The organism is Pseudomonas sp. MT3 (genome assembly GCF_054720805.1).
On sequence record NZ_JBTVPY010000007.1, the window covers coordinates 1 to 111,983 of the forward strand.

Annotated in this window: 105 protein-coding genes (1 of these 105 running past the window's edge); 59 read left to right on the forward strand and 46 right to left on the reverse strand. The window is 65.4% G+C overall.

What is annotated here, in order from left to right; genetic code table 11:
* From ACYCAX_RS08915 to ACYCAX_RS08930, 4 genes are all read left to right on the forward strand, one after another.
* Positions 1-888: ABC transporter ATP-binding protein (locus ACYCAX_RS08915; protein WP_460247820.1), on the forward strand; the 888-nt coding region annotated here is incomplete at its 5' end.
* Positions 889-957: 69 nt separating this feature from the next.
* Positions 958-1,743, forward strand: coding sequence for a transporter substrate-binding domain-containing protein (locus ACYCAX_RS08920; protein ID WP_460247821.1), 786 nt, complete (start codon positions 958-960; stop codon positions 1,741-1,743).
* 73 nt (positions 1,744-1,816) lie between these two features.
* Positions 1,817-2,527, forward strand: a complete 711-nt coding sequence (locus ACYCAX_RS08925; protein WP_015475765.1) for an ABC transporter permease — start codon at positions 1,817-1,819, stop codon at positions 2,525-2,527.
* Between the two features lie 13 nt (positions 2,528-2,540).
* The gene (locus ACYCAX_RS08930; protein WP_460247822.1) at positions 2,541-3,290 is read left to right on the forward strand and encodes an ABC transporter permease; all 750 of its coding nucleotides are present in this window, start codon (positions 2,541-2,543) and stop codon (positions 3,288-3,290) included.
* A 1-nt stretch (position 3,291) separates the two neighbouring features.
* Here the strand turns inward: ACYCAX_RS08930 and ACYCAX_RS08935 are convergent, their stop codons facing one another.
* Entirely contained in the window at positions 3,292-3,915 is a 624-nt protein-coding gene (locus ACYCAX_RS08935; RefSeq protein WP_460247823.1) for a TetR/AcrR family transcriptional regulator, read from the reverse strand.
* A 141-nt stretch (positions 3,916-4,056) separates the two neighbouring features.
* Between ACYCAX_RS08935 and ACYCAX_RS08940 the strand changes: the two genes are divergently transcribed.
* Positions 4,057-5,070, forward strand: a complete 1,014-nt coding sequence (locus tag ACYCAX_RS08940) for a M14 family metallopeptidase (RefSeq protein WP_460247825.1) — start codon at positions 4,057-4,059, stop codon at positions 5,068-5,070.
* A 108-nt stretch (positions 5,071-5,178) separates the two neighbouring features.
* Here ACYCAX_RS08940 and ACYCAX_RS08945 read toward each other — a convergent pair whose 3' ends face one another.
* Both ACYCAX_RS08945 and ACYCAX_RS08950 read right to left on the reverse strand, forming a co-directional pair.
* Positions 5,179-5,622, reverse strand: coding sequence for an REP-associated tyrosine transposase (locus ACYCAX_RS08945; RefSeq protein WP_460247826.1), 444 nt, complete (start codon positions 5,620-5,622; stop codon positions 5,179-5,181).
* A gap of 178 nt (positions 5,623-5,800) precedes the next feature.
* Complete coding sequence (locus ACYCAX_RS08950; protein ID WP_460247827.1) at positions 5,801-7,384, reverse strand: peptide chain release factor 3; 1,584 nt, start codon at positions 7,382-7,384, stop codon at positions 5,801-5,803.
* Positions 7,385-8,009: 625 nt separating this feature from the next.
* Here ACYCAX_RS08950 and ACYCAX_RS08955 point away from each other — a divergent pair.
* A complete protein-coding gene (locus ACYCAX_RS08955) occupies positions 8,010-9,173 on the forward strand; it encodes a type III PLP-dependent enzyme (RefSeq protein WP_015475771.1) in 1,164 nt (387 codons plus the stop codon).
* 236 nt (positions 9,174-9,409) lie between these two features.
* On the opposite strand, the gene ACYCAX_RS08960 is transcribed toward ACYCAX_RS08955, so the two are convergent.
* The 3 genes from ACYCAX_RS08960 to ACYCAX_RS08970 form a co-directional block, all read right to left on the reverse strand.
* Positions 9,410-11,212 (reverse strand): phosphoethanolamine transferase CptA, encoded by a 1,803-nt coding sequence (locus ACYCAX_RS08960; protein ID WP_294978469.1) that lies wholly within the window; start codon positions 11,210-11,212, stop codon positions 9,410-9,412.
* Between the two features lie 102 nt (positions 11,213-11,314).
* A complete protein-coding gene (locus ACYCAX_RS08965; RefSeq protein ID WP_294978465.1) occupies positions 11,315-12,106 on the reverse strand; it encodes a tetratricopeptide repeat protein in 792 nt (263 codons plus the stop codon).
* A gap of 6 nt (positions 12,107-12,112) precedes the next feature.
* Complete coding sequence (locus tag ACYCAX_RS08970) at positions 12,113-12,793, reverse strand: Fe2+-dependent dioxygenase (RefSeq protein ID WP_460247828.1); 681 nt, start codon at positions 12,791-12,793, stop codon at positions 12,113-12,115.
* A 201-nt stretch (positions 12,794-12,994) separates the two neighbouring features.
* On the opposite strand from ACYCAX_RS08970, the gene ACYCAX_RS08975 reads away from it, so the two are divergent.
* Positions 12,995-15,292 carry a TonB-dependent receptor gene (locus ACYCAX_RS08975; RefSeq protein WP_015475775.1) on the forward strand — a complete coding sequence of 766 codons (2,298 nt, stop codon included), beginning with the start codon at positions 12,995-12,997 and terminating at the stop codon, positions 15,290-15,292.
* A gap of 164 nt (positions 15,293-15,456) precedes the next feature.
* Positions 15,457-18,000 (forward strand): PepSY domain-containing protein, encoded by a 2,544-nt coding sequence (locus tag ACYCAX_RS08980; protein ID WP_460247894.1) that lies wholly within the window; start codon positions 15,457-15,459, stop codon positions 17,998-18,000.
* Positions 18,001-18,225: 225 nt separating this feature from the next.
* Here ACYCAX_RS08980 and lpxO read toward each other — a convergent pair whose 3' ends face one another.
* Positions 18,226-19,125 carry a lipid A hydroxylase LpxO gene (gene lpxO / locus ACYCAX_RS08985; RefSeq protein ID WP_086009594.1) on the reverse strand — a complete coding sequence of 300 codons (900 nt, stop codon included), beginning with the start codon at positions 19,123-19,125 and terminating at the stop codon, positions 18,226-18,228.
* Between the two features lie 130 nt (positions 19,126-19,255).
* Here lpxO and ACYCAX_RS08990 point away from each other — a divergent pair, with 130 nt between their 5' ends.
* Genes ACYCAX_RS08990 through ACYCAX_RS09000 form a run of 3 tightly spaced genes read left to right on the forward strand, consistent with a single transcriptional unit; the run spans position 19,256 to position 21,599 of the window.
* Positions 19,256-20,011: a 5-oxoprolinase subunit PxpA gene (locus tag ACYCAX_RS08990; protein WP_460247829.1), complete on the forward strand. Its 756-nt coding sequence runs from the start codon at positions 19,256-19,258 to the stop codon at positions 20,009-20,011.
* A complete protein-coding gene (gene pxpB / locus ACYCAX_RS08995) occupies positions 20,008-20,685 on the forward strand; it encodes a 5-oxoprolinase subunit PxpB (RefSeq protein WP_460247830.1) in 678 nt (225 codons plus the stop codon). Before ACYCAX_RS08990 ends, pxpB begins: the two co-directional genes overlap by 4 nt.
* Positions 20,682-21,599 (forward strand): 5-oxoprolinase subunit C family protein, encoded by a 918-nt coding sequence (locus ACYCAX_RS09000; RefSeq protein WP_460247831.1) that lies wholly within the window; start codon positions 20,682-20,684, stop codon positions 21,597-21,599. Before pxpB ends, ACYCAX_RS09000 begins: the two co-directional genes overlap by 4 nt.
* Positions 21,600-21,740: 141 nt before the next feature.
* Here the strand turns inward: ACYCAX_RS09000 and ACYCAX_RS09005 are convergent, their stop codons facing one another.
* Positions 21,741-22,235 (reverse strand): Lrp/AsnC family transcriptional regulator, encoded by a 495-nt coding sequence (locus tag ACYCAX_RS09005; protein ID WP_294978449.1) that lies wholly within the window; start codon positions 22,233-22,235, stop codon positions 21,741-21,743.
* 134 nt (positions 22,236-22,369) lie between these two features.
* Between ACYCAX_RS09005 and ACYCAX_RS09010 the strand changes: the two genes are divergently transcribed.
* Positions 22,370-22,996, forward strand: a complete 627-nt coding sequence (locus ACYCAX_RS09010) for a LysE family translocator (RefSeq protein WP_294978447.1) — start codon at positions 22,370-22,372, stop codon at positions 22,994-22,996.
* 92 nt (positions 22,997-23,088) lie between these two features.
* Here ACYCAX_RS09010 and ACYCAX_RS09015 read toward each other — a convergent pair whose 3' ends face one another.
* The 9 genes from ACYCAX_RS09015 to ACYCAX_RS09055 form a co-directional block, all read right to left on the reverse strand.
* Positions 23,089-23,739: a hypothetical protein gene (locus tag ACYCAX_RS09015; protein WP_460247832.1), complete on the reverse strand. Its 651-nt coding sequence runs from the start codon at positions 23,737-23,739 to the stop codon at positions 23,089-23,091.
* Between the two features lie 148 nt (positions 23,740-23,887).
* On the reverse strand, positions 23,888-24,859 hold the full coding sequence (locus ACYCAX_RS09020; protein ID WP_460247833.1) for a peptide ABC transporter ATP-binding protein: 972 nt from the start codon (positions 24,857-24,859) through the stop codon (positions 23,888-23,890).
* On the reverse strand, positions 24,856-25,833 hold the full coding sequence (locus ACYCAX_RS09025; RefSeq protein ID WP_460247834.1) for an ABC transporter ATP-binding protein: 978 nt from the start codon (positions 25,831-25,833) through the stop codon (positions 24,856-24,858). Before ACYCAX_RS09025 ends, ACYCAX_RS09020 begins: the two co-directional genes overlap by 4 nt.
* Positions 25,834-25,966: 133 nt before the next feature.
* On the reverse strand, positions 25,967-26,878 hold the full coding sequence (locus tag ACYCAX_RS09030) for an ABC transporter permease subunit (RefSeq protein ID WP_015475786.1): 912 nt from the start codon (positions 26,876-26,878) through the stop codon (positions 25,967-25,969).
* Positions 26,879-26,890: 12 nt separating this feature from the next.
* On the reverse strand, positions 26,891-27,901 hold the full coding sequence (locus ACYCAX_RS09035) for an ABC transporter permease subunit (RefSeq protein ID WP_460247835.1): 1,011 nt from the start codon (positions 27,899-27,901) through the stop codon (positions 26,891-26,893).
* A gap of 64 nt (positions 27,902-27,965) precedes the next feature.
* Entirely contained in the window at positions 27,966-29,561 is a 1,596-nt protein-coding gene (locus tag ACYCAX_RS09040; RefSeq protein WP_460247836.1) for an ABC transporter substrate-binding protein, read from the reverse strand.
* Positions 29,562-29,571: 10 nt separating this feature from the next.
* Positions 29,572-30,951: an OprD family porin gene (locus tag ACYCAX_RS09045; RefSeq protein ID WP_294976166.1), complete on the reverse strand. Its 1,380-nt coding sequence runs from the start codon at positions 30,949-30,951 to the stop codon at positions 29,572-29,574.
* Positions 30,952-31,108: 157 nt separating this feature from the next.
* Entirely contained in the window at positions 31,109-32,692 is a 1,584-nt protein-coding gene (locus ACYCAX_RS09050) for an ABC transporter substrate-binding protein (protein ID WP_460247895.1), read from the reverse strand.
* A 243-nt stretch (positions 32,693-32,935) separates the two neighbouring features.
* Complete coding sequence (locus tag ACYCAX_RS09055; protein WP_460247837.1) at positions 32,936-33,499, reverse strand: helix-turn-helix domain-containing protein; 564 nt, start codon at positions 33,497-33,499, stop codon at positions 32,936-32,938.
* A 172-nt stretch (positions 33,500-33,671) separates the two neighbouring features.
* Here ACYCAX_RS09055 and ACYCAX_RS09060 point away from each other — a divergent pair, with 172 nt between their 5' ends.
* Entirely contained in the window at positions 33,672-34,889 is a 1,218-nt protein-coding gene (locus ACYCAX_RS09060) for a M24 family metallopeptidase (protein ID WP_294976160.1), read from the forward strand.
* 91 nt (positions 34,890-34,980) lie between these two features.
* On the opposite strand, the gene ACYCAX_RS09065 is transcribed toward ACYCAX_RS09060, so the two are convergent.
* The 3 genes from ACYCAX_RS09065 to ACYCAX_RS09075 form a co-directional block, all read right to left on the reverse strand.
* A complete protein-coding gene (locus ACYCAX_RS09065) occupies positions 34,981-36,573 on the reverse strand; it encodes an ABC transporter substrate-binding protein (RefSeq protein ID WP_460247838.1) in 1,593 nt (530 codons plus the stop codon).
* A gap of 49 nt (positions 36,574-36,622) precedes the next feature.
* A complete protein-coding gene (locus tag ACYCAX_RS09070; protein ID WP_460247839.1) occupies positions 36,623-38,224 on the reverse strand; it encodes an ABC transporter substrate-binding protein in 1,602 nt (533 codons plus the stop codon).
* Positions 38,225-38,445: 221 nt separating this feature from the next.
* Positions 38,446-39,162, reverse strand: coding sequence for an SIMPL domain-containing protein (locus tag ACYCAX_RS09075; protein WP_015475795.1), 717 nt, complete (start codon positions 39,160-39,162; stop codon positions 38,446-38,448).
* 221 nt (positions 39,163-39,383) lie between these two features.
* On the opposite strand from ACYCAX_RS09075, the gene ACYCAX_RS09080 reads away from it, so the two are divergent.
* From ACYCAX_RS09080 to ACYCAX_RS09140, 13 genes are all read left to right on the forward strand, one after another.
* Positions 39,384-40,640 (forward strand): ATP-binding protein, encoded by a 1,257-nt coding sequence (locus ACYCAX_RS09080; protein ID WP_015475796.1) that lies wholly within the window; start codon positions 39,384-39,386, stop codon positions 40,638-40,640.
* A gap of 24 nt (positions 40,641-40,664) precedes the next feature.
* Positions 40,665-41,225 (forward strand): response regulator transcription factor, encoded by a 561-nt coding sequence (locus ACYCAX_RS09085; RefSeq protein ID WP_015475797.1) that lies wholly within the window; start codon positions 40,665-40,667, stop codon positions 41,223-41,225.
* Between the two features lie 67 nt (positions 41,226-41,292).
* Positions 41,293-43,026 carry an ABC transporter ATP-binding protein/permease gene (locus ACYCAX_RS09090; protein WP_460247840.1) on the forward strand — a complete coding sequence of 578 codons (1,734 nt, stop codon included), beginning with the start codon at positions 41,293-41,295 and terminating at the stop codon, positions 43,024-43,026.
* A gap of 191 nt (positions 43,027-43,217) precedes the next feature.
* Positions 43,218-44,195: a M23 family metallopeptidase gene (locus ACYCAX_RS09095; protein WP_460247841.1), complete on the forward strand. Its 978-nt coding sequence runs from the start codon at positions 43,218-43,220 to the stop codon at positions 44,193-44,195.
* Between the two features lie 130 nt (positions 44,196-44,325).
* A complete protein-coding gene (locus tag ACYCAX_RS09100) occupies positions 44,326-44,544 on the forward strand; it encodes a hypothetical protein (protein ID WP_236620508.1) in 219 nt (72 codons plus the stop codon).
* 18 nt (positions 44,545-44,562) lie between these two features.
* Complete coding sequence (locus ACYCAX_RS09105) at positions 44,563-44,982, forward strand: bactofilin family protein (RefSeq protein WP_015475801.1); 420 nt, start codon at positions 44,563-44,565, stop codon at positions 44,980-44,982.
* Positions 44,983-45,050: 68 nt separating this feature from the next.
* A complete protein-coding gene (locus ACYCAX_RS09110; RefSeq protein WP_294976139.1) occupies positions 45,051-45,992 on the forward strand; it encodes an AEC family transporter in 942 nt (313 codons plus the stop codon).
* Between the two features lie 166 nt (positions 45,993-46,158).
* Entirely contained in the window at positions 46,159-46,968 is an 810-nt protein-coding gene (locus tag ACYCAX_RS09115; RefSeq protein WP_015475803.1) for a YfaP family protein, read from the forward strand.
* 38 nt (positions 46,969-47,006) lie between these two features.
* Positions 47,007-48,758, forward strand: coding sequence for a DUF2138 domain-containing protein (locus ACYCAX_RS09120; protein ID WP_460247842.1), 1,752 nt, complete (start codon positions 47,007-47,009; stop codon positions 48,756-48,758).
* Positions 48,743-49,387 carry a DUF1175 domain-containing protein gene (locus ACYCAX_RS09125; protein ID WP_041711747.1) on the forward strand — a complete coding sequence of 215 codons (645 nt, stop codon included), beginning with the start codon at positions 48,743-48,745 and terminating at the stop codon, positions 49,385-49,387. The genes ACYCAX_RS09120 and ACYCAX_RS09125 overlap by 16 nt, the downstream gene beginning before the upstream one ends.
* Complete coding sequence (locus ACYCAX_RS09130; protein ID WP_460247843.1) at positions 49,384-53,931, forward strand: alpha-2-macroglobulin family protein; 4,548 nt, start codon at positions 49,384-49,386, stop codon at positions 53,929-53,931. Before ACYCAX_RS09125 ends, ACYCAX_RS09130 begins: the two co-directional genes overlap by 4 nt.
* Positions 53,932-53,934: 3 nt before the next feature.
* Positions 53,935-55,578 (forward strand): DUF2300 domain-containing protein, encoded by a 1,644-nt coding sequence (locus ACYCAX_RS09135; protein ID WP_294976127.1) that lies wholly within the window; start codon positions 53,935-53,937, stop codon positions 55,576-55,578.
* A 5-nt stretch (positions 55,579-55,583) separates the two neighbouring features.
* Complete coding sequence (locus ACYCAX_RS09140) at positions 55,584-56,399, forward strand: YfaP family protein (RefSeq protein ID WP_015475808.1); 816 nt, start codon at positions 55,584-55,586, stop codon at positions 56,397-56,399.
* A gap of 355 nt (positions 56,400-56,754) precedes the next feature.
* Here the strand turns inward: ACYCAX_RS09140 and ACYCAX_RS09145 are convergent, their stop codons facing one another.
* From ACYCAX_RS09145 to gatC, 5 genes are read right to left on the reverse strand one after another with little or no spacing between them, the layout of a single operon-like run.
* Positions 56,755-57,144, reverse strand: coding sequence for a carboxymuconolactone decarboxylase family protein (locus ACYCAX_RS09145; protein ID WP_015475809.1), 390 nt, complete (start codon positions 57,142-57,144; stop codon positions 56,755-56,757).
* 8 nt (positions 57,145-57,152) lie between these two features.
* Entirely contained in the window at positions 57,153-57,539 is a 387-nt protein-coding gene (locus ACYCAX_RS09150; RefSeq protein ID WP_015475810.1) for a septal ring lytic transglycosylase RlpA family protein, read from the reverse strand.
* Between the two features lie 54 nt (positions 57,540-57,593).
* Positions 57,594-59,039 carry an Asp-tRNA(Asn)/Glu-tRNA(Gln) amidotransferase subunit GatB gene (gene gatB / locus ACYCAX_RS09155; RefSeq protein ID WP_460247844.1) on the reverse strand — a complete coding sequence of 482 codons (1,446 nt, stop codon included), beginning with the start codon at positions 59,037-59,039 and terminating at the stop codon, positions 57,594-57,596.
* A gap of 11 nt (positions 59,040-59,050) precedes the next feature.
* The gene (gatA, locus tag ACYCAX_RS09160) at positions 59,051-60,505 is read right to left on the reverse strand and encodes an Asp-tRNA(Asn)/Glu-tRNA(Gln) amidotransferase subunit GatA (RefSeq protein ID WP_086009547.1); all 1,455 of its coding nucleotides are present in this window, start codon (positions 60,503-60,505) and stop codon (positions 59,051-59,053) included.
* A 19-nt stretch (positions 60,506-60,524) separates the two neighbouring features.
* Positions 60,525-60,812: an Asp-tRNA(Asn)/Glu-tRNA(Gln) amidotransferase subunit GatC gene (gene gatC, locus ACYCAX_RS09165; protein ID WP_015475813.1), complete on the reverse strand. Its 288-nt coding sequence runs from the start codon at positions 60,810-60,812 to the stop codon at positions 60,525-60,527.
* A 241-nt stretch (positions 60,813-61,053) separates the two neighbouring features.
* Here gatC and mreB point away from each other — a divergent pair, with 241 nt between their 5' ends.
* From mreB to tldD, 8 genes are all read left to right on the forward strand, one after another.
* Positions 61,054-62,091, forward strand: coding sequence for a rod shape-determining protein MreB (gene mreB, locus ACYCAX_RS09170; protein WP_015475814.1), 1,038 nt, complete (start codon positions 61,054-61,056; stop codon positions 62,089-62,091).
* A gap of 92 nt (positions 62,092-62,183) precedes the next feature.
* On the forward strand, positions 62,184-63,236 hold the full coding sequence (mreC, locus tag ACYCAX_RS09175) for a rod shape-determining protein MreC (protein WP_294974819.1): 1,053 nt from the start codon (positions 62,184-62,186) through the stop codon (positions 63,234-63,236).
* Positions 63,236-63,724, forward strand: a complete 489-nt coding sequence (gene mreD, locus ACYCAX_RS09180; protein ID WP_015475816.1) for a rod shape-determining protein MreD — start codon at positions 63,236-63,238, stop codon at positions 63,722-63,724. The genes mreC and mreD overlap by 1 nt, the downstream gene beginning before the upstream one ends.
* 67 nt (positions 63,725-63,791) lie before the next feature.
* Positions 63,792-64,376, forward strand: coding sequence for a Maf family protein (locus tag ACYCAX_RS09185; RefSeq protein WP_460247846.1), 585 nt, complete (start codon positions 63,792-63,794; stop codon positions 64,374-64,376).
* 46 nt (positions 64,377-64,422) lie between these two features.
* Entirely contained in the window at positions 64,423-65,880 is a 1,458-nt protein-coding gene (gene rng, locus ACYCAX_RS09190; protein WP_015475818.1) for a ribonuclease G, read from the forward strand.
* 158 nt (positions 65,881-66,038) lie between these two features.
* Complete coding sequence (locus ACYCAX_RS09195) at positions 66,039-69,848, forward strand: YhdP family protein (protein WP_460247847.1); 3,810 nt, start codon at positions 66,039-66,041, stop codon at positions 69,846-69,848.
* Positions 69,849-69,903: 55 nt separating this feature from the next.
* The gene (locus tag ACYCAX_RS09200) at positions 69,904-70,752 is read left to right on the forward strand and encodes a carbon-nitrogen hydrolase family protein (protein ID WP_460247848.1); all 849 of its coding nucleotides are present in this window, start codon (positions 69,904-69,906) and stop codon (positions 70,750-70,752) included.
* Positions 70,753-70,754: 2 nt separating this feature from the next.
* On the forward strand, positions 70,755-72,197 hold the full coding sequence (gene tldD, locus ACYCAX_RS09205; protein WP_460247849.1) for a metalloprotease TldD: 1,443 nt from the start codon (positions 70,755-70,757) through the stop codon (positions 72,195-72,197).
* A 40-nt stretch (positions 72,198-72,237) separates the two neighbouring features.
* On the opposite strand, the gene yjgA is transcribed toward tldD, so the two are convergent.
* Positions 72,238-72,762, reverse strand: a complete 525-nt coding sequence (gene yjgA / locus ACYCAX_RS09210; protein ID WP_015475822.1) for a ribosome biogenesis factor YjgA — start codon at positions 72,760-72,762, stop codon at positions 72,238-72,240.
* A 118-nt stretch (positions 72,763-72,880) separates the two neighbouring features.
* Between yjgA and pmbA the strand changes: the two genes are divergently transcribed.
* Positions 72,881-74,230, forward strand: coding sequence for a metalloprotease PmbA (pmbA, locus tag ACYCAX_RS09215; RefSeq protein ID WP_015475823.1), 1,350 nt, complete (start codon positions 72,881-72,883; stop codon positions 74,228-74,230).
* A gap of 67 nt (positions 74,231-74,297) precedes the next feature.
* On the opposite strand, the gene ACYCAX_RS09220 is transcribed toward pmbA, so the two are convergent.
* The 10 genes from ACYCAX_RS09220 to ACYCAX_RS09265 all read right to left on the reverse strand — a co-directional run bounded on the left by ACYCAX_RS09220 (position 74,298) and on the right by ACYCAX_RS09265 (position 81,396).
* A complete protein-coding gene (locus ACYCAX_RS09220; RefSeq protein ID WP_015475824.1) occupies positions 74,298-74,570 on the reverse strand; it encodes an HPr family phosphocarrier protein in 273 nt (90 codons plus the stop codon).
* A 32-nt stretch (positions 74,571-74,602) separates the two neighbouring features.
* Positions 74,603-75,460, reverse strand: a complete 858-nt coding sequence (gene rapZ / locus ACYCAX_RS09225; RefSeq protein WP_015475825.1) for an RNase adapter RapZ — start codon at positions 75,458-75,460, stop codon at positions 74,603-74,605.
* Positions 75,461-75,462: 2 nt separating this feature from the next.
* Positions 75,463-75,927 (reverse strand): PTS IIA-like nitrogen regulatory protein PtsN, encoded by a 465-nt coding sequence (ptsN, locus tag ACYCAX_RS09230; RefSeq protein ID WP_015475826.1) that lies wholly within the window; start codon positions 75,925-75,927, stop codon positions 75,463-75,465.
* Between the two features lie 9 nt (positions 75,928-75,936).
* Complete coding sequence (gene hpf / locus ACYCAX_RS09235) at positions 75,937-76,245, reverse strand: ribosome hibernation-promoting factor, HPF/YfiA family (protein ID WP_015475827.1); 309 nt, start codon at positions 76,243-76,245, stop codon at positions 75,937-75,939.
* 78 nt (positions 76,246-76,323) lie between these two features.
* Complete coding sequence (locus ACYCAX_RS09240) at positions 76,324-77,826, reverse strand: RNA polymerase factor sigma-54 (protein ID WP_460247850.1); 1,503 nt, start codon at positions 77,824-77,826, stop codon at positions 76,324-76,326.
* A 241-nt stretch (positions 77,827-78,067) separates the two neighbouring features.
* The gene (gene lptB / locus ACYCAX_RS09245; RefSeq protein ID WP_294974764.1) at positions 78,068-78,793 is read right to left on the reverse strand and encodes an LPS export ABC transporter ATP-binding protein; all 726 of its coding nucleotides are present in this window, start codon (positions 78,791-78,793) and stop codon (positions 78,068-78,070) included.
* Positions 78,793-79,329 carry a lipopolysaccharide transport periplasmic protein LptA gene (gene lptA, locus ACYCAX_RS09250; RefSeq protein WP_015475830.1) on the reverse strand — a complete coding sequence of 179 codons (537 nt, stop codon included), beginning with the start codon at positions 79,327-79,329 and terminating at the stop codon, positions 78,793-78,795. Before lptA ends, lptB begins: the two co-directional genes overlap by 1 nt.
* The gene (gene lptC / locus ACYCAX_RS09255) at positions 79,316-79,888 is read right to left on the reverse strand and encodes an LPS export ABC transporter periplasmic protein LptC (RefSeq protein WP_015475831.1); all 573 of its coding nucleotides are present in this window, start codon (positions 79,886-79,888) and stop codon (positions 79,316-79,318) included. The genes lptA and lptC overlap by 14 nt, the downstream gene beginning before the upstream one ends.
* A gap of 8 nt (positions 79,889-79,896) precedes the next feature.
* A complete protein-coding gene (locus ACYCAX_RS09260; protein ID WP_015475832.1) occupies positions 79,897-80,421 on the reverse strand; it encodes a KdsC family phosphatase in 525 nt (174 codons plus the stop codon).
* Entirely contained in the window at positions 80,422-81,396 is a 975-nt protein-coding gene (locus ACYCAX_RS09265; RefSeq protein ID WP_294974773.1) for a KpsF/GutQ family sugar-phosphate isomerase, read from the reverse strand. It abuts the gene before it with no gap.
* Positions 81,397-81,636: 240 nt separating this feature from the next.
* Between ACYCAX_RS09265 and ACYCAX_RS09270 the strand changes: the two genes are divergently transcribed.
* From ACYCAX_RS09270 to hisC, 10 genes are all read left to right on the forward strand, one after another.
* Complete coding sequence (locus ACYCAX_RS09270; RefSeq protein ID WP_015475834.1) at positions 81,637-82,446, forward strand: ATP-binding cassette domain-containing protein; 810 nt, start codon at positions 81,637-81,639, stop codon at positions 82,444-82,446.
* Positions 82,446-83,243 carry a lipid asymmetry maintenance ABC transporter permease subunit MlaE gene (gene mlaE, locus ACYCAX_RS09275; RefSeq protein WP_015475835.1) on the forward strand — a complete coding sequence of 266 codons (798 nt, stop codon included), beginning with the start codon at positions 82,446-82,448 and terminating at the stop codon, positions 83,241-83,243. The genes ACYCAX_RS09270 and mlaE overlap by 1 nt, the downstream gene beginning before the upstream one ends.
* Positions 83,243-83,716 carry an outer membrane lipid asymmetry maintenance protein MlaD gene (gene mlaD, locus ACYCAX_RS09280; protein WP_015475836.1) on the forward strand — a complete coding sequence of 158 codons (474 nt, stop codon included), beginning with the start codon at positions 83,243-83,245 and terminating at the stop codon, positions 83,714-83,716. The genes mlaE and mlaD overlap by 1 nt, the downstream gene beginning before the upstream one ends.
* 11 nt (positions 83,717-83,727) lie before the next feature.
* Entirely contained in the window at positions 83,728-84,381 is a 654-nt protein-coding gene (locus ACYCAX_RS09285; protein WP_015475837.1) for a Tgt2/MlaC family protein, read from the forward strand.
* Positions 84,378-84,686 (forward strand): STAS domain-containing protein, encoded by a 309-nt coding sequence (locus ACYCAX_RS09290; protein WP_015475838.1) that lies wholly within the window; start codon positions 84,378-84,380, stop codon positions 84,684-84,686. The genes ACYCAX_RS09285 and ACYCAX_RS09290 overlap by 4 nt, the downstream gene beginning before the upstream one ends.
* 110 nt (positions 84,687-84,796) lie before the next feature.
* Positions 84,797-85,036, forward strand: a complete 240-nt coding sequence (locus tag ACYCAX_RS09295) for a BolA family protein (RefSeq protein ID WP_015475839.1) — start codon at positions 84,797-84,799, stop codon at positions 85,034-85,036.
* A 20-nt stretch (positions 85,037-85,056) separates the two neighbouring features.
* A complete protein-coding gene (gene murA, locus ACYCAX_RS09300) occupies positions 85,057-86,322 on the forward strand; it encodes a UDP-N-acetylglucosamine 1-carboxyvinyltransferase (RefSeq protein WP_015475840.1) in 1,266 nt (421 codons plus the stop codon).
* A 14-nt stretch (positions 86,323-86,336) separates the two neighbouring features.
* Positions 86,337-86,972, forward strand: a complete 636-nt coding sequence (gene hisG / locus ACYCAX_RS09305) for an ATP phosphoribosyltransferase (RefSeq protein ID WP_017518137.1) — start codon at positions 86,337-86,339, stop codon at positions 86,970-86,972.
* 122 nt (positions 86,973-87,094) lie between these two features.
* Positions 87,095-88,414 carry a histidinol dehydrogenase gene (hisD, locus tag ACYCAX_RS09310; protein WP_460247851.1) on the forward strand — a complete coding sequence of 440 codons (1,320 nt, stop codon included), beginning with the start codon at positions 87,095-87,097 and terminating at the stop codon, positions 88,412-88,414.
* Between the two features lie 3 nt (positions 88,415-88,417).
* Complete coding sequence (hisC, locus tag ACYCAX_RS09315) at positions 88,418-89,473, forward strand: histidinol-phosphate transaminase (protein WP_015475843.1); 1,056 nt, start codon at positions 88,418-88,420, stop codon at positions 89,471-89,473.
* A 66-nt stretch (positions 89,474-89,539) separates the two neighbouring features.
* Here the strand turns inward: hisC and algW are convergent, their stop codons facing one another.
* A complete protein-coding gene (algW, locus tag ACYCAX_RS09320) occupies positions 89,540-90,688 on the reverse strand; it encodes a Do family serine endopeptidase AlgW (protein ID WP_015475844.1) in 1,149 nt (382 codons plus the stop codon).
* Between the two features lie 113 nt (positions 90,689-90,801).
* On the opposite strand from algW, the gene ACYCAX_RS09325 reads away from it, so the two are divergent.
* Positions 90,802-91,560, forward strand: a complete 759-nt coding sequence (locus tag ACYCAX_RS09325) for a Nif3-like dinuclear metal center hexameric protein (protein WP_294974792.1) — start codon at positions 90,802-90,804, stop codon at positions 91,558-91,560.
* 31 nt (positions 91,561-91,591) lie between these two features.
* On the opposite strand, the gene mltB is transcribed toward ACYCAX_RS09325, so the two are convergent.
* Positions 91,592-92,698, reverse strand: coding sequence for a lytic murein transglycosylase B (mltB, locus tag ACYCAX_RS09330; protein WP_015475846.1), 1,107 nt, complete (start codon positions 92,696-92,698; stop codon positions 91,592-91,594).
* 391 nt (positions 92,699-93,089) lie between these two features.
* Between mltB and cysD the strand changes: the two genes are divergently transcribed.
* Entirely contained in the window at positions 93,090-94,007 is a 918-nt protein-coding gene (gene cysD / locus ACYCAX_RS09335) for a sulfate adenylyltransferase subunit CysD (protein ID WP_015475847.1), read from the forward strand.
* A gap of 12 nt (positions 94,008-94,019) precedes the next feature.
* Positions 94,020-95,921 (forward strand): sulfate adenylyltransferase subunit CysN, encoded by a 1,902-nt coding sequence (cysN, locus tag ACYCAX_RS09340; protein ID WP_460247853.1) that lies wholly within the window; start codon positions 94,020-94,022, stop codon positions 95,919-95,921.
* A gap of 59 nt (positions 95,922-95,980) precedes the next feature.
* On the opposite strand, the gene ACYCAX_RS09345 is transcribed toward cysN, so the two are convergent.
* A complete protein-coding gene (locus ACYCAX_RS09345; protein WP_015475849.1) occupies positions 95,981-96,421 on the reverse strand; it encodes a Z-ring associated ZapG family protein in 441 nt (146 codons plus the stop codon).
* Between the two features lie 139 nt (positions 96,422-96,560).
* Here ACYCAX_RS09345 and ACYCAX_RS09350 point away from each other — a divergent pair, with 139 nt between their 5' ends.
* The 3 genes from ACYCAX_RS09350 to zapE all read left to right on the forward strand — a co-directional run bounded on the left by ACYCAX_RS09350 (position 96,561) and on the right by zapE (position 99,777).
* Complete coding sequence (locus tag ACYCAX_RS09350) at positions 96,561-97,187, forward strand: alpha/beta hydrolase (RefSeq protein WP_294974804.1); 627 nt, start codon at positions 96,561-96,563, stop codon at positions 97,185-97,187.
* A 60-nt stretch (positions 97,188-97,247) separates the two neighbouring features.
* On the forward strand, positions 97,248-98,588 hold the full coding sequence (locus tag ACYCAX_RS09355; protein WP_460247854.1) for a tryptophan--tRNA ligase: 1,341 nt from the start codon (positions 97,248-97,250) through the stop codon (positions 98,586-98,588).
* A gap of 94 nt (positions 98,589-98,682) precedes the next feature.
* Positions 98,683-99,777, forward strand: coding sequence for a cell division protein ZapE (zapE, locus tag ACYCAX_RS09360; RefSeq protein ID WP_015475852.1), 1,095 nt, complete (start codon positions 98,683-98,685; stop codon positions 99,775-99,777).
* Between the two features lie 149 nt (positions 99,778-99,926).
* On the opposite strand, the gene ACYCAX_RS09365 is transcribed toward zapE, so the two are convergent.
* Together ACYCAX_RS09365 and ACYCAX_RS09370 are read right to left on the reverse strand one after the other, a co-directional pair.
* Complete coding sequence (locus ACYCAX_RS09365) at positions 99,927-100,889, reverse strand: hypothetical protein (RefSeq protein ID WP_294974810.1); 963 nt, start codon at positions 100,887-100,889, stop codon at positions 99,927-99,929.
* A gap of 102 nt (positions 100,890-100,991) precedes the next feature.
* A complete protein-coding gene (locus ACYCAX_RS09370) occupies positions 100,992-101,891 on the reverse strand; it encodes a GlxA family transcriptional regulator (protein WP_294974822.1) in 900 nt (299 codons plus the stop codon).
* A gap of 280 nt (positions 101,892-102,171) precedes the next feature.
* Between ACYCAX_RS09370 and ACYCAX_RS09375 the strand changes: the two genes are divergently transcribed.
* Positions 102,172-103,317, forward strand: coding sequence for an acyl-CoA dehydrogenase family protein (locus ACYCAX_RS09375; protein ID WP_177324579.1), 1,146 nt, complete (start codon positions 102,172-102,174; stop codon positions 103,315-103,317).
* 98 nt (positions 103,318-103,415) lie between these two features.
* Here ACYCAX_RS09375 and ACYCAX_RS09380 read toward each other — a convergent pair whose 3' ends face one another.
* Positions 103,416-104,453 carry an NADP(H)-dependent aldo-keto reductase gene (locus ACYCAX_RS09380; RefSeq protein WP_460247855.1) on the reverse strand — a complete coding sequence of 346 codons (1,038 nt, stop codon included), beginning with the start codon at positions 104,451-104,453 and terminating at the stop codon, positions 103,416-103,418.
* Positions 104,454-104,699: 246 nt separating this feature from the next.
* Between ACYCAX_RS09380 and rplM the strand changes: the two genes are divergently transcribed.
* From rplM to ACYCAX_RS09415, 7 genes are all read left to right on the forward strand, one after another.
* Positions 104,700-105,128 carry a 50S ribosomal protein L13 gene (rplM, locus tag ACYCAX_RS09385; RefSeq protein WP_015475857.1) on the forward strand — a complete coding sequence of 143 codons (429 nt, stop codon included), beginning with the start codon at positions 104,700-104,702 and terminating at the stop codon, positions 105,126-105,128.
* Positions 105,129-105,142: 14 nt separating this feature from the next.
* The gene (rpsI, locus tag ACYCAX_RS09390; protein ID WP_015475858.1) at positions 105,143-105,535 is read left to right on the forward strand and encodes a 30S ribosomal protein S9; all 393 of its coding nucleotides are present in this window, start codon (positions 105,143-105,145) and stop codon (positions 105,533-105,535) included.
* Between the two features lie 248 nt (positions 105,536-105,783).
* Positions 105,784-106,374, forward strand: a complete 591-nt coding sequence (gene petA / locus ACYCAX_RS09395; RefSeq protein WP_015475859.1) for a ubiquinol-cytochrome c reductase iron-sulfur subunit — start codon at positions 105,784-105,786, stop codon at positions 106,372-106,374.
* Positions 106,374-107,585: a cytochrome b gene (locus tag ACYCAX_RS09400; protein ID WP_015475860.1), complete on the forward strand. Its 1,212-nt coding sequence runs from the start codon at positions 106,374-106,376 to the stop codon at positions 107,583-107,585. Before petA ends, ACYCAX_RS09400 begins: the two co-directional genes overlap by 1 nt.
* The gene (locus tag ACYCAX_RS09405; RefSeq protein WP_015475861.1) at positions 107,585-108,367 is read left to right on the forward strand and encodes a cytochrome c1; all 783 of its coding nucleotides are present in this window, start codon (positions 107,585-107,587) and stop codon (positions 108,365-108,367) included. The genes ACYCAX_RS09400 and ACYCAX_RS09405 overlap by 1 nt, the downstream gene beginning before the upstream one ends.
* A 93-nt stretch (positions 108,368-108,460) precedes the next feature.
* On the forward strand, positions 108,461-109,078 hold the full coding sequence (locus ACYCAX_RS09410) for a glutathione S-transferase N-terminal domain-containing protein (protein ID WP_294971282.1): 618 nt from the start codon (positions 108,461-108,463) through the stop codon (positions 109,076-109,078).
* An 11-nt stretch (positions 109,079-109,089) separates the two neighbouring features.
* Positions 109,090-109,494, forward strand: coding sequence for a ClpXP protease specificity-enhancing factor (locus ACYCAX_RS09415; RefSeq protein WP_294971285.1), 405 nt, complete (start codon positions 109,090-109,092; stop codon positions 109,492-109,494).
* 52 nt (positions 109,495-109,546) lie between these two features.
* Here the strand turns inward: ACYCAX_RS09415 and ACYCAX_RS09420 are convergent, their stop codons facing one another.
* The 4 genes in view from ACYCAX_RS09420 to ACYCAX_RS09435 are tightly spaced (at most 28 nt apart) and all read right to left on the reverse strand, a layout consistent with a single transcriptional unit that may run on beyond the window.
* Positions 109,547-110,125 carry a BON domain-containing protein gene (locus ACYCAX_RS09420; protein ID WP_015475864.1) on the reverse strand — a complete coding sequence of 193 codons (579 nt, stop codon included), beginning with the start codon at positions 110,123-110,125 and terminating at the stop codon, positions 109,547-109,549.
* Positions 110,122-110,715: a phosphoheptose isomerase gene (locus tag ACYCAX_RS09425; RefSeq protein WP_017518113.1), complete on the reverse strand. Its 594-nt coding sequence runs from the start codon at positions 110,713-110,715 to the stop codon at positions 110,122-110,124. The genes ACYCAX_RS09420 and ACYCAX_RS09425 overlap by 4 nt, the downstream gene beginning before the upstream one ends.
* 28 nt (positions 110,716-110,743) lie before the next feature.
* Positions 110,744-111,121 (reverse strand): YraN family protein, encoded by a 378-nt coding sequence (locus ACYCAX_RS09430; protein ID WP_015475866.1) that lies wholly within the window; start codon positions 111,119-111,121, stop codon positions 110,744-110,746.
* On the reverse strand, positions 111,118-111,983 hold the 3' portion of the coding sequence (locus ACYCAX_RS09435; protein WP_460247856.1) for a penicillin-binding protein activator. It continues 949 nt past the right edge of the window; only the last 866 of its 1,815 coding nucleotides appear in the window; its start codon lies beyond the right edge, outside the window — the gene reads right to left on this strand; its stop codon occupies positions 111,118-111,120. Before ACYCAX_RS09435 ends, ACYCAX_RS09430 begins: the two co-directional genes overlap by 4 nt.

Consider the following 111,983-nt stretch of genomic DNA (forward strand, 5'->3'; position numbering starts at 1 on the left):
GACAGGCTCCTACCCTACGCCATACAAGCGAGCTTGCTCGCGAACGCTCTTGATGTTTCCGGTGCAGAGGCAGGTTCGCGAGCAAGCTCGCTCCTACAAGAGCCGGCGCAGCCCGCGAGCAGGCCCGTCATCGAAGTGCGCGATATCCACAAGCGCTTCGGCGACTTCGAGGTGCTCAAGGGCGTGTCGTTGTCGGCCCGGGAGGGCGAGGTGATCTCGCTGATCGGCGCCAGCGGCTCGGGCAAGAGCACGCTGTTGCGCTGCATCAACATGCTGGAGATTCCCAACCAGGGCTCGGTCACCGTCAATGGCGAGACCATCGGCCTGGCGCAGAACCGCCACGGCGAGCCGATGGTGGCCGACCAGAAGCAGCTCACCCGCATCCGCTCGCAACTGGGCATGGTGTTCCAGAGCTTCAACCTGTGGCCGCACCGCAGCGTGCTGGAGAACCTGATCGAGGCGCCGACCTTCGTCCTCCACGAGAGCAAGGCCGAGGCCCGCGAGCGCGCCGAGGCGCTGCTGGAACGCGTCGGCCTGGCCGAGAAGCGCCACGAGTACCCGGCCTTCCTCTCCGGCGGCCAGCAGCAGCGCGTGGCTATTGCCCGCGCGCTGGCCGTGCGGCCGAAAGTGATGCTGTTCGACGAGCCGACCTCGGCATTGGACCCGGAGCTGGTGGGCGAGGTGCTGAAGGTGATCCGCTCGCTGGCGGAGGAGGGGCGGACCATGATTCTGGTCACCCACGAGATGGCTTTCGCCCGCGACGTGTCCAGCCATGTGGCGTTCCTCCACAAGGGCCTGATCGAGGAGGAGGGCACCGCCGAGGAGGTGTTCTCGCGGCCGCGCAGCGAGCGCTGCCGGCAGTTCGTCAACGCGCACCAGAATCGCTGACCGATGCCGCGCTGTCGGCGCATCGATGAGCGTGACCCAACACTCAATACAACAATGCAGGGGATCACGATGAACAAGAAAGGTCTGTGCAATCTGATGGTGGGTGCGGCGATGCTGGTGGCCGGCGTGGCGAGTGCCCAGGCCGAGACGATCCGTTTCGCCCTGGCCGCCGAACCCTATCCGCCGTTCTCGCAGAAGCAGCCCGATGGCAGCTGGGTCGGCTTCGAGCCGGACCTGATCCACAAGGTCTGCGCCGAGATGAAGGCGACCTGCGAGATCGACGAGGTGGCCTGGGACGGCATCATCCCGGCGCTGCTGGCGAAGAAGATCGACGTGATCTTCAACTCGCTGTCGATCACCGATGAGCGCGAGAAGCAGATCGCCTTCAGCCGCCCCTACTACGACACCCCGGTGGCCGTCGCCGCGCCCCAGGCGGTGGACGTGCAGATCAGCCCCGAAGGCCTGAAGGGCAAGACCATCGGTGTGCAGATCTCCACCGTCAGTTCCAACTACCTGAAGAAGTACTACGAGAAGATCGCCGACGTGCGCTATTACGACACCCAGGACTCGGTGAACGCCGACCTGGTGGCCGGACGCATCGACCTGATGATGGCCGACGGCATCGCCGTGGCGTCCTTCGTCAAGTCGCCGGACGCCCAGGCGGCCGGCATCGTCAACAAGGGCGAGGTGAAGTACGACCCGGTGTTCGGCCGTGGCGTCGGCGCCGGCCTGCGCAAGGGCGATACCGAGCTGAAGGCGAAGATGGACGAGGCCATCGGCAAGCTGCTCGTCAGCGACGACTACAAGGCGCTGTCGGACAAGTACTTCGGCATGAGCGTCGCGCCCAAGCAGTGATCCCGGCGTGAGCTGGACCCGTGCCCGCTGCGGGCGCGGGGACGACCCTGAGCCTCCCAGACTGGAGACGGCCATGCAAAGTATCTTCGACCTGATCGGCTTCGGCCCCACCGGATGGGGCCCGGCCCTGCTCAAGGGGCTGCTGGTCACCCTGCAGATTTCCGTCGGCGCCTTTCTCGTCGGCCTGCTGATCGGCCTGGCCGCGGCCAGCGCCAAGATCGGCGGCCCGCGCCCGCTGGCGATGCTCGCGCGCGGCTACACCACGCTGTGCCGGGCGGTGCCGGAGCTGCTGCTGATCCTGCTGCTGTTCTACGTCGGCTCCATGGGCCTGAACCAGTTCTTCGAGTGGCTCGGTTACGGCCAGGTGAAGCTCAACGGCATGATGGTGGCCATCGTCGTGCTCGGCCTGGTGCAGGGCGCCTACGCCTCGGAAATCTTCCGTGGCGCCATCCAGTCGATCCCCTATGGCCAGATCGAAGCGGCGCGCGCCTACGGCATGCACGGCTTCGGCCTGTTCCGCCGGGTGACCCTGCCGATGATGGCGCCCAACGCGCTGGCCGGCATGGCCAACCTGTGGGTCAACCTGATCAAGGACAGTGCGCTGATCAGCGTGGTGGGCACCAACGAGCTGCTCTACACCGCCAAGCAGGCCGCCGGTTCGACCCGTCACTACCTGACCTTCTACCTCACCGCGGCGGCGCTGTATTACGTGCTCACCGTGCTTTCCAACCTGTTCGCGGGCTACCTGGAGCGGCGCTTCCGCCGCTGGATTCCGGCGGTCTGAACGAGGCACGGCGATGAACGAACACTGGCTATTCGTCTATGGGGCCCTGCTGCTCAAGGGCCTGGGCACCACCCTGGTGATCCTGCTGATTTCCGCCACGCTGGGCTTCGTGCTGGCGCTGGGTGTGGCGCTGGCGCGGATGTCGCGCAACTTCCTGGTCTCGCGCCTGGCGCTGGCGTACACCAGCGTGATTCGCGGCACCCCGCTGCTGGTGCAGATCTACATCTTCTACTACGGCCTGGGCAGCCTCTTCGCACAGTTCCCGCTGATCCGCGGCAGCTTGCTCTGGCCGTACCTGCGCGATGGCTTCTGGTACATCGTCATCGCGCTGATCCTTTCGGTCGGCGCCTACGTTGGCGAGGTGGTTCGCAGTGGTCTCAAGGCCGTACCGCGCGGTGAGCTGGAGGCCGCTTCGGCATTCGGCATGAACCGCACGCTGGTGCTCTACCGCGTGTGGCTGCCGCGGGCGATTCGCCTGCTGCTGCCGACCCTGGCGGGGGAAAGCGTGATGCTGCTCAAGTCCACCGCACTGGCCTCCACCATCGCTGTGGTCGACCTGCTCGGCGCCGCCAACGTGGTGCGTGCGCAGACCTTCCAGATCTATGAGCCGCTGCTGCTGGTGGCGGCGATCTACATCTGCCTGACCTTCATCATCGAGGCGCTGTTCGCCGTGCTGGAACGCGCCACGCCGGTTCGCCGCGAGGCACAGAAGTCGACGCAGCGGAGCTGGCTGGGCAAGCGCAGGCCGCGCACGGCCGTTTGAGTTATGCGTAGGCGCCGCGCCTGAGCCCTTCCACCCAGCAGCGGCTGAGTTCGAGTCCGTCAGTGGCGCTGAAAGTGGTTGGATTCAGGCACCACTCCAGCCACAGTCCGTCGAGCATGGCGGAGAGACCGATGGCGGCGAGGCGCGGGCGCGCCACGCTGAAACCCTCGGTGCTGGCGAGTTCGCTGATGAGCTTTTCCAGGATCGCGAGGTAGCTGTGGTAGCCGCGCTCGTGCGCCTCGTTCACCGGCGGCGAGTGGCGGATCAGGCTCCAGAACACCACCCAGGGGCTGAGCAGGTCGGGGTCCAGTACCTGGGGCGAGAAGGAGCCGGTGAGAAAGGCTTCCATGCGCGCGGCGGGGTCGTTGCCGACCGCGTCGACCTGCTGGTAGAGCGCCTGGGTGACCTCGCTGGCGAGGGTTTCGTAGGCCTGGGCGACCAGCGCGTCGATGCTGCCGAAGTGGTGGTTCACCAGGCCCACCGCGACGCCGGCTTCCTTGGCGATGCGACGCACCGAGATGCCCGCATGGCCATCGGCGACCAGGCACTTGAGGCAGGCGCGCACGAGGTGGTCGCGGCGTTCCTCGGGTGTGGCGCGCTGGGCTTTCTGGCGGGGGATATCCAAGGGCGGGCGTCCTGTGTTGCGGGGTGCCGGCAAGCGGCGAACGGTTTCGATACTAGGAGGCGACGAGGAAGATTTCCACGGGCCTTTTGGATAGAGAGCAGACAGAGACCAGACAGAGGCCAAACAGGGGAGAGAAGACAGATGATCGAGGACGTATCCTTTGCCGTACCCGGTGATTCTGGCGCCGAGCTGCGCGTGCGTGCGTGGCGCATCGACGGCGGCAGACCGGGGCCGAAGGTGCACCTGCAGGCGGGCGTGCACGCCGATGAAATCGCCGGGATGCTGGTGCTTCACGAACTGCTGCCACGCCTGCGCGATGCCGCCGAACGCGGTGCGCTCAAGGGCAGCGTGACGGTGGTGCCGCAGGCCAATCCCTTCGGCATCGGGCAGTTCCGCCAGGGACGGATTCTCGGTCGGAACCACGACGCGACCTCGCGCAATTTCAATCGTGGCTTCATCGCCTCGGCGGCCGCCAGCGGCATCCTGGATAACCTCTCGCTGTGGCAGAAGCGCCTGGCGGAACTGGCCGCGCCGGCGGACATCGTGCTCGACCTGCATACCGATGACGAGGCGCTGCAGTACATCTACCTGCACGAATGCTTCTGGCCTGCCGCGCAGGACCTCGCTGCCGCCTTGCGCGCGGAACTGGCGATCATCTGGGAGGGCGACAGCGATGGCGCCTTCGAGGAAGTGGTGATCGCCCCGTGGCTAGCGGAGCAGCGCTTCGCCGGACGCCTGGTGGCAACCGTCGAACTGCGCGGCCAGGGCGACGTCAGCGACGCGCTGGCGCGGCAGGATGCGGACGGGCTCTACCGCTTCCTCGGCGCCCGTGGCGTGGTCACCGATGCCGGGCCGTTGCCGGAGTGGAAGGGCGTTGCCACGCCCATCGGCTTCATGGAAACCGTGTTCGCCCCGGCTGCGGGCGTGCTGGTTTTCGAACGCGAGCTGGGCGAACGCATCGAGGCCGGTGAACGCTTCGCCCGCATCATCGCCCGTCCCGGTGATGCGAGCAGCGAACACATACTGCGCGCGCCGCAGAGTGGCATCCTCGCCACTCGCTACCGCGATCGATTGATTCCCCAGGGGGCGATTGCGGCCAAGCTGACCGGCAGCGCGTCTTCGAGCACCTGGATCTCCGGCGCGCTTGATCCGTGAGTGAGTGCTTTTCGTAGGAGCGAGCTTGCTCGCGAACCCTGGCCCCGCAGCGGGGGTTGTTCGCGAGCAATAACGATGGCGTCCCCCTCGCTCCTACAGGGCTATACGTCAAAGCCAGACTGCGTTCCAGAAGGAATAGTCTCGAAGCGATTTGACCAGCCCTGCACGCAAGGGATTGGCTACCAGATATCGAGCGGTTGCTTGCAGGTCTTCGTCGCGGCGCAGGGCGTGATCGTGGAAGCCTGATTGCCAGACTTTACCTGTGCGTTTCAGCGCTCTGTTCAGTGAGATTGCAGTGAGGGATTTCAGTTGTTGCATAAAGTCACTCAATGAACCGCTCTCGAGTTGGACCAGGCAATGCAAATGGTCCGGCATCAATACCCAGGCGAAGAGACTGGCCTGCGCCAATTGGTGAAGCTCGCGAGCGACCGAACAGGATGCGTTCCATTGCGTGAATAGCGGTTCACGTTGATAGGTGACGGTTGTCACCAAGTATCTCTGCCCTTCGAGCGAATGACGTCCGTTGCGCAGATTTTTGCCATGAAACCCCATCTCAACTCCCCTATGTGTACCGATGCTTACGGTTGCAGAGGAATTGAGGCCTGACTGTAGGAGCGAGCTTGCTCGCGAACCTGCCGGGTCCGGTTCGCGAGCAAGCTCGCTCCTACGAAGAGCACATCGGCGCAAATGAAAACGCCCGCACAGGGCGGGCGTTTTCGGAAGGGCGAACTCAGTGGTGTTCGCGGGTGGCGCGGAAGGTGATGTCCGGCCAGCGCTCTTCCATCAGGCTCAGGTTGACGCGGGTCGGGGCCAGGTAGGTGAGGTGGCCGCCGCCGTCGACGGACAGGTTCTCGAAGGCCTTGTCCTTGAACTCCTTGAGCTTCTTCTCGTCCTTGCACTCGATCCAGCGCGCCGACCAGACGTTGATCTGCTCGTAGGCGCACTCGACCTTGTATTCCTCCTTCAGGCGGCTGGCGACGACGTCGAACTGCAGCACGCCGACGGCGCCGAGGATGATGTCGTTGTTGCGCTCGGGGAAGAACACCTGGGTCGCACCTTCCTCGGCCAGTTCCTGCAGGCCCTGGCGCAACTGCTTGGATTTGAGCGGGTCCTTCAGGCGCACGCGGCGGAACAGTTCCGGGGCGAAGTGCGGGATGCCGGTGAAGCCCAGCGCCTCGCCTTCGGTGAAGGTGTCGCCGATCTGGATGGTGCCGTGGTTGTGCAGGCCGATGATGTCGCCGGCGAAGGCCTCCTCCAACTGCTCACGCTCGCTGGAGAAGAAGGTCAGTGCGTCGGCGATCTTCACGTCCTTGCCCAGGCGCACGTGGCGCATCTTCATGCCCTTCTCGTACTTGCCCGAGCAGATGCGCATGAAGGCGATACGGTCGCGGTGCTTGGGGTCCATGTTCGCCTGGATCTTGAACACGAAGCCTGTGAACTTCTCCTCGGTCGGCGCCACGCTGCGCTCGTGGGCGCCACGCTCCAGCGGTTGCGGAGCCCAGTCGACGATGCAGTCGAGCACCTGGTCGACACCGAAGTTGCCCAGCGCGGTACCGAAGAACACCGGGGTCATCTCGCCCTTGAGGAAGGCGTCCTTGTCGAACTCGTGGCAGGCGCCTTGCACCAGTTCCAGCTCTTCGAGGAAGTTGTCGTAGAGGTCGCCCAGGTGGGCGCGCGCCTCGTCGGAGTCGAGCTTGTCGATGACCTTGGTCTCGATGCGCTCGTGGCCGTGACCCGGCACGTAGACGATGATCTTGTCTTCGGCGAGGTGGTAGACACCCTTGAAGTCCTTGTAGCAGCCGATTGGCCAGGTGATCGGCGCGGCCTTGATCTTCAGTACCGCTTCGATCTCGTCGAGCAACTCGACGGGGTCGCGGATGTCGCGGTCGAGTTTGTTGATGAAGCTGACGATGGGCGTATCGCGCAGGCGGCAGACTTCCATCAGGGCGATGGTGCGCGGCTCGACGCCCTTGCCGCCGTCGAGGACCATCAGCGCCGAGTCCACCGCGGTCAGGGTGCGGTAGGTGTCTTCGGAGAAGTCTTCGTGGCCGGGGGTGTCGAGCAGGTTGATCATGTGCTCGCGGTAGGGGAACTGCATCACCGAGGTGGTGATGGAGATGCCGCGCTGCTTCTCCATCTCCATCCAGTCGGAGGTGGCGTGGCGGTCGGACTTGCGCGACTTCACGGTACCGGCGACGGCGATCGCCTTGCCCATCAGCAGCAGCTTTTCGGTAATGGTGGTCTTACCGGCGTCGGGGTGGGAGATGATCGCGAACGTGCGGCGTTTGGCGACTTCGGCGGCCTGGAGGGTCATGGATGCGTGCCTGGCTGGAATCGAGGATGGGCCCGGATCGGCCCAAAAGCGCGGGATTATAACGGGAAATGACCGGTCGATCAGCGCCACCGGGCACCCGGCGGCCTATGGGCGTCGGTGGGGCGCCGATGGGCTCGCTCCGGGACGCGGTTTCGGCAGGCGATCGGGTGTCATCGGCCAAGCCGGCAATGACCCCTGTATCGGGGGCCGCGAAAAGGCCGTCCGGCCGCCCTTGTCATCCCCCTGAAACCCGCGCCTGTGCAGCATTTCATGGCGCTTTGTTAAGGATTCGAAACGAAATGCCGGATGGCGACAAAGGGTTATGAAAAAGCGGCAATTTTTGATTGATCTGTGCTGCCTCTGGTCCTAAAGTTCGCGCCCGAACGCTCATGCTGGAAACGATCCATCCGGCTCAAGTACTGACGACGAGAGGTTGCCGACCCGGCGACTCCGCGCCCCGAGAGGGGCAGGGAGCCCCAGGAGAAGTCGGAGCCGGTAATGCTCGGCGACATGCCTTGGGAAGTAGGCGAACCAAAGTGGGGAAACTGATCAGGCGTTCGTGGCTCGAAAGTAAAAGAGCCGTCCCTCTTTTCAATTGCGTGTTTTGCCATTTGGAGTCCCAACCATGTCCATCAAGGTCGAGGATTACTTCGCCCCGGAAACCTTCCAGCGCATGAAGGCGTTTGCCGACAAGCAGGAAACCCCCTTCGTCGTCATCGACAAGCAGACCATCGCCAACGCGTACGACCAGCTGACCGACTGCTTCCCGTTCGCCAGGATCTACTACGCGGTGAAGGCCAATCCGGCCACCGAGATCACCGAGCTGCTGCGCGACAAGGGTTCGAACTTCGACATCGCCTCGATCTACGAGCTGGACAAGGTGATGAAGACCGGCGTGGGTCCGGAGCGCATCAGCTACGGCAACACCATCAAGAAAGCCCGTGACATCCGCTACTTCTACGAGAAGGGCGTGCGCCTGTTCGCCACCGACTCCGAGGCCGACCTGCGCAACATCGCCAAGGCGGCGCCGGGCTCCAAGGTCTACGTGCGCATCCTCACCGAGGGTTCCACTTCCGCCGACTGGCCGCTGTCGCGCAAGTTCGGCTGCCAGACCGACATGGCCATGGACCTGCTGGTGCTGGCCCGCGACCTGGGCCTGGTGCCCTACGGCGTGTCCTTCCACGTCGGCTCGCAGCAGCGCGACATCGGCGTGTGGGACGCGGCCATCGCCAAGGTGAAGGTGATCTTCGAGCGCCTGAAGGAAGAAGACGGCATCGAACTGAAGATGATCAACATGGGCGGCGGCTTCCCGGCCAACTACATCGCCAAGACCAACAGCCTGGAAACCTACGCCGAAGAGATCATCCGCTTCCTCAAGGAAGACTTCGGCGACGAACTGCCGGAAATCATCCTCGAGCCGGGCCGTTCGCTGATCGCCAACGCCGGTATCCTGGTGAGCGAAGTCGTGCTGGTGGCGCGCAAGTCGCGCACTGCCGTGGAGCGCTGGGTGTTCACCGACGTGGGCAAGTTCTCCGGCCTGATCGAAACCATGGACGAGTCCATCAAGTTCCCGATCCACGTGGAGAAGCAGGGCGAGCTGGAAGAAGTGGTGATCGCCGGCCCGACCTGCGACAGCGCCGATATCATGTACGAGCACTACAAGTACGGCCTGCCGCTGAACCTGGCCGCCGGCGACCGCCTGTACTGGCTGTCCACCGGTGCCTACACCACCAGCTACAGCGCGGTGGAGTTCAACGGCTTCCCGCCGCTGAAGGCGTTCTACCTGTAGGTTCAGGCTCGAATGAAGAGGCCCCGCGATGCGGGGCCTCTTCGTTTCTGGCAGCGCGCTTTTGGTCCACGAATGAACCCGGCATCCCTGTAGGAGCGAGGGGGACGCCATCGTTATTGCTCGCGAACCGGACTCGCAGCGGGGGCTGTTCGCGAGCAAGCTCCTACGAAGAGCCTTCGTGCGCCGTGAAATGAAAACGCCCCGCAGTGCGGGGCGTTTTCATGGTCAGGTTCGACTCAACCCTCGTTGGGCTTCGTCGCAGCCGGCACCTGCGCGGTGGCCGGTGACCTGGCGTCCTTGACGATCTCCTGCTGCGGCGCGGCCTGGGTCGGCGGCAGCTTGTCGAAATCGTGCAGGCCGCCCTTCTTGTACGGGTCGCCGATCCAGCGCGGCGCCACGGCGAATTGCGGGCTGACCAGGCTCTTCACCGGCTCGAAGCGGTCGTAGCTCAGGCCCGCGAGGTCCGACAGGGTGTGGATCAGGTGCGAGCTGCTGTACGGACGCTTGGCGGCCGCCTGCAGGTCGCGCGGGTGCGCGGCCTGCCAGCTGGACGAGGTCCAGAGCATGAACGGGATGGTGTACATCGGCCGGGTCGGGGCGCCTTCGTTGCGGCCCAGGCGGTCATGGTTGCCCGAGCTGTAGACATCCTCGCCGTGGTCGGAGAGGTACAGCAGGAAACCGTTCGGATCGGTCGCGGCGTAGCGCTTGATCAGGCTGGAGACCACGAAGTCGTTGTACAGCACGGCGTTGTCGTAGAAGTTGTAGGTTTCCACCTGATCGTCGGACAGCGCCGAGGGTACGCCCTGGCGGTCGTTGAAGTGGGCGTACTGCTCCGGATAGCGGTAGCGGTAGTCCATGTGCGTGCCGAGCAGGTGGATGACGATGAACTTCTTCTGTGCCGGGTCCTGCAGGGCCTTCTCGAAGGGCTCGAGCACCACGCCGTCGTACTGGCTGGCGTTCTGGTTGCGCTGGTTGTTCAGGTAGAACTGCGCGTCCGTCTGCTGCGAGAAGGTGGTCAGCATGGTGTTGCGCTTGGTCATCGTCTGCTGGTTGGTGATCCAGAAGGTCTTGTAGCCCGCCTGTTTCATCAGGTTGATCAGCGACGGATCGGTGAGGAACCTGTCGGGGTTCTGCTCGTCGCCGAAGGTGAGGATCTGCTGCATCACCTCGATGGTGTAGGGACGCGGCGAGACAACGTTCTGGAACACCGTCAGGTTGTGGCCTTCGGCGGCCAGCGCGTCGAGGTTCGGCGTGGTTTCGCGCGGGTAGCCATACAGGTGCATGTGCTCGCGGGTGGTGGATTCGCCCAGCACCAGCACCAGGGTGCGTGGCGCTTCGCCGCTGCTGTCCTGGAGGTTCCGCAGTGGCGGCAGGGAGGCGTTCTGCTCCAGCAGCTTCTGCATGTTGTCCAGTTGCTGGCGGTACTGGGCGTAACCCACGACCAGTTGCCAGGGCACGGCCGGCTCCATGCGCTGCTGCACCTTCTCCAGCGCTTCGGCGAAGCTGCGCTCCTGGGTGACCATCTGCTTGTAGAAGGGGTAGACCAGATTCAGCGCCACCAGCAGCACGGCCACCGGCACTCGGGTAGAGAGCGGCAGGCTGACCGGGCGGATGCGCCGCCACAACAGGATTGCGACCACCGTGTAGGCCAGCAGCGCCAGGCCCAGCCAGAGGCTGAAGTACTGGCTGAAATACTCGCCCGCCTCGGCGGTGTTCGACTCGAACATGACGAAGATGACGCTCTGCGAGAACTCCTGGCGGTAGATGCCGAAGTAGCTCAGGCCCACCAGCGAGGCGCCCCACAGCACCAGGCCGATGACGGCGGAAATCCCGCGGGTGAAGCGCGGCAGCAGCAGGACCGGAGCGAGCCACAGGCTGCTGAGGAAGAAGGCGTCGCGGAAGCCGGCGAAACCGGTGGTGCCGGTGAGCAGAATCAGCAGCTGGGTGACGCCGGAGAAGTACCAGAAGAACAGCAGCAGCCAGCCCAGGCCGGCCCAGTCGACGCCTTTGCGGGCGGAAGGGGAAGTAGTGGTAGACACACACGCCTCATCGAATAGGGACAAACGACTGCACTCCAGCAGCCGCAGGGGGCGGGGAGGCTATCAGGAATGACGTGAAAAATGCGTTAAATGACAACAATCCTATGGGAGACGCAGTGAACTCAGGCGATTCCGGTCGGACTCATCGCCCAACTCGGCTGCGCGCTGGCAATAGGCGTGCGCCAGCCGACGCAAGGCCTCCAGCGGGGAGCGGGCCAACTGTTCGCGGGCGACCCGCAGGAAGTTCAGGTTGCCGCCTTCCAGCGCTCGGTGCAGCCAGGGCAGGGCGCCTTCCAGGTCGCCGGCCTCGGCCAGGACCGTGGCGTGGCTGAACTGGCCGCGAAAATCGCCGGCTTCGGCGGAACGCCGATACCAGCGATGGGCTGTCTCGGTATCGCGGGCGACCACCAGGCCTTCCTCGTGGAAACGGCCGACCAGGTTCATCGACTTGGCGTGTCCCAGTTCCGCCGCCCGGCGGTACAACGCCAGGGCGTGCGCTTCGTCGCGCGCCACCCCGCGTCCGGTGGCCAGCAGGTTGGCCAGGTTGTACATCGCCCAGTCCAGGTCCGCCCCGGCGGCGAGCGCATAGTGCCCGGCGGCCGCGGCGGGGTCGGCAAGGCAGCCCCAGCCGTGTTCCAGGCAGCGGCCGAGCATGTTGCGCGCCATCGCATGGCCGCGTTCGGCGGCGATGCCGAACCAGGTCAGGGCCAGCGCCGGATCGCGCTCGATGCCGTGGCCGTCGAGGAGGATCTGGCCGAGCAGCGCCTGGGCTTCCAGCTCGCCGTCGCGGGCCGCGGCGAGGATCAGCCGGGCCGCCTGGCGCGGGTTGTCGGCGAGCTGGCCGCTGAGGTCGTCAACGGCGATTTCTTCGGTACGACGCAGGACGAAACTCATGGGCGGTCAGACATCCACCCAGCGGCGCAGCAGGTTGTGGTAGGTGCCGGTCAGTTCCACCAGCGCGGGGTGGTCGGGCACGTCGCGGGTCAGCGCCTGGATCGACTGGTCCATCTGGAACAGCAGGGCGCGCTGGCTGTCCTCGCGCACCAGGCTCTGGGTCCAGAAGAACGAGGCGATGCGCGCGCCACGGGTCACCGGGTTGACCTTGTGCAGGCTGGTGGCGGGGTAGAGCACCAGGTCGCCCGCCGGCAGCTTCACCTGCTGGGTGCCGTAGGTGTCCTGGATCACCAGTTCGCCGCCGTCGTAGTCCTCGGGGTCGCTGAAGAACAGTGTCGAGGACACGTCGGTGCGCACCCGTTCGCGGCCGCCGTGGGTGTCGCGCACGGCGTTGTCGATATGGAAGTCGAACGAGCCGCCGCCGGTGTAGCAGTTGAACAGCGGCGGGAAGACCTTGTTCGGCAGCGCGGCGGACTGGAACAGCGGGTTGCTCCACAGGCGCTGCAGCATGGCTTCGCCGATCTCGCGGGCCAGCGGGTGGTCCAGCGGCAGTTGCAGGTTGTGCTTGGCGCGGGCCGACTGGTAGCCGGCGGTGGCCTTGCCGTCGGCCCATTCGGCCTGTTCCAGGGCGGCGCGGATGCGCGCCACTTCCTCGCGGGTAAAGATGCCGGGAATGTGCAGCAGCATGGGACGGTTCCGTCGGTGCCTGGGAAAGTGCCAATGATAATGATTTGCAACAGACGGCTACAACTGTCCGTTTTGTCGCGGAGCGGTCACAAAGTGTAAATCTTGTAAATCATCTGCGTTTGAGAATATCTGGTAATTGATACAAATTCTTAATTGCACTAGATTGCGCGGCCTTCATGAGCCCCTGGGGAGGGATTTGCAATGTCGCGCCAATCGTCCGATCTCGCCGGCAACACGCCGCGCCTTCTGGCATCCGCCGTCGGTGTCGCCATCACCGCCATGTCCGGCAGCCACCTGGCCCATGCCGCCGATTCCTCGGAAAAGAAACCAAGCCAGGACGTGCTGTCCCTGGACGCCGATACCGTCGTCGGCACCCAGCAGGACCCGACCACCTACAACGTCGAGAAGTCCGCGTCGAAGAAATACACCGCCCCGCTGCTGGATACGCCGCGTTCGGTGACCGTGGTGCCGCAGCAGGTGATCAAGGACACCGGCGCGCTGACCCTGCAGGACGCCCTGCGCACCGTGCCGGGCATCACCTTCGGCGCCGGCGAGGGCGGCAACCCGACTGGCGACCGTCCGTTCATCCGTGGCTTCGACGCGCAGAGCGACACCTACGTCGACGGCGTCCGCGATACTGGCGCGCAATCCCGCGAGGTCTTCAACCTCGAGCAGATCGAAGTCAGCAAGGGCCCGAACTCGGCCTTCGGCGGCCGTGGTTCGGCCGGCGGCAGCCTGAACCTGATCAGCAAGCAGGCCAAGGCCGGCAACTTCACCGACGGCAGCTTCACCTACGGTTCCGACCAGACCCGCCGCTACACCCTGGACACCAATCAAGAGTTCCTCGACGGCAACGCCGCCTTCCGCCTGAACCTGATGACCCACGACCAGAACGTTGCCGGCCGCCAGGCGGTGGACGCCAGCCGCTGGGGCATCGCGCCGTCCGTGACCTTCGGCCTCAATGGCCCGACCCGCGTCACCGTCAGTCACTACCACCTGGAAAGCGACGACACCCCGGACTCGGGCATCCCGTACGCCAAGAGCGCCGACCGCAGCAAGCACAACCCGGACAAGCCGGTGAACGTCGACCGCGACAACTACTACGGCCTGGAAGACCGCGACTTCTCCAAGAGCCGCGTGGACACCAGCACCATCACCGTCGAGCACGACTTCAACGACAATCTGAGCCTGCGCAACACCACGCGCTACGGCACCAGCCACATCGACTACATCTGGACCCAGCCGGACGACAGCCAGGGCAACATCAACAACGGCAGCGTGTGGCGGCGCAACAACAACCGCGTCGGGACCACCACCACCGCGACCAACCAGACCGACCTGTTCGGCGAGTTCTACCTGGCAGGCTTCAAGAACAGCTTCACCACCGGCCTCGAGTTCACCCGTGAGGACAGCAAGCGCGACGGCTACACGGTCGACACCAACACCGGCCTGAACAACAACAAGTGCAACCCGTCGATCATCGGCGCGCCCAGCGGCTACAACTGCACCAGCCTGGAAAACCCGAACCCGCACGATCCGTGGAACGGCAGCATCACCCGCAACTACAAGCCGCTGAACACCGTCGGCACCACCAAGGCCATCTACGGTTTCGACACCATCGACCTGAACGAGCAATGGCAGGTCAACCTCGGCGTGCGCTTCGACAGCTTCGAGACCACCGCGAAGAACCACAACGCATCGCCCGCCAGCAAGCTCGAAGACAGCTCCAACTTCTGGAACTGGCAGGCCGGCGTGGTCTACAAGCCGGCGCCCAACGGCAGCATCTACGCCTCCTACGCCACCTCGGCGACGCCGCCGGGCAGCATGCTGGACAACGGCGACAGTTCCAACGCGGTCGACGCCTTTGCGGTGAAGAACAGCCTCGAGCCGGAAGAGACCACTAACTACGAGATCGGCACCAAGTGGAACTTCCTCGACGAGCGCCTGGAACTGACTGCCGCGATCTTCCGCACCGACAAGGACAACGCGCGCATCCTGGTGGCGCCGCAGACCTACGACAACGCCGGTGAGTCCCGCGTCGACGGCCTGGAACTGAGCGCCAGCGGCAAGCTGACCGACAAGTGGAAGGTCTTCGCCGGCTACAGCTACCTCGACAGCGAACTGGTGAAAGCCGGTCGCGCCGGCCGTAACGGCAACATCAACGCCAGCGCGCCGTCCAACAACGGCAACCAGATGCCCAACACGCCGAAGAACAGCTTCAGCCTGTGGACCACCTACGACATCCTGCCCAACGCCACCATTGGCGGCGGCACCTTCTATGTCGACAAGGTCTACGGCGACGTGGCCAACACCATGTACGTCCCGGACTACTGGCGCTACGACGCGATGGCCGCCTACAAGCTGACCAAGAACGTCGACTTCCAGCTCAACGTGCAGAACGTCTTCGACAAGAAGTACTTCGACAAGGCCTACGCCTCGCACTACGCGAACCAGGCGGCCGGCCGCACCGTGCTGCTGTCCACCAACTTCCACTTCTAAGGCTCGCCTGCTGGCGAACCACCCCGGCCGACGCTCCTCGGCCGGGGTTTTTGTTTGTTGGCCGCCAGGTTTGGGTAAAGGTTGTAAAAATCGGCTGCATTTGCGAGCTGTTCTCAATAAAATTCCGCCCCGCGCGAAGGGCGGCATGACGTGAGGCCACGGTGTTGAAGAAAGTCTGGTTCCAGTTGCATTGGCTGTTCGGCATCAGCGCCGGTTTGGTGCTGGCGCTGATGGGCCTGAGCGGGGCGATGCTGTCGTTCCAGGACGAAATCCTGCGCGCCGTGAATCCCGCCAGCCTCACCGTGGAAAAGCGCGCCGAGGGCACGTTGCCGATGGACGAACTGATCCATCGGGTGGAGAGCGCCGAGCCGGGCAAGAAAGTCGCCTTCGTCTGGGTGACCCTCGACGGCGACCAGGCCAGCCGTCTCTTCTACACGCCCAAGCCGGGCCAGCGCCGGGGCGAATCGCGCTACGTCGACCCGTACACCGCCCAGTTCCTGCCGGCGCCCAGGGGCGAAGGCTTCTTCAACTTCATCATGCAGCTGCACCGCTTCCTCGCCGCGGGCGAGCTGGGCAAACAGGTCACCGCCGCCAGTACGCTGATCCTGCTCTACCTGTGCCTCTCCGGCCTGTACCTGCGCTGGCCGCGCAAGGCCCTGAACTGGCGCGCCTGGCTGACCTTCGACTGGGCCAAGAAGGGCCGGGCGTTCAACTGGGACCTGCATGCCGTGGCCGGTACCTGGTGCCTGGCGTTCTACCTCCTGGCAGCCCTGAGCGGCCTGTACTGGTCCTACGACTGGTACCGGAGCGGCCTGTTCAAGCTGCTCGACGACACCCCGGCCGGCCAGCCCAAGGGGCTGCGTGGCGGCAAGCGCGGCCCGGCGCCCAAGGGCCCGCCGCCGGTGGTCGATGCAAGCGCCGTCTGGGCCACCATCGAGCAGACCGGCGGCGCCGCGATGACCGCCTACAACCTGCGCCTGCCGCCGGTGAAAGGCCAGCCGGCAACCGTCTTCTACCTCCTCGACGACGCCGCCCACGAGCGCGCCTTCAATGAGATGACCATCGACCCGGCCAGCGGCAAGCTCCTGGCCGACAAGCGCTACACCGACAGTTCCTTCGGCAAGCAACTGCTGACCAGCGTCTATGCCCTGCACGTGGGCAGCTATTTCGGCCTCGCCGGGCGCATCCTGATGATGCTGGCGAGCCTGTCGATGCCGCTGTTCTTCATCACCGGCTGGCTGCTCTACCTCGACCGCCGTCGCAAGCAGCGCGCGGCCCAGGCCGCCCGTGGCGAGCTCGACACGCGTACGGTCGTCGGCGACGCCTGGCTGGTGGGCTACGCCAGCCAGAGCGGCCTCGCCGAGCAACTGGCCTGGCAGAGCGCCGGGCAATTGCAGGCCGCCGGCCTGCCGGTGCGCGTCGAGCCGCTGGCGAAGCTGGACCGCGCGCAACTGGAGCAGACCCGCAACGCGCTGTTCGTGGTCAGCACCTTCGGCGACGGCGAGGCCCCGGACAACGCCCGTGGCTTCGAGCGCCACCTGCTGGGCCAGAGCCTGGGGCTGGGCGACCTGCGCTATGCCGTCCTTGCCCTCGGCGATCGCCAGTACGAGCACTTCTGTGGCTTCGCCCGTCGCCTGCAAGGCTGGCTGCAAGGACAGGGCGCGCGGGCGCTGTTCGATGGCGTCGAGGTGGACAATGGCGATGCCGCCGCGCTGCACGACTGGCAGCGGCGCCTGGCCGAACTCTCCGGCGCCGCGCCGCAGGCCGCGTTCAGCGCGCCGGCCTTCGAAGTCTGGACGCTGGCTGGCCGCGAGCACCTCAATCCGGGCAGCCAGGGCGAACCCACCTGGCTGCTGCGCCTGGCCGCGCCGAACGATTCGCGGATCGACTGGAGCGCCGGCGACCTGGTGGAGATCGCCCCGCGCCAACCGGCGTTCCTGGTCGAGGCCTGGCTGGATCGCCTCGGCCTGGACGGCGGTTCGACCATCCAGGCCGAGGGGATCGCCACCTCGCTGAAGATCGCCCTGGCCGGCTGCCTGCTGCCGGGTAACCTCGAACACCTGGTAGGCCTGCATGGCCAGGCGGTGTACGACGCGTTGATCAAGCTGTCCGTGCGCCAGTACTCCATCGCCTCGTTGCGCAGCGATGGCGCGCTGGAGCTGATCGTGCGCCAGGAACAGCACGCCGACGGCTCGCTGGGCATCTGCTCCGGCTGGCTCACCGCGTACCTGCCGGAGGGCGGCAGCCTGCTGCTGCGCCTGCGGCGCAACCGCAGCTTCCACCTGTGCGAGGCGGATCGCCCGCTGATCCTGATCGGCAACGGCACGGGCCTGGCCGGGCTGCGCAGCCTGCTGCGGGCCAGCATCGCCGAGGGGCGCCGGCGTAATTGGCTGCTGTTCGGCGAGCGCAATCTCGCCCATGACTTCTACTGCCGCGAGGAGCTGGAAAGCGCGCTGGCGCGGGGCGAACTGCAGCGCCTGGACGTCGCCTTCTCCCGCGACCAGGCCGAGAAGATCTACGTGCAGGACCGCCTGCGCGCCAGCGGTGAAGTGCTCGCCCAATGGCTGGACGAGGGTGCGCTGATCTACGTCTGCGGCAGCCTGCAGGGCATGGCCGAAGGCGTCGACCGCGCGCTGCGCGAGATGCTTGGCGATGCCCAGGTCGAGGAGTTGCTGGAGACTGGGCGCTACCGGCGCGACGTTTATTGATCCGGCGTTGAGCGTAGCCAGTCGCGACGACGTGACGAGCTTTTTTGTAGGAGCGAGCTTGCTCGCGAACAGATATCCCGGCAGCTCCGGAGCTGGGTCGGTTCGCGAGCAAGCTCGCTCCTACAGGGAAAGACCGCACTGCGTTCCAGGCGGTGCAAAGCAAGAGGCACCCGCCTAAGCGGAGGCCTTTTTGATTTCAGGGCCTGGCTCAGATCCTGCGGCGACTCATATCCACAGGAACAGCGCCAGCACCGCCGCGAAGAACCCCCACTTCTGCAGGTAGTACAGCTTGCGGTTGCGCTTCTTCAGCGCCTTGCCGTGCAGGCGGATCCTGTACAGCGAGGCAAAGGCGCGGTTGATGCCGCCGGTCTTGTCGCCCGCGTCGTTCGGCGAGGCGGCGGCGGCCATCACGTTGCGGCTGAACCAGCGGTTGAACGCTGTGGCCCAGCGGTACTTCAGCGGCCGCTCGATGTCGCAGAAGAGGATCACCCGGTCATGCCCGGTGGTGTTCTCGGCATAGTGGATGTAGGTCTCGTCGAACACCACCGCTTCGCCGTCGCGCCAGTGGTAGCGCTCGCCGTCCACCTCGATGAAGCAGCCCGGATCGTTCGGCGTCATCAGCCCCAGGTGGTAGCGCACGGAACCGGCGTAGGGGTCGCGGTGGCGCACCAGGCGCGAGCCCGGCGGCAGTTCGGCGAACATCGCCGCCTTGACCGAGGGAATCCGCCGCAGCAGCTCGGTGGTCTTCGGGCACAGCGCATCGGCGGACGGATGGCTGTCGTCGTACCACTTCAGGTAGAAGCGCTTCCAGCCGGTCTTGAAGAAGGAGTTGAAGCCCACGTCGTTGAGCTGTTCGGAACGCTTGATGCTGCCGGCGTCGCGCAGGTGCAGGGCTTCGCTGCGGATGGTTTCCCAGTTCTCGGTCAGCAGGCGCATCTCGGGAAAATCGTCGGTCGCCAGGTACGGGCGGCTCGGTACCCTGGAGAACAGGTACATGATGCAGTTGATCGGCGCCAGGAAGCTGGAGTGGTCGGTCAACTGGCGCGTGAACTTGTGACGCACCCGTCCGCGCAGGTGGACATAAACGATGCTCAGGCCGAAGGCGGCCAGGATGGCGGCTTTGATCATTCGGAGAAGGTATCCGCGGATAGAGACCGTGAATGGTACTCCTCCTAATCGTGAGTGAGTATTCTCCGAAGGCCAAAGGCCAGTGTCTGTTTTAACCTGTAGGAAATTTCGAAGGATGGTGAGGCCGATGACCGAGCGCACGACGCGGATCCTGCTCAACTGCGACATGGGCGAAAGTTTCGGTGCCTGGAGCATGGGCGACGACACCCATGCCATGCCGCTGATCGACCAGGCCAACCTGGCCTGCGGCTACCATGCGGGCGACCCGCTGACCATGCAGCGCACCGTTCGCCTGGCGGTAGAGCAGGGCGTCAGCATTGGCGCACACCCGGCCTACCCGGACCTGGCCGGCTTCGGCCGCCGGCACCTGAGCTGCTCGCCCGAGGAAGTGCGGGCGCTGGTGCTCTACCAGGTCGGCGCCCTGGACGCCTTCTGCCGCGCCGCCGGCACCCGCGTCGATTACGTGAAGCCCCACGGCGCGCTGTACAACGACCTGGTGCGGGACGACGCGCTGCTCAGTGCCGTGCTCGACGCCTGCGCCGCCTACCGCAAGGGCCTGCCGCTGATGGTACTGGCCCTGGCCGACAACCGCCGCGAACTGCAACTGGCCGATGCCGCCGACGTACCGCTGATGTTCGAGGCCTTCGCCGACCGCGCCTACCTGCCCGATGGCCAGCTCGCCCCGCGCCGCCTGCCCGATGCCGTGCACCACGAACCACAGCGCATCCTCGACCAGGCCCTGGCGATTGCCCGTGGCGAGCCCTTCCCGGACATCGACGGCAACCCGCTGCGCCTGCGCGCCGACAGCCTCTGCGTGCACGGCGACAACCCCGAATCCCTGGCGGTGCTACGGCGCCTGCGTGGCCTGCTGGACCAGGCATGATCCGTGTCGAAGCCTTCGGCGCCACGGCGCTGCTGATCACCCTCGCCGAGCAGCCCGACGAAGCGCTGCCGCTTCGCATCGCTTGCCTTGCCGAGCGACTGCGCGCCGAGTTGGGCGCGGCATTGACGGATTGTGTGCCCGGCTGGACCACCCTGTTGCTGCACTATGACCTGCTGCGTATCGACCTGCCGCAACTGCAGGGCCGCGTCCGGGCGGCGCTGGCGGACTGGCCGGGCGAACCGCAGGCGAGTAGCCCCGGCCGCCTGCATGAAATCGCCGTGTGGTATGCCGGTGAGGACCTGGCTGAAGTCGGCCGGCTGTGTGGGCTCACGTCCACTCAGGTCATCTCCCTGCACGCCGGCCGTGACTATCGCGTCGGCGCGATCGGCTTTTCCCCCGGCTTCGCTTACCTCGGTGAGCTGGACGAACGACTCGCCCTGCCACGCCGGGCCACGCCGCGCACGCACGTGCCCGCCGGCAGCCTGGCAATCGCCGAGCGGCAGACGGCGGTTTATCCACAGGCCTCGCCCGGCGGCTGGCATCTGCTCGGTCGCACCGCGCAGCGATTGTTCGATCCGTGGCGGGAGCCGCCCTGTCCGCTGGCGGTGGGCGACCGGGTACGCTTCGTACCCATCGACGAAGCGGCCTACCATGCCGCCGGTGGCGAGCCATGAGCCTGACGGTGATCGCCTGCGGCCCGCTGTGCCTGTTGCAGGATGGCGGGCGCCACGGCTGGCAGGGACTGGGCGTATCGCCCGGCGGCCCCGTGGATCGGCACGCGGCGGCCTGGGCGAATCGATTGCTTGGCAATGGCCGCGATACGCCGCTGCTGGAGATAGCCCTGGGCGGCGTGGAGCTGGATGCGCGGTCGGACACCTGGCTGGCGCTGACGGGCGCCGAGCTGCCGGCCTGTCTCGACGGCGAGCCGCTACCGGCCTGGTCACGTTTTCGCGTGCGGGCGGGACAGCGCCTGAAACTGGGTTTTGCCCGTGCCGGGCAGCGGGCCTGTCTCGCCGTTGCCGGAGGCTTCCGGGTCCGAGCGGTGCTGGGCAGCGTCTCGACCCATGCGCGGGAAAAACTCGGCGGCCTGTCCGGCGATGGCCAGCCGCTCTCCGTGGGCGACGTGCTGGAGTGCGCCGACGAGGGCGCGCGTTTCACGCAGGGGGCGAGTGTGCCCTGGTCCTATCGGCCGGATTATCGCGAGCCCCCCGCCTTGCGCGTGCTGCCGGGCCCGGATGCGTTCACGGCCGCACAACGGCAAGCCTTCTTCCGCCAGCCCTGGCGGATCAGCCCGCAATCCGACCGCATGGGCGTGCGCCTGCGCGGCGAGGCGCTGGAGGCGCCGCGCCGGCAATGGTCGCTGGGCGTGGTGGACGGCGCCATCCAGGTACCGCCGGACGGCCAGCCGATCATCCTGCTGGCCGACCGTCAGAGCATGGGCGGCTACCCCGTACTCGGCGTGCTGCACCCGCTGGACATCGGTCGCCTGGCGCAATGCCCGGCGCACAGCGAGGTGCGCTTCGCCCCGGCGAGCGTGGAACAGGCGCAAGCGGACCTGCGCGCATTCCTGCGCTTCTTCGCTACTTAGTGGCCTGTGTGGCTAATTCGACTAATCAATTTCGGCGCCAGGCTTCGCCATACTGCGTTGCCGCTCCTCACCGTAGCCCTGCTACGACTCGTTGCGGCGCCTTGTCTGGCAAACCCTGGCACTCGAACTTCAATTGCCGAATCAGCCGTACAGGCCACTAGGCAGGTGCCGCAGCGGCAGAGGCGCCGACTCCTTCACCGTCTGGATCGCGAAATTGCTACGGATGTCGCTGACGCCCGGCAGCTTGAGCAGGGTGCCGGTGAGGAACTGCTCATAGGCGCGCAGGTCGGGCAGCACGACCTGCAACAGGAAGTCCGACTCGCCGCTGACCAGGTGCACCGAGATCACCTCCGGCAGGTCGATCACCGCCTGGCGAAAGGCGGCGGCACTGGTGTCGCTGTGGCGCTCGACCTTCACCCCGACGAAGACCGTCAGTCCCAGTCCGACTTCGTCGCGGCCCAGTTCGGCGTGGTAGCCGCGGATCATCCCGGCTTCCTCCAGCAGGCGCACCCGGCGCAGGCAGGGGGAGGGCGAGAGGCCGATTTCCTCGGCCAGTTCCACGTTGCTCAGGCGGCCGTCGCGTTGCAGGGAGGCGAGGATGCGGTGGTCGTAGGCGTCCAGCTTGGGAATTGGCATAAGCGGATACTCGTTGGCTTTCTGCTTGGCAGAATATGCCAAACAGCATCGTGATGCTGGCCGAATACGCAAGCACCTGCCTCGGCTTTCGGGCATAGAATCCCTATCCGCAATGACTGTTTCGGAGCGGATTGATGGATATCGGTGTGTTCCTGCTGGCCCTGGCGATGGTCTACCTGCTGCCGGGGCCGGACATGATTCTCCTGTTGCACACCGGTGCCCGCGACGGCTGCCGTGCCGCGCTGGCCACGGCGCTCGGCCTTGGCCTGGCGCGCGCCTGTCATGTGGCGCTGGCGGCAACCGGCCTGGCGCTGCTGTTCCGCAGCGCGCCCTGGACCTTCGATGCGGTGCGCGTTGGCGGCGGCCTCTACCTGGCCTGGATCGGCCTGCAACTGCTGCGCGCGCCGGTCGGTCCGACCGTGGACAGCGCCGAACGCGCGAAAGCCCCGGCGAGCTATCGACGGGCCTTGCGCCGCGGTGTGCTGACCAACCTGCTCAACCCCAAGGCGCTGCTGTTCTGTTCGGTGCTGCTGCCGCAATTCATCCAGCCGCAGAACGGCCCGCTGGCCGTGCAGTTCGCGCTGCTGGGCGGCGTGCTGGTGCTGGTGGGGCTGGGCTTCGACAGCTTCTACGCGGTCAGCGGTGAGCGCATGGGGCGCTGGCTGGCGCGGCACAGGACGATGCAGCGGGTGCAGCAGTGGGGCTTCGGCGGCATCCTGCTGGGCTTCGGCGTACGCCTGGCGCTGATCCGCGACCTTTGAACTGGGGCTTTTCGTAGGAGCGAGCTTGCTCGCGAACGGCCCCAGCTCCGCTGCCAGGAGGTTCGCGAGCAAGCTCCTACGGGGTGTTTCCCTCAGAGGTCTTCCGGCTGGATTTTCCACAGGCGCGCTACGGAAGGCCTATGCGGATTGCGCGCGACGACCAGCAACCCGAGGTCGCCGCCGCGCAGTTCCTTCAGAAGTTGCTCGCCCGTGCGTTGCTGCATGCTTTCGGCCAGATGCCCCAGGGCGATGGCGGCCGCCGCCGGATGAGTGGCGACGGGCACGTAGCTTCCGCCGTCCATGTCCAGCACGACGTGCTTCTCGCCCGGCTCCGGGGTGGGGATGTGCAGGTTGGCCTTGAGCAATCGGGCCATCGCCTCGTTGCGCTGCGCGGCGGTGAGTTGGCCCTGCGGCAAGGCGCGTTCCAGTGGATAGAACTCGTCCGTCGGCTCCGCTTCCGGTTTCGCTGCGCAAGGTGTGGTGGGCGTCTTCACGGAGATTGGCGCGGGCGATGCCACTGGCGCTGCCGGGGGCGCGGCGAAGTCCGGTTCTTCCTGGCCAAGGCCGTCCCAGTCGATCCCGTCGAGATCGATCTCCGGCTGGGCCTTCTTCCTCGGAGCCGCCTTCTTCCGCGAATTCACGGCCGCGCGAATGTCCAGTCGCCGCTGGCGCTTCCACTTGTGGATCTGGACATTGGCGACGATGGCGGCAGCGAGGATGAGCAGGAGGAAGAACAGCAGCATGAATGGCCCGGTCCTGTGGATGACGGCCACTGCGGTGGGGCAGTGGCGGGGCGCCCCCCTGGCGGGACAGGGCGGATCAGGCGGTCAGCCTGTTCCGGCTCAGCTGTATCCGAAAGGATGGGCCGGCCTAAGACCGGCCCATTTCGTTTCAGTTCAGGAACTGTTCCGCGTGATGGCAGGCCACCTGGCGCTCATCCAGCAAACGCAGTTCCGGCACTTCGCTCCTGCAACGCTCGGTGGCATACGGGCAGCGCTTGTGGAAGGCGCAGCCACTGGGCGGGTTGAGCGGGTTGGGCAGCTCGCCCTGGATCTTGATCTTGGGCTTGTCCGGATCGGGATGGATGACCGGGGTCGCCGAGAGCAGGGCCTGGGTGTAGGGGTGCAACGGGCGTTCATAGAGCTTTTCCGCCGGCCCCATTTCCGCCGGGCGGCCGAGGTACATCACCAGCACGTCGTCGGCCACGTGGCGGACCACGGCGAGGTTGTGCGAGATGAACACGTAGGCGGTGCCGTACTCCTCCTGCAGGTCCATGAACAGGTTGAGCACCTGGGCCTGGATCGACACGTCCAGTGCCGAGGTCGGCTCGTCCGCCACCAGCACTTTCGGCCGCAGCATCATGGCGCGGGCCAGGGCGATGCGCTGGCGCTGGCCGCCGGAGAACATGTGCGGGTAGCGCTGGTAGTGCTCGGGGCGCAGGCCGACCTGCTTCATCATCGCCTGCACCCGCTCGCGGCGTTCGGTGCGCGACAGGCTGGTGTTGATCAGCAGCGGTTCGGCCAGCTGGTCGCCGATCTTCTGTCGTGGATTGAGCGAGGCGTAGGGGTTCTGGAAGACCATCTGCACGTCGCGGCGCAGTTGCTTGCGCGTCTCGTGGTTGGCGCCCTTCACCTCGTGGCCGGCGATCTGCAGGGAGCCTGCGGTGGGTTCCTCGATCAGGGTCAGCGCCCGGGCGAGCGTGGACTTGCCGCAGCCGGATTCGCCGACCACGGCCAGCGTCTTGCCGGCCTGCAGCTCGAAGGATACGCCGTTGAGCGCGCGGACCAGGGCGTGCGGCTTGAACAGGCCCTGGGAGATTTCGTAGTGACGGGTCAGGTCGCGGGCGGTCAGGACGGCGCTCATCGGGCCACCTCGGTGTTCAGGTTGAGCGGGTAGAAGCAGCGCACGGCGCCGCGCTCATGGGGTTCCAGAGCCGGACGCACCGTGCGGCAGTTGTCCTGCACGTAAGGGCAACGCGGCGACAGCAGGCAGCCCTGCGGCCGATCGTACTTGCCGGGGACGATGCCGGGCAGGGTGGCCAGGCGCTCCTCGCCGGCGCTGTGCTCGGGAATCGCCTTGAGCAGCGCCTCGGTGTAGGGATGCGTCGGTGCGTCGAACAGCGCCGGCACGCCGTCGATCTCCACCGCCTGCCCCGCGTACATCACGCAGACGCGCTGGGCGGTTTCGGCCACCACGGCCAGATCGTGGGTGATCAGGATCAGTGCCATGCCCTGGTCGCGTTGCAGGTTCAGCAACAGTTCCATGATCTGCGCCTGGATGGTCACGTCCAGCGCGGTGGTCGGTTCGTCGGCGATCAGCAGCTTGGGCTCGCCGGCGATCGCCATGGCGATCGCCACGCGCTGGCTCATGCCGCCGGAGAGCTGGTGCGGGTAGGCCTCCAGGCGCTGCGCGGCGCCGGGGATTTCCACCCGTTCGAGCAGTTCCAGGGCGCGCTGGCGCAGCGCCTTGCCGCGCAGGCCGAGGTGCAGCTTGAGCACTTCCTCGATCTGGTAGCCGACGGTGAAGCTGGGGTTGAGCGCGGTCATCGGGTCCTGGAAGACCATGGCGATGTCCTTGCCGACGATGCGCCGCCGCTCGCGGCCCTTGAGGCGCAGCATGTCGGTGCCGTCGAACTGCATGGTGTCGGCGGTGATGATGCCGGGGGCGTCGATCAGGCCCATCAGGGCCATCATGGTCACGGATTTGCCGGAGCCGGATTCGCCGACGATGGCCAGGACTTCGCCCTTGTCCACGGCGAGGTCGAGGCCGTCCACCACCGGGACGGCGTTGCGGTCGCCGAAGCGGACCGAGAGATTGCGCAGGTCGAGGAGGCTCATACGGCGGTCTCCATCAGGCTTCTGTTCTTCTTGTAGGAGCGAGCTTGCTCGCGAACGGGGAGCGCGGAGGACGGCAGGTTCGCGAGCAAGCTCGCTCCTACAGCACATGCGAAAGTCATCATTGGTGTCTTCCTCACGCCGCGTTCTTCAGCTTCGGATCCAGCGCGTCGCGCAGGCCGTCGCCCATCAGGTTGATCGCCAGCACGCTGAGCAGGATGGTCAGGCCGGGCAGCGAGACGACCCACCAGGCGCGCTCGATGTAGTCGCGCGCGGAGGCCAGCATGGTGCCCCACTCGGGTGTCGGTGGCTGCACGCCGAGGCCGAGGAAGCCCAGGGCGGCGGCGTCGAGGATCGCCGAGGAGAAGCTCAGGGTGGCCTGCACGATCAGCGGCGCCATGCAGTTGGGCAGCACGGTGACGAACATCAGGCGCAGGGTGCCGGCGCCGGCCAGGCGCGAGGCGGTAACGTAGTCGCGGTTCAGCTCGCCCATCACGGCGGCGCGGGTCAGGCGCACATAGGCCGGCAGCGAGACGATGGCGATGGCGATCACGGTGTTGATCAGGCCCGGGCCGAGGATGGCGACGATGGCCACCGCCAGCAGCAGCGAGGGCAGGGCCAGCATGATGTCCATCAGGCGCATGATCACCGGGCCCAGACGGTTGGGCGAGAAGCCGGCGAACAGGCCGAGGATGATGCCGGGGATCATCGAGATCACCACCGAGGCCAGGCCGATCTTCAATGACAGTCGCGCGCCGTGCATCAGGCGCGAAAGCAGGTCGCGGCCCAGTTCGTCGGTGCCTAGCAGGAAGCGCATCTGCCCGCCTTCCTGCCACGCCGGCGGGGTCAGCAGGTACTCGCGGAACTGCCAGCTCGGATCATGGGGCGCCACCCAGGGGGCGAACAGCGCGCAGAACACGATGACCAGCATGAACAGCAGGCCGCCGACCGCGCCCTTGTTGCGCGAGAAGGCTTGCCAGAATTCTTTCAGCGGGGAGGGGTAGACCAGGCTCGGGTCGCTGGCGGGAGCTTTGGCGTTGGCATTCATGGCGTGGGCTCCTCAGCGTTGGTGGCGGATGCGTGGGTTGGCCAGACCGTAGAGGATGTCCACGGTGAAGTTGACCAGGATCACCAGGGTCGCCACCAGGAGGATGCCGTTCTGCACCACCGGATAGTCGCGGCGGCTGATCGCATCGATCAGCCATTTGCCGATGCCCGGCCAGGAGAAGATGGTCTCGGTGAGCACGGCACCGGCGAGCAGCGTGCCGACCTGCAGGCCGAACACGGTGAGTACCGGGATCATGGCGTTGCGCAGGGCGTGGATGAACACCACGCGGGCCGGCGACAGGCCCTTGGCGCGGGCGGTGCGCACATAGTCCTCGCGCAGCACTTCGAGCATCGCCGAGCGGGTCATGCGGGCGATCACCGCCAGCGGGATGGTGCCCAGCACGATGGCCGGCAGGATCAGGTGGCGCACGGCGTCCACGAAGGCGCCTTCCTCATCCGAGAGCAGCGTGTCGATGAGCATGAAGCCGGTCACAGGCGGAATGTCGTAGAGCAGGTCCAGGCGTCCGGACACCGGCGTCCAACCCAGGCTCACGGAGAACAGCATGATCAGGATCAGGCCCCACCAGAAGATCGGCATCGAGTAGCCGGCCAGGGAGATGGTCATCACCCCGTGATCGAACAGTGAGCCGCGCTTGAGGGCGGCGATCACCCCGGCCAGCAGGCCGAAGGTGCCGGCGAACAGCAGGGCCGCCAGCGACAGTTCGAGGGTGGCAGGGAACAGGGTGAGGAACTCGTGCCAGACACTGTCGCGGGTGGTCAGCGATTCGCCGAGATCGCCCTGGGCGAGGTTGCCGATGTAGTCCAGGTACTGCTGGTAGAGCGGCTTGTCGAGGCCGAGACGGTGCATGGCTTCGGCGTGCATCTGCGGATCGACGCGGCGCTCACCCATCATCACTTCCACCGGGTCGCCGGGGATCAGGCGGATCAGCGCGAAGGTCAGCAGGGTGACGCCGAAGAAGGTCGGGATCAGCAACCCGAAGCGGCGGGCAATGAAACTGAGCATGGTGGCGGAGGACTCCTCATCGCGCGGCTGCCCGCCGGAATGCTGGCGGGCGCCGCTTTTCTTGTCACTTCACCCGGGTTTCGGAAACCCGCACGTCGGCGAAGTTGTTATTGCTTAGCGGGCTGATGGTGTAGCCCTCGATGTCGCTGCGGCGCACATTGAACAGCTTAGGATGCGCCAGGGGAATCCACGGCGCTTGCTCGTGGAATATCTTTGTCGCCTTTTCATAAAGTTCCTGCCGTTTCGATCGTTCGTCGGTGCGCCGGGCCTGCTGGATCAACGATTCGAAGGCCGCGTCGCACCAGCGCGCCTGGTTTTCCCCGGACTTCGCCGCGGCGCAGCTGAGGTTGGGGCTGAGGAAATTGTCCGGATCGCCGTTGTCGCCGGCCCAGCCGAGCAGCGAGAGGTCGTGTTCGCCGGCCTTGGAGCGCTTGAGCAGCTCGCCCCATTCCAGCGCGCGGATCTGCAGTTCGATGCCGACCTTGGCGAGATCCGCTTGCATCATCTGTGCCGCCAGTGCCGGATTGGGAATGGTCGGCGAGCTGCCGTTGCGGATGAACAGCGTCAGCTTCGCGCCCTCCGCCCCGGCCTCCTTCAGCAGGGCCCGGGCGCGCGCGGGGTCGTGCGGCCAGTCCTGGAGCCGCTCGTTGTAGCCGAGCAGCGTCGAGGGGTAGGGGTTGACCGCCGGCGTCGCCGCGCCGGGGCCGAACACCGCGTCCAGCAGCGCCTGCTTGTCGATCGCCAGGTTGATGGCCTGGCGCACGCGCGCGTCGCCCAGCGGCTTGTGTTGGGTATTGAGAGCGACGTAGGTGGTCAGCAGGGCGTCGGTGCTGTCCACCGCCAGGCCCGCTTCCTTCTGCAACTGCGGCACGTCGGTCGGCTTGGGGTAGAGCGCGACCTGGCACTCGCCGCGGCGCAGCTTCTGCATGCGCACGTTGGGGTCGAGGGTGATGGCGAACACCAGGTTGTCGATCGCCGGCTTGCCGCCGAAGTAGTCCGGATTGGCCTTGTAGCGGACCTGGGCGTCGCGGGCGTAGCGGCTGAAGACGAAGGGGCCGGTGCCGATCGGCTGGGCGTTGAGCCGGTCCTGCCGGCCGGCCTCGAGCAACTGGTCGCCGTACTCGGCCGAGTAGATGGAGGCGAAGCTCATGGCCATGTCGGCGAGGAAGGGCGCCTCCGGGTGGTTCAGGGTGAAGCGCACGGTCAGGTCGTCGAGCTTGTCCACCGACTTGATCAGCTCGCCCATGTTCATCGCTTCGAAGTAGGCGTAGCCGCGTGGCGCCGAATCGTGCCAGGGATGCTGCGGGTCCAGCGCGCGCCGGAAGCTCCAGAGCACGTCGTCGGCGTTGAAGTTGCGGTCGGGCTTGAAGTACGCGGTGCTGTGGAACTTCACCCCCGGGCGCAGGTGGAAGGTGTAGGCCAGCCCGTCGGGGCTGACCTCCCAGCTCTCCGCCAGGGACGGGACGATCTCCGTGGTGCCCGGGCGGAACGCCACCAGGCGGCTGAACAGCGTCTCGGCGGCGGCGTCGGCGGTGACCGCGCCGGTGTACTGGACGATGTCGAAGCCTTCCGGGCTGGCTTCGGTGCAGACCACCAGGTTCTGCGCCAGCGCGGGGCCGGCGCCGAGCGCCAGGAGCAGGGGCAGGTAGCGCGGGTTCATGCCGGTTCTCCTACAGCAGGGCGAAGGGGAAGGTGCTGACCAGGCGGATTTCGTCGACGCTGCCGTCGACCTGGTTCTGGCTGGCCAGGTGCTTCATGTACATCAGGCGGAACCTGGTACTCCGGAGCGGCCCGTCCTGGATCACGTAGGTGCCCATCAGGCCCAGCTCGTGGTGCTTTTCGCCATCCTGGGCGCGGACCTCGGCGTAGTTGCCGAAGGCGCCATTGCGGTCCCCGTCGTAATGGGTGCCGTCGATGTCCCAGCCCTTGGCGTACCACACCGCGGTGGTCAGGCCTGGCACGCCGTAGGGCGCGAAGTCAGTGCCGTAGCGCAGCTGCACGGACTTCTCGTTGGGCCCGTTGTAGTCCGACAGCAGCGAGTTGGCCAGGTAGATGGCCGAGGTCTCGTGCACGTAGTCGAAATACTCGTTGCCGTCGACCTGCTGCCAGCCGAGCATCAGCGAGTGGGCGCCGTGGCCGAGGGTGAAGGCCAGGCTCCAGGTGTCGTTGTCGATGTAGCCCGCCTCGCGGTTGCCGGTGTCGCGGGTGCTGTAGAGGTTGAAACTGGTGTTCAGCAGCAGCCTCTGCGCATCGCCCAGGTCGTGGGAGAGGCCGAGGTAGTACTGATTCCAGATGTTCTCGAAGTGGCCGCCGTAGGCCGTCACCGACAGGTTCCCGGCGACCTTGTAGCTGCCGCCGATGTAGCTGTAGCGGTCGCCCTTGACCTGGCGCGTGCCGTACTCGGTGGTGAAGTCCTCGTCGCCCGCCCCGGTGCGTGGGCTGGCGCGGGTGAAGCTGCCGGCCTGCAGCGGGAGGCCGGCCAGTTCCTCGCTGAGCAGCGCCACGCCGTTGAAGCTCGACGGCAGGGCGCGGTTGTCGATGCTGTTGAACACCGGTGTCTCGACCTGGAAACGCCCGGCCTTGAGTTCGGTGTTGGAAACGCGCAGGCGCAGGTTGGCGATGCCCATCTTCGACCACTCGTCCACGGCCTCGCCATCGCTGTGGGTGAGGGTGCGGTTGCCGCCACCGCCGATCACACCCTTGCCACGCTCCAGGTTGATGGCGTTGAAACCGGCCACGTCGAGGCCGAAGCCCACGGTGCCCTGGGTGTAGCCGGAGCTGTACTGGAGGATGGTGCCCTGCACCCAGGTGCGGCGGCTGTGGGTGAATTCCGAACCGCCGTCCTTGGGAATGCGGAAGCCGAAGCTGTCGTGCATCTGCTCGCGGGAGGCGAAGTTGCGCGTGGTCAGGGTCAGGCTCTGGCCCTCGACGAAGCCTGTGGCGCCGGCCTGGCCCCTGTTCGCATCGTCCTCGGCGGCCCAGGCCTGGCCGAGCAGCCCGGCGCCGATCGCCAGGCCCAGTACGGCGGGTTTGAAATACGGACACTGCATGGGATTGCTCCTTCTTCTTCGTTGTTGTTTTCCAGACGGCAAACGCATCCCGCCGCGCCTGCCGGGGCGGGCGCGCTGGGAATAGGCAGTGGCGAAACGAAGGGCCGCTCGGTCTGCGCCGGGCCGGCCTGCCTGCGGCGGACGCCGCGGGCTTCGGCTAGGGCTGGTTGCTCACGCCGTAGAACGAGTTGCGCCCGAAGGGGCTGATGAGGAAGCCGTGCACCGACTTGCGCATGGGCTGGTACACGGTGGAGTGGGCGATGGGGCTGATGGGCAACTGCCGGGCGAGCAGTTGCTGGGCCTGCTGGTAGAGGGCGACGCGCTGGGCGTGGTCATTGGTCGCCTTGGCCTGCTTCACCAGCTTGTCGTAGGCCGGGTCGCACCACTTGGAGACGTTGTTGCCGTTGACCGAATCGCAGCCGTAGAGAGTGCCCAGCCAGTTGTCCGGGTCGCCGTTGTCGCCGGTCCAGCCGAACAGGATGGCGTCGTGCTCGCCGGCGTGGGCGCGCTTGATGTACTCGCCCCACTCGTAGCTGACGATCTTCGCCTTGATGCCGACCTTGGCCCAGTCGGCCTGGATCATCTCGGCCATCAGCTTGGCGTTGGGGTTGTAGGGGCGCTGCACCGGCATGGCCCAGAGGGTGATTTCGCTGCCTTCGGCGATGCCGGCCTGCTTCAGCAGGGCGCGGGCCTTGTCCGGGTCGTAGGCCTGGCCCTTGATCGATTCGTCATAGGACCACTGGGTCGGCGGCATGGCGTTGACCGCCAGTTGGCCGGCGCCCTGGTAGATGGCCTCGATGATCGCCTGCTTGTTCACCGCCATGTCCAGCGCCTGGCGCACCTCGACGCGGTCCAGCGGCTGGTGGGTGACGTTGTAGGCCAGGTAGCCGAGGTTGAAGCCCGGCTGCGACGGCATGTCCAGGTTGGTGTCCTGCTTCAGCGAGTCGAGATCCGCCGGGCGCGGGTTGAGGCTGATCTGGCATTCGCCGGCCCTGAGCTTCTGCATGCGCACCGAGGCGTCGGTGTTGATGGCGAAGATCAGGTTGTCCAGGCGCACGTCCTCGGGTTTCCAGTAATCCTTGTTGGCCTTGAAGCGGATCAGCGCGTCCTTCTGGTAGCGGCTGAGCACGAAGGGCCCGGTGCCGATGGGCTTCTGGTTGATCTCGCTGGCCTTGCCCTGGCTGAGCAACTGGTCGGCGTACTCGGCGGACTGGATCGCGGCGAAGCTCATCGCCAGGTTCTGGATGAAGGCGGCGTCGACCTCGTTGAGGGTGAAGCGGACGGTATGGTCGTCGAGCTTCTCCACCCTGGCGATGTTGCGGTCCAGCCCCATGTCGGTGAAGTAGGGGAACTCGGTGGGGTAGGCCTTGCGGAAGGGGTGGTCCTTGTCGAGCATGCGCTGGAAGGTGAAGACCACGTCGTCGGCGTTGAACTCGCGGGTCGGCTTGAAATAGCCGGTGCTGTGGAACTTCACGCCGCGGCGCAACTGGAAGGTCCAGGTCTTGCCGTCGGCGCTGGTTTCCCAGCTTTCGGCCAGGGCCGGCACGGCCTCGGTGCCGCCGCGCTCGAACTGCACCAGGCGGTTGAACAGGGTTTCCGAGGTGGCGTCGTAGTCGGTGCCGGTGGTGTACTGGCCCGGGTCGAAGCCGGCCGGGCTGCCTTCGGAGCAGAACACCAGATTGCTGGCGGCGAAGCTCGCCGAGCTGGCCAGCAGCAGGCTGCCGGCGACCAGAGAATGCATGGAGATACGACGCTTCATACGCATGCCTAACCTCGTTGTTCTTTTTCTGAGGGAGCCTGGCATGGGCGTTGTGGGCCTGCGCCGGCTCGGGCGCCATCGCTCCTCCGTGGGCGATGGCCGGATGTCGCCGGGGGCGCCGGCGAATGTCGAACGCGAAGTTAAGTCAGGGTGAAATTAAGGTCAACTTAAATTCAGTGCCACTGCAAAAATCGGAAGCGTCCTTCCACGCTCGGGGAATATCTTTCAGGTGCCCGGATGCTCGCCGAACAGCGGCATGGTAGTGACGGTCAGCACTTCGGCGGTTTCCTCGCCGGCATTGCGCAGGCAGTGCGGCTTACCGGCGTCGAAGTGCACCGAGTCGCCGGGGCCCAGGGGGTAGCTGCGGCCGTCGATGGTGTAGACGATGCTGCCGCTGAGCACGTAGGCGAATTCCGCGCCCTCGTGGGCGATCAGCTCGGACTGGTAGCCGGCCGGCATGCTCATCTTCACCGCGTTGAGCTGGTTGCCGGGAAAGGCCGTGGTCAGGCGTTCGTAGCCCAGCGGCTGGCCCTCGATGGTGTAGCGCACGCGCTCGCCCTGGTGGGAGTCCGGCTGGGCCTGCTGCGGCTGGTCGAACAGCTCGTTGAGCGGCACCCCGAGGGACCTGGCGATGCTGGCCAGGGAAGAGATGGAAACTCCGGTGAGGTTGCGCTCGGCCTGGGACAGGAAGCTGGCGGTCAGGCCGGACTCGCTGGCCACCTGGCTGAGGGTCTTCTTCGCGGCGCGCCGGTAGCGGCGCAGGCGCTCTCCGATTCGATCGACGGTCATGGGTTGGGCTCTTGGGGAATGCCGGCAGTATACCGGCGAAGGATCACCGTGGGAGCGCACGATGGGAGGATTCCTCCTCTCAATGATTTTTCAGTTCTACTTAAATTCTGTTTGGTGAGCTTTTTAAGCTGTGCTTAAATTTTCGCAGACTTTTCACCAGGAGAACTGGGCGATGACAATGGGTGTTGGGGGGCGTACTCCCGAGCAGGCGTTGGCGGATCTACGCGACATGAGCGGCGGCGTCGAGCCGATCGGGCTGGCCGAATACCGCGCCCGCGTGGCCGGCCTGCAGGCGCGCTTGAGCGAGCAGGGCATGGCGGCGGCGTTCATTGATGCCGGCAGCTACCTGCGCTACTTCAGCGGGGTGAAGTGGAATCCCAGCGAACGCCTGGTCGGCCTGCTGGTCCCCGCCAAGGGCGAGCCGCTGTACCTCGCCCCGGCCTTCGAGGAGGGCACGGTGCGCGATTTCCAGGTGCTGCCCGGGGCGATCCGCACCTGGCAGGAGCACGAGAGCCCCTATCGCCTGCTGGCGGATATGCTGGCGGAGCTGGACGTGCCGGCCGACGCCCGCCTCGGATTGTGCCCGAGCCTGCCGTTCGGCATGGTCGAGCGCCTGCGCCAGGCCGCCGGTTCGCTGCGCCTGGTGGATGCGAGCGCCGTGGTCGACCAGGGCCGGCAGCGCAAGTCGGCGGCCGAGCTGGCGCTGATGCAGCGCGCCAAGGACATGACCCTGGAAGTGCACAAGGCCGCCGCCAGCATCCTCCGCGAAGGCATCAGCGCCACCGAGGTGGTGCGCTTCATCGAGGCGGCGCACCGCTGCGTCGGCGCCCCCGGCTCGACCTTCTGCATCGTGCTGTTCGGCGAGGACAGCGCCTTTCCCCACGGCGTGCGCGAGCCGCGCCCGCTGCGCGAGGGCGACATGGTGCTGATCGACACCGGCTGCCAGCTGCACGGCTACCAGTCGGACATCACCCGCAGCTACGTCTTCGGCACGCCCAGCGACCGCCAGCGCGTCTTCTGGAACCTGGAAAAGGCGGCCCAGCAGGCAGCCTTCGACGCCGCCGTGACGGGCCAGCCCTGCCAGGCGGTGGATGCCGCCGCGCGGCGCTGCCTGGAAGCCGGCGGCCTGGGCCCGGACTACGCCTTGCCCGGCCTGCCGCACCGCACCGGCCACGGCATCGGCCTGGACGTGCATGAGGGCCCCTATCTGGTCCGCGGCGACGAAACCCCGCTGGAAGCCGGCATGTGCTTCAGCAACGAACCGATGATCTGCGTGCCGGGCGAGTTCGGCATCCGCCTGGAAGACCACTTCTACATGACGGCCGAAGGGCCGCGCTGGTTCACCCAGCCGAGCCACTCGGTGGACGATCCGTTCGGCCTGGAAGCTTGAGGCTGGCGGCTCTTCGTAGGAGCGAGCTTGCTCGCGAATCGCTTTACTGCGGGGTTTTGTTCGCGAGCAAGCTCGCTCCTACAGCAAAGGCTCAGGGCGTGAGTTCAACCCGCGAAAAGTTGTTCGAGCCCAGGGGGCTGAGGGTGAAGCCCTTCACCTCCGGGCGCACCACCGCGAACTGCTTCGGATAGGCCAGGGCGATCCACGGCGCCTCGCGCTGGAAGATCGCCAGGGCCTGGCGGTACAGCCCGGCGCGGGTCGGCTGGTCGGTGCTGGCGCGGGCGAGGCGCAGCAGTTCGTCGAACCCGGCGTTGCACCAGCCGGCCTGGTTCTCGCCGCTCTTCGCCGCCGCGCAGGACAGGTTCGGCGTGAGGAAGTTGTCCGGGTCGCCGTTGTCGCCGACCCAGCCCATGAAGATCAGGTCGTGCTCGCCCTGCTTAGCGCGCTTGATCAGCTCGCCCCATTCGTACACGCGGATGTCGGCCTGGATGCCGATCCTGCCCAGGTCGTCCTGGAGCATCTGCGCGCCGATGCCGGGATTGGGGTTGGTCGGCCCGCCGCCGGGGCGGGTCCAGATCGAGAGCCTCAAGCCGGGCTTGATGCCAGCTTCTTCCAGCAGTTGCTTCGCCCGCGCCGGATCGTGCGGCCAGCCCTTGAGCTGCGGGTCCGAGCCCCAGAGCGTCGGCGGGTAGGGCGCGACCGCCGGGGTGGCGGCACCTTCGCCGAACTGCGCCTTGAGGTAGGCGGCACGGTCGAAGGCGAGGTTGATCGCCTGGCGCACGCGCACGTCGTCCAGCGGTTTGTGCCGGGTATTGAGGGCTACGTAGGCCACCAGCAGGGAATCCAGTTCCTCCACCTTCAGGTTCGGCGCCTGGCGCAGTGCGGGGATGTCCGTGGGCTTGGGGTAGAGGGCAATCTGGCAGTCGCCGGCCTTGATCTTCTGGATGCGCACGTTCGGATCGGGGGTGATCGCCAGCAGCAGGCGGTCGATCTTCGGCCTGCCGCCCCAGTAGTCCGGGTTGGCATTGAAGCGTACCTGGGCGTCCTTCTGGTAGCGCTGGAAGACGAAGGGGCCGGTGCCGATGGGCAGGTTGTTCAACTGCCCGGCCTTGTCGGCGGCCAGCAGCAGGTCGCCGTACTCGGCGGAATAGATGGAGGCGAACCCCATCGCCAGGTCGGCGAGGAAGGGCGCCTCGGGATGCTTGAGGGTGAAGCGCACGTGCTGGTCGTCGAGCTTTTCCACCGCGCTGATCAGGCTGGGCAGGCCCATCGCCTCGGCATAGGGGAAGCCGCGCGGAGCCAGCTTGTTCCACGGGTGTTGCGGGTCGAGCTGGCGCTGGAAGCTCCAGAGCACGTCGTCGGCGTTGAGCGCGCGGGTGGGCTTGAAGTAGTCGGTGCTGTGGAACTTCACGCCCTGGCGCAGGGCGAAGGTGTATTGCAGGCCGTCGTCACTGATCGTCCAGCTTTCCGCCAGCGCCGGCACCACGCGGGCGCTGCCGGGGGCGAACTGTACCAGGCGCTCGAACACCGTCTCGGCCGAGGCGTCGGCGGTGGTGGCGGCGGTGTACTGGGTGATGTCGAACCCTTCCGGGCTGGCCTCGGTGCAGACCACCAGGGATTGGCCGAACGCCGGCGCGCAGCCAAGCAGGCTGACGAGGGTCAGGCGGATGAGCGCGTTGCGCACGGCGGCTGCCGCAACAAAGGGCCGCCGGGAAGCCCGGCGGCCGCTGGCCTTACTTGCCGACGCTGACGCCGTAGAACGAGTTCAGCGCGAACGGGCTGATCTTGAAGTCCTGCACCGTCTTGCGCATCGGCTGGTACACGGTGGAGTGGGCGATCGGGGTGATCGGCACCTGCTCCTTGAGGATATGCTGGGCCTGCTTGTACAGCTCGGTGCGCTTGGCCTGGTCCGGCGTGCGCTTGGCATCCTTGATCAGCTTGTCGTAGGCCGGGTCGCACCATTTGGAGAAGTTGTTGCCGTCCACGGCATCGCAGCCGTAGAGGGTGCCCAGCCAGTTGTCCGGGTCGCCGTTGTCGCCGCTCCAGCCGATCAGCATGGCGTCGTGCTCGCCGCCCTTGGCGCGCTTGATGTACTCGCCCCACTCGTAGGTGACGATCTTCGCCTTGATGCCGACCTTGGCCCAGTCGGCCTGGAGCATTTCGGCCATCAGCTTGGCGTTGGGGTTGTAGGGGCGCTGCACCGGCATGGCCCAGAGGGTGATCTCGGTGCCTTCGGGCACGCCGGCCTTCTTCAGCAGTTCCTTGGCCTTTTCCGGGTTGTAGCCGGCATCCTTGATGCTGTCGTCGTAGGACCACTGGGTCGGCGGCATGCCGTTCACGGCCATCTGTCCGGCGCCCTGGTAGACGGCGTCGATGATCGCCTTCTTGTTCACCGCCATGTCCAGCGCCTCGCGCACTTCGAGCTTGTCGAACGGCTTGTGTAGGACGTTGTAGGCGATGTAGCCGAGGTTGAAGCCCGGCTGCGACGGCATGTTCAGGTTCGCATCCTTCTTCAGCGCTTCCAGGTCGGCCGGGCGCGGGAAGAGGGTGATCTGGCACTCGTTGGCCTTGAGCTTCTGCATGCGCACCGAGGCGTCGGTGTTGATGGCGAAGATCAGGTTGTCGATCTTCACCTCGCCCTTGTTCCAGTAGTCCGGGTTGGCCTTGAAGCGGATCATCGCGTCCTTCTGGTAACGGCTGAACACGAAGGGGCCGGTGCCGATGGGCTTCTGGTTGATGTCGGCGGCCTTGCCCTGCTTGAGCAACTGGTCGGCGTATTCGGCGGACTGGATCGAGGCGAAGCTCATCGCCAGGTTCTGGATGAACGCGGCGTCGACGTCGTTGAGGGAGAACTTGACGGTGTGCTCGTCGACCTTCTCCACCTTGGCGATGTTGGTGTCCATGCCCATGTCGGTGAAGTAGGGGAACTCGGTCGGGTAGGCTTTGCGGAACGGATGGTTCTTGTCGAGCATGCGGTTGAAGGTGAACAGCACGTCGTCGGCGTTGAACTCGCGGGTCGGCTTGAAGTAGTCGGTGGTGTGGAACTTCACGCCGGAACGCAGGTGGAAGGTGTAGGTCTTGCCGTCATCGGATACATCCCACTTTTCCGCCAGCCCCGGAATAACCTGGGTGCCGCCGCGCTCGAACTGGGTGAGGCGGTTGAAGACCGTCTCGGCCGAGGCGTCGAAGTCGGTGCCGGTGGTGTACTGGCCGGGGTCGAAGCCCGCGGGGCTGCCTTCGGAGCAGTAGACCAGGTTGCTGGCGGCGTGGGCGAACGGTGCGCTGGCGATCAACCCAGCGGCAATCATGGAGCGGATGACGGCGTTCTTACGCATACGGACCTCTGGTTATTCTGGTTGTCATCGAGGAACAGCCTTGTGGGCTGCGTTGCGTGAAACTATGCACGGCGCATGCCGGGCGCAAGCGACTGACCGGGATGAGTGTAGAAGTTGTAACGCCGGTGCACGTGAATGTCGCAATTTCGACAATGAGAGCCGTGCCGCCCCGGACGGCGCCTCGATTGCCGGAGGCGCCGCGCGGGAGGAGGTCGCCTGCGTTATGGCATCTGCACTTCGATCGTGCCGTCGGCGCTGATGGTGACCTGGCTGGTGCCGGCCTCGATTTCCTGGGCCGGGGCGCCGCCATAGCTGTCGGCCTTCATCGCCGCCATGCGCATCATCGGCATCGGACGCGGCGCGCCGGAGGTGTTCAGGTTCAGGCTGACCAGCTTGTAGCCCTTGCCGCCAAGGGCGTCGGTCAGCACCTGGGCGCGGGCTTTGAAGGCGCTCACGGCGTCCTGCATCAGCGCGTCCTCGTTCTTCACGCGGGTCGCGTCGGCGATGCTGAAGTTCATGCTGCCCATCTTCAGCTTGCCCAGCAGGTCGGCGGTGAGCTGGGAGAGGCTGGCGAAGTCGGCGCTTTCCAGACGGATCTCCGCGCGCTCGCGCCAGGCGGTGATCTTCTGGCCCTTGTCGTCATACACCGGGTAGCTGTTGCGGCTGCCCAGGCTGACGGTCACGCCTTTCACCTTGCGCGCCTGTTCCACCGCCGCGTTCAGCGCCGTGGTGGTCTCGGCGGCCAGCTTGGCCGGATCGCCAGCCTGGCCTTCGCTGTAGAGGGTCACGTGCATCAGGTCGTGGGCGACTTCCTGGCTGACCTCGGCGCGCAGCGAAACCTGGTTGTAGCGCGGTTCGTCTGCCAGCGCACCGAGGCTGGTGGCGCACAGGGCGATGGCGGCGGCGAGGGCGGTGAAGGGTTTCTTCAGTACAGACATGGATGACTCCTTGCTCCAGAAAAGGTCCCGGCCACAGCGTAGTAGACTCGGTGGCGGGGAGTGTCGGACTCTCTGACGGAGATTCGTTCCGGGACGGGTTAACGCTGGATGTCACCAATTGTTTCCGACCGCCGCGGCCTGCGCTGGAGTATGCTGTGGCGCTATGCCGCATAAGTTGGAGGGGGCTCTTGGCTATACTCGCGCAAATTCCGGAATTCATCATGCGCACACCGGTTTTCCAGCTTTCCGCCAGTCGTCAGAACCTCCTGCATCTGACGCTCATCCGAATTCTCGTGCTTGCCGCCCAGACAGGTTCCGTCGGGCTCGCCTACAAGGCCCAACTGATCCAGCTGCCTTGGCTGGCGCTGGGCGTGACCCTCGGCGTTTCCCTCGTGCTGTGCCTGGGTACTGCGCTGCGCCTGCGCGGTCCGTGGCCGGTGACCGAACTGGAGTACGCCGTTCAACTGGCCTGCGACCTGCTCATCCACAGCGTGCTGCTGTATTTCTCCGGTGGTTCCAGCAATCCCTTCGTTTCCTATTACCTGGTGCCGCTGACCATCGCCGCGGCCACCTTGCCCTGGCTCTACACCATCGTCCTGGCCGGCCTGGCGCTGGCCAGCTACACCGTGCTGCTGGTGTGGTTCCACCCGCTGGAGATGGCGGCAGGGCAACGGGACAACCTGCTGGTCTATGGCATGTGGTTGAGCTTCGCCCTGGCCGCCGCGCTGATCACCTTCTTCGTCGCGCGCATGTCCGAATCGCTGCGCCGGCAGGAGCAACTGCAGGCCCAGCGTCGCGAGGAGCTCATGCGCGACCAGCAACTGCTCGCCGTGGCCACCCAGGCCGCCGGCGCCGCCCATGAGCTGGGGACGCCGCTGGCGACCATGAGCGTACTGCTCAAGGAACTGCGCCAGACCAACGCCGACCAGCCACTGCTGCAGGAAGACCTGGCGCTGCTGCAGGAACAGGTGAAACTCTGCAAGGACACCCTGCAGCACCTGGTGCGCGCCGCCGAGGCGGACCGCCGCCAGACGGTGGTGGAGCAGGGCGCCAACGAGTGGGTCGAGTCGGTCCTGCACCGCTGGCACCTGATGCGCCCGGAGGCCAGTTATCGTTACCAGACCCTCGGCAAGGGCAAGGCGCCGCGGATGGTGCCACCCACCGACCTGAGCCAGGCCTTGCTCAACCTGCTGAACAACGCCACCGATGCCTGTCCGGATGACCTGGATATCCGCCTGGACTGGGATGCCGGGGAAGTCTGCCTGAGCATCCGCGACCAGGGGCCGGGCGTTCCCCTGGCCATTGCCGAACAGCTCGGCAAGCCTTTCTTCACCACCAAGGGCAAGGGTTTCGGCCTCGGCCTGTTCCTCAGCCAGGCCAGCGTGACGCGGGCAGGTGGCACGGTGAAGTTGTACAACCATGAAGATGGCGGCACTCTGACGGAGTTGCGTCTGCCAAGAAGCTACGGCGTGGCTTGAGGGCCACGTTTGCGAGGAAGTCCCATGAGCGAAGAGATCCAGTTCGAAGGCGAAGAGCAGCCCCACCTGTTGCTGGTGGACGACGACGCCACCTTTACCCGCGTCATGGCCCGCGCCATGACCCGCCGTGGGCTGCGGGTGTCGATCGCCGGCTCCGCCGAGGAGGGCCTGGTCATGGCCAGGGAGGACCTGCCTGACTACGCCGTGCTCGACCTGAAGATGGATGGCGACTCCGGCCTGGTGCTGCTGCCCAAGCTGCTGGAGCTGGACCCGGAGATGCGGGTGGTGATCCTCACCGGCTATTCCAGCATCGCCACCGCGGTGGAAGCCATCAAGCGCGGCGCCACCAACTACCTGTGCAAGCCGGCGGACGCCGACGACGTGCTGACCGCGCTGCTGTCGCAGCATGCGAACCTGGAAACCCTGGTGCCGGAAAACCCCATGTCGGTGGACCGGCTGCAGTGGGAGCATATCCAGCGCGTGCTGGCCGAGCACGATGGCAACATTTCCGCTACCGCCCGTGCCCTGGGTATGCACCGGCGAACCTTGCAGCGTAAGCTGCAGAAGCGCCCGGTGAGGCGTTAAGCGATCGATAACACAAGGAGCGCCAACTGAGCGCTCCTTTTATTTTCAGCCGTGCGAGCAAGACCCCATGACCGACAGCGCCGAATACCGCGCGGCGAACGACGCCGTGCGCAGCCGTTTCTTCCACCGAGTCTGGCAGCTCACCGCGCCCTACTGGCGCAGCGAAGAAAAAGGCATGGCCTGGCTGCTGCTGATCGTGGTGATCGCGCTGTCGCTGGTGGGCGTGGCCCTGAACGTCTGGCTCAACAGCTGGTACCGGGACTTCTACAACGCCCTGCAGAACAAGGATCTGAAAAGCTTCATCCACCTGATGCTGGTGTTCTGCGGCATCGCCGCGGTGTTCATCCTGACGGCCGTATACCGGCTGTATCTCACCCAGATGCTGACGATCCGCTGGCGCCGCTGGCTGACCGAAAAGCACTTCGCCACGTGGCTCCAGCACAAGAGCTACTTCAACCTGGAGCAGGGCGGCTATACCGACAACCCTGACCAGCGCCTGACCGACGACCTGAAGAGCTTCACCACCACGACCCTCGGCCTGAGCCTGGGCCTGCTGAGCAACGTGGTCAGCCTGGTGTCCTTCTCGGTGATTCTCTGGGGCGTTTCCGGCAGCATCGAAGTCCTGGGCATCGCGATCCCCGGCTACATGTTCTGGGCCGCGCTCATCTATGCCCTGGTCGGCAGTTGGCTGACCCACCTGATCGCCCGCCGCCTGATCGGCCTGAACAACCGCCAGCAGCGTTACGAGGCCGACCTGCGCTTCGGCCTGGTGCGGGTGCGCGAGAACGCCGAGAGCATCGCCCTGTACAACGGCGAGGCCAACGAGAACGAGCGGCTGATGACCCGCTTCCGCAATGTCTGGGGCAACTTCTGGGAGCTGATGAAGGTGCAGAAGCGCCTGACCTTCTTCTCCGCCGGCTACGGACAGATCGCCACCGTCTTCCCCTTCATCGTCGCCGCGCCCCGCTACTTCGCCGGACAGATCCAGCTGGGCGAGCTCATGCAGATCAACTCGGCCTTCGGCAACGTGCAGTCGGCGATGAGCTGGTTCATCGATGCCTATGCCGACCTCGCCAGTTGGCGCGCCACCTGCGACCGCCTGCTGAGCTTCCGCTCGGCGATGGCCGAAACCGCCCGGGAGTCCGCCAACATCGACGTGCGCAAGGACGGCGACCTGCTGCACCTGCAGAACCTCAGCCTGCAGTTGAGCGGCAATCGCGAACTGCTCGAACCCACCAGCCTGACCGTCCGCTGCGGCGAACACGTGCTGATCGGCGGCCCTTCCGGCGGCGGCAAGAGCACGCTGCTACGGGCCATGAGCGGCCTGTGGCGCTATGGCAGCGGCGTAGTGCAGATGCCCGAGGCGCGCAGCCTGTTCCTGCCGCAGAAGCCCTATCTGCCCATCGGTACCCTGGCGCAGGCGCTCAGCTACCCGGAACAGCCCGGCCAGCACAGCGTCGAGCGTCTGCAGGAGGTCTTGCGCCTGTGCCGCCTGGAAGCGCTGATCTCGCGCCTGGACGAGGCCGATCACTGGCAGCGGGTGCTGTCGCCCGGCGAGCAGCAACGCCTGGCGATCGCCCGAGCCTTGCTCTATGCGCCGCGCTGGCTGTTCCTCGACGAGGCTACCTCGGCGCTGGACGAAACCGACGAGGCGGCGCTCTACCAGGTACTGCTGGAGCAACTGCCGGGCGTCACCCTGGTCAGCATCGGCCACCGTGCCAGCCTCAAGCGTTATCACCCGAGGCAGTTGCGTCTGGAAGACCGCCGGCTCCGGGAAATGGAGACGGTATTGCCGGCCTGATGGCAGTTTGATTCCCTGTCAAAGTGTGAGCTGGTTAGTGGAGAACGTCTGAAAGTCATCGCATATGGGATGAAATCTTCTTAATTTCTTACATTTTCCAGTGTTTAACCGCTGCGAAATTTTCAATAACAGGTACCCTGTGCACCCCGACCGGCCATCGCCCGGCTCCAAGGCAGTTCAACGGTACCGTTATGAAGCCTCTTTCCCCGTCACGGCAGGCCCTGACCCGCTCGGATCTGCGTCTGGTCGATCCGCGCCGACTCATGCTGGGCACGGCCTGTGTGTCGCTGGTGCTGGCCGTCGCGGCCTTTGCCGGCGGCATCTGGGTGGGACGTGCCCATGTCGAGCCTGTCTTCGTGCCGGTCGCGCACACCGAGGACAGTGCGCGTGAACCGCAGGAACGTTTCGCCGCCGAACGCATCGGCGAGCTGTCCGGACGCCTCCAGGTACTGGAAAAGGACGCCGCCTATCTGCTGAAAGCCGTCGACAGCCACGAAGAGATCGCTCGCAAGCTGTCCAGGCTCGATCCTGAACTGGCCCCGCAGGCCAGGGCCACGCCCTCGCCGGCCCGGAAGTCGTCCGTCAATGGCGAGGGCGGCATCCTGCTGCCGCCGCGTCCGTGCGCCGATCCGCTGCCGTCGGCCGACATCGACCAGAACGAGCGCTCGGCCCGCTGTCTGCGCCGCGTCTTCGACCAGTTGATGGACCAGGTTGCGCGGCGCAGCGCCGATTTCATGGCCATTCCGGCCCGCCGGCCGATGGAGGATGCGCGCCTGGGCTCGCCCTTCGGCAATCGTGTCGACCCCTTCAACCGCCGTCTGGCCTTCCATTCCGGCCAGGACTTCTCGGCGCCCACCGGCAGCCCGATTCATGCGGCGGCCGGCGGGCGGGTGATCGTCGCCGGCCGGAGTCCGTCCTACGGCAACCGCGTTGAAATCGACCACGGCAACGGCCTGGTGACGCGCTACGCCCATGCATCGAAGCTGCTGGTGAAGGTGGGCGACGTGGTGCTGCCGGGGCGGGAGATCGCCAAGGTGGGCTCCACGGGCCGTTCCACCGGACCCCACCTGCACTTCGAGGTGCTCTACCACGGCGAGTTCGTCGACCCTCAGAACTTCCTGTCTCTGGGCGGCATGGAGATCGACAGCGATGGCATGGCCTCGGACTAGGAAACCCTCCACCCGCGATCTGCTACGCGCCGAGCACCGCCCCCATGTCCCTGGCCGTCATGCCCGCACGGGGTGGGCCGTATTGCTGCTGTGCCTGGTCCTGTCCGCGGTGCTGGCAGGCGCTTGTCTGTTGCGCGCAGAGGATGACGGACAGGTGCGCCAGCGCATCGAAACGCTGCAGGCGGAAAACGCCCGCCTGGCGGCGGCGCTGGAGGAGCGGCGCCTGCAAGGCGACCAGGACCGCGCCAACCGCGAGCAACTGATGCGCCGGATCGACGCGATGTCCGCCGAAATCAAGAAACTGAAGACCGAGCTGGCCTTCTTCCGCCAGCAGAAACCCGGCAAGTAGTCCGTCGTAGGAGGACAGATGTTCAGCAACAGCAAGAAAAAGGCGCCGCAGGTGTCCGTGGACAAGTTCTCCAGCCTGCTCTCGGGCAACGTCTCCCTGGTGGGCGACATGCAGTTCGAGGACGGCCTGAAGATCCTCGGCGCGGTGAAGGGCAACATCTGCCACAAGCCCGGTGCGGCGAGCCTCCTGGCGCTCAGTGCCGAAGGACATATCGAGGGCAACGTGAGCAGCTACGATGCGCTGATCGACGGCACCATCATCGGCGACCTCTACGTCGAGCACCTGCTGGAGCTGCACTCCAACGCCCGCATCGTCGGCAACATCCAGTACCGCCAGCTGAGCATGGAGAACGGTGCCACAGTGGACGGCAAGCTGACCCGCCTGGCCGATGGCGAAGCGCCGAAACCACTGGAGCTGCCAGCGCCCGCCGAAGCCTGATTCGGACGCGGCGAGCGGCCCGCGGCTTGCTATGATCGCCTGTCCCGCCGTCCTGATATCTGCGCCCCATGCTCGCACTCCTGCTCCAGACCTTTGGCATTACCGCCCCCGTATTCGCCATGCTGTTCCTCGGAGTGCTGCTGCGGCGCGTGGGCTGGATCGATCCGGTGTTCATCCAGACGGCGTCGGCGCTGGTGTTCAACGCCACCATGCCGGCGATGCTGTTCCTCGGCATCTACCACGCCGACCTGCACAGCGCGGCGCGCCCGGAACTGCTGTTGTATTTCTGCGTGGCGACCCTGGTGGGCTTCCTGCTGGCCTGGGGCTGGTCGATCTGGCGGGTGCCCCGCGCGGAGCGCGGCGTCTATACCCAGGGCGCGTTTCGCGGCAACAACGGCATCATCGGCCTGGCCCTGGCCACCAACCTCTACGGTGACCACGGCCTGGCACTGGGCTCGGTCCTCGCGGCCCTGGTGATCCTCTGCTACAACACGCTCTCGTCGGTGGTGCTGGCGATCTACAGCCCGAGCATGAAGTCCGACCCCTGGAGCATCCTCAAGAGTGTGCTGCGCAACCCGTTGATCATCGGCGTGCTGGCGGCGCTGCCGTTCTCCTGGCTGCAGATCGGGCTGCCGGGCTGGCTGCTTACTTCTGCCGACTACTTCTCCCAGATGACCTTGCCGCTGGCGCTGATCTGCATCGGCGGCACCCTGTCGCTGGCCTCGCTGCGGGACAGCGGCGCCCTGGCGCTCAGCGCCAGCCTGATGAAGATGGTCTGGCTGCCGCTGCTCTGCACCTCCGGCGCCTGGCTTTATGGCTTTCGCGGCGCCGAGCTGGGCGTGCTGTTCCTCTACTTCGCCAGTCCGACGGCGGCGGCCAGCTTCGTGATGGCCCGCGCGGCGAACGGCAACCATGAGCTGGCCGCCTCGATCATCGTGATCACCACCCTGGCGGCGGCGGTGACCACCAATATCGGTGTCTTCCTGCTGCAGTGGGGCGGCTGGATGTGACGGTCGTCGCTTCAGGTTTTCAGATGGTAGAAGTCAGATAAATATGCAGTACGTTGTAAGACATTGCTGAAAGATTGCGTTGTGCCGGTGGAGGTTTTGAAGTTCATTTCTTCGTTGTACAAGAACCGTTACATTTGGCATCCGTTTGCACGATCAAGGACTGTTCATGCATCTCACGCGTCGGCCCCTGTATGCCGCTTTCTGTCTTCCAGCCTGCCTGCTGGCGGCGGTAGTCGCTGCCGAGCCGCGTGCCGAACTGAGCAGCCCGAGCGCCGGCTGGCGCTATTCCGGCCTGACCGATGACCTCAATGCCCCGCGCGTGGCCTATCCCACGCCACCCATCGACCGCGGCGGCGTTCGCGGCCGCAGCCTGATCGAAGGTCACCTGCGCGAACTGTCCGGCGTCGACCGCGCCCAGCGCCTGGTGGTCAACGGCAATCCACTGCCGCTCTACACCGACGCCGAAGGCCGCTTCGTCCGTCCCTACAACTTCGGCGCGGGCAGTAATAGCGTCGCGGTGAGCAGCGCCGAGGGCCAATCCCTCAAGCGCATCCAGTTCTACGAAGCCAACCGCAGCCGGTTGCCGCCGAGAATCCGCCTGGCGCTGGGGTGGAACGACCCCAAGGCCGAGCTCGATCTGCATATCGTCACCCCGGACGGTCAGCATGCCTTCTGGGCACACCCGCGGCTGAGCAATGGCGGCGCCCTCGACCCCGATGGCGTGGATGGACCGGGGCCGGAGATGTTCACCATGACGGCTCCGCTGCATGGCACGTACCTGGTCTACGTCAACTACTGGGGCAACCTGAACAGCCAGGGTTACAACTTCCAGGCCGGCAGCAATGAGCAGGACGTGATCACCGCCGAGATCAACCTGGTGTTCAACGAGAACAGCGTGAACGAGAAGCGCGAGACCTTCGTGGTGCCCATGCGCACCATCGGCGATCTGGTGCTGGTGAAGACTTTCAACTACTGAATCCGCCCCTCGCAGGGATGACACGGGACAAGCGATCCATGAGCGACAACACGCCCTCCAGCAGCCAAGACAGTACGCCCACGCCACCCGCCGAACAGGCCACGCGCCGTGGGCCGTTGATCGCCATCGGCGTGGTTGCCGCCGTACTGGTCGCCGGCGGCCTCGCCCTGGCCTTCGGCCTGATTCCCGCCTTCCACTCGGTACCGGTGGGCACCCTGGAGGCGCCGGAGACTCCGGAGGCGCTGCTCGACCTCAAGCGCCCCGACGCCCTGATCGAGAGCGCCTCGCTCAGCCAGTTGCCCAGGGCGGTGCTGGAGGTGCCGCTGCTGCGCGACGTGCTGACCGAGGACTTCGTCTTCTACTACGAGAACAATGGCGACCGCCTGGGCCTGACCGGCACCCTGCGGCGCATCGTCTACGAGCACGACCTGACCCTGAAGGACAGCCTGATCGAGGAACTGCTCGACCAACCGGCCCAGGTCGCCCTGTGGCGCGGCCCCGACGGGCGCCTGCGCGATTTCCTGGTGGTGCTGCGCCGTGGCGGCCTGGCCAAGCTGCTGGAGCCGCTGGCGAAGGTCGCGGCGGACGATACCCAGTTGAAGCAGGTGGGCGAGATCCAGGTCGGCGGCGCCGCGACCGCCGTCTACCGTCTGCGCTATGGCGCCGAGAGGAGCGTGCTGTTCGCCTCCCGTGGCGACCAGATGCTGGTGCTGTCGAACCCGAAGATGCTCTTCAGCGATGCCGGCGGCGAAGGCCTGGGCGAGCCTAACGTGGCGGTCGCCAAGGATCTCGCGACGCTGCTGGAGGGACAGCAGGCGTTCGCCAGGCAATTCGGCCTGGAGCCTTCCGCCGAGCTGAAACAGCGCATTACCCTGGGCGCTGGCGCCCTGGCGATGGGTTACCAGCGCTTCATCCCGAGTTTCGCCGGCGTGCGCTTCGAGCAGGGCAAGGATGGCTGGCACAGCTACCTGGCGCTCAATGAAGTCGCCCGCCAGCCGGAACTGGATTTCACCCCGGTATGGCAGGCCATGCCGATGGGCGCCAGCGCCTGCGTGGCGCTGCCGGTCACGCCCGGCCTGTACGACAGCCTGCTGGTGCGCCTGGGCGCCGAACAGAAGATGGCCACCTCCTTCTCCGAGCACCTGAGCGGCGCGGCCGGCCTGTGCTGGTACTCCGAATCGCGCCTGCATTCGCCGCTGCTGGTGGTCAAGCTCGACGCCCCGGCCAGCCCCGAACTGGACGAGGAGCTGGGCAAGCTGTTCGGTAGCCTGGTGGGTTCCTTCGAGGCCAGGGTGGAGGAGGGCGCGTTCCCGGTGGACAGCCGTCCCGAGGGCGACGGTCGCCTGTGGCAGCGCCAGGTCAGCTCGCGCTTCGGCCAGTATCCGGCGAGCGAGGCGGAGAACCCCGACCAGGTGAGCGGCAACGGTTTCTTCCGCGTCAGCCTGCTGCGCGACGGCAATACGCTGCTGTTCTCCATCGATGACAAGCTGCTGGACAAGGCGCGCAACACCCTGGCCAAACGCTTCCCGCCGCTGGCCGACGTGCTGCCCAGGGATGTCCAGGTGCCGGCCTACCTGGCGCCCAATACGCTATCCGACCTGCTGCAGCGCGAGACGATGGACAGCCTGCCGCGTGACATCGAACCGGTGTTCCGCAACGCCGCCGATACCTTGCTCCTGCCGCGCCTGAATATCCTCGCCACGCAAGGGGCCTATGCCCTGACGCTGCCGTCCGGCAGCGAGCCCAGCGGCGACTGGCAGTGGCAGCCGCTGCAGTGGAAGGCGCTGTGATCGGACGCTCCCTGATCCTGCTCGCCGGGTTGCTGGCCGTTGCATTGGCCCAGGCCGCCGAGCCCGCGCTGGATACCCGGCAATCGCAGGTGTTTCGCGCCTGGTTCGTGCGCATCGCCGAGGAACAGTTGCGCCGCGGCCCGAACCCGCGTTGGTACCAGCAGGACTGCGCCGGCCTGGTGCGCTTCGCCGCCAACGAGGCGCTCAAGGTGCACGACGCCAAGTGGCTGCGCGCCAACGGCATGTCCAACCGTTACCTGCCGCCGGAAATGAGCCTGAGCGATGACCAGCGGCGTCTGGCGCAGAGCTGGCAGCAGGGCGGCGGCCAGACCGGCCCCTATGTCAATGCGATCAAACTGATCCAGTACAACAGCCAGCTCGTCGGCCGCGACCTCAACCAGGCGCGGCCGGGCGATCTGATTTTCTTCGACCAGGGCGATGACCAGCATCTGATGATCTGGATGGGCCGCGACATCGCTTATCACACCGGCACTCGTACGGCGACCGACAACGGCATGCGCTCGGTCAGCCTGCAACAACTCATGACATGGAAGGACACCCGATGGATACCCGACGAATCCAATCCCAACTTTATCGGCGTGTATCGCTTGTCCTTCCTCGCCCGATGAGCGCGCTGCGCGGGATTGCCGCTGCCCTGGCCTGTGCCGGCCTGTTCGCCGGCATGCCCGCCGCCGTGCAGGCGGACGACAACCTGCCGGCGAGCAACTACTCGCCGATGACCGGGGAGTCGTTCTTCCTGCTCGCCGACTCAAGCTTCGCCTCCGACGAAGTGGCCAAGGTGCGCCTGGAAGCGCCGGGCCGCGATTATCGCCGCTTCCGCATGGAGCCCTACGGTGGCGCCGATATCCGCGTCTACCGCATCGACCAGCCGCTGGACTTCCTCAAGCGCCAGAAGAACCTGCATCGCGTGGTGTCCGAAGGGCAGTTCAAGGGCGAGGGCCTGTCCAACACCCTGGCCTATCTGTGGGATAACTGGTATCGCAAGTCGCGCCGGGTGATGCAGCGGGCGTTTTCCTACGAATCGCGCAAGCAGGTCACCGAAGTGGTGCCCGAGCTGAAGATGGGCGACACCATCGCTGCGCCGACGCCCTATGACGCGCCGCCGCAGTACGCGCCGATCCCCGGCCTGCCGCTGGTCAGCCAGTTCCGCTACCCGCTGTGGGACGCCAAGCCGATCCAGCCGCCTAAGGACGTGACCCTGATGGGTTCGTCCAGCGAGTTCATCAATGTCGCGCCCGGCAACGTCTACGTGCCGCTGGGCAAGCTGAAGCCCGGCCTGTACCTGGTGGAAGCGCTGGTCGGCAAATACCGCGCGACCACCGTGGTGTTCGTCTCCAACAGCGTCGCGGTGAGCAAGATCGCCGGCAACGAGCTGCTGGTGTGGACCGCGCGCAAGCATGAAGGCACGCCGGTGGGCGGCGCCAAGGTGCTGTGGACCGACGGCCTGGGCGTGATGAGCAGCGGCAGCAGCGACGCCGACGGATTGCTGCGCCTGCAGCACGTCAGCCCCGAGCGCTCCTTCGTGATCGGCGAGGACGAGGAGGGCGGCGTCTTCGTCTCCGAGAACTTCTATTACGACAGCGAAATCTACGACACCAAGCTCTATGCCTTCACTGACCGCCCGCTCTACCGTCCGGGCGACTGGGTGTCGCTGAAGATCGTCGGCCGCGAGTTCAAGAACTCCCGCGAGTCGCAGGCGCCGCAGAGCGCGCCGCTGCGCCTGTCGGTGATCGACGCCGCCGGAACCACGCTGCAGACCCTTGACCTCGAGTACGACGCCAGGAGCGGCACCAACGGCCGCTTCCAGTTGCCGCCCAACGCCGTCGCCGGCGGCTACGAGCTGCGCTTCGACTACCGCGGCCAGACCTACAGCAGTGCCTTCCGCGTCGCCGAGTACATCAAGCCGCACTTCGAGATTTCCCTCGACCTCGCCAAGCCGGACGTCAAGACCGGCGAGCCGGTAAAGGGCAACCTGATCCTGCTCTACCCGGACGGCAAGCCGGTGGCCAATGCGCGCCTGGAACTGAGCCTGCGCGCCCAGCAGCTGTCCATGGTGGACAACGAGCTGCAGTACCTCGGCCAGTTCCCCGTGGAGCTGTCCAGTGCGCAGATCACCACCGACGACCAGGGCCGCGCCGCGCTGGAGCTGCCGGCGGCGGAGAAGCCCAGCCGCTACATGCTCAGCGTGTTCGCCAGCGATGGCGCCGCATACCGCGTGAAGACCAGCAAGGAAATCCTCATCGAGCGCGGCGCCGCGCGCTATCGCGTCAGCGCGCCGCAGCGCTTCAGCGCCGCCGGTGACAAGGTCGAATTCAGCTACGCCGCCGAGCAGCAGACGCAGATCCAGCCGACCATCTACCGCTGGCTGCGCCTGGAGGACCGCAGCAGCGGCGACGGCGCGGTGCAGGGCGGCACATTCGCCATCACCTTCGACAAGCCCGGCACCTACAGCGTCGAACTGCGCGACAAGGCCGGCCAACTGCTCGGCGGCACCGGCCACTCGGTCAGCGGCGACGGCGTGAAGGCCGTGCCAGGCACGGTGGAAATCGTCCTCGACAAGGCCGAGTACCAGGCCGGTGAAGAAGCCCTGGCGCTGATCACCTTCCCGGAACCGGTGGACGATGCGCTGCTGTCGCTGGAGCGCGACAAGGTCGAGGCCACCGCACTGCTGTCCAAGGGCGGCGACTGGCTGAAGCTGGAGAAGCTCAACCCGACCCAGTACCGCGCGCGCATCCCGGTGAAGGCCGAGTTCTCGCCTAACCTGACCTTCTCCGTGCTCTACACCCGCAGTGGCGACTACAGCTTCCAGAACGCCGGCATCAAGGTCGCCGTGCCGCAGGTCGACATCGCTGTCAGCACCGACAAGGAGCGCTACGAACCGGGCGAGACGGTCACCGTCAACCTCGACACCGCCTACGCCGGCAAGCCCGTCTCCAGCCACCTCACCGTCAGCGTGGTGGACGAGATGATCTACGCGCTGCAGCCGGAGATCGCCCCGGGCATCGACCAGTTCTTCTACCACCCGCGCCGCAACAACGTGCGTACCAGCGCCAGCCTGTCGTTCATCAGCTACGACGTGGCACTGCCCGGCACACCCAGCGCACCCGGCCGCGCCAACCGCAGCGAACGTGGCGTGAAGGTGCTGGAGCGCCCGCGCCGCGAGGAAGTCGACACCGCCGCCTGGGAGCCGGAACTGGTCACCGACGCCAACGGCAAGGCGCAGTTCAAGTTCCGCATGCCCGACTCCCTGACCCGCTGGCGCATCACCGCCCGTGCCATGGATGACCAGGGACAGGTCGGCCAGAAGAAGCAGTTCATCCGCTCCGAGAAGCCGCTGTACCTGAAGTGGAGCGGGCCGAAGCGCTTCCGCACCGGCGATGTGCCCGACCTCGGCCTGTTCGTCTTCAACCAGGGCGAGCAGGACGCCAAGGCCGAGCTGCTGATCCGCGCCAACGGCGAGGAGAAGACCCAGGCGCTGGAGCTCAAGCGCGGCGTCAACTACATCGCCTTGCCGAAGCAGCCGCTCAGTGATGGCGACTGGAACGTCGAACTGCGCCAGGACGGCCAGGTGCGCGACAGCCTCGGCGTGCACTTCAGTCTGGTGGCCGACAGCTGGCAGGTCCTGCAGTCCCGGCCGCTGCAGGTCAACGCGCAGAACACGCCGCTGCAGCTGCCGGCGGACGCCCGTGATGTCAGCCTGCGCCTGGACGACAGCGCCCAGGCCCTGCTGCGTGGCAACCTCGATGCGTTGCTCGACTATCCCTGGGGTGGCGTCGAGCAGACCGCCAGCCAGTTGCTGCCGCTGAGCGTCGCCTACCCGATGCTGGCGGGCGGCGAACCGCGCGTGCGCGATCGCCTGCGCCTGATCATGCAGACCAGCCGCCTGCGCCTGGTGCAGATGGCCGGCCCGGATGCCTACTTCACCTGGTGGGGCGGCGAAGACAACGACGCCTTCCTCACCGCCTACGCCTACTACGCCGACTGGTACGCCAGCCGCGCGCTGGAAATCCAGCTGCCGGCGGACCACTGGCAGCGTGTGCTGGAGCTGTACTCCGCGCGCGCCAGCGCCACGCCGCCGTTGCAGCGCGCGCTGATCCTGGCCTTCGCCCGCGACATGCAGTTGCCGGTGCAGACCCTGGTCAGCGGCCTGCTCACCGACCTGGAGAAGGCTGGCAACGGCGAGGCGGCGAAGTCCGTGAATGATGCCGACGGCAGCCTGGTCATGGGCCAGCCGGACTCCGAACTGGGTCTGGCAGTGGCCCGCGTGCTGAGTGCCGGTCTCGCCGAGCAGAGCAAGGTCGCGCTGCCGCCGGGCTTCGCCAGGCAACTGGACGCCGCGCGGCTGAAGCTGAATACCAGCGAGCAGCCCTTTGCCCGCGCGGTGCAGCTCTACAGCGGTTCGCTGGATGCCAACCGCGCCCGCGCGCTCCTGCTGAGCCTGGCGCCGCAGCAATCCACCGTCGAACGCGCCCTGGCCCTGGCCTGGATGCAGCGCGCCGTGGCCGCGGCACCGGCCGCCGAGCTGCCCAGGCCGGTGGCGAGCTGGAAGGAGAGCCACAGCACCTCCGGCGATGCCTTCTGGCAGTGGCAGGGCAAAGGTGTGCCGGCGCAGCTGGACCTGAGCGCCGCGCCGTCGCGTCCGCTCAACGCCTCCGTCACCTTCCGCAGCGCCGAGGCGCCGGCCAGCCAGTTGCCAGTCAGCATCAAGCGCCGCCTGCTGCGCCTGGTGCCGGGTGACGAGGCGTTCAAGTTCAATGCCGAGGAACTGGGTGACAAGCCGCTGTCCAGCGACGAGCTGTACCTGGACGAGGTGACCCTCACCAGCGAGCAGGCGCAAGCCCTGCGCTATGGCATGCTGGAAGTGCCGCTGCCGCCGGGCGCGGACGTCGAGCGCACCACCTGGGGCCTGCAGATCAGCGGCCTGGGCGGTGTCGAGGCGACCAGCCTGGAGCGTGCGCGCAATGAGCCGGGTGACCTGTTCTACGGCGTGCCGGTGGATACCCTGGCTGGCGAGTTGCGTTTCCGCCATCTGGTCCGCTTCTCGCAGAAGGGCGAGTTCGTCCTGCCGCCGGCGCGCTACCAGCGCCTCTATGCGCCGCAGGAGCAGGCGCTGGAGCAGAATCCGGCCCTGGCGAAGATCAAGGTTCAGTAATCGATGCGCGCGCGTCTGGCCGGGCTGATCCTGCTGTTGCCGCTGAGTGCCCTCGCGGTGTCCGGTTCGCAAGAGCAGGCGCAACTGGCCTGGCGCACGGCGCAGGGTGACCAATTGCTGCGGCTCGGGCCGCAACGGGTACAGGGGCGTGAGCCATTGCCGGCTGACCTGCGCGCGCCGCTGGGCAGTCTGTGGAAGCTGTTCGTCTATGCCTGGTTGAACGATACCGGCCAGCAGGAACCGGCCTATCGCTGCCGGGGCGAGGACAAGGAAGAAGTCTATTGCTGCACGGCGGGACAGAGCATCGAGCGCGACGCCGCGTTGGTGAAGTCCTGCGGCCTGTACTTCCAGCCGCAGCGCCTGGGTATCGATGGTGCGATCTGGCAGCAGTACTGGCAGGCGCGGCACGCCCCGGCCTGGATCGCAGAACTGGACAAGCTGGCGCCGCAGACCGAAGTCCCGGTCGCCGCACTGCTCGACCAACTGCAGCACCTGCCGGCACAGGATCAGGCGCGCAAGGTGCTGCTCGACGTCAGCCTCGCCGCTGACGAGGGGCGCGCGCCGGCCGCGCTGGGTGGACGCCTGCGGGTGAAGACCTGGAGTTGGGAGGAGGGTGGTCAGCGTGAAGGAGGTTTTGCCGGCTGGCTGGTCGACGGCGCGCCGCTCTGGGCGCGTGGGCCGGGTACCAGCAAGACGGTGCTGGCCAGGTACGGCAACGTCATCGGTACCGCGCTGCCGGCTCCGTGGCCCAGCGATCCGGGCCGTTGCGTGGAGGTCAGCCTGTTCCGCCGCTATCCGCTGAAGGAGGTCTACGACGCGCGCAACCAGCCTGCCGCCGAAGGCGTGCTGGAAGGCCGGCAGAACCTGTTGTTCGCCAATGGCGTTCGGCTTGACGTGAACAGCAACGGTGATCTGTTCCTTGAGCGCGGCACGCAGGGGCCGTACTTGACCGCTCGCCTGTCCCGCGAGGAATACGTCGCCCGCGTGCTCGACCGCGAGGCTTCCGCCACGCCGCCGGAAGCGGCCAAGGCGCTGGCGGTGACCATCCGCACTTATCTGTTGCAGAACGGCGCGCCGCATGGCGACTGCCTGAGCATCGATGACAGCAGTCAGCGCCAGCGCGTGGCACCGCGTCCGGCCAGCGAGGTAGCGCGGGGTATCGCGGCCTGGACCGCCGATCTGGTCCTGGCTGGCGGCAGCGTCACCTACCACTCCGACGAGGCGGGGCCGTCGAAGTTGTCCTGGCGCGACGCCCAGGAACAGGCCGCCAGGGGCCTGCGCTACGACGCCATCCTCGCCCGTGCCTTCCCGCGCACCAGCCTCAGCCGCTGGGGCAACCCGAGCGCTGCCTGTCAGCCCTTGCCCGAGGCCGAGCGCTGGCTGCAAGCGCAGCGCCGCAGTTGGCGGCCGCGCCTGGACGGTGAGCCGGGCTACGAGGAAGTGCAGTCCTTCGCCGTGTGCCGTCTGGGCTCCGGCCGGCCTTACGTGGACCGTGAACGCCAGCGTATCTTCGTTCGCGGCCTGTACTCGCTCCAGGACCGCCTCGACCTGACCCACGAATACCTGCACCTGGCGCTGCAAGCCCACCCCAATGGACACGACGAGGGCTACGTGGAAAGCCTGGCCCGCCGTCTGATACTGGAATGATCGTCATGAAACTCGCCCACGCCTTTCGCCTTTCCCTGCTCGCCAGCCTGTTGCCGTGGGGCGTGCAGGCCGCCGAATCCGCGATCCATTTCGACACGCCGGTGGCGGGCTGGCGCGCGGGCGATGGCGACAAGGCCGACTTCCGGCAGACGGTGAACTACCCGGCTTCGTCGGTGAATAGCCGCGCGGACCAGGCCGGAACCGCACGCATCCGTGGAGAGATTCGCTCGCTGCCCAAGGACAACAAGGACCCCGCGCGGCTGGTGGTGAATGGCGTGGCCATGCCGCTGAAGATCGATGCGGAGGGTGGTTTCGACCGGCCCTTCGCGTTCCCGGCGGGCACCAACAGTGTCGAGGTGATCTCGCCGGAGGGACAGCAGCGCAAGCGCGTGCAGTTCTACCACGGTGGTGGCGGCGGGGAGGTGCCGGCCAAGCTGCGAGTATTGCTGTCCTGGGACTCCGACAACACCGACCTGGACCTGCACCTGGTGACGCCCGACGGCGGGCATGTCTGGTATGGCAACCGCTCGCTGCCCAATGGCGCCGCCCAGGATGTCGATGTGACCACCGGCTACGGCCCGGAAATCATCGCCAGCCCGACCCCGCTCAAGGGCCAGTACCTGGTCTACGTGAACTACTACGGCGGTGGCTGGAGTTCGGATGAAAGCTCCGGCGACGTCAACGCGGCCAAGCCGCTGACCACGGCGCAGGTGACTATCGTCACGGAGGAGGGAACGGTGAACGAGAAGCAGGAGTCCTTCCTGATCCCGATGCGCCAGCCGGGTGAGCTGACGCTGGTGAAGCGGTTCAGTTATCCGTAAGGGCGCAACACCGCTTTTGGAGGCGTATTGCCTACTTGCTCTTGATCTTGATGACTTCCAGAGAAATCTCCGCGCACTCCGGAGCGCCCCTTCGCGGCGTGCCCCTGAAACTCCGATGGAACGAGGGAACCCCGACGGAGTCGGGGCCGGATGCAGGGGCAAGACCTTTGCCTCCTTTGGGGCGTTTGCCAAAGGAGGTCGCCCGAGGGGGCGAAACAAGAAGCCCCAGCGCACGCCGAAGCGGCGCAGAAGCACCCAAACAAAAGCGAAAAACATCGCGGAGAAGCTCCGCTCCTACGAGAGCTACTCCGAGCTCCGGACCAATGACTACGACTCTCGCCTATGGGGTGCAGGTTCAGGCCTTCTGGTCCGCCTGCCACGCCTCGATCACTTCCTGCGCCGCGCGGAAGGCGTCGATGGCGGCCGGAACCCCGGCGTAGACCGCGCAGTGCAGCAGCGCTTCGCGAATTTCCTCCACGGTGCAGCCGTTGTTCAGCGCACCGCGCACATGGCCTTTCAGCTCCTGCGGGCACTTCAGCGCGGTCAGTGCGGCCAGGGTGATCAGGCTGCGGGTCTTGCGCGGCAGGCCGTCGCGGTTCCACACGCCGCCCCAGGCGTGCTCGTTGACGAAGTCCTGCAGCGGCTGGGTGAACTCGGTGGCGTTGCCCAGGGCACGGTCGACGAAGGCGTCGCCCATCACTTCGCGGCGAACCTGCTCGCCGGCCTTGCGGTTGTCGGTGCTCATCCCCTCTCCTAGTCGAGGCTTTCCAGGCGCACCGGCGCGGTGCCGGAGCGCAACATGTTGAGTTGTTCGGCGGCGGCGCGCGATACGTCGATGATGCGGCCGCGGTGGAAGGGGCCGCGGTCGTTGATTCGCACCACGACGCTGCGGCCGTTGTTCAGGTTGGTGACCTTCACCCGGGTGCCGAAGGGCAGGGTGCGATGCGCGGCAGTCAGGGCGTGCTGGTTGAAGCGTTCGCCACTGGCGGTCTTCTTGCCGTGGTGGGCGCGTCCGTAATAGGACGCGGTGCCTTCGGCGCGGTAGCCGCGGCCGGAGACCTCCGTGTCACGGTCGTAAGACGGGGTGCTACAGCCGGCCAGCAGGGCCAGGCAGCCGGCAAGGGCCAAGGGGCGCAGCATCGAACCTCCGAACGAAAAAACGCCGGGCAAGCCCGGCGTCAATGAAGAGTGGGCTCAGCTTTCGAGTTTCTTCTTCAGCAATTCGTTCACTTGGCCAGGGTTGGCCTTGCCTTTCGAGGCTTTCATGGCCTGCCCGACGAAGAAGCCGAACATCTTGCCGCGCTTGGCTTCATCGCTGGCGCGGTACTGTTCGACCTGCTCGGCGTTGGCGGCCAGCACTTCGTCGAGCATCTTGTCGATGGCGCCGGTGTCGGTGACCTGCTTCAGGCCCTTGGCTTCGATGATCGCATCGGCCGAGCCTTCGCCGGCAGCCATCGCCTCGAAGACCATCTTGGCGATCTTGCCGGAGATGGTGTTGTCCTTGATGCGCAGGATCATGCCGCCCAGGTGCTCGGCGGAAACCGGCGACTGCTCGATTTCCAGGCCGTCCTTGTTGAGCAGGCTGGACAGCTCGCCCATCACCCAGTTGGCGGCGAGCTTGGCATCGGCGCAGATGGCCTGGACCTGTTCGAAGTAGTCGGCCATTTCGCGGCTGGCGGACAGCACGCTGGCGTCATAGGCGGACAGGCCGTACTGGCTTTCGAAGCGCTCGCGCTTCTGGTCCGGCAGTTCCGGCAACTGGCCGCGCAGTTCTTCGAGGAAGGCGCGCTCGATCACCACCGGCAGGAGGTCCGGGCAGGGGAAGTAACGGTAGTCGTTGGCTTCTTCCTTGCTGCGCATGGAGCGCGTTTCGTCCTTGTTCGGGTCGTACAGGCGGGTTTCCTGCACCACCTTGCCGCCGTCCTCGATCAGCTCGATCTGGCGCTGCACTTCGTGGTTGATCGCTTTCTCGATGAAGCGGAAGGAGTTCACGTTCTTGATCTCGGCACGGGTGCCGAACTCGGCCTGACCCTTGGGGCGCACCGAGACGTTGCAGTCGCAGCGCAGCGAGCCTTCGGCCATGTTGCCGTCGCAGATGCCCAGGTAGCGCACCAGCGCGTGGATCGCCTTGACGTAGGCGACGGCTTCCTTGGCGCTGCGGATGTCCGGCTCGGAGACGATCTCCAGCAGCGGAGTGCCGGCGCGGTTCAGGTCGATGCCGCTCATGCCGTGGAAGTCTTCGTGCAGGCTCTTGCCGGCGTCTTCTTCCAGGTGCGCGCGGGTGATGCCGACGCGCTTGACGGTGCCGTCTTCCAGGGTGATGTCCAGATGGCCCTTGCCAACGATGGGGTGGTCCATCTGGCTGGTCTGGTAGCCCTTGGGCAGGTCCGGGTAGAAGTAGTTCTTGCGCGCGAACACGTTGCGCTCGGCGATCTCGGCGTTGATCGCCAGGCCGAACTGGCAGGCCATGCGTACGGCTTCCTGGTTCAGCACCGGCAGCGTGCCGGGCATGGCCAGGTCGACCAGGCTGGCCTGGGTGTTCGGGGCGGCGCCGAAGGTGGTGGCGCTACCGGAGAAGATCTTCGATTGGGTGGAGAGCTGTGCGTGGATTTCCAGCCCGATCACGGTTTCCCATTGCATGTGTGTCGTCCTCAGAATCCAGCCGGTGCTTGTTTGTGCCAGTCGCTGACCAGTTGGTACTGGTGCGCGACGTTGAGCAGGCGGCCCTCCTGGAAGTACGGCGCGAGCAACTGGACACCCACCGGCAGGCCGTCGACGAAGCCGGCGGGCATGGACAGGCCCGGGATGCCGGCGAGGTTGGCGGTGATGGTGTAGATGTCTTCCAGGTACTGGGCGACCGGGTCGTTGTTCTTCTCGCCCAGTTTCCAGGCCGGGTTCGGCGTGGTCGGGCCGAGGATCACGTCGACTTCGGCGAAGGCGTTGGTGAAGTCGTTCTTGATCAGGCGGCGAATCTTCTGGGCCTTCAGGTAATACGCGTCGTAGTAGCCCGCGGAAAGCGCGTAGGTGCCGACCATGATGCGGTTCTTCACTTCAGCGCCGAAGCCTTCGGCGCGGGAGCGCTTGTACAGGTCCTGCAGATCCTTCGGGTCTTCGCAGCGGTAGCCGTAGCGTACACCGTCGAAGCGCGACAGGTTGGAGCTGGCTTCTGCGGGCGCGATCACATAATAGGCAGGGATCGCGTGCTGCATGTTCGGCAGGGAGATCTCCTTGACTACCGCGCCGAGCTGCTTGAGCTGCTCGACCACCTTCATCACCGCGTCGGCGATGCGGCTGTCCAGGCCGGCGCCGAAGTATTCCTTCGGCAGACCAATGCGCAAACCGCTCAGCGGCTTGGCCAGGGCGGCCAGGTAGTCGTCCACCGGCTGGTCGACGCAGGTGGAGTCCTTCGGATCGAAGCCGGCCATGGCGCCGAGCATCAGCGCGCAGTCCTCGGCGGTGCGGGCCAGCGGGCCGCCCTGGTCGAGGCTGGAGGCGTAGGCGATCATGCCCCAGCGCGATACGCGGCCGTAGGTCGGCTTGATGCCGGTGAGGTTGGTCAGCGCCGCCGGCTGGCGGATCGAGCCGCCGGTGTCGGTGCCGGTGGCGGCCGGGATCAGGCGCGCGGCCACGGCGGCGGCGGAGCCGCCGGAGGAGCCTCCCGGTACGCGGGAGGTGTCCCAGGGGTTCTTCACCGGGCCGTAGTGGCTGGATTCGTTGGCCGAGCCCATGGCGAACTCGTCCATGTTCAGCTTGCCCAGGCTCACGGTGCCGGCGTCGGCCAGGCGTTCGACGACGGTGGCGTCGTAGGGCGAGACGAAGGCGTCGAGAATCTTCGAGCCGCAGCTGGTGCGCACGCCCTGGGTGCAGAACAGGTCCTTGTGGGCGATCGGTGCGCCGAGCAGGGCGCCGGTCTCGCCTTTTGCGCGCCGTTCGTCGGCGGCCTTGGCCTGGGCCAGGGCGAGTTCTTCGGTGACGGTGATGAAACTGTTCAACTGCGGGTCGAGCTGCTGGATGCGCGCGAGCAGGGCAGTGGCCAGTTCCTGGGCGGAAAATTGCTTGTCGGCGAGTCCGCGGGCGACTTCGGCGAGGGTCAATTGATGCAACATATGTCCGTGTCCTTAGCGCTTACTCGATGACTTTCGGGACGAGGTAAAGGCCGTCTTCCACGGCCGGCGCGATGGCCTGGTAGGCTTCGCGGCGGTTCTCCTCGGTGACTGCGTCGGCGCGCAGGCGCTGCGTGGCCTCCAGCGGGTGGGCCAGGGGCTCCACGCCGTCGGTGTCGACCGCCTGCATGGCGTCGATCAGGCCGAGGATGTTGTTCAGGGTGTCGGTGGTGCGCGAAATGTCGGCTTCCTCCAGGCCCAGGCGGGCGAGGTGGGCGATCTTTTCCACGTCGGAGCGTTCAAGCGCCATCGGGGTCTCCAGCTAGAGCAGCCAGGCTCCAACTGGTCCTGGCCGGACAGAATTTTGGGGGCAGGGAACAGAACCCGCGGCAGACGGTCGAAGGCCGCTGGGACGGGCGCTGCAGGCCCGGAAAAACGAGGAATCTAGCATAAATTGCCGCCTTGCCCAAAATCCCCGTGATTGTTAGAGTTTGCCGCACTTTTTTACCCGCGCATTTTTCACCCACGCTCCACCTACGGGTTTCTTTCCAATGTTCAAAAAACTGCGTGGCATGTTTTCCAGTGATCTGTCGATCGACCTGGGCACTGCCAATACCCTTATTTATGTGCGCGAGCGCGGCATCGTCCTGAACGAACCGTCCGTGGTCGCCATCCGTAGCCACGGCAGCCAGAAGAGCGTGGTAGCAGTCGGTACCGAAGCCAAGCGCATGCTCGGCCGTACCCCGGGCAATATTGCCGCCATTCGTCCGATGAAGGACGGTGTGATCGCCGACTTCAGCGTCTGCGAGAAGATGCTGCAGTACTTCATCAACAAGGTGCACGAGAACAGCTTCCTGCAGCCCAGCCCGCGTGTGCTGATCTGCGTACCGTGCAAGTCCACCCAGGTGGAACGTCGCGCCATCCGTGAATCGGCCCTGGGCGCCGGTGCACGCGAGGTGTACCTGATCGAGGAGCCGATGGCCGCAGCCATCGGCGCCGGCCTGCCGGTGGAAGAGGCCCGTGGTTCCATGGTCGTCGACATCGGCGGCGGCACCACCGAGATCGCCCTGATCTCCCTCAACGGTGTGGTCTACGCCGAATCCGTCCGCGTCGGCGGCGACCGCTTCGACGAAGCCATCGTCACCTACGTGCGCCGCAACTACGGCAGCCTGATCGGCGAATCCACCGCCGAGCGCATCAAGCAGGAAATCGGTACCGCCTATCCGGGCGGCGAAGTCCGCGAAGTCGACGTCCGTGGCCGCAACCTGGCCGAAGGCGTACCGCGCAGCTTCACCCTGAACTCCAACGAAGTGCTCGAAGCGCTGCAGGAATCCCTGGCGACCATCGTCCAGGCGGTCAAGAGTGCCCTGGAGCAGTCCCCGCCGGAACTGGCTTCCGACATCGCCGAGCGCGGCCTGGTGCTGACCGGTGGTGGCGCGTTGCTGCGCGACCTGGACAAGCTGCTGGCCCAGGAAACCGGCCTGCCGGTGATCGTCGCCGAAGACCCGCTGACCTGTGTCGCCCGTGGCGGCGGCAAGGCGCTGGAGATGATGGACCGTCATTCGATGGACCTGCTTTCCACCGAATAAGGTGGGGAGCCCTGTAGAGGTCGGTTGACGTTTGCCAGCCCGTGGCAACACTTCAACCGACCCCGAACAGCTAGGAGCCGGTCATCAAACCGATATTCTCCAAAGGGCCCTCGCTGGGCGCGCGCCTGTTGGTGCTCGCTGTCCTGTCGGTCGCCTTGATGGTGGTCGATGCCCGCTTCGATTATCTGAAACCGGTACGCAGCCAGATGGGCCTCGTGCTGAGTCCCTTCTATGGCATCGCCGATTTCCCGGTTCGTGCCTGGGAAGGCGTGCGTGACCAGTTCACCAGCCGCAGCGAGCTGCTGGCCGAGAACGAGCGCCTGAAGGCCGAGCAACTGCTGATGCAGCGCCGCCTGCAGAAGCTGGCCACCCTCACCGAACAGAACGTGCGCCTGCGCGAGTTGCTCAACTCCTCTGCCCTGGTCGACGACAAGGTGCTGGTGGGCGAGCTGATCGGCGTCGACCCGAACCCCTTCACTCAGCGCATCCTGATCGACAAGGGCGAGAAGGACGGCGTGTTCCAGGGCCAGCCGGTGCTCGATGCCAGCGGCCTGATGGGCCAGGTGGTCGAGGTGATGCCCTACACCGCCCGCGTGCTGCTGCTGACCGATACCACCCACAGCATCCCGGTACAGGTGAACCGCAATGGCCTGCGCGCCATCGCCGTGGGCACCGGCAACCCGGAACGCCTGGAGCTGCGCTACGTCGCCGATACCGCCGACATCAAGGAAGGCGACCTGCTGGTCAGCTCCGGCCTGGGGCAGCGCTTCCCGGCCGGCTATCCGGTGGCCACCGTCAAGGAAGTGCTGCACGATACCGGCGCGCCATTCGCCACCATTCGTGCGGTACCTACCGCGAAGATGAACCGCAGCCGCTACGTGCTGCTGGTGTTCACCGACAGCCGTACGCCCGAGCAGCGCGCCACCGATGCCGCCGAAGCCCAGGCGGAGGCCGATCGCAAGGCCGCCGAGTCTGGCGCACCGGCTCAACCAGGCGACGCCGCGCCCGCCGCTCCGGCGCAGGACGCCACGCATCCGACCGCTCCGGCCGCGCCCTCCGCCCAGCCCGAGCATCCGGCGGGCAGCACTGGCGCCGCGCCTGTCGTACCGGCTCCGGCGCATCCTGAAGCAAGGAGTCGCCACTGATGGCTGCCCAAGGCTCGCGAAACGGCTGGGCGATCTGGCTCAGCCTGGTCCTGGGGCTGCTGCTCTCGGTGGCGCCGATGCCCGGCTTCATGGAGATCGGCCGTCCGCTGTGGCTGGCGATGTTCCTGACCTACTGGGTGCTCTACCTGCCGCACAAGGTCGGCATGCTCAGCGCCTGGGTGCTGGGGCTCGCCGAGGATGTGCTGTACGGCACCCTGCTGGGGCAGAACGCATTGATCCTCAGCCTGATCATTTTCCTGGTGCTGTCGTTGCATCAGCGCTTGCGGATGTTCCCCATCTGGCAACAGTGCCTGGTGTTGCTGGTGGTGTTCGGCCTGGCGCAACTGGTCCAGCTATGGATCAGCGCGTTGACCGGCAACCGCCCGCCGACCCTGGTGTTCCTGCTGCCGGCGCTGGTCAGTGCCTTGCTCTGGCCGTGGGTCTATACGCTGCTCCGGGCCCTGCGTCTGCGCCTGAACATCAACTGAGGCCCCGCTGCGGGGCGTTTCGTCGGGTCTGGTGCCAACTGCATCGGGCCGGCTTCGGGAGTCTCTGATGTCCCAGCTGTACCTCGCTTCCAGCTCGCCGCGTCGCCGCGAGCTGCTGACCCAGATCGGTCTGCCGTTCCATATCGTGCCTGCTTCCGTCGACGAAGCGCCCCACGCCGACGAGTCGGCTGTCGCGTATGTCGAGCGGCTGGCGCGTGAAAAGGCCCAGGCGGGACTGCATTTCCTGGCCCAGCGGGCGGATGTCTGTGTGCTGGGGGCCGATACCGCTGTCGTGCTCGACGGGCGCATCCTCGGCAAACCGGCCGATCGCGCCGAGGCACTGGCGATGCTCCAGGCGCTGTCCGGCCGTGAACACGAAGTGCTCACCGCGGTGGCAGTGGCCAATCGCGACCGCTGTGAAGCGCGGGTGGTGAGCAGTCGGGTAACTTTCCGTAGCGTTTCGATGGAAGAGGCCGAACGCTACTGGGACACTGGCGAGCCCCATGACAAAGCCGGTGGCTATGCTATCCAGGGGCTCGCGGCGGTCTTCGTCAGCCGCGTGGAGGGCAGCTACAGCGCCGTGGTCGGCCTGCCCCTGTGCGAAACGGCTGCATTGCTGGCTGACTTCTCCATCCCTTGCTGGCAGTCTTGATCACGAAGTAGCGCTGCACGACTCCGGGCGCGATAAGGAAGGGCGCATGAGCGAAGAGATCCTGATCAATATCACGCCGATGGAATCGCGCGTGGCGGTGGTGGAGAACGGCGTCCTGCAGGAGGTTCACGTCGAGCGCACGTTGCGCCGCGGGATAGTCGGCAACATTTACAAGGGCAAGGTCGTGCGCGTGCTGCCGGGCATGCAGGCGGCCTTCGTCGACATCGGCCTGGAACGTGCGGCGTTCATTCACGCGGCGGAGATTTCCACCCGCGAAGGCAGCGCCGTGGAGAGCATCAGCGCGCTGGTGCACGAGGGCCAGAGCCTGGTGGTGCAAGTCACCAAGGACCCCATTGGCACCAAGGGCGCGCGCCTGACCACTCATCTGTCGATCCCGTCGCGCTACCTGGTCTACATGCCGCGCACCAGCCACGTTGGCATTTCCCTGAAGATCGAAGACGAAGTCGAGCGCGAGCGCCTCAAGCAGGTGGTGGCCAACTGCGTGAAGACCGAAGGCATCGTCGAGCAGGGTGGGTTCATCCTGCGCACCGCCGCTGAAGGTGCCGGGGAGGACGAAATCCTTGCCGATATCCGTTATCTGCGCCGCCTGTGGGACCAGATCGCCGCACAGATCCAGACCGTTGGCGCGCCGACCCTGATCTACGAGGACCTGTCCCTGGCCCTGCGCACCCTGCGCGACCTGGTCAATCCGCGCATCGAGAAGATCCGCGTCGATTCCCGGGAGAACTTCCAGAAGATCACGCAGTTCGTCGAAGAACTGATGCCGGAAATCGCCGACCGCCTGGAGCACTACCCCGGCGAGCGACCGATCTTCGATCTCTACGGCGTCGAGGACGAGGTGCAGAAGGCGCTGGAGCGCAAGGTGCTGCTCAAGTCCGGCGGCTACCTGATCATCGACCCGACCGAGGCGATGACCACCATCGACGTGAACACCGGCGCCTTCGTCGGCCACCGCAACCTCGAAGAGACCATCTTCAAGACCAACCTCGAGGCCGCCACCGCCATCGCCCGCCAGCTGCGCCTGCGCAACCTGGGCGGGATCATCATCATCGACTTCATCGACATGGAAGACGAGGAGCACCGCCGCCAGGTCCTGCGGACCCTGGAGAAGCAGCTCGAACGCGACCATGCCAAGACCAACATCATCGGCATCACCGAGCTGGGTCTGGTGCAGATGACTCGCAAGCGTACCCGCGAAAGCCTGGTGCAGGTGCTCTGCGAGCCCTGCCCGAGCTGCCAGGGACGCGGCATGCTGAAGACCGCCGAAACCATCTGCTACGAGATCTTCCGCGAGATCCTTCGCGAGGCGCGCGCCTACCAGGCCAATTCCTACCTGGTGCTGGCCAACCAGAAGGTGGTGGATCGCCTGCTCGACGAGGAGTCGGGCAACGTCGCCGATCTGGAAGTCTTCATCGGCCGCACCATCAAGTTCCAGGTCGAGGCCATGTATTCCCAGGAACAGTACGACGTTGTCCTGCTTTGAGAGGCAGGCCCCAATGTCTTGGTTTTACGCAGGAGGCCGCTCTGGAACGGGCGGTTGTGGAGCTTTCGATGACGCACACTGTCAGACGGGGTTCGCTACTGCATGGCTGGGAGCCAGCACCATGACCGATTACCTTCTGCCAAGAGCGCCGGCCTGACATGTGGCGCCTGTTCGCGACGTCACTGCGGGTGATCCTGGGGCTGCTGGCCCTGGGACTGGTTCTGCTCGCGCTGTACGTCAGCCTTGGCCGGCAACTGGTACCGTTGGTGGCCGAGTACCGCGACGATCTGGCGCAGCAGGCCAGTGCCCAGCTCGGTCTGCCGGTGACCATTGGCGGGCTCGAAGGCCACTGGCAGGATTTCGGCCCGATCATCGTGGTGCGCGATATCCAGCTGGGCGATGGCAACGACGCGCTGCGCCTGGAGCGCGTGCGCCTGACGCCCGACATCCTCGGCAGCCTGATGGCCCGCCAGCCACGTATCGACAGCCTGGCGCTGGAGGGCCTGCAACTCACCCTGCGGGAAGACGGGCAGGGGCAGTGGCAGGTCGATGGCCTGCCCAGCCGTGGCGGCGACACCGATCCGCGCAAGCTGATCGACCTTCTGCTGGCGCCGCGCCGCCTGTCCCTGATGGACAGCCAACTGACCGTGCTGCCGCAAGGCGCGGAGCCGCTGTCGCTGAGCTACGTCGGCATGACGCTGCACAGCGGCAGCCGCCAGCACCTCGATGCGCGCCTGACGCTGCCGGGCGGCGAGCCCGTCGCGGCCCGGCTGGAAACCCGCCTGAATCGCGACGACTGGCGGCAGAGCTCGGCGCAGGCCTACCTGAGCCTGCCGCAGACGGACTGGTCGAAGTGGCTGCCCGAGCGTCTGACCGGTGCCTGGAAACTCTCCGAACTCAAGGCGGGCGGCGAGTTCTGGGCGACGATCGAGAAGGGCGTAGCGGTGTCGGGTGTTGCGCGTCTCAATGCGCCCGCGATCAAGGTCGGGCTGGGCGAGCAGAAGCCAGTCAGCCTGGGCGACTTCGGCGTGAGCCTGTATTACCAGCGCAACGGCGAGGACTTCGACCTGCGTGTCGCCGACCTGGCGGCCAACCTGGGGGATACCCGCTGGGGCGAGGTAGAGTTGTCCCTGGCGCGGCGGATGAAGGGCGAGGAACACTGGCAACTGCAGGCCGATCGCCTCGACCTGACGCCGCTGGGCCCCATGATCACCGCCCTGGCGCCGCTGCCGGAGAAGGTTGTCGAGTGGCTCGACGGCCTGAAGCCGAGGGGCGTGCTGCATAACGTCAACTTCGACTACTGGCCCGGGCGCGAAGGCGCGGAGCGCGTGGCCTATGCCGCCAACCTGGAGAAGGTGGGCGTCAGCGCGTTCCATGAGGTTCCCGCAGTGGCCAACGTCGACGGCACCTTCAGCGGCAACCTCGGTGGCGGCCAGCTGGATGCCTCGGCGCAGGACTTCATGCTGCACCTGGCGACCCTGTTCCCCGAGCCTTGGCATTACCGCAGCGCCCATGCGCGCCTGTTCTTCCAGCTGAACGACGAGGCCTTCACCCTCGGCAGCCGCCTGATGAAGGTCGAGGGCGAGGAGGGCAACCTCGCCGGCGACATGCTGGTCCGCCTGATGCGCGACCCGGCCCGGGAAGACTACATGGACCTGCGGGTCGGCATGAGCAATGGCGACGCGCGCTTCACCAGCAAGTACCTGCCCACCGTCATTCCACAGATGAGCAAGGACCTTGCCGCCTGGCTCAAGGGCTCGATCAAGGGCGGGCGCATCGAACAGGGTTACTTCCTCTGGCAGGGCTCGCTGCAGAAGGGTTCGGCGCCCGAGGCGCACGCCATGAGTCTGTACTTCAAGGTCCACGACGGCGTGCTCGACTACCAGCCGGGCTGGCCGGGGTTGAGCAAGGCCGAAGGCGAGGTGCGGGTGGAGGACAGCGGCGTGAGCGTCACCGCGCGCTCCGGCCAGATCCTGCAGAGCCAGGTGCGCAATGTATCGGTGGAGATCCCCCATGTGCCGAGCGGCGAGGTTTCCCACCTGCACGTCGACGGCGACATCGACAGCAGCCTCGACGATGGCCTGAAGATCCTCCAGGACTCGCCCATCGGCGCCCAGCACACCTTCGAGGGCTGGACCGGCGAAGGCAGCCTTGCGGGGCATCTCAAGCTGGACATCCCGCTGGCCAAGGAACAGGCCCGGCAGGCGCGGGTGATCGTCGATTTCGCCACCGAGTCCGCGCGGTTGAAGATCGCCAAGCCTGAGCTTGGTCTCGAACAGCTCAAGGGCAAGTTTCGTTACGACACCGACAGTGGCCTGAGCGCGCAGAATGTCTCGGCCCAGGCGCTGGGGACCCGGATCACCGGCAGCATCCGTGCCGAAGGACGCAGTGGCGCGCCGCGCACGCGGGTGCTGGTGGGCGGGCAGATGCCGATGAAGACCCTGCTGGACTGGGGCAAGGTGCAGCAGCAGTTGCCGGTGGACGGTCGCATTCCGTTCCAGATGAACCTGTTGCTGGACGGCAAGGACAGCCAGTTGCAGGTTGCCTCCAACCTGCAGGGCGTCAACATCGATTTGCCCGCGCCCTTCGGCAAGACCGCCGCCGAGACTCGGGACAGCGAGTGGCGCATGACCCTCGATGGCGCCGAACGGCGTTACTGGGCAACCTATGGCGACCGCGCCAGCCTGGCCTATGCCGCCCCGGCGGACAAGCCTCTCGCCGGACGAGGGGTATTGCGCCTGGGCGCCGATCCGGCGGTACTGCCGAACTGGAATGGCCTGCAGGTGCGCGGTCGCGTCGACACCGTGGACGGCGATGCCTGGCAGGCCGTGCTGAAGAAATACGCCGGTACCGGTGTCCAGGGCGCTGCCGGCCTGTTGCGCGGCGCCGATCTGCAGATCGATCATTTCAAGGGCTTCGGCCAGTCCCTGGACAATCTCAGCGTCGATCTCGCCCGCGTCGACAGCAGTTGGCAGCTGGGGCTGGTCAGCTCGCTGGTATCCGGCAAGATCACGGTGCCCGACGGCGGCAGCCGGCCGATCCTGGTCCAGCTCGAACGCATCGACCTGCCGAAGGGTGAGGCCATCGATTCACCCGGCGCCGTGGAGGCGCCCGATCCGATGGCCAACATCGATCCGCGTTCGCTGCCGGCGATGGACGTTTCGATTCGTCAGGTCATCAAGGCCGGCAAACCGGTTGGTGCCTGGAGCTTCAATCTGCGGCCGACGCCGACCGGCGCGAGCTTCAACAATGTGGCGCTCGACCTGCGTGGATTGGCGGTCAAGGGGACGTTGCGCTGGGATGGTGCGGCCGGCGCATCGCGCAGCAACTTCGAGGGGCGACTGGACGGCAAGAACCTCGCCGATGTACTCACCGCCTGGGACTTCGCGCCCAGTGTCACCAGCGAACGTTTTCGTGTCGACATCAACGGGAACTGGCCGGGATCGCCGGCTGCGCTGAATCTGCGGCGTTTCGGCGGCACGGTGGATGCCAACATGCGCAAGGGGCAGTTCGTCGAGGTGGAAGGCGGAGCCAATGCCTTGCGCGTGTTCGGTCTGCTCAACTTCAACGCCATCAACCGCCGCCTGCGCCTGGACTTCTCCGACCTGCTGGGCAAGGGGCTGAGCTACGACCGGGTGAAGGGCGTGCTCACGGCCAGCGATGGCGTCTACTTCACGCGCGAGCCGCTGCACCTGAGCGGGCCGTCGAGCAACCTGGAGTTGAACGGGACGCTGGACCTGGCCCACGACCAGATCGATGCGAAGCTGCTGGTGACCCTGCCGGTGACCAACAACCTGCCGCTGGCGGCGCTGATCGTCGGCGCGCCGGCCATCGGTGGCGCCTTGTTCGTGGTGGACAAGCTGCTGGGCGACAAGGTGGCGCGCTTCGCCAGCGTGCAGTACAGCGTGAAAGGCCCCTGGCAGAGCCCGGCCATCACCTTCGAGAAGCCCTTCGAAAAACCCCATTGAGCAGAGTCGTCGGGCATCGGTTAGCATGAAACCCATGAGACAGCCGGAGCCCAGCATGTCCATTGCCGTCATTCAGATGGTCAGCCAGGACGATGTCCTGGCCAATCTCAGCGCCGCTTGTCGCCTGCTGGAGCAGGCGGCGGAGAGTGGCGCGCGCCTTGCCGTCCTGCCGGAAAACTTCGCCGCGATGGGGCGCCGCGATCTTGCCGATCTCGGCCGCGCCGAGGCGCAAGGGCAGGGACCGATCCTGCCCTGGTTGAAAAGCACTGCCCGCGACCTCAGGTTGTGGATAGTAGCCGGTACCCTGCCGTTGCCGCCGGCTGGCCAGCCGGACGCCAAGGCCAATGCCTGCTCGCTGCTGGTCGATGACCAGGGCGAGGTGGCGGCGCGCTACGACAAGTTGCACCTGTTCGACGTGGACGTCGCCGACGCCCGTGGCCGCTATCGCGAGTCGGACGACTACGCCTTCGGCCGGCGCGTGGTGGTGGCCGATACCCCGGTCGGGCGCCTGGGGCTGACGGTCTGCTACGACCTGCGCTTCCCCGAGCTCTACACCGCGCTGCGCGAGGCCGGCGCGGAGCTGATCACGGCCCCGGCGGCCTTCACCGCGGTGACCGGTGCGGCACACTGGGAAGTCCTCATCCGGGCCCGCGCCATCGAGACCCAGTGCTACCTGCTGGCGGCCGGGCAGGGCGGTACCCATCCCAAAGGCCGGGAGACCTGGGGGCAGTCGGCCATTGTCGATCCCTGGGGGCGTATCCTGGCCGAACAGGCCAAGGGCGAGGCCGTACTGCTGGCCGAGCGCGACAGCGAGGAACAGGCGGCGGTCCGGCAGCGCATGCCGATTGCCCGGCACAGACGATTTTTCCCGCCGGTCGAACCGCGACCGGCGCGTACGGAGTAGATATGAGCGAACTGTTGTCATCCGTCAGCCAGCACCTGCTGGCCCCCGGTGGTCTGGATATCGAGCGGTTGTCGCCGGTGCTGCACGAACTCAGCGGCCCGGGCATCGATGCTGCCGACCTGTACTTCCAGAGCCAGGTCTCCGAGTCCTGGATGCTCGAGGACGGCATCGTCAAGGAAGGCAGCTTCCACATGGACCAGGGCGTCGGCGTGCGTGCTCAGTCCGGCGAGAAGACCGGCTTCGCCTACAGCAACGCGATCACCCACGAAGCGCTGGTCCAGGCCGCCCACGCGGCGCGCTCGATTTCCCGGGCCGGCCAGAGTGGCAAGGTGCAGGCCTTCAGCGCCGTGGCGCCGCAGCGTCTGTACGCCGGCGAGAATCCGCTGGATGTGCTCAGTCGCGCGGAAAAGGTGGAACTGCTGCAGAAGATCGACGCCGCTACCCGCGCCCTCGACCCGCGCATCCAGCAGGTCACCGTGAGTCTCGCCGGCGTCTGGGACCAGGTACTGGTTGCTGCGACGGATGGTTCGCTGGCGGCGGACATCCGTCCGCTGGTGCGTTTCAACGTCAGCGTCATCGTCGAACAGAACGGCCGTCGCGAGCGTGGCGGCCACGGCGGCGGCGGACGTACCGACTACAAGTATTTCCTCCAGGAAGACCGTGCCATGAGCTACGCCCGCGAGGCGTTGCGCCAGGCACTGGTCAACCTCGAAGCCGTTCCCGCGCCGGCCGGCAGCCTGCCGGTGGTGATGGGCGCCGGCTGGTCCGGGGTGCTGCTGCACGAAGCAGTGGGTCACGGCCTGGAAGGTGATTTCAACCGCAAGGGCAGCTCGGCCTACAGCGGCCGGATGGGCGAGAAGGTCGCTTCCAGCCTGTGCACCATCGTCGACGACGGCACCTTGGCCGGCCGCCGCGGTTCGCTGTCGGTGGACGACGAAGGCACGCCGACCAACTGCAACGTGCTGATCGAGAACGGCATCCTCAAGGGCTACATGCAGGACAAGCTCAACGCCCGCCTGATGGGCGTGGCACGCACCGGCAACGGTCGCCGCGAGTCCTATGCGCACCTGCCGATGCCGCGCATGACCAACACCTACATGCTGGCCGGGCAGAGCGAACCGGAAGAGATCATCGCCAGCGTCGAGCGCGGTATCTACTGCGCCAACCTCGGCGGCGGCCAGGTGGACATCACCAGCGGCAAGTTCGTCTTCGCCACCAGCGAGGCCTACCTGATCGAGAACGGCAAGATCACCCGCCCGGTGAAGGGCGCGACCCTGATCGGCAACGGTCCGGAAGTGATGAGCCGGGTGTCCATGGTCGGCAACGACCTGGCGCTGGACAGCGGCGTGGGCACCTGCGGCAAGGACGGCCAGTCCGTGCCGGTCGGTGTCGGTCAGCCGACCCTGAAGATCGACGCGATCACTGTCGGCGGCACGGGCGCCTGAGGTCGTTGCCGGTGAGGCAGGAAGGGAAGGGCGCGGCTGCTCAACGCAGGCCGCGTTTGACCTCGTCCAGCTCGCGGATGTACTTGAAGATCTTCCGCGCCGCCGCCGGAGGCTTGTTGTGAGCAGCCTCGTGCTGGGCGTGGCGGATCAGTTGGAGCAGATGCTGGCGGTCGCTTTCGGGGTATTCGCCGAAGAAAGCGGACAGTGCCGCGTCACCGCCGCTGATCAGGTGGTCGCGCCAGCGCTCCAGGGCGTGAAAGCGTTCGTTGTACTGGCGGGTCGAGGTGTCTACCTGATCCAGCAGCGCGACGATGGCGTCGATGTCCTGGTCGCGCATCAGCTTGCCGATGAACTGCCGGTGGCGCTTCTTGGCGGCGTTGGCCTTGTGCTTGGGTGCTTCGTCCAGTGCGCGGCGCAGCGGATCGGTGAGCGGCATGCGCTCCAGCAGGTCCGGCTTGAGCGTCGTCAGGCGCTCGCCGAGGTCCTGCAGGGCGTGCAGCTCGCGTTTGACTTGCGACTTGCTCTTCTCTTCGAAGAGCGAGTCGTCATCGTGAATTTCAGCCATGGCGGGAGTCTCGTAGAAAACGCCGCCATGATAACGAGTCGAGGGCCGCTTGTCCGGCCCGGCCGGTCGCCGTCGCCCGAGCGCGATGTCGCCGGTACATGAACAGGAGAGGCACGTAATGAGCGAACACAACCCGGCGGTCAGCCCGGACGTCCTTCCCGAGCTGCGCGAGCAGGTCGAGCGGATCATTGCCGAGGCTTCCCGGCAGGGCGCCAGCGCCTGCGAGGTGGCGGTTTCGGTGGAGCAGGGATTGTCCACGTCGGTGCGCCAGGGCGAGGTGGAAACCGTCGAGTTCAACCGTGACCAGGGTTTTGGCATCACCCTGTATGTCGGCCAGCGCAAGGGTTCGGCGAGCACTTCGGCCACCGGCGCCGATGCCATCCGTGAAACCGTGGCGGCGGCGCTGGCCATCGCCAAGCACGCCTCCGAGGACGATTGCGCCGGTCTTGCCGATCCGGCGTTGATGGCCCGGGATCTGCCGGACCTGGACCTCTACCACGCCTGGTCGATCACACCGGACCAGGCGGTGGAACGCGCTCTGGCCTGCGAAGCGGCGGCCTTCGCCGCGGATGCGCGAGTGACCAAGGCTGACGGCACCACGGTGAATACCCATCAGGGGTGCCGCGTCTACGGCAACAGCCACGGTTTCGTTGGCGGCTACGCGAGCACCCGGCACAGCCTGAGCTGCGTGATGATCGCCGAAGGCGAAGGGCAGATGCAGCGCGACTACTGGTACGACGTGAACCGTCGCGGTGAACTGCTGGCCACTCCCGAATCCATCGGTCGCCGTGCCGCCGAGCGCGCCGCCAGCCGCCTGGGTGCGCGACCGGTAGCGACCGCGGAGGTGCCGGTACTGTTCGCGCCGGAGATGGCGGTGGGGCTGTTCGGTCACTTCCTGTCGGCGATTTCCGGCGGCAGCCTGTACCGCAAGTCGTCGTTCCTCGAAGGGACGCTGGGGCAGCGCCTGTTCCCCGAGTGGCTGACCCTCGACGAACGTCCCTTGCTGGCCGGTGCGCTGGGCAGCGCCTCGTTCGACAGCGATGGCCTGGCTACCTATGCCAAACCTTTCGTCGAAGGCGGCGATCTGGTGTCGTACATCCTCGGCACCTATTCCGGCCGCAAGCTGGGCATGCCGAGCACCGCGAATGCGGGCGGTGTGCATAACCTGTTCGTCAGCCACGGTGACGAGGACCAGGCCGCATTGATCCGTCGTATGGGCCGGGGGCTGCTGGTGACCGAGCTGATGGGGCAGGGGGTGAACCTGGTGACTGGCGACTATTCCCGTGGCGCCGGCGGCTACTGGGTGGAGAACGGTGAAATCCAGTTCCCGGTGCAGGAAGTCACCATCGCCGCCAACCTGCGCGATCTGTTCCGCAACATCGTGGCCATTGGCAATGACATGGAGTTCCGCGGCAATCTGCACACCGGCTCCGTGCTGGTGGAGCGTATGACCGTCGCCGGCAACTGATTCGCCAGCCATGAAAAAGCCCGCCATCTGGCGGGCCTTTTCATTCGGGCAAGGCCACTTCGGGCGCTCATTCGCCTTCGTCGAAGTAGTTGTTGATCAGCTCGGTCAGTGCGTTCAGCGCCTCGTTTTCCTGGTCGCCTTCGGCGGCGATATGCAGGTTGGTGCCTTTGCCGGCAGCCAGCATCATCACGGCCATGATGCTCTTGCCGTCGACGGTGCTTTCCGGGTTGCGTCCTACGCGAATCTGGCAGGGGTAGCGTCCCGCCACGCCGACGAATTTGGCTGCTGCACGGGCGTGCAGACCAAGCTTGTTGATGATGGTGATTTCGAGGGCGGGCATCGCGAGGGGCTGTCCTTTGTTGTGTGTTGCTACTAGCTCAGGTCGCGGTGGCGAATCTGCACGTTGGTGAGGCTTTCCTTGAGGGCCTTGCCGATGCGTTCGGCCAGGTAGGTCGAGCGATGCTGGCCACCGGTACAGCCGATGGCGATGGTGACATAGGCCCGGTTGCTCGCGGCGAAGCGCGGCAGCCACTTGTTCAGGTAGCCGAGGATATCCTGGTACATCTCCTCGACGTCGGGTTGCGCGGCCAGGTACTCCTGGACATCCGCGTCGAGCCCGGTGTGTTCGCGCAGCTCGGGCTTCCAGTACGGATTGGGCAGGCAGCGCACGTCGAACACCAGGTCGGCGTCCACCGGCATGCCGCGCTTGAAGCCGAAGGACTCGACGAGGAAGGCGGTACCCAGTTCGGGTTTGTTCAAGAGGCGCAGCTTGAGCACGTCGCGCAGCTGATAGAGGTTCAGGTTCGTGGTGTTGAGCTTGAGATCGGCCAGGTCGGCGATCGGCGCCAGCAGGTACGCCTCGTCTGCGATGGCTTCGGCCAGCGAGCGACTGTCGCTGGTCAGCGGGTGGCGCCGGCGCGTCTCGGAGAAGCGCTTGAGCAGCGTCTCGTCATCGGCATCGAGGTACAGCACGTCGCACTGGATGTGCTTGTCGCGGGCTTCCTGCAGCAACTCGGGGAAGCGCTGCAGCTGGCTGGGCAGGTTGCGCGCGTCGATGGAGACGGCGACCTGCGGGTGCAGCAGTTCGGTGTGCAGCAACGCACGTTGCGCCAGGTCCGGGAGGAGGCTGGCGGGCAGGTTGTCGATGCAGTAGAAACCGTTGTCCTCGAGCACGTTGAGTGCGGTGCTCTTGCCCGAGCCGGACCGTCCGCTGATGATGATCAGGCGCATGATCAGTGGCCGTTCTGGAAGTCCACGACGATCCGGTACAGCTCTTCGCCGTTGGCGGCGTGGCGCAGGCGGTCACGGACGTCGGAACGGTCGAGCATGGAAGCAATCTGCCGAAGCAGCTCCAGATGCTCTTCGGTGGCGGCTTCCGGCACCAGCAGGACGAACAGCAGATCGACCGGCGCGCCGTCGAGGGCGTCGAAGTCGACCGGGGCGTCCAGGTGCAGGATCGCGCTGATGGGGGACTGGCAGCCGGGGAGGCGGCAGTGCGGAATGGCGATGCCATTGCCGAATCCGGTGGAGCCCAGGCGTTCCCGAGCCACCAGGTTTTCGAAGATGTCTTGCGCATCGAAACCTGGTAGCTCGCGAGCTACCAGGTTTGCGATTTGTTCAAGGACGCGTTTTTTACTGCCGCCCGGCACGTTCACCAGGGAACGGCCGGGGGTCAGGATTTGCTCGAGTCGAATCATAGGGAAGGGTTAACGGACGCCAACACCCTGCTGGCGTTCGAGGTATTTTTCCTTGTGCTTGATCAGTTGGCGGTCGAGCTTGTCGGTGAGCAGGTCGATGGCTGCGTACATGTCTTCATGTTCGGCACAGGCCACCACCTCACCCCCTGCGATATGCAGGGTGGCTTCGATTTTCTGCTTCAGTTTCTCGACCTCCATGATGACCTGAACATTGGTGATCTTGTCGAAGTGGCGCTCCAGTCGTCCGAGTTTTTCGACGACATAGTCGCGCAGGGCGTCGGTCACATCCAGTTGATGTCCACTGATGTTGACTTGCATACCGCTTTCTCCTTATTGCCCGTGTATAAGTGGCAGGTTAGGTGGCCTGCCGCCGGAACACTTTGGCGTGGATCAACGTCATACCAGTCGCTTGCGTTCGCTGGAGGGAGCAATCCCCAAGGACTCCCGGTACTTGGCGACGGTGCGACGTGCCACTTGAATGCCCTGTGCTTCCAGTAAACCAGCGATCTTGCTGTCACTCAATGGCTTTTTCGGACTTTCCGCCGCGACCAGTTTCTTGATGATGGCGCGGATCGCGGTGGACGAGCATTCGCCGCCCTCGGCGGTGCTGACGTGGCTGGAGAAGAAGTACTTCAGCTCGAAGATGCCACGCGGGGTATGCATGAATTTCTGCGTGGTGACGCGCGAGATGGTCGACTCGTGCATGCCCACGGCTTCGGCGATGTCGTGCAGGACCAGGGGCTTCATCGCCTCCTCGCCGTATTCGAGGAAACCGCGCTGGTGTTCGACGATCTGGGTCGCCACCTTCATCAGCGTCTCGTTGCGGCTCTGCAGGCTCTTGATGAACCAGCGCGCTTCCTGCAACTGGTTGCGCATGAAGGTGTTGTCGGCGCTGGAATCCGCCCGGCGCACCAGGCCGGCGTACTGCGAGTTGACCCGCAGGCGCGGCACGGCTTCCTGGTTCAGCTCTACCAGCCAGCGGTCGTTGTGTTTCCGGACGATGACATCCGGCACCACGTATTCGGCTTCGCCGGACTCGATCTGCGAGCCGGGACGCGGGTGCAGCGACTGGATCAGCTCGATGGTCTCGCGCAACTCGTCTTCCTTGAGCTTCATGCGCCGCATCAGTTGGCTGTAGTCGCGGCTGCCGAGCAGGTCGAGATGATCGGAGACCAGCTTCAGGGCCTCGGTCAGCAGGTAGGTCTTGGCCGGCAACTGGCGCAGTTGCAGCAACAGGCATTCGCGCAGGTTGCGTGCGCCGACGCCGGCGGGTTCGAGTTGCTGCACGCGGCGCAGGACGACTTCCACCTCGTCCATCTCCACGCCCAGTTCCGGGTCGATGGAGGCGAGGATGTCGTCGAGGGACTCTTCGAGATAACCGTCGTCGTTGATGCCGTCGATGATACTCAGGGCGATCAGGCGGTCGGTGTCGGACATCGGCGCCAGGTTGACCTGCCAGAGCAGGTGGCTCTGCAGGCTTTCGCCAGCGGAGGTGCGGGCGGTGAAGTCCCACTCGTCATCGTCGCTGCTGGGCAGGCTGCTGGCGCTGGTCTGGTAGATGTCTTCCCAGGCGGTATCGACCGGCAGCTCGTTAGGGATGCGCTCGGCCCACTGGTCCTCGTCGAGGCTGTCGACGCTGGGGGTAGTGTTTTCCTGGAAGCTGTCCTGCGAGTTGCTGCTGGCGCCCTGGGCGGCGGAGTCGTCGCCGTCGGCCATTGGGTCGCTGTTGTCGTAGTCGTCGCCGTCTTCCTGACGTTCCAGCATCGGGTTGGACTCCAGGGCTTCCTGGATTTCCTGTTGCAGGTCCAGCGTGGAGAGCTGGAGCAGTCGGATGGCCTGTTGCAGCTGCGGAGTCATCGTCAGCTGCTGGCCCATCTTGAGGACGAGCGATGGTTTCATGGCTGGAACTAGGCACCTTGTTCGCTGGCGCAGCAAGCGCCATATCCACGACTACGGACGCCTGGGCGCCGCGAGGAAGCAAATTATATGCCTGAGTCTGGACGCTTTGCCTAGGGTCTGTCGACCTTTCGTTACAACCTGAGTATCGGGCAGGCTCGAGACGGCAGAATGCACGGCGCCGGACACAGGTCCGGGCCGTCGTGGAACGGGGCGAGGCGCCGCCGGAAGGGCGGCTTCCGGGTCAGAGACGGAACTCGTGGCCCAGATAGACTTCCTTCACCAGGTCGTTGGCGAGGATGGTCTCGGAGCTGCCCTCGGCGATCAGTTGGCCGTCGTTGACGATGTAGGCGGTTTCGCAGATATCCAGCGTCTCGCGGACGTTGTGATCGGTGATCAGCACACCGATGCCCTTGGCCTTGAGGTGATGGATGATCTGCTTGATGTCGCCCACGGAGATCGGGTCGACGCCGGCGAAGGGTTCGTCCAGCAGGATGAACTTCGGTGCGCTGGCCAGGGCGCGGGCGATTTCCACGCGGCGCCGCTCGCCGCCGGACAGGCTCATGCCGAGGTTGTCGCGGATGTGGTGGATGTGGAACTCCTCGAGCAGGCTTTCCAGTGCTTCCTGGCGACCGGCGCGATCCAGGTCGCTGCGTGTTTCGAGGATCGCGCTGATATTGTTGGCCACCGACAGCTTGCGGAAGATCGAGGCTTCCTGCGGCAGGTAGCCGATGCCGGCACGGGCGCGGCCATGCATGGGCAGGTGGGTGACGTCCTGGTCGTCGATGCGTACCACGCCCTGGTCGGCGCGGACCAGGCCGACGATCATGTAGAAGCAGGTAGTCTTGCCCGCTCCGTTGGGGCCGAGCAGGCCGACGATCTGTCCGCTGTCGATACTCATGCTGACGTCGCGGACCACTTGCCGGCTTTTGTAGCTCTTGGCGAGGTGCTGGGCGGTGAGCGTGGCCATTACTGCGCTTGATCCTGCTTTTTCTTGGGCTGGATGACCATGTCGATACGCGGGCGCGGCGTGGTCACCTGGGTACCGGTGGCGCGGCCTGCGTTGACGATCTGGCGCTGGGTGTCATAGACGATCTTTTCGCCTTCGAAAGTGTTGCCTTCCTGGATCACCTTGGCCTGGTCGATCAGCACGACACGGTTCTGGGTGACGAAGTACTGGATCGTCAGGCCGTAGGCCTTGGTGATTTCCTTGTCCGGCGCGGGCTTCTGTTCGAAGTAGGCGGGCTTGCCCACCGAGGTGACGACCTCGATGTCGCCGTTCTTGTTCTGCTTGAGCGTGACGGTGTTGCCGGTCAGCTTCATGCTGCCCTGGGTCACCACCACGTCGCCGCGATAGACGGCAACGCCTTGCTTGTCATCCAGTTCGGCGCTGTCGGCCTGGACGCGGATAGGCTGTTCCCGGTCGGTGGGAAGGGCCCAGGCGGCGGAGCTGCCGATGGCGGCGGCGAGGCTGAGGAGAAGGGGGAGGGTGTTAACGAGCCTCATGCTGACCTCTTACGTTGGACAGCAGGATCATCCGGCTGTCTTTCAGATACGCTTTCATTCCATTGGCCGTGGTGACACCGTTGGGTTCGGTGATCTTCACCGGCTGGTCAGTCTGCGCATAGTCCTTGTCCGGGAACACCGTCATGCGGGTCGTGTTGAGCAGCAAAGTGCGCTGTTGCGCATCGGTGCGCGCCACGCGCACGTCGTCGATCAGTTCGACCTGCTTGCCCTCGGGGCCCACCTCGGCGCGAACGCTCTGGACATGCCACGGCTCGGGTTCCTGTTCGCGGTAGAAATACAGGTCGGGCGTGGTGACCAGGGTCACGTCGGTCGCTTTCAGGTGCTCCAGTTTGTCTGCGGTCATCTCGTAGGCGAGCGTACCGTCGACGCGGTACTGCACGCTGTGGGCGTTGACCGCGTAGAAATCGATGGCGTCATTGGTCTGCGACTTGAACTGGCGCTCGTTGAAGTCCAGGCGGACGTTCCAGTAGTAGCCGAGCGCAATCAGCAAGACGGCGATCAGGACGAGCAGCAGCTTCTGGCGGAGTGTCTTGGGCATATTCGGCTCTAGAGGTACGCGCTTTGCGCGGCTTCGAGATTGCCCTGGGCGCGCAGGATCAGCTCGCAGAACTCGCGTGCCGCACCTTCGCCGCCGCGCGCCTGGGTGACGCCGTCGGCATGCTGGCGAACGAACGGGTCGGCGCTGGCCACCGCCATGCCCAGGCCGGCGCGGCGAATAGCCGGCAGGTCAGGCAGGTCATCGCCCAGGTAGGCAACCTCCTCATAGCCTAGACCGAGTTCGGCCAGCAGATGATCGAGGGCGACCAGCTTGTCTTCGCGGCCCTGGTACAGGTGATGGATCCCCAGGTTCTGTGCACGACGTTCGACCACCGGGCTTTGCCGGCCGGTGATGATCGCGGTGCGTACGCCCGAGGCGATGAGCATCTTGATGCCGTGGCCGTCCAGGGTGTTGAAGGTCTTGAACTCGCTGCCGTCGGGCAGGAAGTAGAGCTTGCCGTCGGTCAGCACGCCATCGACGTCGAAGACCGCCAGGCGAATAGCCTTGGCGCGCTGCAGCAGGTCGGCGCTCATTCAGATCACTCCCGCGCGGGTCAGGTCGTGGATATGCAGGACACCCACCGGATGGTCCGTGTCATCGACGACGACGAGGACGCTGATCTTGTGGTCGTCCATGATTTTCAGGGCTTCGGCGGCGAGCATGTCCGGGCGGGCGGTCTTGCCGTGCACGGTCATCACCTGGTCGATGGTCACCTGGCGCACGTCCAGGCCTTTATCCAGGGTGCGGCGCAGGTCGCCGTCGGTGAAGAGACCGGCCAGTGCGCCGTCCTCGTTCAGGACGATGGTCATGCCCAGGCCCTTGCGGGTCATTTCCAGCAGTGCGCCGCTGAGCGAGGTGCCCAGCAGTACCTGGGGCAGTTCCTCGCCGACGTGCATCACGTTCTCGACCTTGAGCAGCAGGCGGCGGCCCAGCGCGCCACCCGGATGCGAGAAGGCGAAGTCCTCGGCGGTGAAGCCGCGGGCTTCCAGCAGGGCGATGGCCAGGGCGTCGCCGAGCACCAGCGAGACGGTGGTCGAGGAGGTGGGGGCGAGGTTCAGCGGGCAGGCTTCCTGTTCGACGCTGGCGTCCAGGTTGACGATCGCGGCCTTGGCCAGCGGCGACTCGGGATTGCCGGTCATGCTGATCAGAGTGATGCCCAGACGCTTGATCAGGGGCAGCAGCGTGACGATTTCAGCGGTCGAGCCGGAGTTGGACAGGGCGATGACTACGTCGTCACGGGTGATCATGCCCATGTCGCCGTGGCTGGCTTCGGCCGGGTGCACGAAGAACGCGGGCGTACCGGTACTGGCCAGGGTGGCGGCAATCTTGTTGCCGACGTGCCCGGACTTGCCCATGCCGACCACCACTACGCGACCGGTACAGGCCAGCAGCAGCTCGCAGGCCTGGGTGAAGTTCGCGCCGATGCGCGCCAGCAGTGAGTCCACGGCGTCGCGCTCAAGACTAATGGTGCGTTGCGCGGAGTGGATGAAATCGTGATTCTGGCTCATGTTCGAAGGGCGTGGGGCGAAATGAAGGGCGAGATTATAACGGGAAAGCGTCAAAGGCTCATCAAACACGTTGTCAATGTGAGCGTATTTTGCTGAACCCTTCCTTAACGACCCCGGTGCGGGCCTTGGGGCGTCGCTTGCCGGAGTGCTATAGTTCGCGGCCGTTCGGCCTGTCGCGCCGCGCCGTACTCTCGTTGTGGGGGCGGGCTACAGGGACAGTGCCGTGATGCAAGGAGTTCTATGAGCACGAACGACCAATACGCTGTCGAATTGAAGGGGCTGACCTTCAAGCGCGGCCAGCGTGCGATTTTCGATAACGTGGACATCCGCATTCCGCGCGGCAAGGTCACCGGGATCATGGGCCCTTCGGGTTGCGGCAAGACCACCCTGCTGCGGCTGATCGCCGCCCAGTTGCGCCCTGCCAAGGGCGAGGTGTGGGTCAATGGGCAGAACCTTCCCACCCTCGGTCGTGGCGATCTGTTCGACATGCGCAAGCAGTTCGGCGTGCTGTTCCAGAGCGGCGCGCTGTTCACCGACCTGGATGTCTTCGAGAACGTCGCCTTCCCGCTGCGGGTGCATACCCAGCTTCCTGAAGAAATGATTCGTGACATTGTCCTGATGAAGTTGCAGGCCGTGGGCCTGCGCGGGGCGGTGGAATTGATGCCGGATGAGCTGTCCGGCGGCATGAAGCGCCGCGTGGCGCTGGCGCGGGCGATCGCGCTGGACCCGCAGATACTCATGTACGACGAGCCCTTCGTGGGTCAGGACCCGATCGCCATGGGCGTTCTGGTGCGCCTGATCCGCCTGCTCAACGATGCGCTGGGCATTACCAGCATCGTGGTGTCGCACGACCTGGCGGAGACGGCCAGCATCGCTGACTACATCTATATCGTCGGCGACGGCCGCGTGCTCGGGCACGGTACGCCGGACCAACTGCAGCAGCTCGACGATGCGCGCGTGCGCCAATTCATGAAGGGCATCCCCGACGGTCCCGTGCCATTCCATTATCCTGCCCGCGATTATCGCGCCGATCTGCTGGGAGAACGCTGATGCGCAAGACTTCACAGCTCGAGCGAGTCCGACTGCTCGGGCGCGCGGGCCTCGATGTCCTCGAGGCGCTCGGCCGTTCGACCCTGTTCCTGGTCCATGCGATCTTCGGTCGTGGGGTTCACAGCGGGGCCTTCCAGTTGCTGATCAAGCAGCTGTACGCCGTGGGCGTGCTGTCGCTGGCGATCATCGTGGTGTCCGGGCTGTTCATCGGCATGGTGCTGGCCCTGCAGGGCTACAACATCCTGGTGAGCTATGGTTCGGAACAGGCGGTTGGGCAGATGGTGGCGCTGACCCTGTTGCGTGAACTGGGACCGGTGGTGACGGGTCTGTTGTTCGCAGGACGCGCCGGTTCGGCGCTGACCGCCGAAATCGGCAACATGAAGTCCACTGAACAACTGTCGAGCCTGGAGATGATTGGCGTCGATCCGCTCAAGTACATCATCGCGCCGCGCCTGTGGGCCGGTTTCATCTCCATGCCTCTGCTGGCGGCGATCTTCAGCGTCGTCGGCATCTGGGGCGGGGCGATGGTCGCGGTGGACTGGCTGGGTGTGTACGACGGTTCCTACTGGTCGAACATGCAGAACAGCGTGCAGTTCACCAAGGACATCCTCAATGGTGTGATCAAGAGCGTGGTGTTCGCCTTCGTGGTGACATGGATCGCCGTCTTCCAGGGCTATGACTGCGAGCCCACCTCGGAAGGTATCAGCCGCGCAACGACGCGCACCGTAGTCTATGCCTCCCTGGCCGTGCTGGGGTTGGACTTCATCCTGACCGCTTTGATGTTTGGAGACTTCTGATGCAAACCCGCACCCTGGAAATCGGTGTAGGCCTGTTCATTCTGGCCGGTCTGCTGGCCCTGTTGTTGCTGGCCCTGCGGGTCAGCGGTCTGACCATTGGCGATTCGGGCGATACGTATAGGCTATACGCCTATTTCGACAATATTTCCGGTGTCACCGTGCGCGGCAAGGTGACGATGGCCGGTGTGACCATCGGCAAGGTCACCGCGATCGATCTGGATCACGACACCTACCGCGGGCGCGTGACGATGGAGATCAATCGCCAGGTGAACAACCTGCCGGACGACTCCACCGCCTCCATCCTCACCGCCGGCCTGCTGGGCGAGAAGTACATCGGTATCAGCGTCGGCGGCGACGAGGAGTTGCTCAAGGATGGCGATACCATCAAGGACACCCAGTCCGCCCTGGTGCTCGAAGACCTGATCGGCAAATTCCTGCTGAATTCGGTCAACAAAGACGATTCGAAGAAATGAGGATTCATCCCATGCTGAAAACCTTGCGTCGTGGCCTTCTGGTCGTGCTCGCCGTGCTGCCGCTGTTCGCCCAGGCCGAGCAGACCGCTCAGCAGGTGGTGCAACAGACCGTCGACAGCCTGTTGAGCGATCTGCAAACCAACAAGGCGTCTTACAAGACCAATCCCCAGGCGTTCTACGACACCCTGAACCGCATTCTCGGCCCGGTAGTGGATTCCGAGGGCATCGCCAGGGGTGTGATGACCGTCAAGTACTCCCGCCAGGCCACTCCGGAGCAGATCAAGCGCTTCGAGGAAACCTTCAAGAACAGCCTGTTCCAGTTCTACGGCAATGCGCTGCTCGAGTACGACAACCAGACCATCCGCGTGCTGCCGTCCGCCGGCAAGCAGGATCCGGAGCGTACCTCGGTCAACATGGAAGTGGTCGGCTCCAATGGTGCCGTGTATCCGGTGCAGTACACCATGGTCAACCAGGGCGGCGCCTGGCGCCTGCGTAACGTGATCATCAACGGCATCAATATCGGCAAGCTGTTCCGCGACCAGTTCGCCGACTCCATGCAGAAGAACCGCAACGATCTGGAAGCAACCATTGCCGGTTGGGGGCAGGTTGTCGCCAAGGCCAAGGATGCAGCCAAGGGCCAGCCGTCGGAAGGCGGCGCCCAATGAGTCAGGGCAGCGTCACCGAGCGCGCTGCCGGCGAGTTGGCACTGGCCGGCGTGCTGGACTACAGCACCGGGCCTGGGCTGCGTGAGCAGGGTGGTCGGCTGATCGCCGCGAGCAAGGCCGGCGCCCTGCGCCTGGATTGCTCGGCGGTGGAGCGCTCCAGCAGCGTCGGTTTGTCGCTGCTGTTGTCCTTCACCCGTGACGCACACAAGTCTGGCAAGACGCTGCAGATCGTCGGAATGCCCCGGGACATGCAGGAAATCGCCAAGGTTGGCGGTCTCCTGGAGATCCTGCCGCTGCAGCACTGAATCGCGAAGAAGGCCCTCTGTCCGCGACTTCCCCTGGCGGGGTTCGCAGGCGGAGGGCTTTTTTGTATCATGGCCGACCCGCGCGCGTAGGGCGCCGAACGAGGTTGAGCATGCAGGCCGTAGAAGTCAAAAACTTCCTGGAATCGAAACTTCCAGGTACCCAGGTTGAAGTGGAAGGTGAAGGCTGCAACTTCCAGTTGAACCTGATCAGTGACGAGCTGGCCGGCCTGAGCCCGGTAAAGCGTCAGCAGCAGATCTATGCCCACCTGAACGAGTGGATCGCCTCGGGCGCCATCCATGCCGTAACCATGAAATTCTTCAGCCGCGCCGCCTGGGCCGAGCGTTCCTGAGCCCACGGGGAAACATTGCAATGGACAAACTGATCATTACCGGCGGCACTCGTCTCGATGGCGAGATCCGCATCTCCGGCGCCAAGAACTCCGCGCTGCCGATCCTTGCCGCGACCCTGCTGGCGGACACTCCGGTGACCGTCTGCAATCTGCCGCACCTGCACGACATCACCACCATGATCGAGCTGTTCGGTCGCATGGGCGTGCAGCCGATCATCGACGAGAAGCTCAACGTCGAAGTCGACGCCAGCACCATCAAGACCCTGGTGGCGCCCTACGAGCTGGTGAAGACCATGCGCGCGTCGATCCTGGTGCTCGGCCCGATGGTCGCCCGCTTCGGCGAAGCCGAAGTCGCGCTGCCCGGCGGCTGCGCCATCGGTTCGCGTCCGGTGGACCTGCACATCCGCGGCCTCGAGGCGATGGGCGCGCAGATCACCGTCGAAGGCGGCTACATCAAGGCCAGGGCCCCGGCCGGCGGCCTGCGTGGCGCGCACTTCTTCTTCGATACCGTCAGCGTGACCGGCACCGAGAACATCATGATGGCCGCCGCACTGGCCAATGGTCGCTCCGTGCTGGAAAACGCCGCGCGCGAGCCCGAGGTCGTCGACCTGGCCAACTGCATCAACGCGATGGGCGGTGACGTCCAGGGCGCCGGCACCGACACCATCGTCATCAACGGCGTGAAGCGCCTGGGCGGCGCCAAGTACAGCGTCATGCCCGACCGCATCGAGACCGGCACCTACCTGGTCGCCGCAGCCGCCACCGGTGGCCGCGTCAAGCTGAAAGACACCGATCCGACCATCCTCGAGGCCGTGCTGGCCAAGCTGGATGAAGCCGGCGCGCACATCAACACCGGCAACAACTGGATCGAGCTGGACATGAAGGGCAACCGGCCGAAGGCGGTGAACATCCGTACCGCGCCGTACCCGGCATTCCCGACCGACATGCAGGCCCAGTTCATCTCCCTGAACGCAGTGGCCGAAGGCACCGGCGCGGTCATCGAGACCGTGTTCGAGAACCGCTTCATGCACGTCTACGAAATGAACCGCATGGGCGCGCAGATCCTGGTCGAAGGCAACACCGCCATCGTCACCGGCGTTCCGCAGCTCAAGGGCGCACCGGTCATGGCGACCGACCTGCGTGCCTCCGCCAGCCTGGTCATCGCCGGCCTGGTAGCCGAAGGCGACACCCTGATCGACCGCATCTACCACATCGACCGTGGCTACGAGTGCATCGAAGAGAAACTGCAACTGCTCGGGGCGAAGATTCGCCGCGTGCCGGGCTAGGGCTGAGCCAGACCATGCTGACGATTGCCCTGTCCAAGGGCCGCATCCTCGACGATACCCTGCCGCTGCTCGCGGCGGCGGGCATCGTGCCGACCGAGAATCCGGACAAGAGCCGCAAGCTGATCATCCCCACCACCCTCGATGACGTGCGTCTGCTGATCGTCCGCGCCACCGACGTGCCGACCTACGTCGAGCACGGCGCCGCCGACCTCGGCGTGGCGGGCAAGGACGTGCTCATGGAGTACGGTGGCCAGGGCCTGTACGAGCCGCTGGACCTGAAGATCGCCAACTGCAAGCTGATGACCGCCGGTGCGGTCGGCGCGCCGGAGCCCAAGGGCCGCCTGCGCGTGGCCACCAAGTTCGTCAACGTCGCCAAGCGCTACTACGCCGAACAGGGCCGCCAGGTCGACGTGATCAAGCTGTACGGCTCGATGGAGCTGGCACCGCTGGTCGGCCTCGCCGACAAGATCATCGATGTGGTCGACACCGGCAATACCCTGCGTGCGAACGGCCTGGAGCCCCAGGAACTGATCGCACACATCAGCTCGCGCCTGGTCGTGAACAAGGCCTCGATGAAGATGCAGCATGCTCGCATCCAGGCGCTGATCGACACCCTGCGCGAAGCGGTGGAGTCTCGACACCGGGCGTAATTCATACCGCGACTTCGGTCGCGGCCGCCTATCCGTGTCATAGCCAAATTTTCTCGGGTGCCCGCACGGTAGGCTTGATAGTCTTGCGGCGCCCGAGAACCTGCCAATTAAAGAGGCCAGCTATGACCGCACCCTTCGCTATCCGTCGACTCAACGCCGCCGATCCGGACTTCGCGCGTCATCTGGACCATCTGCTCTCCTGGGAAAGCGTGTCCGACGATGCCGTGAACCAGCGCGTGCTGGATATCATCGCCGATGTGCGCAGTCGTGGTGACGCGGCGGTCGTGGAGTTCACCCAGCGCTTCGACGGCGTCGAGGCGAAAGCCATGTCCGACCTGATCCTGCCGCGCGAGCGCCTGGAGCTGGCCCTGACCCGCATCACCCCGGCCCAGCGCGAGGCGCTGGAGACGGCCGCCAATCGTGTGCGCAGCTACCACGAGAAGCAGAAGCAGGACTCCTGGCGCTACAGCGAAGCCGACGGCACCGTGCTCGGCCAGCAGGTCACCCCGCTGGACCGCGCCGGCCTGTACGTGCCCGGTGGCAAGGCGTCCTACCCGTCATCCGTGCTGATGAATGCCATCCCGGCCAAGGTTGCCGGCGTCGCCGAAGTGGTGATGGTGGTGCCGACTCCGCGTGGCGAGATCAATGAAATCGTCCTCGCCGCCGCCTGCATCGCCGGTGTCGACCGCGTCTTCACCATCGGTGGCGCCCAGGCCGTGGCCGCGCTGGCCTACGGCACCGAGAGCGTGCCGCAGGTGGACAAGATCGTCGGTCCGGGCAACATCTACGTCGCCACCGCCAAGCGCCACGTGTTCGGCCAGGTCGGCATCGACATGATCGCCGGTCCCTCGGAGATCCTGGTGGTCTGCGATGGCGGCACCGATCCGGACTGGATCGCGATGGACCTGTTCTCCCAGGCCGAGCACGACGAAGACGCCCAGTCGATCCTGGTCAGCCCGGATGCGGCGTTCCTGGATAAAGTCGCCGCCAGCATCGAGAAACTGCTGCCGACGATGGAGCGCGCCGAGATCATCCGCACCTCGCTGAGCAACCGCGGCGCGCTGATCCACGTCGCCGACCAGGAGCAGGCCTGCCAGGTCGCCAACCGTATCGCCCCGGAACACCTGGAGCTGTCGGTGGCCGACCCGGAAAGCTGGCTGCCGAAGATCCGCCACGCCGGCGCCATCTTCATGGGCCGCTACACCGCCGAAGCCCTGGGCGACTACTGCGCCGGGCCGAACCACGTGCTGCCGACTTCCGGCACCGCGCGCTTCTCCTCGCCGCTGGGCGTGTATGACTTCCAGAAGCGATCCTCGATCATCTTCTGCTCCGCGCCGGGCGCTTCCGAGCTGGGCAAGACCGCGTCTATCCTGGCCCGCGGCGAGTCCCTCACCGCTCACGCGCGCAGCGCCGAGTTCCGAATCCTGGAGAAGGGTGAATAAAGAATGAGCAAGTTCTGGAGTCCCTTCGTCAAGGAACTGGTGCCCTACGTACCGGGCGAGCAGCCGAAGCTGGCCAAGCTGGTCAAGTTGAATACCAACGAGAACCCCTATGGCCCGTCGCCGAAGGTGGTCGCCGCGATCCAGGCCGAGCTGAACGACAGTCTGCGCCTGTATCCGGACCCCAACGCCGACCGCTTGAAGCAGAGCATCGCCGAGTACTACGGGGTTAAGTCCTCGCAGGTGTTCGTCGGCAACGGCTCGGACGAAGTCCTGGCGCACGCCTTCCACGGGCTGTTCCAGCACGGCAAGCCGCTGCTGTTCCCCGATGTCAGCTACAGCTTCTACCCGGTCTACTGCGGCCTCTACGGCATCGACTTCGAGGCGGTGCCGCTGGACGAGCAGTTCCAGATTCGTGTGGAAGACTACGCGCGCGCCAACGGCGGCATCATCTTCCCCAACCCCAATGCGCCCACCGGTTGCCTGTTGCCGCTGGAGGCCATCGAACGCCTGCTCACGGCCAATCCGGACACCGTGGTGCTGGTGGACGAGGCCTACGTCGACTTCGGTGGAGAGACGGCGATCGCCCTGGTGAACCGCTACCCGAACCTGCTGGTGGCGCAGACGCTGTCCAAGTCGCGCTCCCTGGCCGGCTTGCGCGTGGGCCTGGCGGTCGGCCACGAAGACCTGATCGAGGCGCTGGAGCGAGTGAAGAACAGCTTCAACTCCTACCCGCTGGATCGCCTGGCCCTGGCCGGCGCGGTGGCGTCCTTCGAGGACCAGGCCTACTTCGAGCAGACCCGCAATGCGGTTATCCACAGCCGCGAGAAGCTGGTGGCCGAATTGAAGACCCTGGGCTTCGACGTGCTGCCCTCGGCGGCGAACTTCATCTTCGCCCGTCATCCGCAGCGCGATGGCGCCGGGCTGGCCGCTGCCCTGCGCGAAGAGGGGGTGATCGTGCGCCACTTCAAGCAGGCGCGCATCGATCAGTTCCTGCGCATCACCATCGGAACCGAGGAACAGAACCAGGCGTTGCTGGATGCGCTGCGCCTGAAACTGTGAGTCTGTCGCGGTAAATGAAAACGGCGCCCTCGGGCGCCGTTTTCATTTCAGGGCTGGGCTCTGGCCTCAGCCGCCGTTGGGCGCCGGCGGCGGACGCAGGCCGACCTCGGCATTGAGCGTCACCGGCTGGCCGTTGCGCAGTACTTCGATGCTGATCTTCTCGCCCGGCTTGGTGCGCGCCACCTGGTTCATCGAGCGGCGGCCGTCGCCGGCGACCTGGCCGTCGATGCTCAGGATGATGTCGCCCGGCAGCAGGCCGGACTTGGCGGCGGGACCATCGCGGTAGACGCCGGCGACGACGATGCCGGCCTTGCCCTTGAGGTCGAAGGACTCCGCCAGTTCCGGGGTCAGCGGCTGCACTTCGACGCCGAGCCAGCCACGGATTACCTGGCCGTGCTCGATGATCGACTGCATGACCTCCAGGGCCAGCTTGGTCGGGATGGCGAAGCCGATGCCCTGGGAGCCGCCGGACTTGGAGAAGATCGCGGTGTTGATGCCGATCAGGTTGCCGTTGGCGTCCACCAGTGCGCCGCCGGAGTTGCCGGGGTTGATCGCCGCGTCGGTCTGGATGAAGTCTTCGTAAGTGTTCAGGCCCAGCTGGTTGCGGCCGGTGGCGCTGATGATGCCCATGGTGACGGTCTGGCCGACGCCGAAGGGGTTGCCGATGGCCAGGCAGACGTCGCCGGTGTGGATGCCGTCGGAACGGCCGAGCAGGATCGAGGGAAGGTCCTTGAGGTCGATCTTCAGCACCGCGAGGTCGGTCTCGGGGTCGCTGCCCACCAGGCGGGCGATGGTTTCGCGGCCGTCGCGCAGCGCCACGATGATCTGGTCGGCGCCGGCGGTCACGTGGTTGTTGGTCAGCAGGTAGCCTTCCGGGCTCATGATCACCGCCGAACCCAGGCTGGACTCCATGCGCTTCTGCTGTGGCAGGTTATCGCCGAAGAAACGACGGAACAGCGGGTCGTCGAGCATCGAGTTGTTCGGCTTGCTGACCATCTTGGTGGTGTACAGGTTGGCCACGGCCGGAGCGGCGCTGCTCACGGCGTCGGCGTAGCTGACCGGGCCCTGCTGGATGCGGCTGAGCAACGGGGCCTGCTGCAGATGCACTTCCTGTTGCGGTAGACCGACCCACTGGGGGTTATGCTGGATGATCAACAGCGCCAACAGGACGCCAACCAGCACGGGCCAGCCGAGGAAACGCAGGGCCTTCAGCATCGAAGAAAATCCTTGGGGTTGCTTGGCCGGGGGATGGCCGATAGGGTGGCGGCCATTATACGGGCGGCGCGCCAAGAAAATAGACGCCCGGAGCCGTGTTTGGAGGAATTTCTATGGCTATCGCACTGAGCACTCTGGTCGAGGAAGCCGACCGCTACCTGGACGCCGCGAAGGTCCAGGATTACTGCCCAAACGGCCTGCAGGTCGAGGGCCGCCCGCAGGTGCGCCGCATCGTTTCCGGCGTGACCGCCAGCCAGGCGCTGCTGGACGCCGCGGTGGAGGCGGACGCCGATGTGGTACTGGTCCACCACGGCTATTTCTGGAAGGGCGAGAATCCCTGCGTGGTCGGTATGAAGCAGCGGCGCCTGAAGACCCTGCTGAACTGCGACATCAGCCTGCTGGCCTATCACTTGCCACTGGACCTGCACCCCGAGGTCGGCAACAACGTGCAGCTCGGCCGCCAGCTCGGCTTCGAGATCGAAGGACCGCTGGAGCCGAGTAATCCGCGCTCCATCGTGCTGGTCGGCTCGCTGCCCGAACCCATGCTGCCGAGCGATCTGGCGATCCATGTGCGCGATGTGCTGGGCCGCGAGCCGCTACTGGTGGAAGGCGAACAGCCGATCCGGCGCATCGCCTGGTGCACCGGTGGCGCCCAGGGCTATATCGATCAGGCGGTCGCTGCCGGCGTGGACGCGTACCTGACCGGGGAAGTCTCCGAGCAGACCGTGCATAGCGCGCGGGAAAACGGCATCAGCTTCATCGCTGCCGGCCACCACGCCACCGAGCGCTACGGTGTGCAGGCGCTGGGCGACTACCTGGCCAAGCGCTTCGCCATCGAACATTTGTTCATCGATTGCCCGAATCCCGCCTGAGGCCGGCAGTGACCGGCCCCACCGGGAGGGCTCAGGGGGTCGTGGCGTAGCGCTGGCGCGCCTGCCCCACTGCCTTGCCCAGCTCCCACACCGCCATCGCGTAATGCGTGCTGTGGTTGTAGCGGGTGATCACGTAGAAGTTCGGCAGGCCGTACCAGTACTGGTAGTTGCGGCCCATGTCCAGGCGCAGCAGGCTGGCCTGCTGATGGCCGTTCAGCGAGCTCTGCGGGCGCAGGCCGACGGCGGACAGGGTGGCGACCGGGTACAGGGTCTTGAAGCCGTCTTCCAGGGAGCGGGCCTGGCCGATGGCGGGCACCGCCACCATGTCGCCGCTGATCCAGCCGTGCTGCTTGAAGTAGTTGGCCACGCTGCCGATGGCGTCGTGCGGGTTCCACAGGTCGATGTGGCCGTCGCCGTTGAAGTCCACCGCGTACTGGGTGAAGGAGGAGGGCATGAACTGCCCATAGCCCATCGCACCGGCATAGGAACCACGCAGGGCCAGCGGATCGTCGCCTTCCTTGCGCGCCTGCAGCAGGAACTGCTCCAGCTCGCCGCTGAAGAACTCGGCACGGCGCGGGTAGGAGAAGGACAGGGTGGCCAGAGCGTCGATGATCCGCGTCTTGCCCATGACGCGACCCCAGCGGGTCTCCACACCGATGATGCCGACGATGATCTCCGGCGGGACGCCATAGGTACGGTAGGCGCGCATCAGGTCGCCTTCGTACTGGTTCCAGAACTGCACGCCGTTCTGCACGTTGTCCGGGGTGATGAACTTCTTCCGGTAGCGCAGCCAGGCGCCGTTCGGCCCGCTGGGTGGCGTGTAGCTCGGCGCCTGGCGGTCCATCAGGCGGATCACCCAGTCCAGTTCTTGTGTCTGGGCAAACAGCTCATGCAGGTCCTGCCGCCTGAAGCCGTGCTGGCTCACCATCCTGTCGATGAAACGATTGGCGTTGGCATTGTTCGCGTAATCGCCGCGCAAGGGGGTGATGGGCTGCACCGAACCGAACGCCGGGTGCGCGCTGGGCGTGATCAGGGTCGGCGCCTTCGGCTTTTGGGCCTGCTGCGGAGCGGGAGTCGGTTTGCTGCTGCACGCTGAAATCAGGACAAGCAAAGGCAGAGCGAGGGCGATGCGGCGCATGGGAAATCTTCTGGGGCAGGAAACGTGCTGGCTATGCTAGCGCAGCGTGCTTCCCAGGCAAGCGCAAGAGGCGAAGTACTGGCGCTCATTCTGTTGCAGAACGCGTTTTCCAGATGATCGGCAGGGGGCGTGCCGGGTTGCTCTCGTGGGCGAGGCGACTCTTTTACCCGAGGTTCGGCGCGATGCGGCATCGGTGCCATCGGTTGCCTGTCATACCTCCGTAGGAATGCGGCCTCGGCCGGTTGTCCGGGGGCTCGACGAGTGAGCGCGGACGGCTATATATGTATATTTTTTCGGTATAAAAGCATCGCCGGTTAGAGTCTTGCGCTGTGTTAGAGTGCGCCCTCGTCTACGGCCCGAAGGCCGTCCATAAGCAATTCCGTGAGTAGCCATGGTCGACAAACTGACGCATCTGAAACAGCTGGAAGCGGAGAGCATCCACATCATCCGCGAGGTCGCCGCCGAGTTCGATAACCCGGTGATGCTGTACTCGATCGGCAAGGACTCTGCCGTGATGCTGCATCTCGCCCGCAAGGCTTTCTTCCCCGGCAAGCTGCCGTTCCCGGTGATGCACGTCGACACTCGCTGGAAGTTCCAGGAGATGTACAGCTTCCGCGACAAGATGGTCAGCGACCTGGGGCTGGACCTGATCACCCACGTCAATCCCGATGGCGTGGCACAGGACATCAACCCCTTCACCCACGGCAGCGCCAAACACACCGACATCATGAAGACCGAAGGCCTCAAACAGGCCCTCGACAAGTACGGCTTCGACGCCGCCTTCGGTGGTGCCCGCCGCGACGAGGAGAAGTCCCGCGCCAAGGAGCGCGTCTACTCCTTCCGCGACAGCAAGCACCGCTGGGACCCGAAGAACCAGCGTCCGGAGCTGTGGAACGTCTACAACGGCAAGGTGAAGAAGGGCGAGTCGATCCGCGTCTTCCCGCTGTCCAACTGGACCGAGCTGGACATCTGGCAATACATCTACCTGGAACAGATCCCGATCGTGCCGCTGTACTTCGCCGAAGAGCGCGAAGTCATCGAGATGAACGGCGCGCTGATCATGATCGACGACGAGCGCATCCTCGAGCACCTCACGCCCGAGCAGAAGGCCAGCATCCAGAAGAAGATGGTGCGTTTCCGCACCCTGGGCTGCTACCCGTTGACCGGCGCGGTGGAGTCCACTGCCACTTCGCTGCCGGAAATCATCCAGGAAATGCTGCTGACGCGAACTTCCGAACGCCAGGGCCGCGTCATCGACCATGACGCCGCCGGCTCGATGGAAGAAAAGAAACGTCAGGGCTACTTCTAAGGTTCTCGCACCATGTCGCATCAATCCGATCTGATCAGCGAGGACATCCTCGCCTACCTGGCCCAGCACGAGCGCAAGGAGCTGTTGCGCTTCCTCACCTGCGGCAACGTCGACGACGGCAAGAGCACCCTGATCGGGCGCCTGCTGCACGATTCCAAGATGATCTATGAAGATCACCTGGAAGCCATTACCCGTGACTCGAAGAAAGTCGGCACCACCGGCGATGACGTCGACCTGGCGCTGCTGGTCGACGGCCTGCAGGCCGAGCGTGAGCAGGGCATCACCATCGACGTGGCGTACCGCTACTTCAGCACCGCCAAGCGCAAGTTCATCATCGCCGACACCCCCGGCCATGAGCAGTACACCCGCAACATGGCCACCGGCGCGTCCACCTGCGACCTGGCCATCATCCTGATCGACGCCCGCTACGGCGTGCAGACCCAGACCCGCCGGCACAGCTTCATCGCCTCGCTGCTGGGCATCAAGCACATCGTCGTCGCCGTCAACAAGATGGACCTGAAGGACTTCGACGAAGGCGTGTTCGAGCAGATCAAGGCCGACTACCTGGCCTTTGCCGAGAAGATCCATCTGAAGACCAGTTCCCTGCACTTCGTGCCGATGTCGGCGCTCAAGGGCGACAACGTGGTCAACAAGTCCGAGCGCTCGCCCTGGTACACCGGCCAGTCGCTGATGGAGATCCTCGAGACCGTTGAGGTGGCGGGCGACCGCAATCTCGACGACATGCGCTTCCCGGTGCAGTACGTCAACCGCCCGAACCTGAACTTCCGCGGCTTCGCCGGCACCCTCGCCAGCGGCATCGTGCGCAAGGGCGACGAAGTCGTGGCCCTGCCGTCGGGCAAGGGCAGCAAGGTCAAGTCCATCGTCACCTTCGAGGGTGAGCTGGAGCAGGCAGGTCCCGGCCAGGCCATCACCCTGACCCTGGAGGACGAGATCGACGTCTCCCGTGGCGACATGCTGGTGCGTGCCGACAACCGTCCACAGGTGACCGACGGCTTCGACGCCATGCTGGTGTGGATGGCCGAAGAGCCGATGCTGCCGGGCAAGAAATACGACATCAAGCGCGCCACCAGCTACGTGCCGGGGTCCATCCCGAGCATTGCCCACAAGGTGGACGTGAACACCCTGGAAGAGACTCCCGCCAGCGAACTCAAACTCAATGAGATCGCCCGCGTGAAAGTCAGCCTGGATGCGCCCATCGCACTGGACGGCTACGGCCAGAACCGCACCACCGGCGCCTTCATCGTCATCGACCGCCTGACCAACGGCACCGTCGGCGCCGGCATGATCATCGCCGCCCCGCAGGCCGGTCACGGCACCGCCACGCACCACGGCGCCAATGCCCATGTCGCTCGTGAAGAGCGCGCCGCGCGCTTCGGCCAGCAGCCGGCCACCGTGCTGTTCAGCGGTCTCTCCGGCGCTGGCAAGAGCACCCTGGCCTACGCCGTGGAGCGCAAGCTGTTCGACATGGGACGTGCGGTCTATGTGCTGGATGGCCAGAACCTGCGTCATGACCTGAACAAGGGCCTGCCGCAGGACCGCGCCGGTCGCAACGAGAACTGGCTGCGCACCGCCCATGTGGCCAAGCAGTTCAACGAAGCCGGTCTCATCAGTCTGTGCGCCTTCGTTGCCCCGAGCGCCGAAGGTCGTGAGCAGGCCAAGTCGCTGATCGGAGCCGAGCGCTTCATCACCGTCTATGTCCAGGCGTCCCCGCAGGTCTGCCGCGAGCGCGATCCGCAGGGCCTGTACGCCGCCGGCCAGGACAACATCCCGGGCGAGTCCTTCCCCTATGACGTGCCGCTGGATGCCGACCTGGTGATCGACACCCAGACCCAGTCGGTGGAAGAGGGTGTCAAGGCGGTCCTCGACCTGCTCCGCCAGCGCGGCGCGATCTGATCGCCCAGCGCTGATGAAAAAGCCCCGCAGATGCGGGGCTTTTCCTACGTAACGGAGACTCAGTATTTGCCTTTCAGCCCATACGTCTCATCCAGCGTACCCGGCCCTTCGCTGGGCTTGGGCGCGTAGTCGCGCGGCGCTTCGTTGTTCGCCGGCGGGGTCAGGCGCTCGCGGCGCTCGGGGTATTCGTCGGCGTGCAGGGCGGCCAGCAGGCGCTGCTTGGTCTGCTCGTCCAGGGCCAGGTGCTCGGCGCCCTCGGACAGGTGATCCTGGACGTCCTGATAGCTCTGGGTGAGCTTCTTCATCAGGCTGGCGGAGGTGCTGAAGTGGGTCACCACTTCGCGCTGGTAGCTATCGAAGCGATCCTGCATGTCGTCCACCTGACGCTGCAGCTTGTTCGGCGCGGCGTTGGGCAGTAGGCGGGCGATCAGGAAACCGATGCCGACCCCGACGATCAGGGCGAGTAGCGGCAGCAACCAGGTGGTGAGGGACTGTTCCACGCGAATCCTTCCTCTATAGACGGCTTTGCTTTACGTTAGCGGCTTGCACCTGTGCTTGTATACCGTGGCGATAGCTTCGCCGCCTGCGCAGGTATTGTGCTAGACGAGACGACCCGCCACGGGGTCACGGAGCTGTTGTTTGACCACCCGCGAAATCCCCCTGTTCCTCGACGGCCCCGACGGCCAACTGGAAGCCCTGCACCTCGCCACGCTCGACGCCAAGGGCGTCGCGCTGATCTGTCATCCGCATCCGCTGTTCGCCGGCACCATGCAGAACAAGGTGGTCGCCACCCTGCAGCGCGCCGCACGGGATGCAGGGTACGCCACCTTGCGTTTCAATTTTCGTGGTGTGGGTCAGAGCGGCGGCGCTTATGCCGAAGGCCGCGGCGAGATCGAGGATGCGCTGGCTGCCGCGCGCTGGCTGGCCGAGCAGCATCCGGGACTGCCGCTGACCCTGATGGGCTTCTCCTTCGGCTCCTGCGTAGCCGGCAACGCCGCCGAGCGCCTGGAAGAGGAGGGCGCTGCGCTGGCGCAACTGTTCATGCTGGCGCCGCCAGTGGAACGCTTCGACGTCGACCTGCCCGAGCGCTGCCCGCTGACGGTGATCCAGCCGGAAGCCGACGAAGTGGTCACGCCCGAACGCGTCTACGCATGGAGCGCCGAACTGACCAGGCCCCACGAACTGATCCGCATCCCCGAGTGCAGCCATTTCTTCCACGGCAAGCTGATCGAGCTCAAGGACCTGATACAGGCCCGGCTCGCCTAGGTTGGCCAGCCGCGTTACCATCCGGCCCGCCATTTCATTTGTGTTGATTCCTGGATTCCCATGACGACCCGTATCCTGACCGGCATCACCACCACCGGTACTCCGCACCTGGGCAACTACGCCGGCGCCATCCGCCCGGCCATCGTTGCCAGCCGCGATCCGCAGGCAGATTCCTTCTACTTCCTGGCCGACTACCACGCGCTGATCAAGTGCGATGACCCGGCGCGCATCCAGCGTTCGCGCCTGGAGATCGCCGCCACCTGGCTGGCCTGCGGCCTGGATGCTGACAAGGCGACCTTCTATCGGCAGTCCGACATTCCCGAAATCCCGGAACTGACCTGGCTGCTCACCTGCGTCAGCGCCAAGGGCCTGCTCAACCGCGCCCACGCCTACAAGGCCTCGGTGGACAAGAACGTCGAGGCCGGCGAAGACCCGGACGCCGGCGTCACCATGGGCCTGTACAGCTACCCGGTGCTGATGGCCGCGGACATCCTGATGTTCAACGCGCACAAGGTGCCGGTCGGCCGCGACCAGATCCAGCACGTGGAAATGGCCCGCGACATCGGCCAGCGCTTCAACCACCTGTTCGGCAACGGCAAGGAACTGTTCACCCTGCCCGAGGTGGTGATCGAGGAAGACGTGGCGACCCTGCCGGGCCTGGACGGACGCAAGATGTCCAAGAGCTACGACAACACCATCCCGCTGTTCGGCAGCGCCAAGCAGCTCAAGGACGCCGTGGCACGCATCGTCACCGACTCCCGCGCGCCGGGCGAGCCGAAGGACCCGGACAATTCGCACCTGTTCACCCTGTACCAGGCCTTCTCCACCCACGAGCAGGAGGCGGCGTTCCGCGCCGAGTTGCTCGGTGGCCTGGCCTGGGGCGAAGCCAAGCAGCGCCTGTTCGAATTGCTCGACAACGAGCTGGGCGAAGCCCGCGAGCGCTACCATGCGCTGATCACCCGTCCGGCCGATCTGGAGGACATCCTCCTGGCCGGTGCCGCCAAGGCTCGTCGCATCGCCACCCCGTTCCTCGGCGAGCTGCGCGAGGCCGTTGGCCTGCGTTCGTTCCGCGAGCAGGTGCAGGTGGCCAGCGAAGGCAAGAAGAAGGCCGCCAAGGCCGCGCGCTTCGTCAGCTTCCGCGAGGATGACGGCTTCCGTTTCCGCCTGCTGGACGCTGCCGGCGAGCAACTGCTGCTGTCCATCGCCTTCTCCGATGGCAAGGCCGCCGGTCAGGTGACCAAGCGCCTGCAGTCCGAGGAGCTGGACCTGCACGCCGAGCTGAACGCCTTCAGCGTGCGCCTGGATGGCGAAGCCGTGGCGTACAGCCCGGAGTTCTCCACCGACACGGAACGCGACGCCGCCATGCAGCGTCTGCGCGAGGCGCTCGCTCCGCAGGAGTGAGGGTTGGCAGGCCGGTCCGACTACCGGCCAATTGCCAAGCAACGGGGGCGCCGCTACAGTGTGCGCCCCCGTTTTCGTTACCTTGCTACCGATCATGACGCCTCTTCAGCGCTACCAGGAAGACCTGAAACGCCCCGATTTTTTCCACGACGCCGCACAAGCGAACGCCGTGAAGCACCTGCAACGCCTCTACGACGACCTGATCGCTGCGGATAAAGGCAAGTCCGGACTGTTCGGCAAGCTGCTGGGCAAGAAGTCCCAGGAGCCGGTGAAGGGCCTGTACTTCTGGGGCGGCGTCGGCCGCGGCAAGACCTACCTGGTGGACACCTTCTTCGAAGCGCTGCCCTTCAAGCAGAAGATGCGCACGCACTTCCACCGCTTCATGAAGCGCGTCCACGAGGAAATGAAGACCCTCAAGGGCGAGAAGAACCCGCTGACCATCATCGGCAAGCGTTTCGCCGACGAGGCCCGGGTGATCTGCTTCGACGAATTCTTCGTCTCCGACATCACCGACGCGATGATCCTTGCGACCCTGCTGGAGGAGCTGTTCAAGAACGGCGTCAGCCTGGTGGCGACCTCCAACATCGTGCCGGACGGCCTGTACAAGGACGGCCTGCAGCGTGCCCGCTTCCTGCCGGCCATTGCGCTGGTCAAGCAGCACACCGAAGTGGTCAACGTCGACAGCGGCGTGGATTACCGCCTGCGCGCCCTGGAACAGGCCGAGCTGTACCACTGGCCGCTGTCCGAACAGGCCGAGCAGGCCATGAGCCGCGACTTCAAGGCGCTGACTCCGGACTGCGCCGCGGCGACCCGCGACGACGCGCTGATGATCGAGAACCGCGAGATCCGCGCACGCATCACCTGCGATGACGTGGCCTGGTTCGAATTCCGCGAGCTGTGCGACGGTCCGCGCAGCCAGAACGACTACATCGAGCTGGCGAAGATCTTCCACGCGATCCTGATTTCCAACGTCGAGCAGATGAACGTGGCCAAGGACGACATGGCCCGCCGCTTCATCAACCTGGTGGACGAGTTCTACGACCGCAACGTCAAGCTGATCCTCTCCGCCGAGGTGGAGCTCAAGGACCTGTACACCGGTGGCCGCCTGGAGTTCGAATTCCAGCGCACCCTGAGCCGTCTGCTGGAAATGCAGTCCCACGAATACCTGAGCCGCCCGCACCGTCCCTGAGAGAGCGATGAACGAAAAAGGCTGCCCGAGGGCAGCCTTTTTGTTTTTCAGCTCTTCGTAGGAGCGAGCTTGCTCGCGAACATTTCACCGGCAGCTCAGGTGCTGGGCGATTCGCGAGCAAGCTCGCTCCTACAAGACGGCCTTAACGATCAGTGCTGCGCTATCTCCTGCTGCGCCTTCTTCAGCAACTGCTGGGCATGGGCGACCTCCAGCGCTTCCATCGCGGTGATCGGCTGGATCGCCGTAGCCTTCTTCAACTGTTCCAGCGCCTTCTGCTCCTCGTCCTCGCCGTACACGTAGTTCAGCGCGTTGGCGTATTCATAGTGGCCGATCGGCAGATCGCTGGCGGCGCGGAAGGAACGAGCGAAGTACTGCTCCATCTTGTCCGCACTGACCCCGTAGGTCATCTTGCCGACCAGCTTGCCGACCTTGCGGATCACACCGGCCTCATAGCCGCCGTAGAGCGCCAGGGCGAAGGGTTGGTTGGGCTGCTGGGCCAGCAGGGCGTCCAGCTCCTTGGGAATGTCGCCGGTGTAGCCGCGCTTGAGTACCACCGGCACCGGCAGGTCCTCGGCCAGGCGTGCCTTGGCATAGGCGCGGCCGAACTGGGCGATGGGGTCGGCGTTGAGCAGCGGTCCGGCGGCGTCGGTGTAGCTGATCACTTCTTCGAGCAGGCGCTGTTTTTCCTCCTGGGTCGGCGCGAGGAACAGGGCGTAAAGGGTCTGGGCGAACATCGCCGGTACCTGGCCGCCGACGCCCAGCGCCAGACCGTCTTTCTTGGCCTGGGCGAAGTCGCCGCGGAATACCTTGCGCCACACGTCCTGCAGTCTTTCGGCATAGACCTGTGCTTCCTCCGGCTTGCCGCTGAAGCCGGTACCGGCGACGACGGTCTTCTCCAGGGTGTCGGGGTGCCGGGTGGCCATAGTCACGACCCAGTCGGCGTCGGGGTAGGGGTAGTTGCCGAAGCCGCGAGTCAGCTTCGGCCAGGCGGCGCGTAGCTTGTCGCCGCTGTAGTCGAAGGCGCTCTGGTCGTAGGGGAAGGGTTTCCAGGTGTCGTCCGCCACAGCGGTCAGGCTGAAGGCGGCCAGCAGGGCAAGCAGAAAGCGGCGCATGGCGATATCCCGTGGTTCTTGTTGTCAGGGCGGCCCGTGAAGGCGTCAGGTGATCATAGGGCGCGTCCTGAGGGCGGGAACCCATCCTAGGGATGGCGTGTTTCAGGCTTCCTTCCGCTCGTACTGGCGGCGGTAGTGGTTCGGCGACAACCCGGTGTGCTGGCGGAACAGCCGGGCGAAGAAGCTGGCGTCGTCGTAGCCGACTTCGTAGCTGATGGTCTTGATGCTCTTGCGGGTGGTCGACAGCAGGTTGCGCGCGGTCTCGATGCGCAGGCGCTGCAGGTAGTGCAGTGGCTTGTCGCCCGTGGCCGCCTGGAAGCGCCGCATGAAGTTGCGAATGCTCATGCCGTGGTCGCGGGCCACATCCTCGAAGCGGAACTTGTCGCAGAAGTGTTCTTCGAGCCAGTGCTGGATCTGCAGGATGGCCGGGTCGTGGTGCAGCTTCTGTCCGCCGAAGCCGAGGCGGCCTGGCGTGTAGCTGCGCTGTACTTCGTAAAGGATGTCGCGGGCCACACCCTGGGCCACGGCGGCGCCGCAGAAGTGTTCGATCAGGTAGATGTACAGGTCGCGGACCGAGGTCAGGCCGCCGGCGCTGTAGATGTTGTCGGCGTCGGCGATGTGCTTTTCCTGGTTGAGCAGCACCTTCGGATAGCGCTCGGAAAATTCGCGGAAGAAGCGCCAGTAGGTGGTCGCTTCCTTGCCGTCGAGCAGGCCGGCTTCGGCCAGCCAGAACACGCCGGACACCTCGCCGCAGAGCACGCTGCCGGCGGCGTGGCGCTCGCGCAGCCAGGGCAGTACCTCGGGGTAATGGCTCAGCAGTTCGTCGAAGTCTCCCCAGAAGGCGGGGAGGATCACCAGTTCCGGATCGTCGAGTGCGCCCTGCACCGGCAGCGTATCGCCACTGAAGCTGGTCACCGGCTTGCCGTCCGGGCTGATGATGCGGGTCTGGAAGCCGGGTTGCAGGCCCAGGCCCTGTTGGCGGCCGTGGCGCAGGCTGGCCATGTGGAAGAAGTCCTTGGCCTGCATCAGGGTGGAGCCGAAGACGCCGTGGGTGGCGAGGATGCTGACGCGGCGCAGCACGCTGGAAGCTGGGGTGGGCATCGATTCTTGTGCTTCTTATGGATGTCTTGGCATGACGCTAAAGCGGTCATGATGCGGCTGGATCGTCTTATTTTTTGGCGAAAGTGTCCAGTGCAGAGCGGTTCGTGCTGGCCTACAGTCGGCCTTCCTACAATTCCTACAATTCCTACAATTCCTACAATTCCTATAATCCAATCCGCAGGTGCACCGCATGATTCCAAGAACCCTGTTCAGTTCCGACCATGAACTGTTCCGTGACAGCGTCCGCAAGTTCCTCGAACAGGAGGCGGTGCCGTACCACGCCCAGTGGGAAAAGGATGGGCATATCGACCGACAGCTGTGGAACAAGGCTGGTGAGGCGGGAATGCTCTGCTCGCACCTGCCCGAGGCCTACGGTGGCATGGCGGCGGACTTCCTCTACAGCGCCGTGGTGATCGAGGAGATCGGCCGCCTGGGGCTGACCGGCATCGGTTTCTCCCTGCATTCGGACATCGTCGCGCCCTACATCCTCCACTACGGCAGCGAAGAGCTGAAGCAGCGCTACCTGCCCAAGCTGATCTCCGGCGAGATGGTCTCGGCCATCGCCATGACCGAGCCGGGCGCCGGCTCCGACCTGCAAGGCGTGAAGACCACCGCCGTGCTGGATGGCGACGAATACGTGATCAATGGCTCGAAGACCTTCATCACCAACGGCTGGCTGGCCGACCTGGTGATCGTGGTCGCCAAGACCGATCCCAAGGCCGGGGCCAAGGGTACCAGCCTGTTCCTGGTGGAAGCGGGTACGCCGGGCTTCTCCAAGGGCAAGCGTCTGGAAAAGGTCGGCATGAAGGCGCAGGACACCTCCGAGCTGTTCTTCCAGGACGTGCGCATTCCCAAGGCGAACCTGCTGGGGCAGGAAGGGCAGGGCTTCATCTACCTGATGCAGGAGCTGCCCCAGGAGCGCCTGACCGTGGCCCTCGGCGCCCTGGCCTCGGCCGAAGCGGCGCTGAAATGGACGCTGGACTACACCCGTGAGCGCAAGGCCTTCGGCAAGTCCGTGGCGGACTTCCAGAATACGCGCTTCAAGCTGGCGGAAATTGCCACGGAAGTTCAGGTGGGCCGGGTCTTCGTCGACCGCTGCCTGGAGCAGCACCTGGAAGGCAAGCTGGACGTCCCCACCGCGGCGATGGCCAAGTACTGGACCACCGACCTGCAGTGCAAGGTGCTCGACGAGTGCGTGCAGTTGCACGGCGGCTACGGCTACATGTGGGAGTATCCGATCGCTCGTGCGTGGGCCGATGCGCGTGTGCAGCGCATCTATGCCGGCACCAACGAGATCATGAAGGAAATCATCGCCCGCGCGCTGTAATAAGCGGGCAGCCTTGTAGGAGCGAGCTTGCTCGCGAACCGCCCGGCTCCGGGGTTGCCGGGGAAATGTTCGCGAGCAAGCTCGCTCCTGCGAAAGGCTCAAGGCGCCGGGTTCGGCTGCTCCTTGTGGATCGCCTCGATACCGGCCAGCACCTCGTCGGAGAGCTTCAGCTCGAAGCTGCCGAGGTTGGCCTCCAGTTGTTCGAGGCTGGTGGCGCCGATGATGTTGCTGGTCACGAACGGCTGGCGACTGACAAAGGCCAAGGCCATCTGCGCCGGGGCCAGGCCGTGCTCGCGGGCCAGGGCGACGTAGCGGTCGCAGGCCGCCTCGCTCTGCGGATTGGTGTAGCGGGTGAAGCGGCTGAACAGGGTGATCCGCGCGTTCGCTGGCCGGGCGCCGCCGAAGTATTTGCCCGAAAGCATGCCGAAGGCCATCGGCGAGTAGGCCAGCAGGCCGCACTGTTCTCGGATCGCGATTTCCGCCAGGCCGACTTCGAAACTGCGGTTGAGCAGGTTGTAAGGGTTCTGGATCGACACGGCGCGCGGCCAGCCGCGCTCCTGGGCGATCTGCAGGAAACGCATGGTGCCCCAGGGCGTCTCGTTGGACAGGCCGACGTGGCGGATCTTGCCGGCGCGAACCTGCTCGTCGAGCACTTCCAGGGTGTCTTCCAGCGCCGTGAAGCTTTCTTCCTTGTGCTGGTAGCCCAGTTGGCCGAAGAAGTTGGTGCTGCGCTCGGGCCAGTGCAACTGGTAGAGGTCGATCCAGTCGGTCTGCAGGCGCTTGAGGCTGCCGTCCAGCGCTTCGACGATGTTCTTGCGGTCATGCCGGGGCTGGCCGCCACGGATATGGCCGATGGAATTGCCGGGGCCGGCAATCTTGCTGGCGAGCACCCAATCGGCGCGATCGCCGCGCCGGGCGAACCAGTTGCCGATGATCTGCTCGGTGCGGGTGTAGGTTTCCGCACGCGGCGGCACCGGGTACATCTCGGCAGTATCGATGAAATTCAGCCCGGCGGCCTTGGCCCGCTCGATCTGGGCGAAAGCCTCGTCCTGCGTGTTCTGCTCGCCCCAGGTCATGGTTCCCAGGCAGAGGGTGCTGACTTTCAGTTCGGTGCGGCCGAGCGGGCGGTACTCCATGCGGGTCTCCTCATGAAAACAAGTGCGCAAAGCGGTTGAAAATTCTGCCGGAATCTGCATAATTCCGCAGCCTTTCATCGGTGGGGGATGCCAAAGCCTGCCGATCGATACATCTAGTCGTTACGGACGCACACCGACCCGAGCCCCAATTCGTGTCTGTCTTCGGCTGTCCTTGACTTGTCAAGGCAACCACTGTCCAGTAAGATTCGCCGTCTTATTTTCAGGCGGCCCCTGAGGCTATAACGAATGAAAACTTATACCGCGAAACCAGAAACTGTTAAGCGCGACTGGTTCGTCGTCGACGCTGCTGGCCTGACCCTGGGTCGTCTGGCTACCGAGATTGCTACCCGCCTGCGCGGCAAGCACAAGCCGGAATACACCCCGCACGTTGACACCGGCGACTACATCGTCGTCATCAACGCCGAGCAGGTTCGTGTCACTGGCGCCAAAGCTACCGACAAGATGTACTACCATCACTCGGGCTTCCCGGGCGGTATCAAGTCGATCAACTTCGAGAAGCTGATCGCCAAGGCTCCTGAGCGTGTTATCGAGACTGCCGTCAAAGGCATGCTGCCGAAGAACCCGCTGGGCCGCGACATGTACCGCAAGCTGAAAGTGTACAAGGGTGCCAACCACCCGCACACCGCTCAGCAGCCTCAAGAACTGAAGATTTAACGGGATAGCTCATTATGTCGGCGACTCAAAATTACGGCACTGGCCGTCGTAAGACCGCTACCGCTCGCGTCTTCCTGCGTCCGGGTACTGGCAAGATCTCCATCAACAACCGCAGCATCGAGCAGTTCTTCGGTCGTGAGACCGCTCGCATGGTTGTCCGTCAGCCGCTCGAGCTGACCGAGAACACCGAGAAGTTCGATATCTACGTGACCGTCGTTGGCGGTGGCGTAAGCGGCCAGGCCGGTGCGATCCGTCATGGTATCACCCGCGCTCTGATCGAGTACGACGAGACCCTGCGCAGCTCGCTGCGTAAGGCCGGCTACGTCACTCGCGATGCTCGCGAAGTTGAGCGTAAGAAAGTCGGTCTGCGTAAGGCGCGTAAGCGTCCGCAGTACTCCAAGCGTTAATACGACGCTTCGAAAAAACGCCCAGATCCTTTGGACTGGGCGTTTTTTTATGTCTCTAATTTATTCGTGCGGCAAGGTGTCGCATCCGTGCGAGCCCCGTCCCGCAAGGGTTTCGCTAACTTCGTATCTGGCTATTACCTTGTCAGCACAAGGGGTTTTCTTTACCATTTGGCGAATTTTTTGCGCGGCTCGAATTTTTACTTAAAAGCCTGATTTGAACAGGCTTGAAGCTGATGGGAGACGACTGAATGAGTAATGACGGCGTGAATGCAGGCCGGCGTCGCTTCCTTGTCGCGGCCACTTCGGTGGTTGGTGCGGCAGGAGCGGTCGGAGCTGCGGTCCCGTTCGTGGGGTCATGGTTCCCCAGTGCCAAGGCGAAGGCCGCTGGCGCGCCGGTGAAGGTCAACGTAGGGAAGATCGAGCCGGGCCAGCAGGTCGTGGCCGAGTGGCGTGGCAAGCCGGTGTTCCTGGTGCATCGCACCAAGGAAATGCTCGACGCGCTGCCGACCCTCGAAGGGCAACTGGCCGACCCCGAGTCGAAGGCTTCGGAGCAGCCGGCGTACGTCGATCCCAAGCTGCGTTCGATCAAGCCTGAGCTGGCCGTGATCGTCGGTATCTGCACCCACCTGGGCTGCTCGCCGACCTTCCGCCCGGAAGTCGCTCCCGCAGACCTCGGTCCGGACTGGAAGGGTGGCTACTTCTGCCCTTGCCACGGCTCCCATTACGACCTCGCCGGCCGCGTTTACAAGGGACAGCCCGCGCCCCTGAACCTGCCGATTCCGCCCTATACGCTGGATGGTGATGAGCTGACCATCGGTGTGGACCAGGAGAAAGCCTGATGAACAAGTTCATGGCTTGGGTCGATGCCCGCTTCCCCGCGACCAAGATGTGGGAAGACCATCTGAGCAAGTACTACGCCCCGAAGAACTTCAACTTCTGGTACTTCTTCGGCTCCCTCGCACTGCTGGTCCTGGTCAACCAGATCCTCACCGGTATCTGGCTGACCATGAGCTTCACCCCGTCGGCGGAAGAAGCGTTCGCGTCCGTCGAGTACATCATGCGAGATGTAGATTACGGCTGGATTATCCGCTACATGCACTCCACCGGTGCATCGGCGTTCTTCGTGGTCGTCTACCTGCACATGTTCCGTGGCCTGCTGTACGGCTCCTACCAGAAGCCGCGCGAGCTGGTGTGGATCTTCGGCATGCTGATCTACCTCGCCCTGATGGCCGAGGCCTTCATGGGCTACCTGCTGCCCTGGGGCCAGATGTCCTACTGGGGTGCCCAGGTGATCATCTCGCTGTTCGGCGCCATCCCGGTGATCGGCGAAGACCTGTCCCAGTGGATCCGTGGTGACTTCCTGATCTCCGGCATCACCCTGAACCGCTTCTTCGCCCTGCACGTGATCGCCCTGCCGATCGTCCTGCTCGGCCTGGTCGTGCTGCACATCCTGGCGCTGCACGAAGTCGGCTCGAACAACCCCGACGGCGTGGACATCAAGAAGAAGAAGGACGAGAACGGCATCCCGCTGGACGGCATCCCGTTCCACCCGTACTACACCGTGAAAGACATCGTCGGTGTCGTGGTCTTCCTGTTCGTCTTCTGCACCGTGATCTTCTTCTTCCCGGAAATGGGCGGATTCTTCCTCGAGAAGCCCAACTTCGAGATGGCGAACCAGTTCAAGACCCCGGATCACATCGCCCCGGTTTGGTACTTCACGCCGTTCTACGCCATCCTGCGCGCCGTTCCGGACAAGCTGATGGGTGTCATCGCCATGGGCGCGGCCATCGCCGTGCTGTTCGTGCTGCCGTGGCTGGACCGTAGCCCGGTTCGCTCGATCCGCTACAAGGGCTGGCTGAGCAAGATCTGGCTGGTGATCTTCGCGGTATCCTTCGTGATCCTCGGCTACTACGGCTCGCAAGCGCCGTCGCCGCTGGGCACCACGCTGTCCCGCCTGTGCACCATTCTGTATTTCGCCTTCTTCATCCTGATGCCGTTCTACACCCGGATGGAGAAAACCAAACCGGTTCCGGAAAGGGTGACTGGCTGATGAAAAAGCAATTCGCTGCATTTGTTCTGGCTCTGCTGCCTGTCTTCGGCTTTGCCGCCGGAGGTCATGGCCCGGCCCTGGATCACGTCGATATCGACCTGACCGACAAGGCCGCCATGCAGGATGGCGCGCGTACTTTCGCCAACTACTGCATGGGCTGCCACAGCGCCAAGTTCCAGCGTTATGAGCGGGTAGGCCGTGATCTGGGTATCCCGGAAGAGCTGATGATGAGCCACCTGGTGTTCACCGGCGCGAAGATCGGTGACCACATGGACATCGGCATGAAGCCTGCTGACGCCAAGGTATGGTTCGGTGCTGCTCCGCCGGACCTGACCCTGGTGGCCCGTGTTCGCGGCACCGACTGGCTGTACACCTACCTGCGTTCGTTCTACGAAGATCCCAAGCGTCCGTGGGGCGTGAACAACACCATCTTCCCGAACGTCGGTATGCCGAACGTGCTGGCGAGCCTGCAGGGCCGCCAGGTCATTGGCTGCAAGCAGATCCAGGTCGTCGAGGATGGCAAGAAGCAGTACGATCCTCTGACCGGTACTCCGCTGACCCACGAGGCCTGCGATCAACTGACCATCGTTCCGAAGACCGGTCAGCTGAACGAAGCTCAGTTCGACGAAAAGGTGAAGAACCTGGTGACCTTCCTGGCTTATTCGGCTGACCCGAACAAGCTGGAGTCCCACCGCATCGGCACCTACGTCCTGCTGTTCCTGGCCTTCTTCTTCGTGTTCGCCTACCTGCTCAAGCGCGAATACTGGAAGGACGTGCACTAAGCACCGCCAGTCGTAGTAACAAGCGCGCGCCCTACGGGGCGCGCGTGCGTTTTTCTACCTCCCACAAGAAGATCCTGCGAGGAGGCGCGCGGCATGGCCGCAATCAACAAGCTCACCTGCTTCTCCGACCCTTCCTGCCACTACAGCCATCGCGTGCGCCTGGTGCTGGCCGAGAAGAGCGTCGTCGCCGACATCATCGACGTACCCGCCGGCAGCATCCCGGCCAAGCTCGCCGAAGTGAACCCCTATGGCAGCCTGCCGACGCTGGTGGATCGCGATCTCGCCCTCTACGAGTCGACGGTGGTCATGGAGTACCTCGACGAGCGTTATCCCCATCCGCCGTTGCTGCCCGTCTATCCGGTGGCGCGTGCCAACAGCCGGTTGCTGATACACCGCATCCAGCGCGACTGGTGTGCCCTGGTGGACCGCATCCTCGATTCACGCCGGAAGGACGCCGAGCGCGCCTTGGCGAGAAAGGAATTGCGTGAGAGCCTGACGGGGGTATCTCCGCTGTTCGCCGACAAACCGTTCTTCCTCAGTGAGGATCTGAGTCTGGTGGATTGCTGCCTGTTGCCGATCCTCTGGCGATTGCCGGTCCTGGGCATCGAGCTGCCGCGCCCGGCCAAGCCGCTGCTGGATTACATGGAGCGACAGTTTGCGCGGGAAACTTTCCGTGCGAGCCTGTCCTCTATCGAACGTGATATGCGCTAAGGAGCCTGATGATGAACTCCAGTCGTCCCTACCTCGTACGAGCCCTCTATGAGTGGATCGTCGACAACGGCTGCACCCCGCATATCCTGGTGAACTCCGAGTATCCGGGCGTGCGGGTGCCGTCGGGCTATGCCAGCGATGGTCAGATCGTGCTCAACGTCTCGCCCACCGCGGTGCGCCACCTGCAGATGGATAACGAGGCGGTCAGCTTCGAAGGTCGTTTCGGTGGTGTTGCCCAGGGCCTGTACATTCCGTCCCAGGCCGTGATGGCCATTTACGCGCGGGAGAACGGCCAAGGCATGGTCTTCGACCTGGAACCGCCGGTGCCCACCGATGACGAGGATCTGCCCGATGACGGCCCCTCCGACGAGCCGCCACGCCCCAGTGGCCGACCGAGTCTCAAGGTGGTGAAGTAATAAAAAGGTGACCCGAGGGTCGCCTTTTTCATGCCTGCAATATATCGCTCGATCAGTCGATGTACTCGAACAGGCGGACGATCTTCTGCACGCCGTCCACGCCCTGGACCACCTGGGTGGCCAGGTCGCCTTCCTTGCGGGTGACCAGGCCCAGCATGTAGACGATGCCGTTCTCGGTCAGGACCTTGATGCGGGTGGAGGGCACGTTCGCGTCAGCGAGCATCTGGCTCTTGATCTTGGTGGTCAGCCAGGTGTCGTTGCTGCGGGCGGCCAGGGAGGAGGGCTGCAGGATCTGCAGCTCGTTGTGCACGGTCTTGACCTTCTGCACTTCCCGGGCGGCCTGTTCGGCCTTGTTCTTCAGGTCGGCACGTGGGGTCTGGCCGGCCAGCAGTACCACGCCGTTGTAGCTGATCACCACGACGTGGGAATTGCGGTCGAGGTCCGGATCGGCTTTGGCGACGTTCACCTCCACCTTGGTTTCGATCAGCGAGTCGTCGATCTTGCTGCCAAGGGTGCGGGTACCCTTGTCATCGTCGATCGGCTTGTCGCGGGTGGCGCTGACGAAGCTGCTGCAGCCACCCAGTGCCATGGTCACGGCCAGTGCGGCTGCGATCAGAGGGGTACGGGTCATTCTTCACTCCCGAATAGTTGACGGTCGATGAGGTCGCACAGGCAATGGATGACCAGCAGGTGGACTTCCTGGATGCGTGCGGTGACCTTGGCCGGGACGCGGATTTCCACGTCTTCGGGCAGCAGTAACGATGCCATGTTGCCGCCGTCGCGGCCGGTCAGAGCTACGACAACCATTTCGCGATCATGTGCGGCCTGGATCGCCTGAATGACGTTCGCCGAGTTGCCGCTGGTGGAAATCGCCAGCAGTACGTCGCCCGGTTGGCCCAGTGCGCGAATCTGTTTGGAGAAGACTTCGTTGTAGCTGTAGTCGTTGGCGATCGAAGTGATGGTGGAGCTGTCGGTGGTCAGGGCGACCGCCGGCAGGCTCGGGCGCTCGCGCTCGAAGCGATTCAGCAGCTCGGAGGAGAAGTGCTGGGCGTCTCCGGCAGAGCCGCCGTTGCCGCAGGAGAGAATCTTGCCTTCGTTCAGCAGGGCATTGACCATGACCATGCTGGCCTGCTCGATATGCGGGATGAGCACCTCGGTGGCCTGTTGCTTGGTCTCGATGCTGGCATGGAAGAGCTGGCGGATACGGGATTGCATGTCCATCAGGTGTGACCTTTCGTCGGGCGTCTGATCAGGTGTCAAAGGCGTTGGGAATCCAGTTCAAGTGCCCTGCGGAGCCTGGGGTTCGGTGGTCGATAGCGACGATGTCGAACCGGCAGGGGTGTCTGCTCCAGCGGGCGTTCTGTTGCAGGAAGTGCTCGGCGGCGGCGGTCAGGCGCTGACGCTTGCGCGAGTCCACACTTTCCAGGGCTCCTCCCCAGGCGTTGTGCCGGCGGGAGCGAACTTCGACGAATACTACTGTATCGCCGTCCAGCATGACCAGATCGAGCTCGCCGCGGCGGCACGTCCAGTTCTGCGCCACAAGGCGCAATCCATGCTGTTCGAGGTGGGCGCGGGCGCTGGCTTCCGCCTCGCGCCCGGCCTTCTGGGAGGGGCTGTTGCCGATCAAATACCGTTGTTCTCCAGCGGCTGCGCCTGGCCATTGCGGAACTCGGCCCAGGGCAGGTGGCGTTCGACGCGCTGGCCGGGATTGACGCTCAGGGTGCCGGTCAGGCCGTCGAGCTGCATGCTCGGCACGGCCTTGAGTTCCGGCAGGCGCGGTGCCAGTTGGTAGGCGTCGGCGCCCATTGCATAGAGGCGGCCGAGGCTGCCGTTGGCCTGCGGCCACTGGGCGGCGACCTGCTGGCGCAGCGGGTTGTTCGGTTCCAGCAACCACGGGGTTTCGCAGAAGCGGATGCCGTTCAGGTCCTGGTCCTGGGCTGGGTTGTTCACGCCGCTGTAGAGGTTGGAGGTGGCGTAGACCGGCAGGTCGCCCGCGTACTGGAAGGCCAGCGTCGGTTTGATCTGGCGAGCCTGCTGCGGGGTGGCGGCGAGGAAGATGAAGTCGATGTCCTGGCGGCGCGAGGGCTGGGTGTCGACGCTGCTGTCGAGCACGCCTTGCAGGCGCTTCGCGCGGCCTTCGCTCTGGCGTAGTTGCAGCAGGTCGGCGATCTGGCGGGCCAGTTCTACCGGCTGGTCGACGTGCTCGGCGGCGATCAGGGTGCCGCCGGCGGCCTGCCAGTTGCGGCTGAAGGAGGCCAGCACGCGGTCGCCCCATTCGCCACGCGGGACCAGGGCCACGGCGCGACGCATGCCGTCGTTCCAGGCGCGGCTGGCGACTTCGCGGGCCTCGTCCTCGGCGGACAGGCCGAACTGGAACAGCTGGGCCGGGCCTTCCTGACCGCTGTCGCTGTAGTTCAGCGCCAGGGTGGTGATTGGCAGTTGCGGCTGGCTGCTCAGCTGCTTGACCAGGTTCTTCTCCAGCGGGCCTA

What these genes read in the sequence shown, in the direction of transcription:
- ACYCAX_RS08920 (WP_460247821.1), top strand. Translation starts at nt 958, where the DNA reads ATGAACAAGAAAGGTCTGTGCAATCTGATGGTGGGTGCGGCGATGCTG.
- ACYCAX_RS08925 (WP_015475765.1), top strand. Translation starts at nt 1,817, where the DNA reads ATGCAAAGTATCTTCGACCTGATCGGCTTCGGCCCCACCGGATGGGGC.
- ACYCAX_RS08930 (WP_460247822.1), top strand. Translation starts at nt 2,541, where the DNA reads ATGAACGAACACTGGCTATTCGTCTATGGGGCCCTGCTGCTCAAGGGC.
- ACYCAX_RS08940 (WP_460247825.1), top strand. Translation starts at nt 4,057, where the DNA reads ATGATCGAGGACGTATCCTTTGCCGTACCCGGTGATTCTGGCGCCGAG.
- ACYCAX_RS08945 (WP_460247826.1), bottom strand. Translation starts at nt 5,622, where the DNA reads ATGGGGTTTCATGGCAAAAATCTGCGCAACGGACGTCATTCGCTCGAA.
- ACYCAX_RS08950 (WP_460247827.1), bottom strand. Translation starts at nt 7,384, where the DNA reads ATGACCCTCCAGGCCGCCGAAGTCGCCAAACGCCGCACGTTCGCGATC.
- ACYCAX_RS08955 (WP_015475771.1), top strand. Translation starts at nt 8,010, where the DNA reads ATGTCCATCAAGGTCGAGGATTACTTCGCCCCGGAAACCTTCCAGCGC.
- ACYCAX_RS08965 (WP_294978465.1), bottom strand. Translation starts at nt 12,106, where the DNA reads ATGAGTTTCGTCCTGCGTCGTACCGAAGAAATCGCCGTTGACGACCTC.
- ACYCAX_RS08970 (WP_460247828.1), bottom strand. Translation starts at nt 12,793, where the DNA reads ATGCTGCTGCACATTCCCGGCATCTTTACCCGCGAGGAAGTGGCGCGC.
- ACYCAX_RS08975 (WP_015475775.1), top strand. Translation starts at nt 12,995, where the DNA reads ATGTCGCGCCAATCGTCCGATCTCGCCGGCAACACGCCGCGCCTTCTG.
- ACYCAX_RS08990 (WP_460247829.1), top strand. Translation starts at nt 19,256, where the DNA reads ATGACCGAGCGCACGACGCGGATCCTGCTCAACTGCGACATGGGCGAA.
- pxpB (WP_460247830.1), top strand. Translation starts at nt 20,008, where the DNA reads ATGATCCGTGTCGAAGCCTTCGGCGCCACGGCGCTGCTGATCACCCTC.
- ACYCAX_RS09000 (WP_460247831.1), top strand. Translation starts at nt 20,682, where the DNA reads ATGAGCCTGACGGTGATCGCCTGCGGCCCGCTGTGCCTGTTGCAGGAT.
- ACYCAX_RS09005 (WP_294978449.1), bottom strand. Translation starts at nt 22,235, where the DNA reads ATGCCAATTCCCAAGCTGGACGCCTACGACCACCGCATCCTCGCCTCC.
- ACYCAX_RS09010 (WP_294978447.1), top strand. Translation starts at nt 22,370, where the DNA reads ATGGATATCGGTGTGTTCCTGCTGGCCCTGGCGATGGTCTACCTGCTG.
- ACYCAX_RS09015 (WP_460247832.1), bottom strand. Translation starts at nt 23,739, where the DNA reads ATGCTGCTGTTCTTCCTCCTGCTCATCCTCGCTGCCGCCATCGTCGCC.
- ACYCAX_RS09020 (WP_460247833.1), bottom strand. Translation starts at nt 24,859, where the DNA reads ATGAGCGCCGTCCTGACCGCCCGCGACCTGACCCGTCACTACGAAATC.
- ACYCAX_RS09025 (WP_460247834.1), bottom strand. Translation starts at nt 25,833, where the DNA reads ATGAGCCTCCTCGACCTGCGCAATCTCTCGGTCCGCTTCGGCGACCGC.
- ACYCAX_RS09030 (WP_015475786.1), bottom strand. Translation starts at nt 26,878, where the DNA reads ATGAATGCCAACGCCAAAGCTCCCGCCAGCGACCCGAGCCTGGTCTAC.
- ACYCAX_RS09035 (WP_460247835.1), bottom strand. Translation starts at nt 27,901, where the DNA reads ATGCTCAGTTTCATTGCCCGCCGCTTCGGGTTGCTGATCCCGACCTTC.
- ACYCAX_RS09040 (WP_460247836.1), bottom strand. Translation starts at nt 29,561, where the DNA reads ATGAACCCGCGCTACCTGCCCCTGCTCCTGGCGCTCGGCGCCGGCCCC.
- ACYCAX_RS09045 (WP_294976166.1), bottom strand. Translation starts at nt 30,951, where the DNA reads ATGCAGTGTCCGTATTTCAAACCCGCCGTACTGGGCCTGGCGATCGGC.
- ACYCAX_RS09050 (WP_460247895.1), bottom strand. Translation starts at nt 32,692, where the DNA reads ATGCATTCTCTGGTCGCCGGCAGCCTGCTGCTGGCCAGCTCGGCGAGC.
- ACYCAX_RS09055 (WP_460247837.1), bottom strand. Translation starts at nt 33,499, where the DNA reads ATGACCGTCGATCGAATCGGAGAGCGCCTGCGCCGCTACCGGCGCGCC.
- ACYCAX_RS09060 (WP_294976160.1), top strand. Translation starts at nt 33,672, where the DNA reads ATGACAATGGGTGTTGGGGGGCGTACTCCCGAGCAGGCGTTGGCGGAT.
- ACYCAX_RS09070 (WP_460247839.1), bottom strand. Translation starts at nt 38,224, where the DNA reads ATGCGTAAGAACGCCGTCATCCGCTCCATGATTGCCGCTGGGTTGATC.
- ACYCAX_RS09075 (WP_015475795.1), bottom strand. Translation starts at nt 39,162, where the DNA reads ATGTCTGTACTGAAGAAACCCTTCACCGCCCTCGCCGCCGCCATCGCC.
- ACYCAX_RS09080 (WP_015475796.1), top strand. Translation starts at nt 39,384, where the DNA reads ATGCGCACACCGGTTTTCCAGCTTTCCGCCAGTCGTCAGAACCTCCTG.
- ACYCAX_RS09085 (WP_015475797.1), top strand. Translation starts at nt 40,665, where the DNA reads ATGAGCGAAGAGATCCAGTTCGAAGGCGAAGAGCAGCCCCACCTGTTG.
- ACYCAX_RS09090 (WP_460247840.1), top strand. Translation starts at nt 41,293, where the DNA reads ATGACCGACAGCGCCGAATACCGCGCGGCGAACGACGCCGTGCGCAGC.
- ACYCAX_RS09095 (WP_460247841.1), top strand. Translation starts at nt 43,218, where the DNA reads ATGAAGCCTCTTTCCCCGTCACGGCAGGCCCTGACCCGCTCGGATCTG.
- ACYCAX_RS09105 (WP_015475801.1), top strand. Translation starts at nt 44,563, where the DNA reads ATGTTCAGCAACAGCAAGAAAAAGGCGCCGCAGGTGTCCGTGGACAAG.
- ACYCAX_RS09110 (WP_294976139.1), top strand. Translation starts at nt 45,051, where the DNA reads ATGCTCGCACTCCTGCTCCAGACCTTTGGCATTACCGCCCCCGTATTC.
- ACYCAX_RS09115 (WP_015475803.1), top strand. Translation starts at nt 46,159, where the DNA reads ATGCATCTCACGCGTCGGCCCCTGTATGCCGCTTTCTGTCTTCCAGCC.
- ACYCAX_RS09120 (WP_460247842.1), top strand. Translation starts at nt 47,007, where the DNA reads ATGAGCGACAACACGCCCTCCAGCAGCCAAGACAGTACGCCCACGCCA.
- ACYCAX_RS09130 (WP_460247843.1), top strand. Translation starts at nt 49,384, where the DNA reads ATGAGCGCGCTGCGCGGGATTGCCGCTGCCCTGGCCTGTGCCGGCCTG.
- ACYCAX_RS09135 (WP_294976127.1), top strand. Translation starts at nt 53,935, where the DNA reads ATGCGCGCGCGTCTGGCCGGGCTGATCCTGCTGTTGCCGCTGAGTGCC.
- ACYCAX_RS09140 (WP_015475808.1), top strand. Translation starts at nt 55,584, where the DNA reads ATGAAACTCGCCCACGCCTTTCGCCTTTCCCTGCTCGCCAGCCTGTTG.
- ACYCAX_RS09145 (WP_015475809.1), bottom strand. Translation starts at nt 57,144, where the DNA reads ATGAGCACCGACAACCGCAAGGCCGGCGAGCAGGTTCGCCGCGAAGTG.
- ACYCAX_RS09150 (WP_015475810.1), bottom strand. Translation starts at nt 57,539, where the DNA reads ATGCTGCGCCCCTTGGCCCTTGCCGGCTGCCTGGCCCTGCTGGCCGGC.
- gatB (WP_460247844.1), bottom strand. Translation starts at nt 59,039, where the DNA reads ATGCAATGGGAAACCGTGATCGGGCTGGAAATCCACGCACAGCTCTCC.
- gatA (WP_086009547.1), bottom strand. Translation starts at nt 60,505, where the DNA reads ATGTTGCATCAATTGACCCTCGCCGAAGTCGCCCGCGGACTCGCCGAC.
- gatC (WP_015475813.1), bottom strand. Translation starts at nt 60,812, where the DNA reads ATGGCGCTTGAACGCTCCGACGTGGAAAAGATCGCCCACCTCGCCCGC.
- mreB (WP_015475814.1), top strand. Translation starts at nt 61,054, where the DNA reads ATGTTCAAAAAACTGCGTGGCATGTTTTCCAGTGATCTGTCGATCGAC.
- mreD (WP_015475816.1), top strand. Translation starts at nt 63,236, where the DNA reads ATGGCTGCCCAAGGCTCGCGAAACGGCTGGGCGATCTGGCTCAGCCTG.
- ACYCAX_RS09185 (WP_460247846.1), top strand. Translation starts at nt 63,792, where the DNA reads ATGTCCCAGCTGTACCTCGCTTCCAGCTCGCCGCGTCGCCGCGAGCTG.
- rng (WP_015475818.1), top strand. Translation starts at nt 64,423, where the DNA reads ATGAGCGAAGAGATCCTGATCAATATCACGCCGATGGAATCGCGCGTG.
- ACYCAX_RS09195 (WP_460247847.1), top strand. Translation starts at nt 66,039, where the DNA reads ATGTGGCGCCTGTTCGCGACGTCACTGCGGGTGATCCTGGGGCTGCTG.
- ACYCAX_RS09200 (WP_460247848.1), top strand. Translation starts at nt 69,904, where the DNA reads ATGTCCATTGCCGTCATTCAGATGGTCAGCCAGGACGATGTCCTGGCC.
- tldD (WP_460247849.1), top strand. Translation starts at nt 70,755, where the DNA reads ATGAGCGAACTGTTGTCATCCGTCAGCCAGCACCTGCTGGCCCCCGGT.
- yjgA (WP_015475822.1), bottom strand. Translation starts at nt 72,762, where the DNA reads ATGGCTGAAATTCACGATGACGACTCGCTCTTCGAAGAGAAGAGCAAG.
- pmbA (WP_015475823.1), top strand. Translation starts at nt 72,881, where the DNA reads ATGAGCGAACACAACCCGGCGGTCAGCCCGGACGTCCTTCCCGAGCTG.
- ACYCAX_RS09220 (WP_015475824.1), bottom strand. Translation starts at nt 74,570, where the DNA reads ATGCCCGCCCTCGAAATCACCATCATCAACAAGCTTGGTCTGCACGCC.
- rapZ (WP_015475825.1), bottom strand. Translation starts at nt 75,460, where the DNA reads ATGCGCCTGATCATCATCAGCGGACGGTCCGGCTCGGGCAAGAGCACC.
- ptsN (WP_015475826.1), bottom strand. Translation starts at nt 75,927, where the DNA reads ATGATTCGACTCGAGCAAATCCTGACCCCCGGCCGTTCCCTGGTGAAC.
- hpf (WP_015475827.1), bottom strand. Translation starts at nt 76,245, where the DNA reads ATGCAAGTCAACATCAGTGGACATCAACTGGATGTGACCGACGCCCTG.
- ACYCAX_RS09240 (WP_460247850.1), bottom strand. Translation starts at nt 77,826, where the DNA reads ATGAAACCATCGCTCGTCCTCAAGATGGGCCAGCAGCTGACGATGACT.
- lptB (WP_294974764.1), bottom strand. Translation starts at nt 78,793, where the DNA reads ATGGCCACGCTCACCGCCCAGCACCTCGCCAAGAGCTACAAAAGCCGG.
- lptA (WP_015475830.1), bottom strand. Translation starts at nt 79,329, where the DNA reads ATGAGGCTCGTTAACACCCTCCCCCTTCTCCTCAGCCTCGCCGCCGCC.
- lptC (WP_015475831.1), bottom strand. Translation starts at nt 79,888, where the DNA reads ATGCCCAAGACACTCCGCCAGAAGCTGCTGCTCGTCCTGATCGCCGTC.
- ACYCAX_RS09260 (WP_015475832.1), bottom strand. Translation starts at nt 80,421, where the DNA reads ATGAGCGCCGACCTGCTGCAGCGCGCCAAGGCTATTCGCCTGGCGGTC.
- ACYCAX_RS09265 (WP_294974773.1), bottom strand. Translation starts at nt 81,396, where the DNA reads ATGAGCCAGAATCACGATTTCATCCACTCCGCGCAACGCACCATTAGT.
- ACYCAX_RS09270 (WP_015475834.1), top strand. Translation starts at nt 81,637, where the DNA reads ATGAGCACGAACGACCAATACGCTGTCGAATTGAAGGGGCTGACCTTC.
- mlaE (WP_015475835.1), top strand. Translation starts at nt 82,446, where the DNA reads ATGCGCAAGACTTCACAGCTCGAGCGAGTCCGACTGCTCGGGCGCGCG.
- mlaD (WP_015475836.1), top strand. Translation starts at nt 83,243, where the DNA reads ATGCAAACCCGCACCCTGGAAATCGGTGTAGGCCTGTTCATTCTGGCC.
- ACYCAX_RS09285 (WP_015475837.1), top strand. Translation starts at nt 83,728, where the DNA reads ATGCTGAAAACCTTGCGTCGTGGCCTTCTGGTCGTGCTCGCCGTGCTG.
- ACYCAX_RS09290 (WP_015475838.1), top strand. Translation starts at nt 84,378, where the DNA reads ATGAGTCAGGGCAGCGTCACCGAGCGCGCTGCCGGCGAGTTGGCACTG.
- ACYCAX_RS09295 (WP_015475839.1), top strand. Translation starts at nt 84,797, where the DNA reads ATGCAGGCCGTAGAAGTCAAAAACTTCCTGGAATCGAAACTTCCAGGT.
- murA (WP_015475840.1), top strand. Translation starts at nt 85,057, where the DNA reads ATGGACAAACTGATCATTACCGGCGGCACTCGTCTCGATGGCGAGATC.
- hisG (WP_017518137.1), top strand. Translation starts at nt 86,337, where the DNA reads ATGCTGACGATTGCCCTGTCCAAGGGCCGCATCCTCGACGATACCCTG.
- hisD (WP_460247851.1), top strand. Translation starts at nt 87,095, where the DNA reads ATGACCGCACCCTTCGCTATCCGTCGACTCAACGCCGCCGATCCGGAC.
- hisC (WP_015475843.1), top strand. Translation starts at nt 88,418, where the DNA reads ATGAGCAAGTTCTGGAGTCCCTTCGTCAAGGAACTGGTGCCCTACGTA.
- algW (WP_015475844.1), bottom strand. Translation starts at nt 90,688, where the DNA reads ATGCTGAAGGCCCTGCGTTTCCTCGGCTGGCCCGTGCTGGTTGGCGTC.
- ACYCAX_RS09325 (WP_294974792.1), top strand. Translation starts at nt 90,802, where the DNA reads ATGGCTATCGCACTGAGCACTCTGGTCGAGGAAGCCGACCGCTACCTG.
- mltB (WP_015475846.1), bottom strand. Translation starts at nt 92,698, where the DNA reads ATGCGCCGCATCGCCCTCGCTCTGCCTTTGCTTGTCCTGATTTCAGCG.
- cysD (WP_015475847.1), top strand. Translation starts at nt 93,090, where the DNA reads ATGGTCGACAAACTGACGCATCTGAAACAGCTGGAAGCGGAGAGCATC.
- cysN (WP_460247853.1), top strand. Translation starts at nt 94,020, where the DNA reads ATGTCGCATCAATCCGATCTGATCAGCGAGGACATCCTCGCCTACCTG.
- ACYCAX_RS09355 (WP_460247854.1), top strand. Translation starts at nt 97,248, where the DNA reads ATGACGACCCGTATCCTGACCGGCATCACCACCACCGGTACTCCGCAC.
- zapE (WP_015475852.1), top strand. Translation starts at nt 98,683, where the DNA reads ATGACGCCTCTTCAGCGCTACCAGGAAGACCTGAAACGCCCCGATTTT.
- ACYCAX_RS09365 (WP_294974810.1), bottom strand. Translation starts at nt 100,889, where the DNA reads ATGCGCCGCTTTCTGCTTGCCCTGCTGGCCGCCTTCAGCCTGACCGCT.
- ACYCAX_RS09370 (WP_294974822.1), bottom strand. Translation starts at nt 101,891, where the DNA reads ATGGCCAGCCTGCGCCACGGCCGCCAACAGGGCCTGGGCCTGCAACCC.
- ACYCAX_RS09380 (WP_460247855.1), bottom strand. Translation starts at nt 104,453, where the DNA reads ATGGAGTACCGCCCGCTCGGCCGCACCGAACTGAAAGTCAGCACCCTC.
- rplM (WP_015475857.1), top strand. Translation starts at nt 104,700, where the DNA reads ATGAAAACTTATACCGCGAAACCAGAAACTGTTAAGCGCGACTGGTTC.
- rpsI (WP_015475858.1), top strand. Translation starts at nt 105,143, where the DNA reads ATGTCGGCGACTCAAAATTACGGCACTGGCCGTCGTAAGACCGCTACC.
- petA (WP_015475859.1), top strand. Translation starts at nt 105,784, where the DNA reads ATGAGTAATGACGGCGTGAATGCAGGCCGGCGTCGCTTCCTTGTCGCG.
- ACYCAX_RS09400 (WP_015475860.1), top strand. Translation starts at nt 106,374, where the DNA reads ATGAACAAGTTCATGGCTTGGGTCGATGCCCGCTTCCCCGCGACCAAG.
- ACYCAX_RS09405 (WP_015475861.1), top strand. Translation starts at nt 107,585, where the DNA reads ATGAAAAAGCAATTCGCTGCATTTGTTCTGGCTCTGCTGCCTGTCTTC.
- ACYCAX_RS09410 (WP_294971282.1), top strand. Translation starts at nt 108,461, where the DNA reads ATGGCCGCAATCAACAAGCTCACCTGCTTCTCCGACCCTTCCTGCCAC.
- ACYCAX_RS09415 (WP_294971285.1), top strand. Translation starts at nt 109,090, where the DNA reads ATGAACTCCAGTCGTCCCTACCTCGTACGAGCCCTCTATGAGTGGATC.
- ACYCAX_RS09420 (WP_015475864.1), bottom strand. Translation starts at nt 110,125, where the DNA reads ATGACCCGTACCCCTCTGATCGCAGCCGCACTGGCCGTGACCATGGCA.
- ACYCAX_RS09425 (WP_017518113.1), bottom strand. Translation starts at nt 110,715, where the DNA reads ATGGACATGCAATCCCGTATCCGCCAGCTCTTCCATGCCAGCATCGAG.